Source organism: Ensifer adhaerens (assembly GCF_000697965.2).
In the GTDB taxonomy this organism is placed as follows: Bacteria; Pseudomonadota; Alphaproteobacteria; order Rhizobiales; family Rhizobiaceae; genus Ensifer; species Ensifer adhaerens.
The window spans coordinates 57,672-170,840 of the sequence record NZ_CP015882.1 but is presented as its reverse complement, the minus strand read 5'-3'; the positions used below and the strand labels follow the sequence as shown (position 1 = coordinate 170,840).

Annotated in this window: 111 protein-coding genes and 9 pseudogenes (2 of these 120 running past the window's edge); 43 read left to right on the top strand and 77 right to left on the bottom strand. The window is 60.1% G+C overall.

Annotation, left to right across the window (positions count from 1 at the left end):
• The 3 genes in view from FA04_RS28315 to FA04_RS28305 are tightly spaced (at most 15 nt apart) and all read right to left on the bottom strand, a layout consistent with a single transcriptional unit that may run on beyond the window.
• On the bottom strand, window positions 1-479 hold the 5' portion of the coding sequence (locus FA04_RS28315) for an SDR family oxidoreductase (protein ID WP_034799800.1). 304 nt of this gene lie to the left of the window's left edge; the window shows 479 of its 783 coding nt (coding positions 1-479); its start codon is at window positions 477-479; its stop codon lies off the left edge, out of view.
• 15 nt (window positions 480-494) lie between these two features.
• The gene (locus FA04_RS28310; RefSeq protein ID WP_034799906.1) at window positions 495-1,688 is read right to left on the bottom strand and encodes an aminotransferase class V-fold PLP-dependent enzyme; all 1,194 of its coding nucleotides are present in this window, start codon (window positions 1,686-1,688) and stop codon (window positions 495-497) included.
• On the bottom strand, window positions 1,685-2,164 hold the full coding sequence (locus tag FA04_RS28305; RefSeq protein ID WP_034799799.1) for a RidA family protein: 480 nt from the start codon (window positions 2,162-2,164) through the stop codon (window positions 1,685-1,687). The genes FA04_RS28310 and FA04_RS28305 overlap by 4 nt, the downstream gene beginning before the upstream one ends.
• Window positions 2,165-2,264: 100 nt before the next feature.
• Between FA04_RS28305 and FA04_RS28300 the strand changes: the two genes are divergently transcribed.
• Together FA04_RS28300 and FA04_RS28295 are read left to right on the top strand one after the other, a co-directional pair.
• Window positions 2,265-3,206, top strand: coding sequence for a LysR substrate-binding domain-containing protein (locus tag FA04_RS28300; RefSeq protein WP_335669425.1), 942 nt, complete (start codon window positions 2,265-2,267; stop codon window positions 3,204-3,206).
• Between the two features lie 440 nt (window positions 3,207-3,646).
• Window positions 3,647-4,756 (top strand): flavin-containing monooxygenase, encoded by a 1,110-nt coding sequence (locus FA04_RS28295; protein WP_034799795.1) that lies wholly within the window; start codon window positions 3,647-3,649, stop codon window positions 4,754-4,756.
• 312 nt (window positions 4,757-5,068) lie between these two features.
• Here the strand turns inward: FA04_RS28295 and FA04_RS28290 are convergent.
• A pseudogene (locus tag FA04_RS28290) lies at window positions 5,069-5,473 on the bottom strand (PIN domain-containing protein); the annotation flags it as partial.
• The gene (locus FA04_RS28285; protein WP_034799793.1) at window positions 5,473-5,727 is read right to left on the bottom strand and encodes a type II toxin-antitoxin system Phd/YefM family antitoxin; all 255 of its coding nucleotides are present in this window, start codon (window positions 5,725-5,727) and stop codon (window positions 5,473-5,475) included. The gene FA04_RS28285 and the pseudogene FA04_RS28290, both read right to left, overlap by 1 nt.
• 672 nt (window positions 5,728-6,399) lie before the next feature.
• Between FA04_RS28285 and FA04_RS36035 the strand changes: the two genes are divergently transcribed.
• Genes FA04_RS36035 through FA04_RS36025 form a run of 3 tightly spaced genes read left to right on the top strand, consistent with a single transcriptional unit; the run spans window position 6,400 to window position 7,567 of the window.
• Window positions 6,400-6,690 (top strand): hypothetical protein, encoded by a 291-nt coding sequence (locus tag FA04_RS36035; protein WP_234798856.1) that lies wholly within the window; start codon window positions 6,400-6,402, stop codon window positions 6,688-6,690.
• On the top strand, window positions 6,687-7,112 hold the full coding sequence (locus FA04_RS36030; RefSeq protein ID WP_234798855.1) for a hypothetical protein: 426 nt from the start codon (window positions 6,687-6,689) through the stop codon (window positions 7,110-7,112). Before FA04_RS36035 ends, FA04_RS36030 begins: the two co-directional genes overlap by 4 nt.
• A complete protein-coding gene (locus FA04_RS36025) occupies window positions 7,097-7,567 on the top strand; it encodes a hypothetical protein (RefSeq protein WP_234798854.1) in 471 nt (156 codons plus the stop codon). The genes FA04_RS36030 and FA04_RS36025 overlap by 16 nt, the downstream gene beginning before the upstream one ends.
• Window positions 7,568-7,621: 54 nt before the next feature.
• Here the strand turns inward: FA04_RS36025 and FA04_RS28275 are convergent, their stop codons facing one another.
• The 4 genes from FA04_RS28275 to FA04_RS28260 form a co-directional block, all read right to left on the bottom strand.
• Window positions 7,622-7,897, bottom strand: a complete 276-nt coding sequence (locus FA04_RS28275; protein WP_034799791.1) for a hypothetical protein — start codon at window positions 7,895-7,897, stop codon at window positions 7,622-7,624.
• Between the two features lie 74 nt (window positions 7,898-7,971).
• Window positions 7,972-8,352, bottom strand: a complete 381-nt coding sequence (locus tag FA04_RS28270; protein WP_034806060.1) for a DUF6481 family protein — start codon at window positions 8,350-8,352, stop codon at window positions 7,972-7,974.
• A gap of 29 nt (window positions 8,353-8,381) precedes the next feature.
• Window positions 8,382-8,606: a hypothetical protein gene (locus FA04_RS28265; RefSeq protein WP_034806064.1), complete on the bottom strand. Its 225-nt coding sequence runs from the start codon at window positions 8,604-8,606 to the stop codon at window positions 8,382-8,384.
• Between the two features lie 119 nt (window positions 8,607-8,725).
• On the bottom strand, window positions 8,726-8,935 hold the full coding sequence (locus FA04_RS28260) for a cold-shock protein (RefSeq protein WP_034806062.1): 210 nt from the start codon (window positions 8,933-8,935) through the stop codon (window positions 8,726-8,728).
• A 767-nt stretch (window positions 8,936-9,702) separates the two neighbouring features.
• On the opposite strand from FA04_RS28260, the gene FA04_RS28255 reads away from it, so the two are divergent.
• The 4 genes from FA04_RS28255 (at window position 9,703) to FA04_RS28240 (ending at window position 18,189) form a co-directional block, all read left to right on the top strand.
• Window positions 9,703-10,374, top strand: coding sequence for a CBS domain-containing protein (locus FA04_RS28255; RefSeq protein WP_034805401.1), 672 nt, complete (start codon window positions 9,703-9,705; stop codon window positions 10,372-10,374).
• 166 nt (window positions 10,375-10,540) lie between these two features.
• Window positions 10,541-12,997: a phosphoketolase family protein gene (locus FA04_RS28250; RefSeq protein WP_082936510.1), complete on the top strand. Its 2,457-nt coding sequence runs from the start codon at window positions 10,541-10,543 to the stop codon at window positions 12,995-12,997.
• Between the two features lie 21 nt (window positions 12,998-13,018).
• Window positions 13,019-16,867, top strand: coding sequence for a GH36-type glycosyl hydrolase domain-containing protein (locus FA04_RS28245; protein WP_051659672.1), 3,849 nt, complete (start codon window positions 13,019-13,021; stop codon window positions 16,865-16,867).
• A 2-nt stretch (window positions 16,868-16,869) separates the two neighbouring features.
• Complete coding sequence (locus FA04_RS28240; RefSeq protein ID WP_064817057.1) at window positions 16,870-18,189, top strand: glucoamylase family protein; 1,320 nt, start codon at window positions 16,870-16,872, stop codon at window positions 18,187-18,189.
• A 634-nt stretch (window positions 18,190-18,823) separates the two neighbouring features.
• Here FA04_RS28240 and FA04_RS28235 read toward each other — a convergent pair.
• The 3 genes from FA04_RS28235 to FA04_RS35370 all read right to left on the bottom strand — a co-directional run bounded on the left by FA04_RS28235 (window position 18,824) and on the right by FA04_RS35370 (window position 20,839).
• Complete coding sequence (locus FA04_RS28235; RefSeq protein WP_034803234.1) at window positions 18,824-19,081, bottom strand: hypothetical protein; 258 nt, start codon at window positions 19,079-19,081, stop codon at window positions 18,824-18,826.
• A 536-nt stretch (window positions 19,082-19,617) separates the two neighbouring features.
• Entirely contained in the window at window positions 19,618-19,830 is a 213-nt protein-coding gene (locus FA04_RS28230; RefSeq protein ID WP_034803231.1) for a hypothetical protein, read from the bottom strand.
• A 559-nt stretch (window positions 19,831-20,389) separates the two neighbouring features.
• A complete protein-coding gene (locus tag FA04_RS35370; RefSeq protein ID WP_051659640.1) occupies window positions 20,390-20,839 on the bottom strand; it encodes a hypothetical protein in 450 nt (149 codons plus the stop codon).
• A gap of 321 nt (window positions 20,840-21,160) precedes the next feature.
• Between FA04_RS35370 and FA04_RS36445 the strand changes: the two genes are divergently transcribed.
• Both FA04_RS36445 and FA04_RS28215 read left to right on the top strand, forming a co-directional pair.
• Entirely contained in the window at window positions 21,161-21,289 is a 129-nt protein-coding gene (locus FA04_RS36445; protein ID WP_256385327.1) for a hypothetical protein, read from the top strand.
• 22 nt (window positions 21,290-21,311) lie between these two features.
• A complete protein-coding gene (locus FA04_RS28215; protein WP_051659639.1) occupies window positions 21,312-21,521 on the top strand; it encodes a DUF1515 family protein in 210 nt (69 codons plus the stop codon).
• A 168-nt stretch (window positions 21,522-21,689) separates the two neighbouring features.
• Here FA04_RS28215 and FA04_RS28210 read toward each other — a convergent pair whose 3' ends face one another.
• Window positions 21,690-21,953: a hypothetical protein gene (locus tag FA04_RS28210; RefSeq protein WP_034803228.1), complete on the bottom strand. Its 264-nt coding sequence runs from the start codon at window positions 21,951-21,953 to the stop codon at window positions 21,690-21,692.
• Between the two features lie 877 nt (window positions 21,954-22,830).
• Window positions 22,831-23,508: a dioxygenase family protein gene (locus FA04_RS28205; protein ID WP_335669424.1), complete on the bottom strand. Its 678-nt coding sequence runs from the start codon at window positions 23,506-23,508 to the stop codon at window positions 22,831-22,833.
• Between the two features lie 156 nt (window positions 23,509-23,664).
• Here FA04_RS28205 and FA04_RS28200 point away from each other — a divergent pair, with 156 nt between their 5' ends.
• Window positions 23,665-23,874, top strand: a complete 210-nt coding sequence (locus tag FA04_RS28200; RefSeq protein WP_034803222.1) for a hypothetical protein — start codon at window positions 23,665-23,667, stop codon at window positions 23,872-23,874.
• Window positions 23,875-23,890: 16 nt separating this feature from the next.
• On the opposite strand, the pseudogene FA04_RS35365 reads toward FA04_RS28200, so the two are convergent.
• A pseudogene (locus FA04_RS35365) lies at window positions 23,891-24,078 on the bottom strand (Lrp/AsnC ligand binding domain-containing protein); the annotation flags it as partial.
• Between the two features lie 413 nt (window positions 24,079-24,491).
• Between FA04_RS35365 and FA04_RS28195 the strand changes: the two are divergent.
• Window positions 24,492-24,890 carry a cupin domain-containing protein gene (locus tag FA04_RS28195; protein ID WP_034803219.1) on the top strand — a complete coding sequence of 133 codons (399 nt, stop codon included), beginning with the start codon at window positions 24,492-24,494 and terminating at the stop codon, window positions 24,888-24,890.
• Between the two features lie 526 nt (window positions 24,891-25,416).
• Here FA04_RS28195 and FA04_RS28190 read toward each other — a convergent pair.
• From FA04_RS28190 to FA04_RS28165, 6 genes and pseudogenes are all read right to left on the bottom strand, one after another.
• A complete protein-coding gene (locus FA04_RS28190) occupies window positions 25,417-26,205 on the bottom strand; it encodes an inositol monophosphatase family protein (RefSeq protein WP_234798853.1) in 789 nt (262 codons plus the stop codon).
• A pseudogene (locus FA04_RS28185) lies at window positions 26,198-26,924 on the bottom strand (ABC transporter permease). The gene FA04_RS28190 and the pseudogene FA04_RS28185 overlap by 8 nt, the downstream one beginning before the upstream one ends.
• A complete protein-coding gene (locus FA04_RS28180) occupies window positions 26,921-27,619 on the bottom strand; it encodes an ABC transporter permease (RefSeq protein WP_034803218.1) in 699 nt (232 codons plus the stop codon). Before FA04_RS28180 ends, FA04_RS28185 begins: the two are co-directional and overlap by 4 nt.
• A 58-nt stretch (window positions 27,620-27,677) precedes the next feature.
• Window positions 27,678-28,472 (bottom strand): transporter substrate-binding domain-containing protein, encoded by a 795-nt coding sequence (locus tag FA04_RS28175; protein WP_034803216.1) that lies wholly within the window; start codon window positions 28,470-28,472, stop codon window positions 27,678-27,680.
• A gap of 284 nt (window positions 28,473-28,756) precedes the next feature.
• Window positions 28,757-30,226, bottom strand: a complete 1,470-nt coding sequence (gene pdxR / locus FA04_RS28170) for a MocR-like pyridoxine biosynthesis transcription factor PdxR (protein WP_257785217.1) — start codon at window positions 30,224-30,226, stop codon at window positions 28,757-28,759.
• 95 nt (window positions 30,227-30,321) lie between these two features.
• Window positions 30,322-30,891, bottom strand: coding sequence for a helix-turn-helix domain-containing protein (locus FA04_RS28165; protein WP_034803214.1), 570 nt, complete (start codon window positions 30,889-30,891; stop codon window positions 30,322-30,324).
• Window positions 30,892-31,015: 124 nt separating this feature from the next.
• Between FA04_RS28165 and FA04_RS28160 the strand changes: the two genes are divergently transcribed.
• The 7 genes from FA04_RS28160 to FA04_RS28130 all read left to right on the top strand — a co-directional run bounded on the left by FA04_RS28160 (window position 31,016) and on the right by FA04_RS28130 (window position 37,567).
• On the top strand, window positions 31,016-31,957 hold the full coding sequence (locus FA04_RS28160; protein ID WP_034803212.1) for an ornithine cyclodeaminase family protein: 942 nt from the start codon (window positions 31,016-31,018) through the stop codon (window positions 31,955-31,957).
• 30 nt (window positions 31,958-31,987) lie between these two features.
• Window positions 31,988-33,121, top strand: a complete 1,134-nt coding sequence (locus FA04_RS28155; RefSeq protein ID WP_034803210.1) for an aminotransferase — start codon at window positions 31,988-31,990, stop codon at window positions 33,119-33,121.
• A gap of 46 nt (window positions 33,122-33,167) precedes the next feature.
• The gene (locus FA04_RS28150) at window positions 33,168-33,947 is read left to right on the top strand and encodes a transporter substrate-binding domain-containing protein (RefSeq protein ID WP_034803209.1); all 780 of its coding nucleotides are present in this window, start codon (window positions 33,168-33,170) and stop codon (window positions 33,945-33,947) included.
• A gap of 61 nt (window positions 33,948-34,008) precedes the next feature.
• Window positions 34,009-35,391, top strand: a complete 1,383-nt coding sequence (locus tag FA04_RS28145) for a M20/M25/M40 family metallo-hydrolase (RefSeq protein ID WP_051659637.1) — start codon at window positions 34,009-34,011, stop codon at window positions 35,389-35,391.
• Window positions 35,388-36,059, top strand: coding sequence for an ABC transporter permease (locus FA04_RS28140; protein ID WP_034803208.1), 672 nt, complete (start codon window positions 35,388-35,390; stop codon window positions 36,057-36,059). The genes FA04_RS28145 and FA04_RS28140 overlap by 4 nt, the downstream gene beginning before the upstream one ends.
• A 4-nt stretch (window positions 36,060-36,063) precedes the next feature.
• Window positions 36,064-36,744: an ABC transporter permease gene (locus tag FA04_RS28135; protein WP_034803203.1), complete on the top strand. Its 681-nt coding sequence runs from the start codon at window positions 36,064-36,066 to the stop codon at window positions 36,742-36,744.
• 61 nt (window positions 36,745-36,805) lie between these two features.
• Window positions 36,806-37,567, top strand: coding sequence for an amino acid ABC transporter ATP-binding protein (locus FA04_RS28130; RefSeq protein ID WP_064817053.1), 762 nt, complete (start codon window positions 36,806-36,808; stop codon window positions 37,565-37,567).
• Window positions 37,568-37,837: 270 nt separating this feature from the next.
• Here the strand turns inward: FA04_RS28130 and FA04_RS28125 are convergent, their stop codons facing one another.
• Window positions 37,838-38,275: an Lrp/AsnC family transcriptional regulator gene (locus FA04_RS28125; protein WP_034800698.1), complete on the bottom strand. Its 438-nt coding sequence runs from the start codon at window positions 38,273-38,275 to the stop codon at window positions 37,838-37,840.
• A 118-nt stretch (window positions 38,276-38,393) separates the two neighbouring features.
• Here FA04_RS28125 and rocF point away from each other — a divergent pair, with 118 nt between their 5' ends.
• The 4 genes and pseudogenes from rocF to FA04_RS28110 all read left to right on the top strand — a co-directional run bounded on the left by rocF (window position 38,394) and on the right by FA04_RS28110 (window position 41,234).
• A complete protein-coding gene (gene rocF / locus FA04_RS28120) occupies window positions 38,394-39,314 on the top strand; it encodes an arginase (protein ID WP_034800696.1) in 921 nt (306 codons plus the stop codon).
• Between the two features lie 28 nt (window positions 39,315-39,342).
• Window positions 39,343-40,404: an ornithine cyclodeaminase gene (locus FA04_RS28115; RefSeq protein ID WP_034800695.1), complete on the top strand. Its 1,062-nt coding sequence runs from the start codon at window positions 39,343-39,345 to the stop codon at window positions 40,402-40,404.
• Between the two features lie 192 nt (window positions 40,405-40,596).
• Entirely contained in the window at window positions 40,597-40,830 is a 234-nt protein-coding gene (locus FA04_RS34570; RefSeq protein WP_082936598.1) for an AbrB/MazE/SpoVT family DNA-binding domain-containing protein, read from the top strand.
• Window positions 40,817-41,234, top strand: a pseudogene (locus tag FA04_RS28110) (type II toxin-antitoxin system VapC family toxin). The gene FA04_RS34570 and the pseudogene FA04_RS28110 overlap by 14 nt, the downstream one beginning before the upstream one ends.
• Before the next feature lie 1,035 nt (window positions 41,235-42,269).
• Here FA04_RS28110 and FA04_RS28100 read toward each other — a convergent pair.
• From FA04_RS28100 to FA04_RS28075, 6 genes are all read right to left on the bottom strand, one after another.
• The gene (locus tag FA04_RS28100; RefSeq protein WP_034800693.1) at window positions 42,270-43,316 is read right to left on the bottom strand and encodes an ABC transporter ATP-binding protein; all 1,047 of its coding nucleotides are present in this window, start codon (window positions 43,314-43,316) and stop codon (window positions 42,270-42,272) included.
• A 13-nt stretch (window positions 43,317-43,329) separates the two neighbouring features.
• Entirely contained in the window at window positions 43,330-45,036 is a 1,707-nt protein-coding gene (locus FA04_RS28095; protein WP_034800692.1) for a GH32 C-terminal domain-containing protein, read from the bottom strand.
• A 2-nt stretch (window positions 45,037-45,038) separates the two neighbouring features.
• Entirely contained in the window at window positions 45,039-45,932 is an 894-nt protein-coding gene (locus FA04_RS28090; protein ID WP_034800691.1) for a carbohydrate ABC transporter permease, read from the bottom strand.
• Window positions 45,925-46,857, bottom strand: a complete 933-nt coding sequence (locus FA04_RS28085; protein WP_034800690.1) for a carbohydrate ABC transporter permease — start codon at window positions 46,855-46,857, stop codon at window positions 45,925-45,927. Before FA04_RS28085 ends, FA04_RS28090 begins: the two co-directional genes overlap by 8 nt.
• Window positions 46,858-46,930: 73 nt before the next feature.
• The gene (locus FA04_RS28080; RefSeq protein ID WP_029742589.1) at window positions 46,931-48,235 is read right to left on the bottom strand and encodes an ABC transporter substrate-binding protein; all 1,305 of its coding nucleotides are present in this window, start codon (window positions 48,233-48,235) and stop codon (window positions 46,931-46,933) included.
• Window positions 48,236-48,276: 41 nt separating this feature from the next.
• A complete protein-coding gene (locus tag FA04_RS28075; RefSeq protein ID WP_034800689.1) occupies window positions 48,277-49,275 on the bottom strand; it encodes a LacI family DNA-binding transcriptional regulator in 999 nt (332 codons plus the stop codon).
• 434 nt (window positions 49,276-49,709) lie between these two features.
• On the opposite strand from FA04_RS28075, the gene FA04_RS36440 reads away from it, so the two are divergent.
• A complete protein-coding gene (locus FA04_RS36440) occupies window positions 49,710-49,838 on the top strand; it encodes a hypothetical protein (RefSeq protein WP_257785214.1) in 129 nt (42 codons plus the stop codon).
• A 38-nt stretch (window positions 49,839-49,876) separates the two neighbouring features.
• Here the strand turns inward: FA04_RS36440 and FA04_RS28065 are convergent, their stop codons facing one another.
• The gene (locus FA04_RS28065; protein WP_051659560.1) at window positions 49,877-51,028 is read right to left on the bottom strand and encodes a sulfite oxidase; all 1,152 of its coding nucleotides are present in this window, start codon (window positions 51,026-51,028) and stop codon (window positions 49,877-49,879) included.
• A 121-nt stretch (window positions 51,029-51,149) separates the two neighbouring features.
• Window positions 51,150-51,851: a DUF938 domain-containing protein gene (locus FA04_RS28060; protein WP_051659562.1), complete on the bottom strand. Its 702-nt coding sequence runs from the start codon at window positions 51,849-51,851 to the stop codon at window positions 51,150-51,152.
• 120 nt (window positions 51,852-51,971) lie between these two features.
• On the opposite strand from FA04_RS28060, the pseudogene FA04_RS36020 reads away from it, so the two are divergent.
• Window positions 51,972-52,193 (top strand): annotated as a pseudogene (locus FA04_RS36020) (Mu transposase C-terminal domain-containing protein); the annotation flags it as partial.
• 126 nt (window positions 52,194-52,319) lie between these two features.
• Here FA04_RS36020 and FA04_RS28055 read toward each other — a convergent pair.
• The 11 genes and pseudogenes from FA04_RS28055 to FA04_RS28010 all read right to left on the bottom strand — a co-directional run bounded on the left by FA04_RS28055 (window position 52,320) and on the right by FA04_RS28010 (window position 62,879).
• Window positions 52,320-52,526: a cold-shock protein gene (locus tag FA04_RS28055; protein ID WP_034800688.1), complete on the bottom strand. Its 207-nt coding sequence runs from the start codon at window positions 52,524-52,526 to the stop codon at window positions 52,320-52,322.
• A gap of 237 nt (window positions 52,527-52,763) precedes the next feature.
• A complete protein-coding gene (locus tag FA04_RS34560; RefSeq protein WP_082584653.1) occupies window positions 52,764-53,282 on the bottom strand; it encodes an RES family NAD+ phosphorylase in 519 nt (172 codons plus the stop codon).
• Window positions 53,279-53,668, bottom strand: coding sequence for an antitoxin Xre/MbcA/ParS toxin-binding domain-containing protein (locus FA04_RS28045; RefSeq protein ID WP_029742583.1), 390 nt, complete (start codon window positions 53,666-53,668; stop codon window positions 53,279-53,281). Before FA04_RS28045 ends, FA04_RS34560 begins: the two co-directional genes overlap by 4 nt.
• A 134-nt stretch (window positions 53,669-53,802) precedes the next feature.
• Window positions 53,803-54,055, bottom strand: a pseudogene (gene repC / locus FA04_RS34555) (replication initiation protein RepC); the annotation flags it as partial.
• A gap of 69 nt (window positions 54,056-54,124) precedes the next feature.
• Window positions 54,125-54,847: pseudogene (locus tag FA04_RS28040) on the bottom strand (reverse transcriptase domain-containing protein); the annotation flags it as partial.
• Window positions 54,848-54,987: 140 nt separating this feature from the next.
• Window positions 54,988-55,788 (bottom strand): M55 family metallopeptidase, encoded by an 801-nt coding sequence (locus FA04_RS28035; RefSeq protein WP_034800685.1) that lies wholly within the window; start codon window positions 55,786-55,788, stop codon window positions 54,988-54,990.
• A 371-nt stretch (window positions 55,789-56,159) separates the two neighbouring features.
• A complete protein-coding gene (locus FA04_RS28030) occupies window positions 56,160-57,254 on the bottom strand; it encodes an aminotransferase class I/II-fold pyridoxal phosphate-dependent enzyme (protein WP_034800683.1) in 1,095 nt (364 codons plus the stop codon).
• A gap of 2 nt (window positions 57,255-57,256) precedes the next feature.
• On the bottom strand, window positions 57,257-58,933 hold the full coding sequence (locus tag FA04_RS28025; RefSeq protein ID WP_034800680.1) for a serine hydrolase domain-containing protein: 1,677 nt from the start codon (window positions 58,931-58,933) through the stop codon (window positions 57,257-57,259).
• A 33-nt stretch (window positions 58,934-58,966) separates the two neighbouring features.
• Entirely contained in the window at window positions 58,967-59,839 is an 873-nt protein-coding gene (locus FA04_RS28020; protein WP_029742577.1) for an ABC transporter permease, read from the bottom strand.
• Entirely contained in the window at window positions 59,836-60,708 is an 873-nt protein-coding gene (locus FA04_RS28015; RefSeq protein ID WP_034800704.1) for an ABC transporter permease, read from the bottom strand. The genes FA04_RS28020 and FA04_RS28015 overlap by 4 nt, the downstream gene beginning before the upstream one ends.
• Window positions 60,709-60,950: 242 nt before the next feature.
• Complete coding sequence (locus tag FA04_RS28010; protein ID WP_029742575.1) at window positions 60,951-62,879, bottom strand: ABC transporter substrate-binding protein; 1,929 nt, start codon at window positions 62,877-62,879, stop codon at window positions 60,951-60,953.
• Between the two features lie 123 nt (window positions 62,880-63,002).
• Between FA04_RS28010 and FA04_RS28005 the strand changes: the two genes are divergently transcribed.
• The 8 genes and pseudogenes from FA04_RS28005 to FA04_RS27975 all read left to right on the top strand — a co-directional run bounded on the left by FA04_RS28005 (window position 63,003) and on the right by FA04_RS27975 (window position 70,446).
• Window positions 63,003-63,956 (top strand): LysR family transcriptional regulator, encoded by a 954-nt coding sequence (locus FA04_RS28005; RefSeq protein ID WP_034800668.1) that lies wholly within the window; start codon window positions 63,003-63,005, stop codon window positions 63,954-63,956.
• Window positions 63,957-64,223: 267 nt separating this feature from the next.
• A pseudogene (locus tag FA04_RS36530) lies at window positions 64,224-66,103 on the top strand (ABC transporter ATP-binding protein).
• A 40-nt stretch (window positions 66,104-66,143) separates the two neighbouring features.
• Entirely contained in the window at window positions 66,144-67,370 is a 1,227-nt protein-coding gene (locus FA04_RS27995; protein WP_082936596.1) for an alanine racemase, read from the top strand.
• 215 nt (window positions 67,371-67,585) lie between these two features.
• Window positions 67,586-68,266 (top strand): type 1 glutamine amidotransferase domain-containing protein, encoded by a 681-nt coding sequence (locus FA04_RS27990; RefSeq protein WP_034800666.1) that lies wholly within the window; start codon window positions 67,586-67,588, stop codon window positions 68,264-68,266.
• A gap of 154 nt (window positions 68,267-68,420) precedes the next feature.
• Window positions 68,421-68,648, top strand: coding sequence for a DUF1365 family protein (locus FA04_RS36595; RefSeq protein WP_335669423.1), 228 nt, complete (start codon window positions 68,421-68,423; stop codon window positions 68,646-68,648).
• Window positions 68,582-68,824, top strand: coding sequence for a hypothetical protein (locus FA04_RS36010; protein ID WP_234798910.1), 243 nt, complete (start codon window positions 68,582-68,584; stop codon window positions 68,822-68,824). The genes FA04_RS36595 and FA04_RS36010 overlap by 67 nt, the downstream gene beginning before the upstream one ends.
• A complete protein-coding gene (locus FA04_RS27980; RefSeq protein WP_051659557.1) occupies window positions 68,778-69,284 on the top strand; it encodes a putative Ig domain-containing protein in 507 nt (168 codons plus the stop codon). The genes FA04_RS36010 and FA04_RS27980 overlap by 47 nt, the downstream gene beginning before the upstream one ends.
• Complete coding sequence (locus tag FA04_RS27975) at window positions 69,244-70,446, top strand: autotransporter outer membrane beta-barrel domain-containing protein (protein ID WP_082936595.1); 1,203 nt, start codon at window positions 69,244-69,246, stop codon at window positions 70,444-70,446. The genes FA04_RS27980 and FA04_RS27975 overlap by 41 nt, the downstream gene beginning before the upstream one ends.
• Window positions 70,447-70,664: 218 nt before the next feature.
• Here FA04_RS27975 and FA04_RS27970 read toward each other — a convergent pair whose 3' ends face one another.
• On the bottom strand, window positions 70,665-71,561 hold the full coding sequence (locus tag FA04_RS27970) for a LysR family transcriptional regulator (protein ID WP_034800664.1): 897 nt from the start codon (window positions 71,559-71,561) through the stop codon (window positions 70,665-70,667).
• Between the two features lie 137 nt (window positions 71,562-71,698).
• Here FA04_RS27970 and FA04_RS27965 point away from each other — a divergent pair, with 137 nt between their 5' ends.
• Entirely contained in the window at window positions 71,699-72,670 is a 972-nt protein-coding gene (locus FA04_RS27965) for an MBL fold metallo-hydrolase (RefSeq protein ID WP_034800661.1), read from the top strand.
• Between the two features lie 150 nt (window positions 72,671-72,820).
• Here the strand turns inward: FA04_RS27965 and FA04_RS36700 are convergent.
• Window positions 72,821-73,090, bottom strand: a pseudogene (locus FA04_RS36700) (plasmid maintenance toxin (PemK-like)); the annotation flags it as partial.
• Between the two features lie 8 nt (window positions 73,091-73,098).
• Between FA04_RS36700 and FA04_RS36005 the strand changes: the two are divergent.
• From FA04_RS36005 to FA04_RS27950, 4 genes are all read left to right on the top strand, one after another.
• Window positions 73,099-73,350, top strand: a complete 252-nt coding sequence (locus tag FA04_RS36005; protein ID WP_234798850.1) for a hypothetical protein — start codon at window positions 73,099-73,101, stop codon at window positions 73,348-73,350.
• A 21-nt stretch (window positions 73,351-73,371) separates the two neighbouring features.
• Window positions 73,372-73,767 (top strand): hypothetical protein, encoded by a 396-nt coding sequence (locus tag FA04_RS27960; protein WP_234798849.1) that lies wholly within the window; start codon window positions 73,372-73,374, stop codon window positions 73,765-73,767.
• A gap of 195 nt (window positions 73,768-73,962) precedes the next feature.
• Window positions 73,963-74,274: a type II toxin-antitoxin system HigB family toxin gene (locus FA04_RS27955; RefSeq protein ID WP_034800657.1), complete on the top strand. Its 312-nt coding sequence runs from the start codon at window positions 73,963-73,965 to the stop codon at window positions 74,272-74,274.
• Between the two features lie 17 nt (window positions 74,275-74,291).
• Window positions 74,292-74,672 (top strand): helix-turn-helix domain-containing protein, encoded by a 381-nt coding sequence (locus FA04_RS27950; RefSeq protein ID WP_029742565.1) that lies wholly within the window; start codon window positions 74,292-74,294, stop codon window positions 74,670-74,672.
• 323 nt (window positions 74,673-74,995) lie between these two features.
• Here FA04_RS27950 and FA04_RS27945 read toward each other — a convergent pair whose 3' ends face one another.
• The 7 genes from FA04_RS27945 to FA04_RS27910 all read right to left on the bottom strand — a co-directional run bounded on the left by FA04_RS27945 (window position 74,996) and on the right by FA04_RS27910 (window position 86,472).
• Entirely contained in the window at window positions 74,996-76,993 is a 1,998-nt protein-coding gene (locus tag FA04_RS27945) for a glycosyltransferase (RefSeq protein ID WP_034800655.1), read from the bottom strand.
• Window positions 76,975-78,207: an HlyD family secretion protein gene (locus FA04_RS27940; RefSeq protein ID WP_034800653.1), complete on the bottom strand. Its 1,233-nt coding sequence runs from the start codon at window positions 78,205-78,207 to the stop codon at window positions 76,975-76,977. The genes FA04_RS27945 and FA04_RS27940 overlap by 19 nt, the downstream gene beginning before the upstream one ends.
• A gap of 2,846 nt (window positions 78,208-81,053) precedes the next feature.
• Window positions 81,054-81,626 (bottom strand): S-(hydroxymethyl)glutathione synthase, encoded by a 573-nt coding sequence (gfa, locus tag FA04_RS27930; protein ID WP_064817052.1) that lies wholly within the window; start codon window positions 81,624-81,626, stop codon window positions 81,054-81,056.
• 118 nt (window positions 81,627-81,744) lie between these two features.
• Window positions 81,745-82,872 carry an S-(hydroxymethyl)glutathione dehydrogenase/class III alcohol dehydrogenase gene (locus FA04_RS27925; protein ID WP_064817051.1) on the bottom strand — a complete coding sequence of 376 codons (1,128 nt, stop codon included), beginning with the start codon at window positions 82,870-82,872 and terminating at the stop codon, window positions 81,745-81,747.
• A gap of 137 nt (window positions 82,873-83,009) precedes the next feature.
• The gene (locus tag FA04_RS27920) at window positions 83,010-83,882 is read right to left on the bottom strand and encodes a quinoprotein dehydrogenase-associated putative ABC transporter substrate-binding protein (RefSeq protein WP_051659644.1); all 873 of its coding nucleotides are present in this window, start codon (window positions 83,880-83,882) and stop codon (window positions 83,010-83,012) included.
• Window position 83,883: 1 nt separating this feature from the next.
• Complete coding sequence (locus FA04_RS27915; protein ID WP_034803310.1) at window positions 83,884-84,408, bottom strand: c-type cytochrome, methanol metabolism-related; 525 nt, start codon at window positions 84,406-84,408, stop codon at window positions 83,884-83,886.
• A gap of 159 nt (window positions 84,409-84,567) precedes the next feature.
• A complete protein-coding gene (locus FA04_RS27910) occupies window positions 84,568-86,472 on the bottom strand; it encodes a methanol/ethanol family PQQ-dependent dehydrogenase (RefSeq protein WP_082936594.1) in 1,905 nt (634 codons plus the stop codon).
• 429 nt (window positions 86,473-86,901) lie between these two features.
• Here FA04_RS27910 and FA04_RS27905 point away from each other — a divergent pair, with 429 nt between their 5' ends.
• Window positions 86,902-87,246, top strand: a complete 345-nt coding sequence (locus tag FA04_RS27905; RefSeq protein WP_034803280.1) for a hypothetical protein — start codon at window positions 86,902-86,904, stop codon at window positions 87,244-87,246.
• Window positions 87,247-87,304: 58 nt separating this feature from the next.
• On the opposite strand, the gene FA04_RS27900 is transcribed toward FA04_RS27905, so the two are convergent.
• From FA04_RS27900 to FA04_RS27810, 19 genes are all read right to left on the bottom strand, one after another.
• Window positions 87,305-88,045: an ABC transporter ATP-binding protein gene (locus FA04_RS27900; protein WP_034803277.1), complete on the bottom strand. Its 741-nt coding sequence runs from the start codon at window positions 88,043-88,045 to the stop codon at window positions 87,305-87,307.
• Window positions 88,014-88,760 (bottom strand): ABC transporter permease, encoded by a 747-nt coding sequence (locus tag FA04_RS27895; RefSeq protein ID WP_234798895.1) that lies wholly within the window; start codon window positions 88,758-88,760, stop codon window positions 88,014-88,016. The genes FA04_RS27900 and FA04_RS27895 overlap by 32 nt, the downstream gene beginning before the upstream one ends.
• A 77-nt stretch (window positions 88,761-88,837) precedes the next feature.
• Complete coding sequence (locus FA04_RS27890) at window positions 88,838-89,830, bottom strand: ABC transporter substrate-binding protein (protein WP_034803270.1); 993 nt, start codon at window positions 89,828-89,830, stop codon at window positions 88,838-88,840.
• A 130-nt stretch (window positions 89,831-89,960) separates the two neighbouring features.
• The gene (locus FA04_RS27885; RefSeq protein WP_034803266.1) at window positions 89,961-90,170 is read right to left on the bottom strand and encodes a hypothetical protein; all 210 of its coding nucleotides are present in this window, start codon (window positions 90,168-90,170) and stop codon (window positions 89,961-89,963) included.
• A gap of 127 nt (window positions 90,171-90,297) precedes the next feature.
• Window positions 90,298-90,927, bottom strand: a complete 630-nt coding sequence (locus FA04_RS27880; RefSeq protein ID WP_234798848.1) for a hypothetical protein — start codon at window positions 90,925-90,927, stop codon at window positions 90,298-90,300.
• Window positions 90,924-91,796: an ABC transporter permease gene (locus FA04_RS27875; RefSeq protein ID WP_034803263.1), complete on the bottom strand. Its 873-nt coding sequence runs from the start codon at window positions 91,794-91,796 to the stop codon at window positions 90,924-90,926. Before FA04_RS27875 ends, FA04_RS27880 begins: the two co-directional genes overlap by 4 nt.
• The gene (locus FA04_RS27870) at window positions 91,793-92,581 is read right to left on the bottom strand and encodes an ATP-binding cassette domain-containing protein (protein WP_082936593.1); all 789 of its coding nucleotides are present in this window, start codon (window positions 92,579-92,581) and stop codon (window positions 91,793-91,795) included. The genes FA04_RS27875 and FA04_RS27870 overlap by 4 nt, the downstream gene beginning before the upstream one ends.
• 43 nt (window positions 92,582-92,624) lie before the next feature.
• Window positions 92,625-93,107 carry a cupredoxin domain-containing protein gene (locus tag FA04_RS27865; protein WP_034803298.1) on the bottom strand — a complete coding sequence of 161 codons (483 nt, stop codon included), beginning with the start codon at window positions 93,105-93,107 and terminating at the stop codon, window positions 92,625-92,627.
• 35 nt (window positions 93,108-93,142) lie between these two features.
• A complete protein-coding gene (locus FA04_RS27860; RefSeq protein WP_034803295.1) occupies window positions 93,143-94,120 on the bottom strand; it encodes a YVTN family beta-propeller repeat protein in 978 nt (325 codons plus the stop codon).
• A 28-nt stretch (window positions 94,121-94,148) separates the two neighbouring features.
• Window positions 94,149-95,384 (bottom strand): ABC transporter substrate-binding protein, encoded by a 1,236-nt coding sequence (locus FA04_RS27855; protein ID WP_418235973.1) that lies wholly within the window; start codon window positions 95,382-95,384, stop codon window positions 94,149-94,151.
• A 74-nt stretch (window positions 95,385-95,458) separates the two neighbouring features.
• Entirely contained in the window at window positions 95,459-95,833 is a 375-nt protein-coding gene (locus FA04_RS34530; RefSeq protein ID WP_162253351.1) for an alpha/beta hydrolase, read from the bottom strand.
• Window positions 95,834-96,004: 171 nt separating this feature from the next.
• Entirely contained in the window at window positions 96,005-97,255 is a 1,251-nt protein-coding gene (locus FA04_RS27845) for a cation:proton antiporter (RefSeq protein WP_034803260.1), read from the bottom strand.
• A 39-nt stretch (window positions 97,256-97,294) separates the two neighbouring features.
• Window positions 97,295-97,537: a hypothetical protein gene (locus tag FA04_RS27840; RefSeq protein WP_034803258.1), complete on the bottom strand. Its 243-nt coding sequence runs from the start codon at window positions 97,535-97,537 to the stop codon at window positions 97,295-97,297.
• Window positions 97,534-98,334 carry an exodeoxyribonuclease III gene (gene xth / locus FA04_RS27835; protein WP_034803255.1) on the bottom strand — a complete coding sequence of 267 codons (801 nt, stop codon included), beginning with the start codon at window positions 98,332-98,334 and terminating at the stop codon, window positions 97,534-97,536. The genes FA04_RS27840 and xth overlap by 4 nt, the downstream gene beginning before the upstream one ends.
• Window positions 98,331-98,510 (bottom strand): hypothetical protein, encoded by a 180-nt coding sequence (locus FA04_RS27830; protein WP_034803253.1) that lies wholly within the window; start codon window positions 98,508-98,510, stop codon window positions 98,331-98,333. The genes xth and FA04_RS27830 overlap by 4 nt, the downstream gene beginning before the upstream one ends.
• Window positions 98,511-98,620: 110 nt before the next feature.
• Entirely contained in the window at window positions 98,621-99,007 is a 387-nt protein-coding gene (locus FA04_RS27825) for a response regulator (RefSeq protein ID WP_051659641.1), read from the bottom strand.
• Between the two features lie 217 nt (window positions 99,008-99,224).
• Window positions 99,225-99,671, bottom strand: coding sequence for an MgtC/SapB family protein (locus FA04_RS27820; RefSeq protein WP_034803283.1), 447 nt, complete (start codon window positions 99,669-99,671; stop codon window positions 99,225-99,227).
• A gap of 290 nt (window positions 99,672-99,961) precedes the next feature.
• A complete protein-coding gene (locus tag FA04_RS27815) occupies window positions 99,962-101,080 on the bottom strand; it encodes an IS110 family RNA-guided transposase (RefSeq protein ID WP_034805409.1) in 1,119 nt (372 codons plus the stop codon).
• A 206-nt stretch (window positions 101,081-101,286) separates the two neighbouring features.
• Window positions 101,287-102,413, bottom strand: a protein-coding gene (locus tag FA04_RS27810; RefSeq protein WP_156553061.1) for an IS3 family transposase whose coding sequence is annotated in 2 segments (ribosomal slippage) — window positions 101,287-102,185 and window positions 102,185-102,413 — 1,128 coding nt in all. Because the reading frame shifts where the segments join, the coding sequence is not laid out codon by codon here.
• A 193-nt stretch (window positions 102,414-102,606) separates the two neighbouring features.
• On the opposite strand from FA04_RS27810, the gene nuoH reads away from it, so the two are divergent.
• From nuoH to FA04_RS27790, 3 genes are all read left to right on the top strand, one after another.
• The gene (gene nuoH, locus FA04_RS27800; protein ID WP_034796768.1) at window positions 102,607-103,593 is read left to right on the top strand and encodes an NADH-quinone oxidoreductase subunit NuoH; all 987 of its coding nucleotides are present in this window, start codon (window positions 102,607-102,609) and stop codon (window positions 103,591-103,593) included.
• Window positions 103,594-103,725: 132 nt separating this feature from the next.
• The gene (locus tag FA04_RS27795; protein WP_034796769.1) at window positions 103,726-104,292 is read left to right on the top strand and encodes an NADH-quinone oxidoreductase subunit I; all 567 of its coding nucleotides are present in this window, start codon (window positions 103,726-103,728) and stop codon (window positions 104,290-104,292) included.
• A 37-nt stretch (window positions 104,293-104,329) separates the two neighbouring features.
• A complete protein-coding gene (locus tag FA04_RS27790; RefSeq protein WP_034796770.1) occupies window positions 104,330-104,770 on the top strand; it encodes a CBS domain-containing protein in 441 nt (146 codons plus the stop codon).
• A 60-nt stretch (window positions 104,771-104,830) separates the two neighbouring features.
• On the opposite strand, the gene nuoG is transcribed toward FA04_RS27790, so the two are convergent.
• The 8 genes from nuoG to FA04_RS27750 all read right to left on the bottom strand — a co-directional run.
• On the bottom strand, window positions 104,831-107,407 hold the full coding sequence (gene nuoG / locus FA04_RS27785; protein WP_034796771.1) for an NADH-quinone oxidoreductase subunit NuoG: 2,577 nt from the start codon (window positions 107,405-107,407) through the stop codon (window positions 104,831-104,833).
• Between the two features lie 27 nt (window positions 107,408-107,434).
• Window positions 107,435-108,700 (bottom strand): NADH-quinone oxidoreductase subunit NuoF, encoded by a 1,266-nt coding sequence (gene nuoF / locus FA04_RS27780; protein ID WP_034796772.1) that lies wholly within the window; start codon window positions 108,698-108,700, stop codon window positions 107,435-107,437.
• 2 nt (window positions 108,701-108,702) lie between these two features.
• Window positions 108,703-109,215, bottom strand: coding sequence for an NADH-quinone oxidoreductase subunit NuoE (nuoE, locus tag FA04_RS27775; protein WP_034796773.1), 513 nt, complete (start codon window positions 109,213-109,215; stop codon window positions 108,703-108,705).
• Window positions 109,216-109,231: 16 nt separating this feature from the next.
• Complete coding sequence (gene nuoD / locus FA04_RS27770) at window positions 109,232-110,446, bottom strand: NADH dehydrogenase (quinone) subunit D (protein ID WP_034796774.1); 1,215 nt, start codon at window positions 110,444-110,446, stop codon at window positions 109,232-109,234.
• An 82-nt stretch (window positions 110,447-110,528) separates the two neighbouring features.
• Window positions 110,529-111,065 (bottom strand): NADH-quinone oxidoreductase subunit C, encoded by a 537-nt coding sequence (locus FA04_RS27765; RefSeq protein WP_034796775.1) that lies wholly within the window; start codon window positions 111,063-111,065, stop codon window positions 110,529-110,531.
• A complete protein-coding gene (locus FA04_RS27760) occupies window positions 111,062-111,565 on the bottom strand; it encodes a NuoB/complex I 20 kDa subunit family protein (protein ID WP_034796776.1) in 504 nt (167 codons plus the stop codon). The genes FA04_RS27765 and FA04_RS27760 overlap by 4 nt, the downstream gene beginning before the upstream one ends.
• On the bottom strand, window positions 111,553-111,918 hold the full coding sequence (locus FA04_RS27755; protein WP_029742550.1) for an NADH-quinone oxidoreductase subunit A: 366 nt from the start codon (window positions 111,916-111,918) through the stop codon (window positions 111,553-111,555). Before FA04_RS27755 ends, FA04_RS27760 begins: the two co-directional genes overlap by 13 nt.
• Before the next feature lie 153 nt (window positions 111,919-112,071).
• Window positions 112,072-113,169, bottom strand: partial view of an NADH-quinone oxidoreductase subunit N gene (locus FA04_RS27750; RefSeq protein WP_034796778.1) — the 3' portion only. Its footprint extends 342 nt past the window's final position; 1,098 of the gene's 1,440 nt are visible here — the last part of the coding sequence; its start codon lies beyond the right edge, outside the window; its stop codon occupies window positions 112,072-112,074.

Below are 113,169 nucleotides of genomic sequence, written 5' to 3'. Positions count from 1 at the left end.
AGTCCGCTGCGGGATGCGTTGGACAGGCCCAACTCCGGGATCGGTGACTTTACCGAGGCGGAGGTGATGTTGACGACGCGCCCCCAGCTCCTATCGATCATACCGGGCAGAACCGCTTTCATCAGCAAGATCGGGGTCAGCATGTTAGCGTTCAGTGCGTTCAACCATTCATTCGTCTCCCAATCAGTCCATAACCCAGGCGGCGGTCCCCCTGCGTTGGTGACGAGGATGTCGGCTTTCGGTTCCGCTTCGAGAAGCTCTTGCCGACCTTCTACGGTCGTCACGTCTGCTACCACGGCATAGACTTCGGCACTTGTCAGCTCGCGAAGCTCCCTCGCGGTGGCCTCCAGCGCGTCCCGGTTACGACCGTTCAGGGTAACGATCACGCCCGCCTCTGCGAGCTTCTGCGCCACGCCTCTGCCCAGCCCTTTCGAGCTCGCGCAGACGATCGCGCGCTTGCCACTTATTCCCAAATCCATCGTGGTTCCGTCCTTCTATTGGATCGCATCTTTTGCGATGTGCTCAACCGCATGGATCAGGCCATCCACCTCTCCCGCCGTATTGAAATAACTGACCGAGGCTCGAGCTATTTCCTGCAGTCCGCGCGCCGTCATGTCGAAGGGCGTGTAGGGTACGCCGTTCGCCCCGATTGAGATACTCTTCTCTGCTAGTCTGCGTCTCACAACCGATGCCGAAATTCCCTCCACCGTGAAAGAAACAAGGCCCGACTGTTTCTCCCCGAGATCGCGCACCTCAACCGCCGGAATACGTTTCAACCCGTCCCGAAGCCGGGTTGCCAGTCGGGCTATGCGGGCTTGGATCGCCTCGACACCCAACTCCGAAGCCAGCGCGAGTGCTTCGCCGAGCCCCAGGAGCAGTGATATAGGCGCTTCGGACGTTTCGAATAGACGAGCATCTTTCCTCAGCTCGACTTTTCCATTCACGAGAGGGCCGGAGCTCACGTCAACGAAACTGGGATCGAGCTTCTCAAGAAAATTGGAGCGAACGTAGACGAGAGCCGTTCCGCGCGGCCCTCTAACGTATTTCCTGCCGGCCGCCTTGAGCACATCGCAACCTATCCTCGACACATCGATAGGAAGCTGACCAAGTGCCTGCCCGGCATCCACGAAGTATGGGATGCGAGCCGCGTTGGCGACCCGCCCGATGGCTTCGGCGTCGTTTATCAATCCCCCGTTGGCGGGAAGCCATGTTAGCGAGATCATGCGCACCTTGTCGTCGATCATTGCGGAAAGAGCGTTCGGATCGACACTGCCGTCTTCCGCGCAGGGAATGGTCTCGATACTTGCCCCGGCATGGCTTGCCGCACGCTGCATCGATGCGACATTACCGCCCCATTCCTGTCGCCCAATGAGAATGCGCTCGCCCGACCTCAGCTGTGGCAACGCGGCAAACACGCTCCCCCAAAGGGCAGACCCCGATCCACCGAAGGCAACCTCGCCTTCGTCGGCGCCGATGAACTTGGCAGCATTGGTACGAAGTATCGCAAACTCGTCCGCAACCAGTGCGGCAGCTTCCATCGGACCTCGCGTCGATTCCAGCATCAAGTGTCCGACAATCGCTTCGGTGACCCGCCTCGGTGGGAGCGAAGCTCCGGCGTGATTGAAGTGACTTCGCTGGGCGCAGCCGGGTGTGTCGTTGCGCAGGCCGTCGATTATTGCGTCGGTCAGCACCTGGTCTCCTCCAGTTCAACAACCGCATCGATCTCGACGGCTGCCCCCGAGGGAAGCGAACTGACACCAATGGCGGCCCTCGTGTGCTGCCCGGCTTCGCCGAACACCGCAACCATCAGATCGGAGGCACCGTTTGCAACCTTCGAGTGATCCTTGAACTCGCTCGTTGCCGCGACGAATACGCCAAGCTTCACGATGCGGCGGACAGACGAAAGCGAGCCGTCTGTATTGGAAGCGATCTGTCCGAGAAGATTAAGGGCTGCGATGCGCGCCGCTTGCACCCCCTGCTCGTGAGATATGTCCGCACCCAGGGTGCCTGCAATGATCTCACCGGCCGGCGCCTTGCTGATCTGACCGGAAATGAACAACAGGTTGCTCGTGTGGACCACCGAAATGTAATTCGCAGCCGGAGACGTCGGCGCGGGAAGTTCCAGGCCAAGAGTAACCAGTTGGGCACGGATGGAAATCGTCATCGTTTTCTCCTTTTCTTTCTTGCTTCATGAAAGAAATCCGAGGAGCCCGCCAATTCAAAGCTTTGCGCCCTGCGATCGAATTCGTTAATATCAGCCGTCATTGATCCGCGAGGCATCGGCATTGCGCAGTTCCCCGTTCCTCCCACCCCTTTCCGCGGCCAGGGTCTTCCAGGTGGTAGCAAACCGAGGGAGCTTTCGATTGGCCGGCGAGGAACTGCTCATTACGCAAAGCGCGGTGAGCCACCACATCAAGCAGCTCGAGAGTGCTCTCGGTACTCCACTCTTTCGTCGCAAGAGTAAAAGCATTGAGCTGACCGAGGCGGGCACAATGTTTCTTGCCACCGTCGACGAGGCCTTCACTGTGCTGTCGGAGGGCACCGCGAGGGTGCGCTCGCGATCCGGGCAGACCAGCTTGCGTGTGAGCCTGCTTCCCTCTTTCGCCGCCAACTGGCTGGTCAACAGACTTGGCAGTTTCCTCAAGAGCTACCCGGCGATCGAACTCGAATTGGATCCGACCCTGCGCATTGTCGATGTCGGGCGAGGCGAAGCGGATATCGCGATCCGATTTGGCGATTTTGGCGGGAGCAAACAGTCCTGCGTGCACCTCGCAAACGAAGATTTGTCTCCGGTGTTGAGCCCGGCGCTATACGGAGACGGATCCCAGTTTCAATCCGCGCTAGACCTACTCAACCAAGAGATATTACAGGCCAAGAGCGGCCTCGAGTGGCAGCTGTGGTCGGAGGCAGCCGGATTTCCGCTTGAGAGGGCCAAACAGACCCGGCTGACTGACTACAACATTGTATTGCAAGCTGCTCTTGATGGTCAGGGTGTCGCCATGGGGCGAGGCCTTCTTGTTCGGGAGCATATTCGGGCGGGGCGCCTGGTTAGGCCCTTTTCGGCTTCGTTGAGCTCACAGAAAGCTGCATACTGGGCAGCCTTCGACCCGCTCTCGAAGAAACTCGAAGCGATAGAGGCGTTTGTCGCCTGGTTGAAAAGTGAGATGACCCTATCGGCGCAGAGAACGTCCGGCCCCATTTTTTGATCGATGCAATCGTCGTCCCAACGGTAAGATTTACCGGCGGATACCTCTGGACGCGCTCCACCAAGTATCTCTTCACAAAACCCGAATGTTGGATGACATGCAGGCTGACTAGAACCTCAACACCGAGGAAGTAGCACTTGTTCCCCATAGAGTGGCAGACCCGGCTCTACCCCAGTGAGGCACCTTCCAGTCGATACATTGTGCGATCAGATCGTGAGGCTTTCGGTCTCTCCTCACTTTTTCTTTGGCGTGGAAAATGAAATCCGTCTAATTGGGGCTGCAACGACCGCTAGGCCGCTTCCGCCCCAAAAAAGCATTCTCGCCGAAGGCATGGAAGCGCAACCCGGGCGATGCAGGCGGAGTACAAGGGGAGACAGCGCCCCGCCCACTTGTCCGCCGACCCCTGTCGAATTAGGCTCCATTCTGGGAGCGACCATCGAGTGGATACCCATGTCGTCATTGTCGGAGCCGGGCCGGCCGGCCTTGCGGTCGGCGCCTGCCTAAGACGGGCGGGGCTGGATTTCGTCATCCTTGAAATGGCGTATGAGATCGCCCCTGCCTGGCGACGCCACTACCGGCGGCTGCACCTTCATACGGTGAAGGCGTTCTCCGCGCTGCCGCACATGCCATTCCCCAAGGACTATCCGCGCTATGTGCCGCGCGAGAAGATGGTCGCCTATCTCGACGCTTATGCCGAGCGTTTCGAGCTACGACCGCGCTTCGGCGAGACGGTCAAGTCCATCCGCCGCAAGGACGGCGGCTACCTGGTCGAGACCGGAACGGAGACCTTCTGCGCAGGCCACGTCGTGATCGCGAGCGGCAACAATGCTGAGCCCTTCGTTCCCAGCCTGCCCGAAATCGAGGCCTTCAAGGGCAGGCGGCTGCACAGCGCTGACTACACTGAAGCCGCGCCCTTCGCCGGCCAGTCGGTTCTGGTTGTCGGTATGGGTAACACCGGCGCTGAGATTGCGCTCGACCTTGCCGAGTGTGGCGCCCGCCCGACGCTGTCGGTACGAAATGGCATCCACATCGTGCCGCGCCAGCTGTTCGGCGTGCCGATCCAGATCATCGCCATGGCAACCCAACCGCTGCCGCGAGCTGTGAACGACCGGTTGTTCCCCACCATCCTCGACCTCGCGCTAGGTAAGCTCGAAAAATACGGCATCGCCAGGCCGAAGCAGGGCATTCTTGAGCAGATCAACGCCGGACGCATCCCGGTCATCGATGTCGGCACGGTGAGAGCGATCAAATCCGGCGACATCAAAGTGGCATCAGACATCAAGCGTTTCACCGAGCGCGGTGCCACTTTCGTTTCCGGCAGGCATGCGGAGTTCGACAGCGTCATCCTCGCGACCGGCTACCGGCCGAGTTTCGAGAAGTTCCTGCCGGCGGCATTGCGGCCCGGCAAGAGCGGCGTCACTCGCCAAGCCGCCGCGCCCGGCCTTTATCTCGTCGGTTTCCACAATCCGGTCACCGGCTTGCTCAGGGAGATCGGTCGAGAGGCGGCCGCGGTGAGCGCGGATATCGAGCGGCGGAGCAGCACAAAGTGATTGCGTCAAAGTTTCAGCGATGGGTGCTTCGTCCGCGCGCGCCCCAAACATGGAGCATAGGGGTGGTCGCTACCCGGACGCCGATCAGCTTGTCATCGCCGCCGACCTACAATAAGGTTCTCGCAATGGGAAAGTCCAAGGCTAGGCTCGGCTCGGCATCGCCATGCAACGCGAGCGCCTCGCAATAACGACCGTGATTGAGCCTCCGCTCACTGCGGAAGATCAATCAATTGCATACCGCAAGATCCAAGCCCCGGCGAACAGTTGGTCCGAAAAACTATCCTCGAGAAGGGTGTCCGTCGCGCCGGGCGACGCCGACGTTTCCCAAGGACTGATTACGGAGGCATCTGTGTCTTCGAAATCCTTGAAGTTGCGCGTGACAAGGATGAGATCGCGGACGATCGCGGTCGCGGCGATCAACCCGTCAATATCACCGCGGGGGCGGATTGCCGCGATGCGGCCCCATTCGACCGCGATTTGGTCTGTTATAGGCAAAATGCGGTCGCCATGGTCGTGGCGCAGCTTGCGCAGCCATTCGGTGAGGTGCGCTGCAGTCTTCGGATCCGACATCTGTTTCAGGGCAATGCCGCGCATGATTTGGCCGAGGGTGAGCGCGCTCAGGTGGATGCTGAGCGGATCGACAGAGCGCAGCCAGGACACCGCCTGCGACGTGCCACGTCGCGCCTCTGACACAATGTTTGTGTCAACCAGGTACATCAGAATGCCACATCGCGGCTTGGCGTCTTGATGCGTACATTCACCGCATCAGCGAGTTGGTCGTCCCAAGCGGGACCGCCAAGCAGGTCATTGACCAACTCCGGCCGGCCAGCCCGTAGGGCGTCGTAGTCATGAGCGGACAGTACAACGGCGGTGCGCTCCCCGCGCAGCGTGACAATCTGCGGTCCCTCGTGGCGGGCCTTCTGCACCACCTTCGAGAATTGGTCCTTGGCGTCCTGCAGTTGCCATTCCATAGCTCCACTCCAAGTTGGCTGGACTGTCTAGCTATAATTCCTGTCGCTCGCGATTTAACGGGGAAAAGCGCGATCGATAGAGCTCTGCCCGCAACGCCACGCGAGCTCACTCGCAGGACTTGCATGCGACACTGAACTTGCTGAGCAATTTTGGCCAGATCTTCCTTTTGTCGGAAATGAATGGTGCACGTTACGCAATCATTTTGGCCCGGAACGGGAACAGCGCAGCAACTAGGGTTTGTCAACCCAGGCCCTTCGCACCTGGGTCGCCGGCGTCGGTCGGGGCAGGCAACGCGAGCCCGAGCCTTGCTCTTGCCTGACCGAACACGGCTCGCACGGTTCATCCTCCATCCGGGCTAATGGCGGGACGGTCACACGCATGATAGATTAATATTAGTTATTGCGCATATTCATGTGCTTGTATTTGTACTTGTTGGAGGCGACATAACTCGCATTCCTTCAATGGACGTTTATGGCTTGCCTACGCTGTCGGTGGGGAATTTTTCCGGCTGACTTTCCTCTCGTCGACCTTTCCGACATTCGCGGGAAGCCACCGCAACCTGACGGGATCGCTCGGACCGCCGCGCGGCAGGCATGTGGGGGACTGCGCGGCTGCGACCGGCAACTATGCGGGATCGATATGCTTCGCATCGGGTATGAGAGGGAGGGGACATGCTGAAGAACATGATGCTGCTGTTGATCTCGCTCACGGTGGCGCTCGGGGCCGGGGAAGCAATGCTGCGCATGTTTACGCCGTTTCCGATCGGCACACGGACGCATCGGAGCATCGACGAGAAATATGGCTATCGCCTCGATCCGGCACTCGGCGACGTAGGCAAGGCCGGCTTCCGGGATCCACCTGGAGCAGGTCATGACTTTCAGGTCGCGGCGATCGGCGATTCGATGACCTATGGCAACAACGTTGATAGCGCGCATTCCTGGCCGCTGCTTTCGCGGCAATGACGGGCGAACGCACGTACAACCTCGGCGTCGGGAGCTACGGTATCTACACTTATCACGCCATCGTGCACGATGCTTTGGCCGCGGGCGCGAAAGGCAGCATTGTCGCCGTTTTCCCTGCCAACGACTTCGCGGTCGTCTTTTCAGCCTGTGATATCATGAACGCGCGTTCCGACTTCTGGCTCTCAGAGCGGAGGCGTCTTCATCTGCAGGCCCTGTTCGGTGACGCGGGAGGTTACTCGCAGTGCGCGGATGCGCAATCCGTGAGCTTCAAGACGAAGCTTGTCGAGAATGTCGCGATCCTGAGTGCCTATCACCATGAGATAGCGGAACGACTGGAGAGTCTTTACGCCCGACTGTTCAAAACGGGCGATGGCGAAACATCCGAATACTATACGTTTCCGGACGGATGCCTTCCGTCCTGAAGCGCTATGTCGACGACCACGGCCGCATGGCGGATCTGGCGTCACCCGAAACCGCAGCAATGTTCAGCGACTTCCAGCGGTTTGCGGCCGATTGGGCACAGCAGCGGCCGGGGCGGGTGGGCATTCTGCTCATTCCATCGAAAGAGCGCGTGATCTTCGAATGCCTGCGTCGCCATGACCGGCTGGCTTCAGCTGCGCCGGAATTTGTCCTCAGCGTTGAACGTCAGGTTGCGCTTGAGAAAAAGATCCGCGAGACCGCAGAGGAGCTCGGTTTGCCGTATCGCAGCGCGCTTGCCGCAACCGCCGATGCCCTGCAGGATGCGATCCTAGCTGGGCAGCGCCTTTATCCTGAAAGAGACGGCCATCCGTTTGAAGCCGGTTACAGCGCGTTCGCACGGACAGCATCATTGCTTTGGGATGAGATGACGGTGAGGGCCGCCCAGCCTGGCTACTAGTCGGGTTGATGAAGCAACGTGACATCGCTGATCGCGGCGAGCGTATGCATCCAGTCAGGCTCGGTCGTACGTAAAGGACGTCAGCAAGGTGGTTACGAAATTGCTCGCCCGTTCCTTAACGAGCACCTCGGTCCACTCATTGGTTCCTCGAAGCCTTAGATCGGTGTAGATGCTGTCGACGGCGGCCTCTTCGATGCGTTTGATGTGCGCCTTGAAATTTGCCTCGCCGCCGGCATGGTACATGTCCCGTATAACCATGCGCAGGATTTCTTGGATTGCGATTTGCCACGACGTGTTGATCGCCTGGAGTTCATTCGCATCCGGTGCCATCGGCGTTCCCTTTTCGTATTGAGTGTCTCGAGCATGACATCGCCATGCTGTCGGGTAACGGCGCAACGGAAAAATTATCCTTGTCTTGCCTTGCGATTGGCATAGCGCCTGTCGCGGTTGGCCTTTCGCACCGCCTCATCTTCGATCACCCGCGCTATACGCGCGTTTTCGGCGATCGCCCGCGCTTCGGTTTCGGCGACTGCTGCCGCCTCAACGGCTGCCTGCCGCTCTGTCGCCTCGGTCTCGATACGCTTTTGTTCCTCAAGCTTCAGACGCTCGCGTTCAACGCGCCGCTCTTCACGAGCGGTGGAAAGGGCTTCGCGCTCGGCCTGCCTTGCCATCCTCCCTGGTTCTGCTGCAGTCCTTGCCGCTCGGTAGGCGTTCAAGAGAGCAGCTTTGGCGTCTGCCGATGCGGCTCGGCGGTCGGAGATGTCGTTTTTTCCGGCGTTCTTCATTCGTATCCCAATAGTAAGTGCGTCAGAGATCAGCGTGTGTTGGCGCGTTTGGCGATGAGGTTGCGTGTCGCCGACAAGCGGTCGGCCAACTCCTTTGCAAGGCGTTCCTCTCGAAGCCGGAGAGTCTTGGCATCCCGGGCCTGAGCAACGGATTCCACCTCTTCCATCGCGTTATTTTTGGAGAAGAACTGCGTCTGGACTTTCATGAAGGCGATTTCCGCCTGCTGACGGGATTTGCTATGTGCTTCTATCATTGGAACCTCAACTAGTTCGGCGTCGCGAACAAAAAAGGCCAGGCGAAACGCCCGGCCTTGTTGAAACTGCTTCCGGCAATGCCAGTACATCCGTGGTCAAAGGGAAGCAAATCTCAATTTTAGGCAGACTGCAGATTGGTAGCAGACATCTTGCCCGACTTATTGTCGCGCTCGAGCTCGAAGCCGATCTTTTGCCCTTCGACGAGTTCGCGCATTCCAGCGCGCTCGACGGCGGAGATGTGCACGAACGCGTCTGCGCCACCGTTATCAGGCTGGATGAAGCCGAAGCCCTTGGTGGAGTTGAACCATTTTACTGTGCCTGTGGTCATGATGAACCCTTTCAAAGCATAGAGTGAGGGACCGCTCAGCCTATGCTGAGCAGGTGGAAACCGACTGTTTTTGAAAGGGAAGTTCGCTTAAAGCGCGGTGCCAATCGCGCGGTAGACAAAGCTCGGCAAGCAAAAGATCGATGCCGCATCTATAAGTGACTTGGATTGGCGCGTCAACGATTAGTTTTCCAAGATGCAGTATTCACCCTGTGATTGTACTCATATCATCGTGGCGCGAGCGAAGGCGCGCTTGCACCGGCCGTGCGACAGCGTCTGCGGTCACGGTGGGACAATAATTGATGGCACGCCGACGCATCAAGCGTGTTATCGCACGCGACACCGTGCCTGGGCTGATGAAAATGTACCGGAAACTCGGCCTGTCGTTCTGGCACTCTCTCGGCGATCGCCTCGGCCTCGATGGTCATCCCGCCGCTCGCCACCCTTGTCAGTACGGCCGCGCGTGCTCGCCCCCTCCCGATAGCCGCATTGGGCCGTTCTGCGGGGGGCGATCCGTTTGCCACCATACGCTCACATAAACCCGAGAGAGGGATCCGCGCGGGATCGGGCGTGTCGGCCCCTAATCGAGAACTGAAGCCACTGGACGACGAAACAAAAGGCCCCAGATCCGAACCAGGTAGAATGAGGGGCCGGTTGAAGCGGGGATACAAGAACGACCCTCGAGAAACCAACAGGTTGTCGAACTGCCATGATAGGTTTACCTTATGCCCGCTGGTGACGATGCCAAGTCCTTTTGGAGCGGGATCGACATGCGTGTCAAAGATGTAATGACGACGTCAGTCGTCAAGCTGTCTCCTGACAACGGCGTCCGGCAGGCAGCCCGGATCATGCTCGACAATCGTATCAGCGGCCTTCCCGTGGTCGACGATGATGGAGCCCTGGTGGGTGTCATCAGTGAAGGCGATCTCATTCGCCGGACCGAACTTGGCGGCGGCATGCCGGTTGCCGATCCGACCGAGGCCGAGGATGAACGGGCCAGCGCCTATGTGCGCCGGTCCTCCTGGAGGGTTGGTGACGCCATGACCGCCGATCCTGTCACGATCGACGAGAACGCGTCTGTCGAGCGCGTCGCAGTGCTGATGCAGGAACACAGCATCAAGCGCATTCCTGTCTTGAAGGATGGCCGCCTTGTCGGGGTCGTCAGCCGCGCAGACCTTTTGCAGGCAATCGTCACAGCCAGTCAGGACGAGACAGCGGCTGGCGACGAAGCCATCCAGCGCAGCATTCTCGTCCGCCTTAACGAAAACACCGGGCTTGAAGGCCTGGACATAAAGGTCGCGGTGTCCGATGGCATCGTGCATCTCTGGGGCCATGTCGATACGAAGGATTGCAGAAGGGCCGCGCGGATTCTTGCCGAAAGCGTTCGCGGCGTCCGGGGTGTGGTCGAGCATTACGCTGAATCGGATCTGCAACAGCCCTGATCCGAGACTCTGCGGCGGCGCGTCTCCTCCACCCGCAGACTGTGAACTGCACAAATAGGCCGTGTCGTTGCCGAAATGGCGGCCTTGCAACGGACGGATGACTGCGGCGAGCGACAGCAGACCGGCAAAGGTTTCAAGCACATGTCTTATCGATCGGGAGGCTCAGATGGTTTCGCCTGAAACAGCATCGATGAAAGAGACGGCATCCGGAAAATCAGCAGCACCGTTATCGGCCGACGAACTCCGCCTGATGGACGCCTATTGGCGCGCTTCGAACTATCTGTCGGTCGGGCAGATCTACCTGCTCGACAATCCGCTTCTGCGCGAGCCGCTGAAGCGCGAGCACATCAAGCCGCGCCTGCTCGGCCATTGGGGCACGTCGCCGGGCCTCAACATGCTCTACGTGCATCTCAATCGCGTCATCAAACGCGACGACCTCGACATGATCTACATCATCGGTCCCGGCCATGGCGGGCCGTCTCTGGTGGCGCATGCCTATCTGGAAGGGACCTACACGGAGTTTTATCCGAACATCGCCGAAGACGCCGAAGGCATGCAGCGGCTGTTCAAGCAGTTCAGCTTTCCCGGCGGCATCCCGAGCCATGTGGCGCCGGAAACGCCCGGCAGCATCCATGAGGGCGGCGAGCTTGGTTATGCGCTCAGCCACGCCTATGGCGCCGCCTTCGACAATCCCAATCTGGTCGTTGCTTGCATCGTCGGCGATGGCGAGGCCGAGACCGGGCCGCTTGCGACGGGCTGGCAGAGCAACAAGTTCCTCAACCCTGCCCGCGACGGCTGTGTTCTGCCGATCCTGCACCTGAACGGCTACAAGATCGCCAATCCCTGCTTCCTCGCCCGCATTCCGCACGACGAGCTGAAGAAGTTCTTCGAGGGCATGGGCTACAAACCCTATTTCGTCGAAGGGCATGATCCGGCAAAGGTCCACCAGCAACTGGCAGACGTGCTCGATACGGCGACGGCCGAAATCCGGCAGATTTGGGACGATGCCCGCATCAGGGGCAATCTGAAGCGCCCGGCCTGGCCGATGATCATCTTCCGCACGCCAAAGGGCTGGACCTGCCCGCCGGAAATCGACGGCAAGAAATGCGAGGACTACTGGCGCGCGCATCAGGTGCCGATGGGCGAGATGGACAAGCCCGAGCACATCCGCATCCTCGAACAATGGATGAAGAGCTATCGCCCGGAAGAACTCTTCAGTGACGAGGGCCGGCTGAAGCCCGAGATCGCGGCGCTCGCCCCATCCGGACATCGCCGCATGAGCGACAATCCGCATGCAAACGGCGGCCTGCTGTTGCGCGACCTGAAAATGCCGGGCTTCCGGGACTACGCCGTCGACGTTCCGAGCCCCGGCGCCACGACCGTGGAAGCGGCGCGCGTGATGGGCAAGTTCCTGCGCGACGTGATGAAGAACAACATGGATGCGAAGAACTTCCGGCTGTTCAGCCCGGACGAAAACAACTCCAACCGATGGCAGGACGTGCTCGAGGTCACCGACCGCTGCTACATGGCCGAGATCTATCCCGAGGACGATCACCTCTCACCGGATGGCCGCATCATGGAAGTCTTGAGCGAGCACCAATGCCAGGGTTGGCTTGAAGGCTATCTCTTGACCGGGCGCCATGGCTTCTTCTCCTGCTACGAAGCCTTCATCCACATCATCGATTCCATGTTCAACCAGCACGCCAAGTGGCTGAAGGTCTGCAATGAGATCCCCTGGCGCCGGCCGGTCGCGTCGCTCAATTATTTCCTGAGCTCCCATGTCTGGCGGCAGGATCACAACGGTTTCAGCCATCAGGATCCGGGCTTCATTGATCATGTCGTCAACAAGAAGGCTGAGGTCGTCCGCGTCTACCTGCCGCCGGATGCCAATACGCTGCTGTCGGTCACCGACCATTGCCTGCGCAGCCGCAACTACGTCAACGTCGTCGTCGCCGGCAAGCAGCCGGGCCCACAATGGCTGACGATGGAACAGGCCGTGCGCCATTGCAGCATGGGTGTGAGCATCTGGGACTGGGCCAGCAACGACGCCAACAGTGAGCCGGACGTCGTCATGGCCTGCTGCGGCGACACTCCGACGCTGGAAACCCTCGCCGCCGTCCAGCTGCTGCGCGAGCATCTGCCTGAAGTGAAGGTCCGGGTCGTCAACGTCGTCAACCTGATGAAGCTGCAGCCGGCGGAAGAACACCCGCATGGCCTTTCGGACAGCGACTTTGATGGCATCTTCACAAGGGACAAGCCGATCATCTTTGCGTTCCACGGCTACCCGTGGCTGATCCATCGCCTCACCTATCGCCGCACCAATCACGGCAACCTGCATGTTCGCGGCTACAAGGAAGAAGGCACGACCACGACACCGTTCGACATGGTGGTGCTGAACGAACTCGACCGCTTCCACCTGGCCGGCGATGCCATCGATCGCCTGCCGCAGCTCGGCGCGCGGGCGGCCTACTTCAAGCAGGCGATCCAGGCCAAGCTGATCGAGCACCGGGAGTATATCGAGAAGCATGGCGACGACATGCCCTCGATCAGCGGCTGGAAATGGGGCGTTAACGGGGCGCAGCCTGCCAAGGCTGGGACATCGACCGAAGGGGACAATGTCTAGCCCCCATCAAGGATCGATCTGATGGTCCGGCCAGTTGACACGATCGACATCAGTACGACACGTCTGGCAGGCGTGCCTCCTGACACGACCCTGCTTTCGAATGGGCACTACAACGTCCTTCTGACAGAGGCCGGCGCCGGGTATGAAACCTGGCGCGGCCTCGACATCACGCGTTGGCGTGAGGACGTCACGCGCGATTGCTGGGGCCAGTTCTGCTACGTCCGCGACCTTGAGAGCGGCGAGGTCTGGACGATTGGCCGGCAGCCGATTTGCCATCCGGAGGCGATCTACGAACACACGTTTCACGGAGATCGTGCCGAGTATCGCTGTTTGCTCGGAGACATCGAAATTCAATGGGCGGTGTCGGTTGCACAGGACTGCGATGCTGAAGTGCGCTTGCTGAAACTCAGCAACAAAGGTGAGAAAGCGCGAAAGCTTGAACTGACAAGCTATTGCGAAGTCTGCCTGAATGGCCGAAGCGCCGATAGCGCACATCCGGCATTTGCCAAGCTTTTCATCGAAACCTGGTTCGATACCGAAACAAGCGCATTGTTCGCACGGCGCAGGCCGCGCAGCGCATCGGAGCGCCCCATCTGGGCGGTACATGTGTCTGCGTCAAGCCGCCAAGTCCATGCGGTGGAATATGAAACGGACCGCTACAGATTTCTTGGCCGACGGCGGACGCCTTCAAATCCTGGCGCTCTGGGGCCGGGGAGCCGCTTATCTGGGACGACGGGTCCCGTGCTCGACCCTATCTTCAGCATGCGCCGCACAGTCGATCTGGAACCCTCCGGAACGGAACTGATCGCGTTCGTGACAGGCGCAGCGGACAGTGAGGCAGGCGCTACCATAATAGCCAGCCGCTTCACTCATATCGACGCCGCGCGTCAAGCGTTACAAGAGAGGGAGAAACACACTGAAGACCCGCCTTGGTCCCCGTCTCTTCAAGACTTGGCCGTCTACGACCGGCTCCTAGCATATCTGGCATTCGGTGTTGCCGGCTTAAGGGAAGGCAGCACACCCGACACAAGACGACTGAACCGCGACGACTTGGGATCGGCGGGACTGTCGGGAGCCGTCCCAATTCTTCTGCTGCGTATCGACAAAACAGACAAGGAATCCCTCGTCGACAATGTCATCAATGCCCACGCATTCCTTGCCAGTCGCGGATTTCCTTTCGATCTCGCAGTCCTTGATGAAAGGCAGGCCAGTGGAAGCTTAAAGCTGAGCGCCGATGCGGCGGTCCATGTGGAGCAAACCCTCGGCAAAGCCGGGGGGATTCATTTCCCACCCAGGGCGAGTGTCTCGTCCGATGCAGAAAATGCGATCACGGCCGCCGCGCGCCTCGTCCTTTGTTGCAGCCAAGGATCCCTTGCGGATCAACTTTCGGCGAGATCGACCACCACTTTTTCCACGAACAAGACCATGACGAATGTCTCTGTCTCGCACGAAAAGCGTCACGAGGCACCACGAGCTAACCTGCTTTTTTGGAATGGCCGCGGCGGGTTTACCAAAGACGGGCGCGAATATGTGATCGCAGGCGACGCGACGCCAACACCGTGGTGCAACGTCCTTGCCAATAGCGCGTTTGGCTGCCTGACAAGCGATAGCGGCCTTGGCTACACCTGGGCGGGCAACAGCCAATTGAACAGGCTCACGCCTTGGTCAAACGACCCGGTTTCGGACCCGCCGAGTGAAGTTGTCTACCTGCGAGATGAACAGACCGCCGAGCTGTGGACGCCGACACCTTTGCCGCTCGGCCCGGCATCGACCACAAGAACGAGGCATGGCCAAGGTTACACGTGTTATGAAAGCAGTCGCGGGCCACTACACCATGAAATGACCGTGCACGTCCCGGCCGCGGGAGCGATCAAGGTCATCCGTCTTGCCATTCGCAACGACGGAAAACGACTTCGCCGCCTTACCGCCACCTATTTCGTTGAATGGGTCCTCGGCACACTGCGCGAAAGCGCGCAGTCCCGGGTCGAATGCGAATTTGACAGCGAGATTGGTGCCGTCGTTGCCCGGAACATCTGGAAGGGCGATTTTTCCGGCACGCTCGCATTCGCCGCTTCAAGCGCGCCTGTCCGGTCGTTCACATGTAATCGGCGCGCGTTCCTCGGCAGAAACGGTTCCATCGCTCAGCCGGTGGGATTGGAAGGCTTCGATCTCGGGGGGCATACCGGCTCTCTGCTCGACCCCTGCGCGGCCCTCATGGTCAGCGTTTCAGTACCACCGTCCGAGACCGTCGAGCTGGTATTCGTGCTCGGGCAGGCCGAAAACCGCGCGGAAACGCACAGGCTCGTGCGCGAACATGCCGAACCGAAGGCGGCCAGGAAGGCGCTGGCAGCCGTTTCACAATATTGGGATCAGCTGCTGAACTCCGTCACGGTTCGAACGCCAGACATAGCCTTCAACCTGATGATGAACCGCTGGTTGCTCTATCAGGTGTTGGCTTGCCGTATCTGGGCGCGAACAGGGTTTTACCAGTCCGGTGGCGCCTACGGATTTCGCGACCAACTCCAGGACGTGGCAACCCTCGTCCATTGCGCACCCGATGAGGCGCGAGCGCACATTCTTCGAGCCGCCTCGCGCCAGTTTTCCGAGGGAGACGTTCAACACTGGTGGCATCCGCCATCGGGTGCCGGCGTGCGCACACGCATGACGGACGACCTCTACTTTCTGCCCTACGTCGTCCATCACTACGTATCGGTCTCCGGAGACTATGGGCTCCTGAGTGAGCAGGTTCGTTTCCTCGTCTCGCCGCCTCTAACGGACGATGAGGAGGAGCGCTACGAGGTGCCTCCGGCCAGCCAGGAAAGCGGGACCGTCTATGAGCACTGCTGTCGAGCGCTGGACCGAGGTCTGAGGCTAGGCAGCCACGGGCTTCCGCTTATGGGAACGGGCGACTGGAACGACGGCATGAACCGAGTCGGCGCGGAAGGCAAAGGCGAGAGTGTATGGAACGGGTGGTTCTTTCTGACGGTCCTTCAATCTTTTGCAGCCATCGCTTCGGCGATGGCTGATGAGGAACGAGCCAAATGGTGCAAAGAGCGCGCCGAGACCCTGCGCATGTCCTTGGAGACCCACGCCTGGGATGGCGGCTGGTATCGCCGCGCCTACTTCGACGATGGCACGCCTCTCGGGTCCCAGTTGAATGACGAGTGCCAGATCGATGCGATCCCACAGGCCTGGGCAGTTATCTCGGGTGTTGCAGATGCCAAGCGTGGCGCGCAGGCAATGCGCGCGGTTTGGGAACGGCTCGTTCGTACCGATAACGGTTTGATACAGCTTTTCGACCCACCCTTTGACAAGGGCCCGCTGCAGCCCGGCTACATAAAGGGCTATGTGCCCGGAATTCGGGAGAACGGCGGCCAGTACACCCACGCGGCCACGTGGGTGGCGCTGGCGACCGCATTGCTGGGGGATGGCGATCGGGCATTTCAACTCTGGAGCATGCTCAATCCGATCAACCATGCCCTGTCACCCAAAGACACCGACCGCTACATGGTCGAGCCCTACGTTGTCAGTGCCGACGTTTATGGCGCCGCTCCTCACACAGGCCGCGGTGGCTGGACGTGGTATACGGGATCTGCGGGCTGGCTGTACCGGGTCGGCCTTGAGGCCATTCTCGGCATTCGACGTCAGGGCCGCCGGCTTTTTGTCGAGCCATGCATTCCCGTCGGGTGGTCAACATTCGACGTGGATTTTCGCCATGGAAGGTCGACTTACCGCATCAAGGTGAGCCGAGATACCAAACGAGCAAAAGACCACTATGCACTGAGCCTCGATGGTAAGAAGGTTGCTGACCGAAGTGTTCCACTCGTGGATGACGGACGAGATCACGACGTCCTTCTCGTGGTGGCCTAACCATGTCGGAATTGCTGTCGACAGATCCCGAACTGAACCGCATGCCGACCGAGCAGGATCTTGCCCGGTTGCAGTTCACGACGCTGCTCTACTATCTCCACTGCACCAACCCGGACAACGGCCTGGTCCGTGACAAGACGCAGGAAGACGCGCCCGCAAGCATCGCCGCGGTCGGCATGGCGCTCGCGACGATCCCGGTGTTGGTCGAGCGCGGCATCGTCATCCGCAAGTTTGCCGCAAAGATCGCGCGTCGGCGCTTGCAGTTTCTCCTGGAGTGCCCGCAGGGACCGGAACCCGACGCCTCCGGCTACAAGGGCTTCTTCTACCACTTCCTCGATATCGAGACCGGCAGGCGCGTTTGGGAGTGCGAGCTTTCGACGATCGACTCCGCCTTTCTTTTCGCGGGCGCTCTGACAGTGGCCGCCTATTTCGACGGCGATGGCGCCGAAGAAGTTGAAATCCGCAGGGTGGCAAACGCGCTCTATGAACGGGCCGACTGGAACTGGGCCTGCGATCACGGGCTGACGCTCACCCACGGCTGGCGGCCGGAAAACGGCTTCATCCCCTATCGCTGGCGCGGCTACGACGAGGGCCTGCTCCTCTACATCCTCGGCCTCGGCTCACCGACCCACCCGCTCCCGCCGGAAGCCTATGCCGCCTACACCGCAAGCTACGACTGGCGGAACCTTTACGGGCGCGAATTGCTCTATTCGGGACCGCTCTTCACCCACCAGCTCTCGCATATGTGGGTCGATTTCCGCGGCATCCGCGACGAATTCATGCGCGAGCACAACAGCGACTATTTCCAGAACAGTCGCCACGCGACCTTCGTCCAGCAGGAATATGCCATCCGCAACCCGCTGAATTTCGTCGGCTACGGCGAGCATTGCTGGGGCTTCACCGCAAGCGACGGTCCCGGCTGGACCAAGCGCACGGTGAACGGTGTCGAGCGGGAGTTCTTCGACTACATCGCCCGCGGCGCCCCCTTCGGTCCTGACGATGGGACCGTGTCGCCCTGGGCAGTCGTCGCCTCCCTGCCCTTCGCGCCGGAGATCGTCATTCCGACGGTCTGGAACTATGCCCGCATGAACCTCGGCATGACCAGGCTTTACGGCTTCAAACCGTCATTCAACAGAAGCTTTCCGCTCGAGGGAACCGAATCGGGCTGGTGGGTCAGCCCCTATCATTTCGGCATCGACCAGGGCCCCGTGGTGCTGATGATCGAGAACTACAGGACCGGCCTGCTGTGGAACATCATGCGCCGATGCGCCCCTGTGGTCACCGGCCTGAGGCGTGCGGGGTTTTCCGGCGGCTGGCTCTGAGGGTACCGCATCGCTGCCAAATGCCGGTATCGACATCATGCGGAAAGGTAACGGCCATGAACATGGGGTTCTTCTCTAATCAGCATGCCGGGCTATACAGAAGGCACGTCCTTGTGCTGGCAGGAACTGCAGCACTCGCAAGCGATAGCCCAAGGGCAAGGACGGCACTTGGCGGAGACACCATCAGGATTTGAGACGGTCAGGCAGGGCGAGGACGCCTATCTCAGCTGGGTGAAGGCGGCTTTGATCTAAAAACCTAGGGTTAAGGACAGGCGACGCTTGAAGATGCACCTCCCTCGGCCCTGTCGGCGGCTCGTCCCCCATCGAACGGATGACCGCATCGAACAGCAGATGGCTGAACAGGCTTGACCAGCACATCTGAAATTCCCGCCCTTCCCGCCGCCTTGACTACTTCCTCACAGCCACGGGCGCACCATGATGAGACACGGTGTGTCCGTCATCCTAAGCGAGCGGAGCGCCAGTGCAGTCTCTATTCAATCCATTTTCGGCATCTGCCAGAAGAACAACACCGTAACGTGTTTGCGGAGGCTTGTTCCGAATGGCGTCGATTGCGTCCGTTCCGGGGCATGGCGCGAGTATCGAAAGACATCGCTGTCGACATCGCTCTCGTGCGCTAGCGGATCATACGTGGACTGACGGCACTCAGCATTCTCAGGATGTCGTCCTCCAACTTCCGGCACAGGTCTTCATATTCTTTCAAAAGTGCTGGGGCGGGACCCGCCTGCTCGCGCAGTTCATCACGGGCCATGGCGGCTTTACCGTAAGCTTCGAGCAGATCGGTTATCGCAAGGAAGTTTGCATCGGCAATTTGTTTCCGATGTCGTGGCAAGCGCATCATCATCCGGGCTCTACCGACCTTTTGGAAGTCCATTTCACACCCCTAAAGGTAAGGCTGAACGCAGTCTCCTCGAACACGACTTCATTAGCAAGTTGCCTAGCTACTTTGCCTGCCCCACGCATATCAGTAACCGGCGGGCCATCACCGCGCAGAGCAGGTCCGCGATGCCTCGACGGACAGGCCGCCAGAGCGGCGACCGCTCGCCCTCGATGGTCCAGCCGACGAAGCAACAGAAATCGTCTGGTTGCATTCTGCGAGTGAATGCGCTCTCAATTGCGTCGTCTGTCGAAATCGAAGGCGCAGACGGAAGGCAACACTCAGACGAAGGCTCTGGATCGTACCCGTTTCGATCTGGAGCCTTTTCACATCAATATCACAATCCCTCCCCCTGACGACGATCACCGCGGCTCCAGGCCAAGCCGGTATCGCGGGGATCCAGTCAAGCAATTGCGGATAGTCCCCTCCGCCAGGGCTCTTCGATCGAGCCGCAATACACCTGCGATCAGCGCGATCACTCGCAAGTAGGCTCTCATTTCCTCCCTAAAGAGCTCGCCTACCCAGCAAACCCTTCACATCCCGTCGTCAAACTCCGCTGCTTGCCCTTGAGCCAGGAACTGCGCAAGTGCCGACATCAATGTCTCCGCGCTGTACCGGTCAAGCTGAACCTCGATCGTCGTACCAGCCGAAGTTGATAGTTCAAAAACCCCCAGGAGCGGCTCAATGGACGCGATAGAAAAAGAACCCAGAAATTCGCCCTGGACCGTTGTGCTGCCAAGCCCCATGGATGCCTCCTGCATGGTACGAAAGACATCACTAAAATAGTCGCTTTTGATCGATCCGCAAAGCCGGCGCCGGGTTCGCGATGCTTAAGGGGGTAGATTGAACGAGTGCAATCTCAGCGTCAGGAGATCATGGAGACGCCGATGAAGACGAACGCGGCTCCAGGCCAAGCCGGCAGGGACCCCAGCCAGTCAAGGCGTCGGTCCCAGGCGGCGATTTTGCTCGACGGGAAGGTTTCGACCCTGGTTGAGGTTGCGTACGAGGCCCCCAGCTAGTGTTCTTCGGGTCAGCCGGAACAGCCCTGCGATCAGCACCGTCGCTCCCAAAGCATCCATCGTCTATTACCCTCTAGATAGCTCGCGTCACAACCTCCGTCGCGACGGACACCAACAAGGCGGCCAGCGCGACGGCCGTTCCAATTCGCGCGATCTTCATCCGGCGCCCGCGAGCACCATTCCAGTCATAGCCCATGATCTGTTCCTCAGCCGGCTTCATGCCGTTCGTGAATGGTGGCTGGCGTTCCTAACAAAGAGGTAAATCCCGTTGATTTCCCCTGCTGGCCTACGTTCGATGTTGGCCTCGTCTTCGGCCAAGTCGGAGGTCCAACATCACACGGACCAGCCATCTCCTGACATCTGATGTCGCCACGAATTCATCGATGTTTTCGATGGCGTATTCGAGTGTTTTTTCGGTGAGCGCGGTTGCCGCACGCTGTGAGGCGGTCAAGCTCCGCGCCCATGCCGTCAGCTCTGGCAGCAGGTCCACAACCATGCCAACGCCTCCCGATGGCGGTGAATGGTCGAGCGGGCGGCGAGCATCCTTAAGTCGGCGTTCCAGATCCCAGGCGTCTCGTACGCCACTCATAAACAGGCGGAGCGCCTCGCGAGCCAGCCATTCGCCTTCTTCACTTTGTCGGGGGATATTCCGTGCGTTCACGACCTTATTAAAGACCGTGGAAATGACGGTGAGCCCCTCGGGAAGAATGTATCCGGATTGCAGTCGATCAAACATAACCTCCTCCATTTAAGGCGAAAGTGATGATGGTCCATCAGTCGCTGGAGCCCGTTTCATGGTCCAGCAATCAGACAAAATATGGTCTTCAAAACGGGGTGTGACTAGCCCTTAACAGCGCCAGCGCCGACTTCGGCCGGCGATTTTTATCTCATTTTTTCATCTCACTAAAGGAAAACCCGATGAACACAACGACGTCGCTCGCCTATGCGGGGCGCGCGCCTTTTGGCGGCCGCCTGATGCATCCGAGATCGGTGCCATGAGTGCCATCCGCGACGAGTGGGATCGGTCGCAATCGGCCGGCACGGTAATCGACGACCGGTGGCTCGCCGACAGCTCGCGACCGTCTTTCACGAGACCGGCGGCACGATGCAGCGGGTGATCGAGAAGCTCAATTACTCGGCCGCGCGCCTGGCCCAGGTCTGGCCGTCAAGACAAGGCGACGACTAGCCGGCAAGTGGTTCATTGGCGCATGAACCAGCTTGTCGACCGCGTCGGCCATCTTGAGGCCTCCGCGATAACGATTGGGGAGGAGGTCTCCGAGATGAAGCTGGTGACCGATGACGTGAGGCGATGGAAGCTGAGGCATCGGTGGCTTGGAGTCACCGGAATTGCGGCCAGGGCGCTCGCGATAAGTCAGGCCGAGGCGATACGGCGGATCATCTTCGGGATCACGGGGTAAGGTTGGTAAGCAGAAAGAAGAACCCCACCTCCGACGGCACGACGATGGGGCTCTCTACGTTTGATCCGGAGGGATCCGGGATCATCAGCAATGAACAAACCAACAGGTCCCGGATAGGTTCCTGCTGCCGTTGAATAAAGATGGCTCCGTAAGGTCGCGCAGGCTGCGCTAGTGGATGGTCTGGGGCCATGTCACGTCCACGAACCGACCAATGGACCGAAGGTAGGCGATGATCTCGGACCTCAGAGCTGCGCGGTCGCCATACCTCTCGCCGATCCGACTAAGTTCCTCCTTGGCTTCTTCCTGCTCATCGACATCGCCAAGCACATACATATCGTGTCCCACGGCGTTGATATCGCAACCCGCCGCGATCACTTCGGCCACAAAACTTGGGATCTCATTTGCGTTCATTTCGCGCTTGCTCTCAATCATGACATCCTCGCTTTGAAACGAGAAACTACTGTGAGGTCGAGCGGTTCCGGAGCAAATGGAAGAATGGCCCCGATGGGGTGTCGGGGCCAGTTGGTATCGTTGGCGCTTCTACGCGGGGAATGGGAGTACCCCATGAAGCGGGCTGTGATCCCGGAAAGGATCATTGCCTATCCTCTAACTGCCGCGTGTGAAAGTGGTTCCCAGTTGGAAAAGAGACGGCCCCGTCCGGGGAGAGCGGGGCCTCGGCACGGAGGTGCCATGGGCTCCATGCTGGGCTATTAGATGGAGCCTAGCCTAGATCCCGCGGGGGATGGTGGATCTAAGCAGACCTAGAACCGCATACATTTGACAGAGGTTCCAGCACCGAAGAAAAAAAGGGGCCCCGAAAGCCGATAACGGGACCCTAGGAGGTACGTGCCAAAATCCTGGTGTAAGAGAGCCAGGACGATCTTCAAACCTACGACGTCAGGATTGGTTCCGGCTCGATCTGAAAGCCGGGAGGGGGAGAAAAAATGGCCGCAAACGGCTACGACAGCGCCAAAGCGAACGATCCGGTCTAAAGTACCAGAGTCCTTGGCCTTGATGCGCACGGCTTTCAGTGTCGGTCCATTCGCGGAGATCGGTCCACACAGCGTAGGCGGGGAGGACGGTGTGTGTGAACGGTCATCAGGGAAATCATGAGGTTGCGATATGCTGCAGGCAGCAGGATCTGCTAGGCGGCCCCGTAATCAACCTCAAGCGCCCCGACCTCTTCCTATCCTCAGCAATGGCATTTCTCGAAAGCCATGCCATTGGAACATGACCGAACTGCTATAAGAATGCTCAGACACACTCTGCCACGGCGCAGCCGCCGGTAGGGCTGGATGAAAAGTGCCAGTTACGCCACTATGAAATCGTAGCGGCCGAATTTTCCGTCGCTCGTGGTTTTGATGTCGAGCAACAGGTCTGCATTGAATATGCGGTCACGCCTATTGTCCGGCTCATCGGCAAAATACAGCTGCGTCGTCAGCACGTTCCCGCCCGGCCTTTGGACTTTCACGTGGTAATGCCGGGTGCGGCCAGGATAGAGCCCAGGCACGATCGTCTCGAACCACCATTTGCCTTCTGCGTCCGTGAATTGATGTCCGCGGAGTTTGTATCCGTTGTTGTCGTAGGTGCCGGTCTCATCGGCATGCCATAACTCGATCAACGCTTTTTCTACCGGCTGGCAGTCCTTGGTTAACACGTAGCCAACAAGTGTCATTCTTTCACCGCCCGGTGAATCGCTGGCGAAGTCCTTTTTTTCAGGGCTCTCCGGTGTGAAATACGGGCCTTCGGTCTGAGCCGGCGTCAGATCGTCGTCATCACCGCAATTGGCCGTAAGCGGCAACTCCACGGAACCGCCGGCTGCATGGCCGAGTCTCGGCAGAACAATCGGCGTGGCGACGAAGCTGATAAGGAAATGTCGCCGGGTCGGCATGGCGCTATATCTCCAAACACGGAAGCCAAGATCGTTGCGGGTCCGTTGGGCAGAACTGGGGCGGATATTACCAGATTTCGCGACCAACAACGTCATCAGGCGAACGCCGCTGCTGAAGCGTCGCCGGTCTACAGGGTTTGCACGTAAACATCTGGTGTCTGACTTGGAGCAGCAGCAATGCCGTTCCATTGACGCCGTCTGCTTTCTAGCGGAAGTAAGCTTCGTCGCCTTCATGTCTCGGCGAAGCTGCGTTTGGCAAAGCGTCCTGTCTTCATTCTGGGCTACGGGCACCGCGAGTTGCTCGACGCCCTGGAAACTGCGCGCCATGAGGGCGCGATGGTCAGGATCGTTGCGAAATGCAGCTGGTGTGGGGTGACCGGCGTGCCGCTGATGGTCGTCCATGTTTCCGGCGGAGATGCGAACGATATCATCGCAGCCGCCCCACGCCGCGGCGTGACCTAAATCGACGCTCGTTAAGTTAGAGCTTCGCCGTCGTCGACCACGGTGTGGAAAAGATCGTTTCGCTGCCTATAATGCCGTGCCGGGCACGAGACGGATTTTGCGCAGCACAGCATCAAAGTTGCCCAGGCTAGACGCGCTGAGTTCTACCAGCAGATCCCACCGGCCGTTCGTCGTGTGAATCTGCGAGATTTCAGGAAAGCCGCCACGGGATTGATCTATCGGTTCTGCTGTCCTTAGAAAAGTGATGGTGCTCAATGCTCAGCGCCGCCGGCTTAGCCGCCAAGAAGCCCACGGCGCGGTGACCGACTGACTTTCGGGGTTGGAAAGATACCAGAACGCAGCGCGGGGAGTGTCAAGGATAGCCTGGCTCGACTTGCTCCGGCTTTCGACGAACCATCATCGCAATTTGTAACTAATCGTTTCAGCAAATCTATTGGCGCAGATTCGGTACAAACCCCTGCCCATCGCGAAACAATCCATACACAAGCAGCGCGTCAACTGAACGCGGTAATAGAAACGGATTTCGTGAGGACTGACGTCCCGCCGCAAAAGCGCGACTGCATCTTCGGCTGCACGCTCCAACTTCGACAACTGGTCACCACTGGAAAGGGTTCTAAATGAAAATTATGCATAGCATCGCGATCGCTGCCGCGGCGGCTTCAATCAGTTTCGCGCTGGGCGGCGTTGCCCAGGCCCAGGAACTCAAACGGACTGGTCTGGTTCAAAGCGATATCAGCGTGCCGGGCAAGGAAGCGCTTCAGGTCCGGGTAGATTTCCCGCCAAAGGCTGCATCTATCAATCATAAACATCCCGGCGAAGAAATTGCATATGTGCTCAAAGGTGCGCTTGAGTACACGCTCGAGGGTCAGAAGCCGGTAACGCTGAAGGCCGGTGAAGCCCTTTTCATTCCGGCGGGTGTTGCGCACATCGCCACGAATGTTGGCGATGGCGAGGCGTCGGAGCTTGCGACTTACATCGTCGCGAAGGACACGCCTCTTGTTGTCCCGCTGAAATAAGTTCGCTGCGATGGGGGGGCGATCCACTCATGAAACAAATACCCTCACCAGGTCACTGTCTAGGCGAGGTTTGCTTTGGGCGCTGGCGTGTCACCGGCCGCTGTGCCGATGCTCGCCAACGGCTTTGCAGTAGGGTCCGTGCGATCGACCAGTAGCTCATTGGAGATGAAATCAGGCCGTTTCGCGCCGAAATCGCGCAATCCGAATTGGACGGTCTTCGGAATCGCATCATCGCCACCAGGTGGCCAGCGGGCGCGCGTTGACGCGCGGCCCTTCGTCAAGCTCGACCGTCGCTCGGCCAACCCGCCTGGCCGCTTCTGAGACCAGCGTCATGGACGAGGAGGCGAAGCGGCACTGGAAGATGAACAGGCTGCCGGACGGAACCGAGTGGTCCGGCCGCGCCCGCTATGCGGCCACCATGTTCTTCTACCAGCGCGACCTGATGGATGCTGAAACGCTTGTGGCCTATCGGAGGGCGAGCTGTCATTCGGGGGCAGGGAGACGGTTGATCGTAGCCCTAATCTCATCAGAGCTGCATCAATTCAGCGTTTCGAGGACTTGGCGATGCAAGGCTTCGTTGGCGGCCGCGAGGCACAGATTGCCGGAAGTCAGCGTGAGCGGCCGACCCTGCCAGTCCGTGATACATCCGCCCGCACCCGTCACCACCGGGACAAGGGTCGCAATAGTCGTAGGGATCGAGCCCTCCATCGATGCTGATGTCGATGCTGCCGTCCGCGACGCGGCCATAGGCCATGCAGCTCCCCCCATAGACGCACCACCGCGTAGATAGGCGCAGGCGTTCAACGCCATCCTTCTCGTTTTGCTGGAACGGCTCCGGATTGCCGTTGGCCATGAAAGCCTCCGAAAGGAGAGCAGTCGATGCGGTCCGGATGGCAACACCGTTGAGGGTCGTCGCGCGCCCTGACAGTCCCAGCCAGCGGTCGCCGGTGACAGGATTGTCGATCAGTCCGAGGACCGGCGTCCCGCCATGCGTCAATGAAATCAACGTGCCATAGACAGCAAGTCCGCCGACGAAAGCCTTAGTGCCGTCAATAGGATCGATGACCCAGACGAACTCCTCCCCCAAACCCTCGGCGCCAAACTCCTCCCCGAGTACCCCATGGCGGGGGAAGCGGTCTGCGATGCGTTCGCGCAGCGACTGCTCGACCGCGCGATCCGTTTCCGTCACCGGGCTCGAATCCGATTTCGCAACGGGGCGGCGCGGGCCGGCCGCAGCAGTGCGCACGATCTGCCGCGCAACATCGGCGATCTCGCTGGCGAAACTGGAAAAAAGCTGAAGCGGCTGGTCAAGCATGGGCGGGTACCCTCCTCAATGTGTTTTGTGCCTCTCCGGCCGGTCGCATGTGGCGGGAAAGTCGGGCCTCGATCGCCCGCACCAGGCGTGAGAGCATCCAGGCGACGCAGAGATAGACGAGCGCAGCGGAGATAAAGACTTCGTAGGGAGCATAAGTCCGGGCGACGATCGTATTTGCCGTGCCCGTGAGCTCCATGATCGTGATCGTGCTGGCGAGCGAGGTCGCCTTCATCATGCTGATCATTTCGTTGCCATAGGCCGGCATGCCGATGCGCAACGCCTGGGGAAGAATAACGAGCCGGTAGATCAACAACGGGCGCATGCCCAAGGCGACGGCCGCCTCCTTCTGACCGGCCGGGATTGCGAGAATGGCGCCGCGCAGGATGTTCGCGGTAGGCTGCGGTATGGAGCGCGAGCGTCAGCAGTGCGCAGAACCAGGCTTCACGAAGGACTGGCCAGAAGATGCTGCTGCGAATGATCTGAAACTGCGAAAATCCGTAATAAACCAGGAAAACCTGCACCAGCAGAGGCGTTCCACGGAAGAAGGTGATGTAGCCCATCACCGGGAGCCGGATGATCGGGCGGCCATTGGCTGCGACGATGCCAAGCGGCAAAGCGAGCAGGGCTCCGCAAACAAGGGTCATAAGGAGCAATTGCACCGTGGCCAGCGCACCGTAGAGCAGCGCCGGAACGCTCTCCAACATCAGGGACCAGTTCATGCTGGGGACCTCCTCTCGCCGCGCATCAACCGTCCTTCGAACCAGGCGATGAGGCGCGTGTTTGCCAATGTCAGAGTCAGGTAAATCAGGGCGGCCGTCATATAGAAGGTGAAGGGCTGGCGGGTGACCGAAGTGGCCATCTGCGACAAGCCCGTCAGTTCATGCAAACCGACGATCGAGATCAGCGAGGTATCCTTGATCAGCGAAATCCAGTTGTTGCCAAGGCCTGGCAATGCAAAGCGCATGAGCAGCGGCAGACGGATCTTGGCGAACATGACGAACCACCCGAGGCCAAGCGAGTGCCCCGCCTCGATCACTCCGCTCGGAACGGATTGCCACGCACCGCGCAGGACTTCGGCAGCATAGCCACCGAAGACGAGGCTGAGCGCGAAGACGCCAGCCTGGAGAGGCGGCACCTCGACGAAGCCGAAATCCGCGACGAAGAGGTTGACCGCTTTCGTCAGCGCCACCGTGCCGCCGAAGTACACGATCAGGATGACCAACAGTTCGGGGGTACCTCGCATCACCAGGCTGAAGCCACGGCCAAGGGATGCCACGGCCCGGTTCGGTGACATCTGCGCCAACGCGCCCAGCATGCCCCAGCACAGGCCGACGAGCAGCGAGAGGACTGCCACTTTCATGGTCAAAAGGGTGCCGTGGGCGATCTCGTCACCCCATCCCTGCAATAGATCCATGGTCGTCTCCAAAGAAAGACGGAGCCGTCGATCGGCTCCGTCCGGTTGTCGTCGCGGATTATTTTGCGGAGGCCGGAAGGACGCTGAACGACCAGTATTTGTCGTTGATCGCCTTGAAGTTGCCATCCTTGAACATGGCGGTCAGCGCACCATCGACATTCTTCAGAAGATCTTCGTCGGCCTTGCGGATGCCGATACCGATACCGGCGCCGAAGTAGGATACGTCGTCGATTTCCGGACCGACGAAACCGTAGTCCTTGCCTTCCGGCTTGCTGAGGAAATCGTTGTCGAGCTTGATGGGGCCAGCAAAAATGAGATCGACGCGGCCGGCCTGAAGATCGAGGATCATGTTGTCGACCTTGTCATACTCGGACACGGTCGCCTGCGGATACTTCTCTGCAATGTACTTCGCATAGGTCGACGAGCGCTGGAGGCCGATGGTCTTACCGGCAACGCCTTCCGGGTTCGGCTCGCCTGCCTCCGTCACCGGCTTGGCATCCAAGGTCTTTAGTCCGACGAACCGGGCGGCCGACGAGCGGTAGGGAACGGAGAAATTGATACTCTGCAGCCGCTCCTCGGTGATGGACATCGATGCGGAGATCAGGTCGTACTTTCCGGCGAGCAGGCCGGGGATCATGCCGTCCCAGGCCTGGCAGATGATTTCGACCTCACTGCCAATCTGCCTGCCTATGGCACGCGCGACATCGACGTCGAAGCCTTTGATTTCTCCGTTCGCGTCCTGATATCCGAACGGGGGATAGGTGCAGTCGGCTGCCACTTTCAGCGTCGCGGCCCGCGACGACGTCGCGCCGAGCAAAAGGCCGGCGAAGGTGAATACGATGATCTTTTTCATGGGACCTTCCTTGTCAAAAGGCTGCGGTTTTTCGGCATGGGAACAGGGCAGCTGCTTTAGGCGGGCGGCTGCATATGAGGTGTCGCTGGCGGCGACCTGTGTTCAAAGCCAGCAGCACGTACCTGCTCCGGCGATGCTGGTGAGCGCGACTATCTGGTGATGTCTTTGGATCCGACTTGCATTCTGGCCTCCCTCCAGAACCTGTCTTCTGGAACAAAGGATGGCGCGGAAGCAGAGCGAGCTAAAGTACCAATTCCCATGAACTGATGGTACCAGACTGAGCTTCAGGAAGATTTGCCGGCTTTCTCCAGAAACCGCCTCGTGACAAGCTCCATCCGCTGAACCGGCCCGGCCAGCCGCTCGGTGGAGAGATTTCCAAATCCCGCTACGAGACCAAAAAGATCCTTCCGCTCAATGCAATAGGAAGAGAGCGGTGGGGTGTCGATCCATGCTCCGCGCAAGAGCCGTGAAAGCTCGACGTCGTCGAAGGGTTCGCGCGCCGTAAGCGTCAAATGGAGACCAGCGTCCAGTTCCGGCACATCGAACACGTCGCCCAGCTTTTCTTTCAGGGACGCGATCATCGCGGTGGCACGATCCCTGTAGAGGGCGCGCGTGCGCCGGATATGAGATGCGAGTTCTCCGCTCGCCATGAAGTCGGCGACCGTATGCTGGTGCGTCAGCGGCGCATAGCAGGAAAGGCTGTCTTGCACTGCCGTGAACGAGGTGATCAGCTCGCGCGGCACGACGAGATAAGCAAGCCGCAGCCCAGGGGCGAGCACACGATTGAAGGAGCTGACATGGATGACCCGCTCGCCACCCTTGCGCGCGGCGAGCGGCACGAGCGGCGTACCGCGCCATCTGATCTCGCTGTTGAAGTCGTCCTCGAATATCCAGCGCTGCGACGTATTGGCCCAGGCGAGAAGCCGTTCAATCGCAGCTTCCGACATGGTTGCACCCGCGGGAAACTGGCCGACCGGCGAAACCAGGATCATCCGGGCATCCGCGGCACGATGCGCGATGTCGTCAGCGTTCAGTCCGTCACGAGAAACGGGCACGGGTGAGAGCCGAAGCCCAGCCGAATGCAGAGTGGACAAGAGCGTCGCGTAGGCCGGGTCCTCGACGCCGACAACGTCACCGGCGTCGAGAAGAACATGCGCGACGAGATTGGCAGCCTGAAGCGTGCTTCCCACGACGATAATTTGGTCAGCCTCGCATCGGATACCGCGCGCCTCGCTAAGATAGATGGCGAGTTGTTGGCGAAGCGCCGCCAGGCCGCCGCCTTCGCCATACCCGAGGTCAGAAACCGTGAAGCGTCGCCAATAGTTGGCGGCGATCTTGCCGAACTGCTTGTAGGGGAAGATATCCAGCGCCGGCATGCCAGGACTGAGATCGAACTTGTCCTGGCGCGACCAACTCCAATGCCGTACCGATGCCTCTCTCCCCCGTGCAGACAGCGCAACCGGTAAACTCGAAGGCGGCAGGCTTCTTTCTCCTCCAGGCCGCACCGAGTCTTCTGGAAGGCTCTCTTCCACGTAGAAGCCGGAACTCGGGCGACGCTTGATATAGCCCTCGGCCGCCAAGCGATCATAGGCCATGTTGACCGTGTTTCTCGATATCGCGAGATCGGTCGCTATCGACCGGCTGGCCGGCAATCGGGCGCCGCGCGCAAGCTGTCCGTTGACGATCAGCCGGCGCAACTGGATGAAGAGCTGCTCCTGCAACGTCGGCCCACCGGACTTTTCTCGAACGACCATGGTCCAAACGGGATAGTTGAACTGTTTCGCTGAAGCCATCCGAGAAATCCCTGTGCGGAGCCGCGCACTATCTCCCTGCCGGGCGGTATTTCGATCTACGAGACGACGTTGCGAATGAAGCGGACGGTCTTCTTTCCGACGTTGCAGTACGAATAATGCTGGGCCGTGCTGTAAGTGACAAACTCGCCCGTGGCATAGTCCTGCGCCTCGCCCGATTGGATCAAACGCAGCGCTCCTTCGACAACGAAAAGCATCTCGTGCCATCCTTCGGGGTCTGGCTCGGCCACGTAGCTGTCGCCCGGGCCGAGGGTCCACAGCCACATCTGTGTTTCCCGCGAGGCGGGCGCCGAACAAAGCAGCATCGCGGCGCTCGCCGGTTGACTTCCGCGCCAGGTGACCTCGTTGATCTCGGCGCGCGTCTCCCTCGATGGATCGCGCACCAACTCGACGAAGTCTACGCCCATCGCGGTCGCCAATTTATCGAGGCTGGAAAGGCTGATGTTCGCGTCGCCGCTCTCGACCGCCGCGATCATCCGCCGGCTGATACCGGATGCATCTGCCAGCGCCGTTTGGCTCAGGCCCGAGGCGAGCCTTAAACGGCGGAGGTTTCCGGAAACGTGGGCCAACACATCGGCCCGGTCTTGACTGTGCAATATATTGCTCATATGGTCCTTCTAGACTACCGGCTTTCACAGCTCAACACATTTCTGTGCGTCTTGCCCTGCATGGGGCGCCAAGGCTTTGGCGTCCATGCAGCGTGACTTCGCACGCCTTTTTGGGATCGTCACAATGCAGAAATTGGTCGTACTCAACGACGAAGATATCACTCGATTGTTGCCCCGGACAGATGTTCGCGCAGCCCTGGAGCGTATGTTCATCGCGCTTGCCGATGGACGGGCTGTGCAGCCGCCACAGACGTTGAGCCTGTTCCCGGCCGGCGGCGGAGACTTCATCACCTATCCAGGCGTTCTTGGAAGCGATGGTGTCTTTGGCACGAAGCTGTCGCCCTATATCCCCGGCACGAATGGGGCGACCGTTACCGCCTGGACGCTTCTGATGTCGATGGAGACCGGGAAGCCGCTGCTCCTGTGTGATTCCAAACGCCTGACGACCGAACGAACGGCCGCGACCACCGCGATTGCCGCCGATCTGCTCGCCTCGAGGGAGGCAAAGATCCTGACGATCATCGGCACAGGCGAAATCGGCCTCGCGCATCTTCGGCATGCCGCATCGATCCGTCCGTGGCAGGAAATTCGTCTGTGCTCTCCGGATATTGCCAACCGGCACGGTCTTCCGGTGCAGCTCGAATCTGGCTGCCCGGTGACGACATCCACCTATACCGATACGGCCGCGGCCGGCGCCGACGTGGTCATGCTATGCACCTCGTCCGGCACACCGGTCATCGACGCGTCGAGGTTCGGCGCGGGCGTACTCGTCACATCCATCAGCACCAATGTCGCCAACGCCCACGAGATCGCCCCCGACACGCTCAATCGGTTCGATGTCTATTGCGACTATCGGGCCACCACGCCGGCTGCGGCCGGCGAAATGAAACTTGCCGCGGAACGTGGCCAGTGGAGCACAGATCGCCTTGTTGGCGACCTGCCCGAACTATTGTCGGGCCGAGCGACTGCCCGGGACACTGGCCGTCCAGCTTTCTTCCGTTCGATCGGGCTCGGGCTCGAAGACATAGCAACCGCCAGCGCCCTGCTTTCCGCAGCACGCAGCTAACCAATTCCAAGACAGCACAGGAGATAGGCAATGAAGATTCGTAATTTCGGCGTCGAGATCTGGATGAACCGCTATGAAACCAGGTGCGACTGGAACATCGCCGAGACCTGCGTCGAGTCGCTGACAGTCGCTGAACTTTTGGAGATGGCCGGCAAGACCGACACGATCCTCTCCGAGCTTCTGCCCATGAAGCTAACCTACGGCGCCATCGAAGGCAGCGAACGCCTCCGCAGGCTGGTTGCCGGCCTCTACGAAAAGCAAAGTGCAGAAAATGTCGTGGTCACGCACGGCGCCATCGGTGCGAATGCCCTGGTGCACGCAACACTGGTCGAAGCGGGTGACCGTGTGATCTCGGTCCTGCCGACCTACCAGCAGCACTATTCCATCCCGGAAAGCTACGGCGCCGACGTACAGATCCTCAAGCTCACGGAAAAGACTGGCTTCCTGCCAGACCTGGAAGAGCTGAAGCGCCTTGCAACACCGGGCACGAAACTCATCGCCATCAACAATCCGAACAATCCGACGGGCTCGCTGATGGATCGCGCCTATCTGGAGAAAGTCGTCGAGATTGCCCGCGCCTGCGGCGCGTGGATCCTGTGTGACGAGGTCTATCGCGGTACGGACCAGGAAGGCGACGGAATGACGGCGTCGATCGCCGACCTCTATGAGAAAGGCATCAGCACCGCGAGCATGTCCAAGACTTTCGCGCTTGCCGGCCTGCGCCTTGGATGGATCGTCGCTCCTGTAGAATTGATCCATGCTGTCTCCGTCCATCGCGACTACAACACGATCAGCGTCGGCATGCTGGACGATCATTTCGCAGCCATTGCACTGGAGAACCGCGACAAGATTCTTGCGCGCAGCCAGGCGATCACGCGCACCAACCTCGCCTTGCTTTCCGACTGGGTCGAGAACGAGCCGTTGATCTCGTGGATCAAACCGAAATCCGGCACCACGGCACTCCTCAAGTACGATCTGCCCATTTCCTCGGAAGAGTTCTGCATCCGGCTTCTGGAACGTACCGGCGTCATGCTGACGCCTGGCAGCGCGATGGACATGGAAGGGTACGTCCGGATCGGCTTCACCAACAACGGCACCACCCTTCAGGAAGGCCTGAAGCGCATGTCCGAATTTCTTAAGGGCTATCAAACCGCGGCCGCGTGATCAGGGCGGTGGAGATGCAATGTCTCATAACGAAAGGGGAGTGAACATGAAGAAATTGCTTGCCGTGATGACGATTTCGCTGGCAGCGAGTGTCGCCAGTGCGCAAGATCTGCGGGTCGGCACGAGCGCAGATTATCCGCCGTGGGAGTCCGTCGATGCCGCCGGCGAGGTCGTCGGTTTCGACCGCGACGTCGGTAACGAAATCTGCAAGCGCATCGAGGCGAATTGTACATGGCAGAACCAGGCCTATGACGGTCTGCTGCCCGGCCTGCAGGTCGGTAAGTTCAACCTGGTGATCTCGGGCGTTTCAATCAACGAGGAACGGGCGCAGAAGGTCGACTTTTCCGTCGCCTACGCGGACGCCCCAAACGCGATGGTCGTTGCCGCGGGCAGCCTGGTTGCCGAGGCGAAGTCCGCCAAGGATCTGCAGGACAAGCTTGCGAAGGTCGCGATCGGCGTGCAGACCGGCACAACCCATGAGCAGGTGGTTCGCGCCCATTTCCCGGATGCGGACGTGCGCGTCTATGACCGCCCGGACCAGATTGCCGACGACGTTGTCGCCGGACGCATCGATGCCGGCCTGATGGAGCGATCCGCACTGGAGCCGCTTGTGAAGGATCGTGGCGCTGACAAGCTGGTCTATGCCGGCCCGCTCCTGACCAGCGCGGACTTCCCCGAATTCGGCAAGGGACAGGGCGTCGCCATCGCCAAAGGCAACACGGAACTCGCCGCCAAGGTTGACGAGGCCGTGTCAGCGATGCTCGCCGACGGCACGATCAAGACAATCTCCGAAAAGTGGTTCGGCTACGACATTTCCAAGAAATGACGAACACATGAACCACGCGAGGGGGCGAGCAAGCCCGCCTCCTCGCGAGAGGAATTGGACGATGACACTCCCAGACCATATCAAGATCGAAGCGAAGCGAGACCTGACGGACCTCGTCGCGATCCCTTCCGTCAGCGCCCGAGTTGAAGGCCTCGATGCGTGCGCCGATAAGGTTGCCGCTCTTCTCGCCGACGCCGGCTTCCAAACTGCAATCGAGCCAGGGGACGTCGGTCCGTTCGTAACCGGAGAAATCGGTGAGGGCCCCTTCACACTGGTGATCTACAACCACTACGACGTTCAGCCTGAAGAGCCTATCAATCTTTGGACGGCACCGCCCTTCAGCCTGACGGAGCGCCACGGCGCGCTCTTCGGCCGCGGTGCGGCAGACGACAAGGGCGAATTCGTCAGCCGCATTGCCGGATGGCGCCTATTCCGGGAACGACACCCCGGCCCCTTACCCTTCCGCCTGATCTGGATCGTCGAGGGCGAAGAGGAAATCGGAAGTCCTTCGCTCGTACGCTTCCTTGAGAAACGTTATGCAGGCCTTCAAGCTGACCTCTGCTGGTGGGAATTCGGGGAGGTCGATATACGCGGCCGACCGGTGGTCCTCATGGGCTTCAAGGGCGTGTTGGCGATCGAGCTGAGCGTTCGCACCGCACGCGCTGATCTGCATTCCAGTCTCGGCGCCATATTCGATAATCCCCTATGGCGGCTGGCCTCTGCTGTCGCTTCCATGCGCGATGCAGCCGGCCGTGTCCTGATCAAAGGCTTCTACGAAGGCATCGAGCCCGATCGAGCGACGAGAGAACTTGCCGCTTCGCCCCCGTTTGCGCTGGAAGATTTAATGGCGGCAACCGGGGGGCAAAAGCTTCTTGGCGCCGTGACGCCATCCAACTTCTACGAGCACCTCAACTTCGAACCCTGCCTGAACGTCAACGGTATCCATGGCGGATACGAGGGAGCTGGCACGAAGACGGTTCTGCCGGCGACCGCGACCGCCAAGCTCGATTTTCGTCTCGTCCCTGGACAGAACCCCAAAGCCGTCGCTGACCTGGTACGCCTGCACCTGGACGACAACGGCTTTGACGATATCGAGCTGATCGTTCACGACGCCGAGGTCTTGGGTGTTCGCAGCGATCCGTCGCATTGGGCCGTCAAGCTCGGGGCGAAGTTGCTGGAAAAGTGGTTCGGCCAGCCTGCCATCCTTCAGCCGAGTTCGGCAGCCTCGGGGCTTGCGCACCCCTTCGTGCATCAGCTCGGCGCCACGCTTTTCGGTGCGGGCATCACGCACCATGGCGCAATGTTGCACTCTCCCGATGAGAACATCCTCATCGACCAGTTCCACCAGATGATCGGCTTCTCCGCAGACTTCTTCTCCGCGCTCGCCAGCCAGTGCGGATCGGTGGCAGACGTTGGTTACCAGCAACGCGAGACCGGGTCATGATCGAAGCGGTTGTCCAGTATTTTCCCCAGCTCCTGCAGGGCTTCCTCGTCACGATCTCCGTCGCCGTGGGAAGCTTTGTCCTTGGACTGATCTTCGCGGTCGTGCTTGCACCGGCCGCGGTCTACGGATCCGCCCCGGTTCGCAAGGTCATCGCCGGTTACGTCAGCCTCATTCGGGGTCTGCCGGAACTGCTGGTCATCTTCCTGATCTTCTACGGCGGCACGGTTCTATTGACCGGTCTTTTCGGCGTCTATGTCGAAGTGGATGCTCTCACCGCCGGCATCGCAGCGCTGACTGTCGTCTCGACCGCCTATCTGACGGAGATCGTCCGCGGCGCACTGGTCGGGGTGTCGTCAGGTCAATGGGAGGCGGCACTCGCTCTCGGCCTTCGCAGGCCCGGAGCGTTCCGGCTCATCGTCCTGCCGCAGATGATGGTCCGAGCCCTGCCCGGCCTCGGCAATCAGTGGCTCGTGATCCTGAAGGAGAGCGCCTTGGTCTCGATCGTCGGACTCGAGGAATTGATGCGCAAATCCGTCGTCGCGGCCGGCGCAACCCACAAGCCCCTCGCCTTCTACCTTACGGCTGCGGCGCTGTATGTGCTGGTGACCGGCGTGTCGACGCTCTTCATCAATGCCTACAACCAGCGCCTGACCACTCATCTGCGGTAGTCCCATGTCATTGGATCTCTTTCTTCCCGCTTTCATCACCATCAAGAACGGCTTCGTTCTGACACTGATCATCACCCTGGCGAGCTTCCTCGTGGGACAGGTGCTCGCGCTGCCGGTCGCCCTGGCTCTGTCCTCTCCCTCAAGGTGCTTGCGGCTTCCGGCGTCTGCCTACACATTCGTCATCCGTGGCAGCCCGCTTCTCGTGCAGCTATTCATTGTCTACTACGGCCTAGGACAGCTCGAGGCCGTTCGTGAAAGCATCCTCTGGCCCATCCTCCGCAGCCCGGTCTACTGCGCCGTCCTGACGATCGCCCTCAACTCGGCCGCCTATTCGGCTGAGGTCCTGGCCGGTGCAATCCGGCAGGTGCCCAAAGGGCAGTGGGAAGCCGGGAAAGCCCTCGGGTTGGCAAAATACGTCCTGTTGATCAAGGTCGTCCTGCCGCAGATCTACCGCGCCGTGTTGCCAAGCATCGGCAACGAACTGATCCTCGTCATGAAGGGGTCGACCCTCGCCAGCGCGGTCACGGTCATGGAAATGACCGGTGCAGCCCGCGTATTCGTCGCCAAGACCTATGCACCATTCGAAACGTTCCTGATCGCGGGTGCCATCTATCTCTTGATCGGCGCCGCCTTCGGTCGGGTCTTCAAGGGGCTCGAAACAAGGTTCGCCATCCCAGGCCGATAACCAACACGATCGACAGTCACGAGAACTGCAAGCGGAGAACGTCTTCCGCGCGGCGCAGCCAATGCACACTTCTGGAGGAGAAAAAATGTCAAAGTCAGCAGTCAAGATCGCCGGCATGAACAAGTGGTACGGCGCTTTCCACGTCTTGAAGGACATCGATCTAGATGTTCAGCAGGGTGAACGCATCGTCATTGCCGGCCCGTCGGGCTCCGGCAAGTCGACGATGATCCGCTGCATCAATCGGCTCGAAGAGCACCAGAAGGGCAAGATCGTCGTCGACGGCATCGAGCTCACCAACGACCTGAAGAAGATCGATGAAGTGCGCCGCGAAGTCGGCATGGTGTTCCAGCACTTCAACCTCTTCCCGCACCTGACGATCCTCGAAAACTGCACGCTTGCGCCGATATGGGTGCGCAAGATGCCGAAGAAGCAGGCCGAGGAACTGGCGATGCACTTCCTGAAGCGCGTCAAGATCCCCGAGCAGGCGAACAAGTATCCGGGCCAGCTCTCCGGTGGTCAGCAGCAGCGCGTGGCGATCGCCCGCTCGCTGTGCATGAAGCCGAAGATCCTGCTCTTCGATGAGCCGACCTCGGCGCTCGACCCGGAAATGGTCAAGGAAGTGCTCGACACCATGGTGTCGCTCGCCGAAGAAGGCATGACCATGCTGTGCGTAACCCACGAAATGGGCTTCGCCCGTCAGGTTGCCAACCGCGTGATCTTCATGGACCAGGGCCAGATCGTCGAGCAGAACTCGCCGGCCGAGTTCTTCGACAATCCGCAGCACGAGCGCACCAAGCTCTTCCTCAGCCAGATCCTGCACTGATCGAAGGCATTGCACCATTCCGTGCGTCCGCGCCCGTCCTTGTCGAGCCCCGCTCGACGTCATCGTTACCCCGGCCGATCATTCGTCGGCCGGGGCCCGGCCGCGACCGGATGGCTATCGACAAAGCCGTCGCAATCCTCAAGGCCCGAAAGCGCTCGATGATTGTCGCCGGCGCTTGTGCCGCCGGTGCGCCAACCCATTGCAGGAAAACGGCGGCGCCAGCCGCAGCGACACCCGTCGACGTGAGTTTCTAGGTCGACGCTCGTCAGGTTAGAGCTTCGCCCTCGTCGACCGCGGCGTGGACAAAAGAAGGCTCGTCTCGCTGCCCATAATGCCGGGCACGAGACGAATCTTGCGCAGCACGGCATCGAAGTTGGCCAGGCTCGATGCGCTGAGTTCCACCAGCAAATCCCACCGGCCGTTCGTCGTGTGAATCTGCGAGATTTCAGGAAAGCCGCCGAGCGTGCGGATCACCCGATCGGTCACATGGCCCTCGATCTCAACCATCATCACCCCACGAACGACATCTTCAAGCGCATCGGCACGCAGCATCACCGTGTAGCCGAGGATGGTGCCGTCCAGCTCCATCCGCTCGATGCGCGCCCGCACAGTCGCCCGCGAGGCGCCCGTTTCCAGCGCGAGGTCCGAGACACTTCGACGCCCATTGCCGCGCAACAGCATCACGATCTTCTGGTCGAGAGCATCCATGCCGATTTGGATTCCGTTCTTATCAATTTGGTCAAACTAGCATCTCGATATGCCAAAATTCAATGTTCGATCCGCCATCGGTGACTTTTATAATCATGAAAACAAACGGGAGTACACTATGGACTGCACGCTCATCGGCGCGCCCCTGCAAATCGGGGCAGGGCAGCTTGGCTGCGAGATGGGGCCGAGCGCCCTGCGCATCGCTGGCCTTCGCACGGCACTGGAAGAACTGGGCCATTCGGTCAAGGACAATGGCAATCTCAGCCCGCGGGCGTTCGACGAGATGCCCCATCCGAACAAGGCCGTCCATCACCTCGGCGAAACGGTCGCCTGGGTCGAAGCGCTGTCTGCTGCTGCCTACGAACACAGCAAGGCGGGCATGCCCATTTTCCTCGGCGGCGACCATGCCATCTCCGCGGGCACCGTTCCCGGTCTCGCACGCCGAGCCGCCGAACTCGGGCGGCCGCTGTTCGTGCTCTGGCTGGACGCCCATACCGACTTCCATACTCTCGAAACGACGGTCAGCGGCAACCTGCACGGCACGCCCGTCGCTTACTATACCGGCCAGACCGGTTTCGATGGCTTCTTCCCTGCGCTTGCCCATCCCGTTGCCACACAAAACGTCTGCATGATCGGTATCCGCAGCGTTGACGCCGCCGAAAAGGCCGCCATTCGCACCACCGGCATCACGGTGCACGACATGCGCGTAATCGATGAGCATGGCGTGGCCGTCCTCGTCCGCAATTTCATCGAACGGGTCCGGGCCGCAAACGGCCTCCTGCACGTCAGCTTCGATGTCGACTTCCTCGAGCCGGACATCGCGCCGGCCGTCGGCACCACGGTACCGGGAGGAGCAACTTTCCGCGAGGCGCACCTGATCATGGAAATGCTGCATGACAGCGGGCTGGTGACCAGCCTCGACATTGTCGAGCTCAATCCGTTCCTCGACGAGCGCGGCAAGACCGCACGGCTGCTCGTCGATCTCGTCGCCAGCCTGATGGGCAAGCGGGTGATGGATCGCCCGACTGTTACTGGCTGATTTCGATTGTTCTTTGGTTGGAGGGAAAATGAATACTGATCCGAAACTGAACGTGGTTCCGTTCGTAAGCGTCGACCACATGATGAAACTGGTTCTGAAGGTCGGCATCGACCGGTTCCTGACGGACCTGGCGGCCACGATCGAGGAGGACTTCCGCCGCTGGCCGGTCTTCGACAAGACCCCGCGCGTCGCTTCCCATTCGCAGGAAGGCGTCATCGAGCTGATGCCCACCAGCGACGGAACGCTTTACGGCTTCAAATACGTCAATGGTCACCCGAAGAACACGCGCGATGGCCGCCAGACCGTGACGGCCTTCGGCGTGCTCTCGGATGTCGGCAACGGCTACCCGATGCTGCTCACCGAAATGACGATCCTGACCGCGCTACGCACTGCGGCAACGTCCGCGGTCGCGGCGAAGTACCTCGCCCGGCCGAATGCCCGGACCATGGCCATCATCGGCAATGGTGCGCAGAGCGAATTCCAGGCTCGCGCCTTCAAGTCGCTGCTCGGCATCGACAAGCTTCGCCTCTACGATATCGACGCCTCCGCCACCCGGAAATGCGCACGCAACCTCGCAGGCCTCGGCTTCACCATTGAAGAATGCACCTCGGTCGAAGAGGCGGTCGAAGGCGCAGACATCATCACCACGGTCACCGCCGACAAGCAGTACGCGACGATCCTATCGGACAACCATGTCGGCCCCGGTGTCCACATCAACGCGGTGGGCGGTGACTGCCCCGGCAAGACCGAACTCAGCAAGGACATTCTGCTGCGCTCGGACATCTTCGTCGAATATCCGCCGCAGACACGCATCGAAGGCGAAATCCAGCAGCTACCGGCTGAGCACCCCGTCATCGAACTCTGGCAGGTCATGACCGGCGAGACAGAGGGCCGCAAGAGCCCGGATCAGATCACGCTCTTCGACAGTGTCGGTTTTGCGATCGAGGACTTCTCCGCCCTCCGCTACGTCCGGGACCAGATTGCCGAACACGGTATGTTCACAGAACTCGACCTCCTCGCTGATCCCGACGAGCCACGTGACCTCTACGGCATGCTTCTGCGGTGTGAGAAGAAACTCGAAGCGGCATAGACTGCCGCGAAGTAATCACGTTCCCCGGTTTGTCGACGGTCAAACCGGGGAACGCTAGGCGTCAGTCGCCAAGCAGCCTGATAGAGGCCAATTGAGCGCCTTGAAGGGAATCGAACTTACTACCCAATTCCTTGAAAACCGCGGCACAAAAAGTAATACCTTGGATGAATCATTCCCTACACGGGTCCGGCCATGACGACGACAGTTACATCCAAGGGACAAATTACTATTCCCAAGCCTGTGCGCGATCTCTTGGGTATCGTGCCTGGAAGCAAGATAGACTTCCGACGCACTTCAGATGGAAGCGTTGTCCTCGTCCATGCTGCGAAAAAGCAGCCGCCCAGCCGCTTCGCGAAACTACGAGGGCATGCGGGCAAGGGCCCCGACACTGACGCGATCATGGCGCTTACGCGTGGCGAACCGTGATACTCGTAGACACGTCCTTCTCGACGTCGTTACCGATGATCCAACTTGGGCCGATTGGTCGATAGCGCAGCTGGAAGCTGCAAGCCTCGGGGGGAGCAATCTGGATCAACGACATCGTCTACGCCGAACTCGCCGTCCGCTACGATCGGATCGAAGGCGTTGACGGCTTGCTTGATCAAGCGGGGTTGAAGCTGGCGGCGGTACCGCGTGAGGCCCTCTTTCTGGCAAGCAAGGTTTTCACACGATATCGCAAAGCAGGCGGAACGCGGACAGGGGTGCTCCCTGATTTCTTCATGGGTGCGCACGCAGCGGTTAGCGGATATTCGCTGCTCACACGCGACGTCGGCCGTTATCGCACCTATTTCCCAACGTTGACGCTGATTGCGCCGAACTTGCCGACCTGATGAAGCTGCTCATGGGAGGCTCAGTTCCCGTCAATACGTTATGCGATCCAAAATGCACAAAACCGGAAGATGCGCGTTGCGCAAACGCGGGAGGAATACTGTGCGTTGGCGCACTTCAGCAGAGAGTCAGAAACAGGCGGCGACCCCACTCCCCTTTGCTGGAACATTGTCGCAGCTCAACGGTTTTGCGTTCACAAACCATGAGGTGGAAGATGATTGGTGTGAACCAGCAATCGATTGAAGATCAAATCGCCGAATTGCGATCGCAGATCGCGGAGGTGAAGCAAGCTGTGAGTGAGGGGATCAATTCTGCGGCTGAAGGCGCCTCTGGAATAGCTAGGAACGCAGCCCAGACGGTCCGACAGCAAGGACAGGGCGCAATAGAGGCCGCGCGGGAGAATCCCGGAACAGCAACGACAATCGTCAGTACGGCCGCGCTTATCGGATTTTGCATCGGCCTATACCTGGGCCTTTCTTCGACGAGTGGCGTTCGGGCGCGTTGGTAGGCAGGAGCCCATCTTATCTTTCGAAGCCCAATCGAACATCCCTAGCATTTCTCACAGAGCAAGCGATCCGCAGCCGGATGGCATCTGTTAGTCGGCAAAAGGCGTGTTAGGTAAAGACTCCTGCCGATTGCCGATTTGTCGGTGCCGCCGCCCGCCAGCGATCCCGGTCAGCCGGCTCTTGCGGTCGAAAGCTGACGACGAATTTGGACGCGCGCGGCGCGAAAGTCCGAGGCGCAAGGGTGAGCTTCCCTCCACTCAAGCCAAAGGCAACCGAAGTGTTGCCGACATAGTTCGCCTCGACGAACGGGGCGCGACGCTCTACGTAGTTGCCGTTCGAGTTACCAGCGACCTGCCGATTGGCCGATTGATGCCGGGGGGTGCCATGTTCACAGAACTCGACCTCCTCGCTGATCCCGACGAACCGCGTGACCTCTACGGCATGCTGCTTCGCTGCGCGAAGAAGCTCGAAGCGGCATAGACTGACGCGAAGCAATCACGGTTTGTCGACGCTCAATTGGGGGTCAAAGGATCAGTTGACCCGGGCTCCTTCGGCGCAGAACAGATGGATCTTCTGGTTCTTCGGCGAGAGATAAATCTGCTCCTCAGGCTTCAGGTCCACGCGTCGATGCAGCACGACCCCCGCCGTGTGCGTGCCGACGCGCACCAGAAGGTGGGTTTCGGCGCCGGTTGGCTCGACCGTCAGCACGGTTGCCGGTATGCCGGTTTCGGCTATCTCCAGATCTTCCGGGCGGATGCCGTAGGTGCGTGCTTCACCGTGACCCAGCGACGCCGGCAGCGGCAGGGAAACACCGCCGTCAATGAAAAAGCCGCCATCACCGACGTTGCCCTCAAAGAGGTTCATCGACGGCGAGCCGATGAAGGTGGCGACAAAGGTATTGCCCGGGCGATCGTAGAGGTCGAGCGGCTTGCCGATCTGCTCCACGCGGCCGGCGCGCATGACGACGATCTTGTCGGCCATGGTCATGGCTTCGATCTGGTCGTGGGTAACGTAGACGATGGTCGTGCCGAGCCGCTGGTGCAATTCCTTGATCTCGCTGCGCATGGTCACGCGCAGCTTAGCATCGAGATTGGACAGCGGCTCGTCGAAGAGGAACACCTTGGGGTGACGAACGATGGCGCGGCCCATGGCGACACGCTGGCGCTGGCCGCCGGAGAGCTGCTTGGGCAGACGGTCGAGCAGCGGCTCAAGCGCGAGAATTCCGGCGGCCTCCTTCACCAGCTTATCGATCGTCGCCTTGTCTCGACCCTGGAGCTTCAGGGAGAAGCCCATGTTCTCCTTGACCGTCATGTGCGGATAGAGTGCGTAGCTCTGGAACACCATGGCGATGTCGCGCTCCTTGGGTGCGACGTCGTTGACGACGCGCCCATCGATGCGGATTTCGCCGCCGCTGATGTCCTCGAGCCCCGCAAGCATGCGCAGGAGCGTGGACTTGCCGCAGCCGGACGGTCCGACGAGCGTGACGAATTCTCCATCCTCAATGTCCACGGAAACGCCGTGGATGACTGAGGCTGCGCCATACTGTTTCAGAACGCGGTCGATCGCTACCGATGCCATTTTTCTTCCTCCCTCAAAGCTTGAGTTGCCAGATTTTCGCGCCCGTGACGGCGCCGGTCAGCCTTGCCGATCGCGCGGCGGCAAATCCCGGAATGCGCTTGGTGCCTGTCCAGCGGCCGTTGTCGGCAAAGACCTCGATCGAGCCCGCATCGAGGAAGATGCGCAGCTGCGAAGGTCTGGCGCCTGACGCCAGATATCGCGGTGGCGGCTTGCCGGTACCGGCATCGAAGAGGATTGCAAGGCCCTCGTCATCGAGCCTGACGCCAAGCGCGACATCCGGGTGATCGAGGACGAGCTCGAAAGCCGCGCCGGCCTCGGGCAGTGCAAGCACGATCTCGACCGCACCGCTTTCGAGTGGAACCGTTTCGCCCGCAGCAAGGGCTGTTTCATCGAGCAGCCTGTGGCGCAGGTTTTCGACTGCCGCGACCGGCGGCGTCAACACGGCACCCCCATCGAGAAGCACGCGACGCGGCAAGGTCATCGCCGTCGGGAAATCGTCCTTCTTGGAAAAGTCTGTCCAGTTGGCAAGCCAGGCGATGCCGACCGGTTCCTCGCCGTCGACGAAGGCCTGGAAGGCGTAGGCGTCGGAGCCGAAATCCAGTTCCTGTTCGAATTCGGCCGTGAACGACCGGCCGTCGAAGCGGCCGACGGTGACGGATGTGAGGTTGCGCCGGCCGGTGGCCGGGTCACGGCTTGTGAGCAGGCCAAAGATCAGCGCCCAGCGGGTCTCCGGATCATCCGCCATGCCGCCGACCGGCAGCATGCAAGGGCACTCCGCTGCGGTCATGCCGAAACCGTCCTCGCGATAGATGATGTCGAGGAAGGTCCAGCCCGTGGCACCCTGCAGATCCGCCGTCTCGTAAAGCAGGACGACACCGCCCGATCGGTCGCGACTGCCAAGCAGCATCTTCCAGCGGCCGTCCGGGCCCTTGAACACATAGGGATCGCGGAAATCAGTCGTGAGGTTCAGACCCTCCGGACGGATAGGCAGGATCACCTCGGACGGGCCGGCAACGATGCCGTCTCGGCTGACGGCCGAGAGCTGGATCTGCTCCTCCGGCTCCCGGTCGCGAACGTGTTCGGTGTAGAAGACCCGGATGTCGTCCCCGTCCGGCCCGGAGACGGGGACGGCCGAGCCGGAAAAGGCGCCGCCACGGCCATCGTCCTTTTCCGACAGGTGGTCCGCCGGAAACAGGAACATCGGCAGGTGCGTCCAGCGGATCAAATCCTTCGAGACCGCATGGCCCCAGTGCATGGTGTTCCAACGCAAGCCATGCGGATAGTGCTGGTAGAAGAGATGGCCGAGACCCTTGAACCGGCCGAAGCCGTTCGGGTCGTTCATCCAGCCGAAGGGCGGTCGGAAATGGTAGCTGCCGGGAACCTCAGGCGGCGCCGTGCGGACGTCGTGATGGAGGACGCGGATCCCCTCCTCCAGCACCGTCTGCGGGTGGAACGCATAGGCGACGGAGAGCGCAGTTGTTTCCGCATCATAGGCAAGCACCGTGCGGCCAGTCGTCCCGAGCGTCACCGCGAAGAATTCGAACTCCCCGGCGCGGCGCGTGGACGGACCGGCAATCTCACTGCGGTCTAAGGTGACGGACAGTATTGCCTCGTCGCCAATTTTGCGCGCCTTCAGCCAGAGATGCAGCACGGTCCCGGCCGGGAGTTCGGCCTCGACGATTTCAAGCACGGGGCTCGCGGGTTTTGTCTGCGAAGTCATAATCAACCTTTCACGGCGGAGCCGACGAACGAACTTACGAACCAGCGCTGGAAGGCGAGGTAAAGGATGAGGACAGGGATCATCATCAGCACGGACGCGGCCATGGCGCGGTCCCAGTAAATGCTGTCCTGTCCGAAGAAGGTGGCGATAGCGACGGAGATCGGCCGGGCATAGTCGGTCTGGGTGACCAGCGTCGGCCACAGATACTGGTTCCAGCTCTCGATCCCCATCAGGATCGAGACCGTCGCAAGCGCCGGCAGGCTGAGCGGCATGTAGATCGACCGGTAGATGCGAAACGCCGACGCTCCATCCATCTCCGCAGCTTCGTAGAGTTCCTTCGGTAGCTGGGCGAAGAACTGGTAGAACAGGAAGACATAGAGCGGGCTTGCCACCCAGGGCAGGATCTGCACGGCAAACGTATCCGTCAGGCCCACCCGCGACATCATCACGACGAGCGGCATGATGATGCTTTCCTGCGGGATGACGTAGAGCGCGACCACGAGGGCAAGCAGGATCGCCTTGCCGCGAAGCGACCCCCAGGCGAGAACGAAGCCCGCCATGGAATTGATGATCAGCCCGGACACGACGGTGACGACGAGGATCACCAGCGAGTTGACGAGGTAGCGACCATAGGCAAGTTCGCCGGAGAAATTGGCGATCTCGCGGTAGTTCGACAGGGTCGGATCGCTGACCCAGAAGGCGCGGAAGCTGCCCATGTCCGCAAGGATGCGGAAACGGTCATCCTTGAGGCTGGCGATCAGCAGCATGAAGAGCGGCGAAATCATCACCAGAGCGATGATGAAGATGCAGACGGTCTGGACGACACGCAGGCCCGTCTTGCTGTTGCCGCGGGGGATCGCCAGCGGGGCTGGCTGGCTGAGCACGAGATCAGACATCGAAGCGCCTCAGGAGTTTGCGCTGGAGAAGCGCGATCAGAAGAACGATGACGAAGAGAATGACGGAGACGGCGGATGCGTATCCGAGCTTCTGTTCCTCGAAGCCGGCACGCACCATGTAGTGCACGACGGTCTCCGTGCTTTCCTTCGGTCCGCCCTGGGTCAGGATCGCAACCTGCGTGTAGAGCTTGAAGGCCTGGATCGTAGTGATGACCAGCACGAAGACGTGGGTCGGACGCAGGCCCGGCATGGTGACGTGCCAGAAGCGGCGAAGCGCGCTCGCGCCGTCGATGCGGGCCGCGTCATAAAGTTCCTCGGGAATGCCCTGCAGGCCGGCGAGGTAAATGATCATCTGGAAGCCATAGGCCTGCCAGGCCGAGAGCAACACGATCGAGAACATTGCCCAATCGGGGTCGCCGAGCCAGTCGATCGGCTGGATCATGCCGCCGGACAAGAAACCGACGATCTGGTTGAGCGGACCGCTCGGATACTGGAACAACGTGCCCCAGATCACGCAGACGACCACCATGGATGTAATCGCCGGCAGAAAGAACATTCCGCGCAGAAGGTTCTGCATCGGCAGCTTCTGGTGCAGCAGCAGCGCCGTCAGGAAGGCAAGACCGCACTGAACCGGCAGCACCCAAGCGGTGAAGCGGGTGACATTCCAGAGCGACGTCCAGAACAGCGGATCGGTGAAGACCCGCTGGAAATTCAGGAGGCCGACGAAACGCACCGGCGTGGGACGCGGCACCAGCGGCTGATTGGTCATCGCCGTCCAGAAGGATAGAAGAAACGGCGTGATCAGGAAGATGGCGAGCAGCAGCACAGCCGGTGCGATCATCGCGACCTCCTGCCAGAACCGCTGCCGGTCGCGCCGCCTGGCGGGGCGTGGCAGCGCGGCCGTAGACGTCTGTTGCAAGGTCATGGTCTCCTCCTCATCGCTCATCCTCCCGAAATAGCGCAGGGCCGGCCAGCGGGACGGCCCTGCAAAATACGCCCTATTGCTGCTCGTCGAAGGGCGGGTAGCCGGCGTTGTCCTCGATGTCCTGATCGATCTTCTTGGCCGCAGCCGTCAGTGCCTCCTGCGCATCACCGCCATTGAAGATCTTGTCGACCGCCTGCATGAAGGCCGAGGTGATCGTCGGATAGGCCGGGTGGGGCGGACGGGCGACGGCGGTTTTCGAGGCCTGCTCGAAGGCGACGGCAAGCGGCCCGCCTTCAGCGTAGAGCGGGGATTCTGCGGCAAAGCTCTTCAGGCCCGGATAGGCCGACTGGGTCTTTGCATAGTCGCGATAGTCCTTGTCCTTCAGAAGGAAGCTCAGGAATTTTCCGGCGGCCTCAGGGTTTTCGGAGCTCGCGGAGATGCCCCAGATCCAGGTGCCGTTCGGGCTGACGCCCTTTTCGCCGATCTTCGGCAACGGCATGACGACGATGTTGTCCTTCATCGCAGCGGCAGCTTCGGCGTAGAACCAGTGCCCACCCATGGCAAGCGCTGCCGGCTGCCCCTCTGCATAGAACTGGTTGGTGCCGGACGAGGTCGGAACAACCCAGCCGTTTTTCACCCAGGTCTGCATCATCGTCAGCGCCTTGACGCAGGCTTGGCTGTCGAGCGTGCCGCTCGCCTTCCAAGCCTTGCGATCGATCAGGTCGCAGCCCGCACTTTCGAGCAGCGGGCCGTAGGCATAGGTGATCCACTCGGTCTTGATCCCGTAACCGCGGAACGTGTCGATCGGCCACTTCACGCCTTCGAGTTTGGAGAGCTTTTCGAGATAGCCTTCGAATTCCTCGCGCGTCCAGGCATCGTCGACGGATTTCGGAATGCGTGCGCCGATGGCTTCGAGATACTTTTTGTTGCCGTAGAGAACGACCGAGGAGTCAGTGAGACCGATTGCATAGAGGTCCTTGTCGATCGGGTAGGTTCCCTGGGCGATGTTCGAGCCGGTCATGTCGTCGAGGACATCCTTGTCGACGAGTGGCTTGATGGGCTGCAGGTAGCCCGACCAGACGTAGTTAGCGAGAAACGGCGCGTCGAGTTCCATCACGTCGGGCAACTGCTTTGCCATGACGGCGGCGCTGAACTTCTCGTTATAGGCGTCGTGCGGCGCGTAGATCATCTCGACGTCGATGTCGGGATTGGCTTCCTCGAAGCGCTTGGCGACGTCGCCATAGGCCTTCACCCAACCCGGATCGCCCTGGTGCATCACATGGATGACGGATTTTGCCTCTGCAAAACCGGCGGTCCACAAGAGTGCGGAAGACGCGAAAAGCGCGCTAAGTAAACGATTACCCAGATAAGTTGTCATTGATCTTCTCCTCCTATTCAGTTCGACGAAAATGCTGATTGTCAGACCGATGCCCGCTCCACGAGATGAAACGGCAGCTTGCGCAGATGCGGCGGCTGAGGTTCCCCGGCGAGCAGTATCTCCATGGCCAGGCGGCCCATCGCGCGGTGCGGCAGGGCCATCGTCGTCAACGGCGGATCCAGCCGCGAGGCGAGCTCGACCTGGTTGTCGAAGCTGGCCACCGCAATGTCGTCCGGGATTTTAAGGCCGGCGCGCGCTAGAGCCGCATAGACTTCCATTGCGACACGGTCGTTGCCGCACAGGATCGCGTCCGGCCGCTGACCGGCGGCCAGCAATGTCTCGACATGCGACGCTACGAGGCTCGGAGCGCGGTCGCTATAAACGCTGCGACGCACGGCCGGAAGCACACCAATCGGTTCGAGGCCGGCCTCTTCAAGGGCTGCGCGAAAACCCTTCTCTCGTAGCGCCCCGGCAAGGATACCCGGCAGGTTGATGAAGGCGATGCGGCGGCGGCCAGAGGCGAGCAGGTAACGCACGATCTCGCGCGCCCCACCTTCTTCGTCGGGGACCAGTGACGTGACGCGCCCGGAGGCCTCGCGGCAATTGATCATCACGCCGACGGAGCCCGCGAGTGCCGGCGGCAGATCGACGTCCTTGTGGTACATGGCGGCATAGGCAACGGCACGCGGCCGGAACTGCTGCACCTCGTCGACCACCGAGCCGATTGACTGTCCGCTGCTGTGGTTGACGGCAAACACTGCCATGCCTGCACTGCGCGCAGCACCATCGAGCCCGCGCACGATTTCGGTGGCGAACGGCGAAGTGATGAGGCCATCAGAAACGACGCCGACCAGCGGTAGCCATCCCTGACGCACACCGCGCGCGGCGAGATTGGTCACGTAACCCAGTTCCTCCGCGATCGCCTTCACCTTCTGGCGGGTATCGTCCGACATGCGCGCGGAGCCGCCGTGCAATGCGCCGGAGACCGTCTTCACCGAGACGCCTGCACGCTCCGCAATGTCAGAAAGCGAGATTGCCACGATGCTCCTGAACTCCGTTGGGTTATCGATTACCCTATAGTTTAAACCACGGTCTTTTGTCAAGCGCAGCCGGCGGGTCCTTGTGACTTCGCCGACAAACCGCTAGTTCGTCGCAGGCGTCCATCTGACCCAAGCGACCCCTCTGCCCTTCGTTGCCCGTGGCCAAGGCGTCACGGCCGTCTTCCCTGGGGACCAAGCGACGGCGACGATCTTCGACGTGCTCGGCAACGCCGTCGAATGGGAGAGCAAGGTGGAATATGACCTTCTCGCCAAAGCCAGCGCCTTGATGGCCGCCTATTTCGGCATCATGCACGCACGACAGAATGGCTCGCCCAAAATGGCCTGCCGGAAGAAAAGGGCCGCGCCTATCTCGTGCCCCTGTTTGCCGGTCGTTCCGAAGCGGCACGCAAGGCAAGGATGTCGATTTCGTCGAGATGAGCCGCGAGTTTGCCACCAAGAGCGGCCTCAACGAACAGGTGTTCCGGGACTTCGACGAAAGGTGCGGAACCCTAGCGCTGACGCGAGTGCTCGACAGAGTGTTCGAGCGGATCAACAACCGCTAACAGGTGACACTCGCCGCCATTTCGCCCCATGCGGTTGATTAGATCACGAATTCCTCCTCATAGGTCTGCGGCTCGGGAACGACCGTAACCTCCACCGGTACGATCCAATTGGCCGCGTAGCTCTCGAAGTCGGAACGCTGCTGGTCGGGCTGCACGCGCCCCGCCGCATCGATCGCGCGACATCGCAGTTTGTATTGCCCCACCTTTTCAGGGGTCCACATGTACTCCCACAAGCGCCATGCTAAGGGACGTTCTTTCTCGAGGAGGCTTGCCTCGCGCCAGCCACTACCATCTTCGGTGCAGACCTGAACCTGCCGGATAGCAGCCTCGCCGCCCCAGGCGGCTCCAAAAATTCGATAGGGTTGGCCGGCGATGAGACGCGCGCCCTGCACGGGTCGCGCGATCTGCGCTTTGACCTCCATCTCCGTGAGGGGGACTAGGCTCGGTTCCCCGAGGTTGCGCTCCCAACGGAAGTACTCACGCGCTTGCCAGTAGCCAAGGAATGGTTGTTCCAAAACCGTGATATGGGTGATCCACTTGACCCAAGCCATGCCGAACCAGCCACCCACAACCGCGCGCAGCGGGTAGCCGTGATCGCGGGTCAACGGCTCCTCGTTCATCGAATGGGCAAGGATCGTGCTGTGCGCCATGGCCTTCTCCAGCGGTAGACTGCGCGCAAAAGCGATGGGGCCAGGAGAAGCCGTTTTTTTGTTCGTGTCGACGACGCCGCTGTCTGCGCCCACAAGCAGGACCTCACGCGCGTTAGGCTTAACGCCCGCCATTTCCAATATCTCGCTGAGAAGAACTCCTGTCCACGCAGCATTGCCGACGGCTCCGTTCTGCCACTGCAACCCCTCCTTCGGTGGCACATAGTAGACGCGGCCATTCCCGGCGCATTCGACGACGGCAGTCAAGGTCGTGCTCCGCATCGCCTTGATGCTGTCGAGGTCAAGTTCGAGCGGCCGCGCCACCGCCCCGTCAACGCGCAATCTCCAGTCTCGCGCATCGAGGTCCGGCGAGGGGAAATGGTTTCTCACGAAGAACAGCTCGGTTGGGATCAGCAAATCGGAGAGCGACGCAAATGGAAACTCGGTATTCTGTGGGGATTTTTGTCGAACTATCAGGCTGGGTTGCTCTGGTGTCGGCATCGTTCTCGTCTCTCCTTCCAAAAGCACAACCTCGGTATCCATCCCCGCGGGTTCCGGTTAGATCACACCCCGCGCAGTGCGCCTGTCGCGTTCCGCCTTCGGCCGCATTCTCGCCTATAGCGCACGTTCGAGCATCGACCTCGGACGGCAGCTTACTGCATGGTCACATCTCTCTTTCGCGCCGGCTTGTCGTTGAGACAGTACCTCTGCAGAAGACCAGCAACATGTTGTTGGCAGGCATCTCGATCGTCTCGCGGAGAACAAGTCCAGCGGCCTCACCCATTTGTTCAAGGTCAGCGATATCACGCACACCCCAGGATGGGTTGCGCTCCTTTAGAGCGGCGTCGAAAGCAGCATTCGAGGGGGCGTTGTGTACGCCGTCGCGCATAAAGGGACCGTAGAGAAGGAGAAGCCCACCATCGTGAAGCAAACGGCCAGCTCCTTCGAACAATCCTGAGCTTGCCGTCCATGGCGCGATGTGGATCATATTGATTGATAAGATGGCGTCAAAATGCCCCGTTTGTTCGACGATCCATTGTCCTGAGCACACATCAATATCCCGCGGTGCCAGCACGTTCTGCAGCCTTGAGAATTTGATCCAGCTAGACGTACTGGCGCGGGCGCCGGCATCCGGATCGCTCGGCTGCCAGGTGATGTCTGGCATTGCCCCCGCAAAACACACGGCGTGCTCGCCGGTCCCGCATCCAATCTCCAGCACGGTGCCACGTGTTGGAAGGACACGTTGTAGGACCGCGAGGATCGGCGCCGAATTTCGCGCAGCGGAAGGTGAGAACATGCGCTGGTCGGCGCTGACGTCGCGCTGTTCCAGCGCAACAGGCGAACGGTCCTTCTTCTCTGGGAGCATTGGCCTGTAATCCCCTTTGGGCAATGCCTCCACCTTATAGCTGATATAACTGAAATCAAGGATTGCGGACTTACAAAGGGTCGTCGGTGCTGCGTTCGGGATCATGTCCCAGGGAGTGGTGTCGCCGAAATCCGTGCGCGCTGTGAAGAGGCTGGTCTTGCCCTGCCGTCCTATGTCACCATTGCCCGGCGCATCCCGGGGCTGTTTTCGCCTGAAGAGATCGCCAGAAAGCGGTCGGCCAATCCAAAGCACCTGCTGCGGTTAAAACCGCGACCAGGCTATATCCACGCACCGCACCCACTCGACGTCTGCCAGATCGACCATACGCCGACCGATTTGAGCGAAAACAAGGTCGCGCGGCCCGGCTGATCACCTGAAAGCGCCGGTCATACCGGCGGGTTCCGGCCAAGAGGCACCGCTGGAGCAGAGCAAACACTGCATGCAGTAAGCTGCAGAATCGCAATGCGCTCAGGCCTGGATGTTGTCCGCCGACATCTTGCCGGACTTGCGGTCTTTCACCAGCTCATAGGTAACCTTCTGGCCGTCGTTGAGTCCGCGTAGACCAGCTCGCTCTACCGCGGAAATGTGGACGAACACATCGGCAGTTCCGTCATCCGGCTGGATGAAACCGAAGCCTTTTGTTGTGTTGAACCATTTTACTGTACCGGTTGCCAAAGTATCCTCCTTTGATCATCGTCGTGTCGGACCGATGGGCTCGAATGATACTGGTACGCTCACATTAGTAGACGGTTCCGGCGTCAACGAAAAGCATGCGAGCTGTCGCGTCTATCGCACCGGACCAAAATTCCGGATCTTGGTTGCTTACCTTTGCTGTAAGCACGGTAGAGCGGGCGTAATATGGCTGCAAGATCAAGACGCAGTCGTAAAGGGCCTGAAATTGCGCCGATGCGCCTAATCCCAGGACAGTTGATCCTTCGGAAGCCGACCACTTGGGTCGTGTACCTGCACTTTATGCGGCAGGTTGGGGCCCCAGTTCCAAAGCACCAGATTTCGATCTCCCTCTTCGGCGCCGGGCGCAAAGCTGGGTACTATGATGCCTGCCGTGCCCCTCGCCTTGAGTCGATCGTATATCGACCAGGATGGGGGTCTCCTTCCTTCGGAAAGCGTGGTGGCCCAACTGCAGGCCATTTCCTCCACCGAAACGGAATTCGAGGCCCGACCAACTTCAGAAGCAAGATCCGTAATGTCATCACAGTCGACATCGTAGGAACAAAGTACACAGGGGTCGATGCGATGGGCAAACCCTTGATTGGCTTCCTTTACCGCCGTCATCACACTGAGGGCGAGATAGAGAGCTGGCACGCCTTTTGGGTTGAACCGCGCGCCTCTTATAGCCGCGCCATCTCCTGAAACCGGTTTGAAAGCCCAGCGTGGATCGTGCGCACGGTAACAATTGCCCACAAACCTCAAGCGAAGCCCCCTAGGGCCATATGATCGAGGTAATCTCGCACCGCCGCGGCCTTGCCGTCTTTTACGAGAGCCTCGGGCGTACGCCCGCCAAAAGCTGGTAGAGGTTGGGCCCGGTACCAAGCCATTGCCTGCTCCTTACCACCGGCCCAATCTGAGACACGACTGATAATCTCCAGCATTTCCCGAAGACGGCTCTGCGTTTTCGCGCCCAGGCTACGTTCACTTCTATACAGTGTTTCGCGGGCTAGCCCCGCCGTCTCGGCCAACTGGCTCTTAGACATGCCGAAGCCGGTTGCGACCCGTTCCACAGCGATCTTTCCCGAGCGATCCATATAGGACAGCACCAAGGGACCGCTGTGCTCTAAAGATTTCAGAACCTGAGGCATGATCATTCCGCCATATCCAGCAACTCATTTATTGTGCGAAATATATGACTCTATTGACGGTAACGCAAGCGACTACGACATTCGCCGGGGTAGCGAGAACTTTCAAGCCACTGCCACCCCCAAAGAGCCGTTCGCTAGGCGCTTCGAGCAACCACTGGATTCGCCCGCAACAGAGCCATCAACACCGGCCCGAGCGAAAACTCCCCTCGCCGCGCCTTGTCCGTCAGATTGCGCAGATATCCGCCGGCCGAGTTGATGTGCCCTGCCCTTTCGAGAATACAGGCCATTGTCGCAGCCACATTTTCCGGCCCCATCGCCTCGCAGGCGTCCTGGTAGGCGCATGGACTGACGCCCCAGCATCGATCGGACCACCACTCGCCTACTCATCCCACCTACCTGAAGGTCCGGCTGCCGCAGGTGTTTGGTGAAGATCTGTTGCTGAACTCAGTTATCAAATCGACCGCTGTCCCGGGGGCTCGCCGCTGCCGCCACCCCGTTGCTTTTGCGACGGGCTTGGGTCTTTTTGCGGTGATAGGTCCACCTTTCATATCGCTCCTCGATCGCGCTAAGGGCGATGTTTGCGAGCAAAGGTGAGATGATCCCGCCCTGAGGGATACCGGCGTCCGTCCGGAGGAACTGATCCTCAGTCAAAACACCGGCCTTGAGGAATAATCCGACCAATCTCACCACTCGTCGATCACCGATGCGCTTGCGCATCCGCTCGAGCAGGTGATGATGATTGATATTGTCGAAGCATCCTTTGATGTCCCCCTCAATAACCCAAGGATATGGCAACCGGTTTCGCCGAGTGTCCTTGTCCCGCTTCTGCGGCAAGGCTGCCCGACGAATGTACTGCAAGGCGCCGTGGGTGTTTCTGCCGGGTCGAAACCCATAAGAGACATGCCAGAATTGCGCCTCGAAGATCGGCTCCAAAAGGATTCTGGCCGCGCCTTGTACGACGCGGTCTCTGATGGCGGGGATGCCCAAGGGTCGGAATTGCCCCGGTTTCCCGGCCTTTGGAATGAGCTTGCGCCTGGCCGGACTTGGCCGATATGCACCACTGCGCAGATCAGCTTGAAGATCGACCAGGAAGCGATGTTCACTCCTGTTTCGGATACGTCCCACCGTCATCCCGTCAACCCCGGCCGTGCGTCCACCTTTGTTGGAGGCAACGCGCTGCTAGCCAGGCAACAAGGTTGAGCCAGCTTCGTCCAGCGAGGGCGGCGTGACGGTCGGAAAGCGCCCGTTTTGGCGCGTTGCTACCTATCAAGGCCAGTGACTCTATCCCGCGACGTCCAGGCACGGGAGCCCGCCCTTGATCAGGCTTTCAGGAAGACCAGCGCTCGCAGGATCTCCGCAAAATCCGCATGCTTGAAGGCGACGGCGCGAGGACCGTGCGCATATGCACCGGGATACCAGCCGGCACGATAGGCATCTGTCGGATTGTTGAACTCGATCACCACTTCGTAGCGCTCGGCCCTGGACGGCAGCACCTGAGCGAAATCGCCGGACAGCGCTTCTGCCACGCCTTCACGAATAAGCCGGCGCGACCAAGCAGGCGAGATCGACGTCGTCGAACGACCTTTACCCTCCAGCGTTTCCACGGACTTCAGCCCCGGCACCATCGCCCGCGCCTCAGAGCAAATACCGGCATCGCCGGCAAGGAAGACCGACGGTACACCGTAACCGGCGGCACAGAGCGCGTTGACGGTAAATTCCGAGGCGACCTCTCCGTTCAAAAGCAGGCGCGAGATGCGCATCGTGGAGGTATGGGCGAGCGGATTTGCCTCGCTGCCCGCTTTGGAGTGATAGCCCGTATAGAGCGCGGCCGCGAAGCCGGCATCGAGGCCGAACATCATCGCATCCGGATGGCCGGACCAGCCGCGCACAATGCGGACATAGTCCGGCAGGCGGTCGAGGATGAGGTTGCGACCGCTGTCATGGGCGTCTTTCACCACGACTTCCGTCGCACCGGCGGCACGCGCGCCCTCGCAGGCAGCGACCACCTCGGCGGTCATCAGGGCGCGAAATTCGGTCCAGTCGGAATGGGTGCGCTCGGCTTCGTCCCATTGCGCGATGCCTGCGGTGCCTTCGATGTCAGCGGAGATGAAAACTTTCATGGGTGGGTTCCTCTATCGGTCAAATCAGGAAGAGCGGGATAGATGCGGTCGTTTCAGGCAGGGATCGCGAAGGCCAACCAACGCGATGGGCGCCGCCAACCGCGGGGGCTTCAGCGGCCACTTTGGCAGACTTGGTTATCGGCGAGGCACGTCTGACCGGTGATCGGCGATTTGCATGTCGTTTAACGGAACATTGGTGCAGCTCGCCGCCACAGGCCAATTCAATTTGGGCAAAACTCCATGCAAGAATCGCCTAACTCCCGAGATTTCAATCGGTTATGGATAACTCCCTCACGAGCAGGCGTGCGTGCACGGTCGCTAGCGCGGAGTTCTCGCCGACGCCAACGTCTGTGAGAACTCCACACGCAGGTCTAGAGAAGTTCGCCCATCGACTGCAGGAGCCGTTCGATCTGATCGGCCGTGTGCTCGGAAAACACCGCAAGCCGCATGGTCGCAACATCTGACGCGTCGGAATAACCACCAGGCTGCTGCACCCTGACGATGATGTCGCGCTCCGCCAGACGATCGCGCAGCTGTTCGAGGTTGGTGACGCCCTTGATGGTGACGATCGGTACCGGCGTGTCGGCAACGTCGAACCCGAGGGTCCGCAACCCGCTGCGCATATGCTTGACGTTGCGAACGAGGTTGGCGCGCTTTTCCGGTGTCGCCTGCAGAACGCGCAACGATGCGGCTGCAGCGGCTGCAAGACCCGGTGGCGCCGGCGAGGCACCACGCATGATCATCGCATTGCCCGCGATCTTGGCGGCCAGATCCGCACTACCGGGAACGATGCCGCCGAGCGCGCCGAACGCCTTGCTCATCGTGCCGGCGAGATAGTTGCCCTCGCCTTCGAGCCCCGCGTGCTGCAGCGATCCGCGGCCGGTCTCACCAAGAACGCCGACACCGTGGGAATCGTCGATGCAGAGCAGCGCACCATCATAGGGGGCCATGGCCTGCCGGTAATCCCCAAGTGGCGCCAACCGTCCGGATGACGGAAAGACGCCGTCGGTCAGCACCGCCGGCCGCTCGCCCGCCTTCACATGCAACGACAGTTGCGCAGCAAGATCCTCCGGATCGGCATGCCGAAATTCATGAACCCGCTTGCCGAGCGTCGGGATCGCGTCACGGGTGCTGTAATGCGTCGCGCAATCCATGAGGATGACATCGAATTCGTCGCGCAGCCCCTGCAGCAACACCATGGGGCTGGTGTAGCCGGAAATCATGTAGACGACCTCGTCTGTGCCGAACCAGTCGCGCAACCGCTCCTGCAAATCGGCATAGACCTGCATATGGGCGAGCGTCCCCGGCCCCATGCCGTAGCGCCTGGTCGCTTCGCAGGCCGCCTCGATCACTTCGGAGTGGCCATGCAGGCAGAAGTACGACGTGCCGCAATAATAGTCGACCACGCGCCCGCCGATGAACATGCGGGCGCCAAGAGGTGACTCCATCTTGATTGGAGCGGTCATGGTCACGCCGCTTCGGCCTGGGATGGGCTGCGTCGCTCCAGGAACATCGGCCCGACGCGGATGCCGCGCTTGCCGTTGTCGTCGACGGCATCAAGTTCGAGGATCTCGTCTTCGTAAAGCCGCCCATGCATGCGGAAGCGTCCCTCCTCGACCGGCTCGCATGTGTGCGTGCAGAAGTACTCGATCAGGCACTTCAGGCCGCCATGGCTGTAGGTCAGGTAGGTGATGTTGAAGTCCGGCCCATATTCGCCGAGATGCGGCGCAATGGCGTCGGGCACGGTCTCGTCCTCAGGCGTCTCTATGCGTGTCCAGCTTGTATCCCGCCAGACGAGCTTGCCGGCTGCCGGGAAGGAGAGGTTCATATGGGCATAGTCCGCGCCGCGCCCGTAGATGCGACCGTCGATGACGAAATCGTTGCCGGCAACGGGACGGATCCGGTGCGGAACGCCCTCGCCCATCAGGTAGATCTTGCCGTCCTTGGATTTGACCTCGACGATCTCCTGCGTGGCGTCGTCGCGGTAATAGCCCGGCAGGGTCTTGAACTGCGCTTCGGGGATCTCCGGCGGACGCTGTGTCCGCTCGGGCATCTTGCCCATCTTGCGCTCGGCAAGAACGATGCGCACGCCGTCGACGCCGAGCCGCGAGGCGATCTGGTTGGCGAAATCAAGGGTCGCAAAGATCAGCACGCCGACGCCGGCGGCAGGCAACAGCATCATCTGCGAAGCATAACCATAGACGGCGCCACCATGGCCGACCGAGGTCCAGCCGTCGACGTCGCCGGCACCGAAGCACAGGCCATACCCGTTGAGCGTCTTGTCGTGGCCGGCCGGACGTTTGCCGAACGGTGTCCACATCTCACGCAGCGACGCCGGCGAGATGATCGAATTGCCGGCAGCGTCAAAGCCGCCGCGCAGCAGGCACTGGGCGTAGCGTGCCATATCCCCCGTGGTGGAAAAGATGTTGCCGGCCGGCGAGCCGCCAAGGCTGAACACCGGCGCCGGCGTATCGCCGTCGAGCGTCCACATGTCGGCCGGCGCAAGCCGCTCGCGAATGCCCGGCGCCATGCCGCAGGAGGAACTGTCCATGCCGAGCGGTTTCAGAATGTTGGCAGCGACATAGTCGGAATAGCTCTGGCCGGTGACGACCTCGATCACCCGACCGACGACGGCGATGCCGGCGTTGGAGTAATGCATCACCCCGAGGCTCGGATCCTGCTTCAAGGTCGAGCTGGCGAGCTCGTCGACCGTGTCTTCCAGCGGAGGACGGGTCGCGTCGAGATAGTGGCCACTCTTGGGTTCGCGCACCAGCCCGGCCGTATGGGTCATCAGCTTGCGCAGGCTGATGACCGAGCCGTGAGGCCCGCCCTCGGCGCCAGCGAACGGGTTCACCGGCTTAAATCCGGGCAGGTAGGTCGAGACGTCGACATCGATATCGACAAGGCCCTTTTCGACCAGTTGCATGATCGCCAGCGAGGTGAAGGTCTTGGTGATCGAGCCGATACGGAAGCACGTGTCCTTGCCCATGTCGAAATGGCGGTCATGGCGCTGGACATGGCCTTCGGCAAGCACACCGTCTCGGTCGACGAGGGCGTAGGAGATCGACGGGATCGCCTTGTCCTCGACCTCGTACCGGATCAGATCCTCGAACAGCTCGATGGAAGCAGCAGACAGAGAGGACATGGAAAATGCTCCTTGGTCGTAAGGGATTGGGTCTCAATGGGCGTGGCGTGGGTCGAGCATGTCGCGCAGCGCATCGCCGACGAGGTTCCACGACAGTACGAAGAGGAAGACGGCCGCGCCGGGGAAGGCCAGCGTGTACCAGAACTGGAAGGGATTGCCGGGCTGACCGACGATCCAGTTGCGCGAATAGGCGATGAACTGGCCCCAGTCGGCATAACCTTCTTCGGTGCCAACGCCGAGGAAGCTGAGCGCTGAGGCGGACAGCACCATGGAACCGGTCGCCATCGTCGCGAGAACCAGCACCGGGAACATGGCGTTGGGCAGGATATGCAGGACGATCAGCCTGAGATCGCTGGCGCCGTAGCTCCTGGCTGCGTGGATGTAATCCATCTCGCGGATCCTCAGGATCTCGCTTCGAACGATGCGGGCATAACTCATCCAGCCGAACGTCGTCAGCGCGATCGTGATGGGCACGATGCCTTTGCCGAGCAAAGCCGTCAGCACCATGGCGGCGATCAGGAAGGGCACGGCCATGAACACGTCGACGATGCGCATCAGCACTTCCTCGACGACGCCGCCGTAATAGGCCGCGACAGCGCCGACGACCGTGCCGATCAGCACTGAGATCGCCACGACCCCGAGCCCGATCTTGAATGCCGTGCGCGTACCCCAGACGACGCCATAGAAGATGTCGTACTGGCCCTGGGTCGTGCCAAACACCGCCTCCGGCGAAGGCGGTTGCGGCGTCGCCAGGAAACCCGCGCGCGGCGTGTCGTAGGGCGAAAGCTGGAAGCTCTGTGGCGGGGCCAAGACGGGAGCGAAGACGGCGATCAGCACGAAAGCGAGCAGGATCACGACGCCAAACAGCGACACCGGATTGCGTGCGAGGTAACGAAGAAACTTCATTGCGTCTTCACCCTCGGGTCAAGCAACGGATAGATGAGATCGACGACCAGGTTCATCAGCACCAGCACGACCGCGAAATAGAGGCCGAAGCCGAGGACTGCGGGAAAGTCGAGATTGGCAGCGGTCTTGGCGGCGAACTGGCCGAGCCCGGCGTAGTCAAAGATGGTCTCGGTGATGACCACGCCACCCATCATCACGGCGAGTTCCATGCCGGCGATGGTTGCGAGCGGCAGAAGCGCGTTGCGCCTGGCGTGATGCAATTCGACGACGCGGCGCGGCAGGCCCTTGGCGCGGGCGGTGCGTACGTAGTCCTGGCGCAGCGTTTCCAGCATCGAGGTGCGCATCACCCGCGTCATGCTGGCGACGTTGACATAGGTCAGCGTGATGACGGGCGCCGCAAGGTGACGAAGTGCATCGCCGAAGATCGCCAGGTTGCCGTTGAGCAGCGCGTCGATAGTATTAGCGCCGGTGTAGCGCACGAAATCGCCGGAGCTGACCACGGTTTGCGCCCACTGGCTGAGCCGGCCGGGCGGAAACCAGTCAAGCGCCGAATAGAAGATCAGCAGCATCAAGAGGCCGAAGACGTAAACCGGAAAGGACCAGCCGAGAATGGTGAAGATGCGGATGACGTGGTCGGGCCAGCGGTTGAGATAGATGCCGGCGCGCGAACCGAGGTAGACGGCGAGTAGCAGACAGGGCACGAAGGCCAGCACGACCAGCTCCAGCGTCGCCGGAAACAGCGACATCAGCGCCGTCGACACCGGTTGGCGGGCGGTCTCGGACCAGCCGAGATTGCCGCTGAGAACGCCGCCGATCCAGCGGCCGTACTGAATGTAGAAGGGATCGTTGAGCCCGTACTGCTCGATCATCCGACGGATGCTCTCCTGACCACCCTTGAGATAGTCGGGCGACGGCGCATAGGCCGCCAGTCTCTGTGTCGGCGAAAGCGACATCTGCAGCGCGAAGATCATCAACGACAGCGCGAAGAGGACGATCGGCAGCATCATCAGTCGTCTGAGTGCGTAATTCAGCACGGTTCACACGTTCCGATTTCAGGGAAAAGAGAAAAGGCATGCCGGGCGGTCTTGCCGCCCGACATGCCGTTCGCCAATCAGTCGTTGGCCTTGGTGACCGGGTAAAAGTCCCAGGCGCCGTAGAGGATCATGTTGTCGACATAGCCGTCGATGTTGCTGCGGGTGACGACGTAGCCGAAATCTTCCCAGAGGAACTGGGTGGTGGCGTATTCGTACGACATCTCCTGCAGCTTGGCGTAGATCGGCTCGCGAACCGCCGGATCGACCGATGCCCAGGCTTCATCCAGGAGCGGCTTGAACTTCTCCGCCATCAGGTCGCGATAACCTTGGCCGACCATGCCGCCGACGAGACCCGTGGGCGAGAGGTAATAGCTGGCGGCACCGAGCGGACCACCCGGATCGGAATAGTCAGGACCCCAACCCATCACCGTCAAGGGTGCTGCCGGCTTTTCGCGGTTGTTGAGCTTGTCCGAAACGGACGCCCACGGCAGAGCCTGGATCTGCATCTTGAACTTCGGATTGATGCGCGACAGCCCCTGCTGCAGCGCCGAGAGTGCCGCCGTCAGCTGCGGGTTGCCTTCGGTCACATAGGCGGTGAAGGCAAAGCCGGTATCCCAGAGCTTGCCGTCAAATGCCTTCTTGAAGTGTTCTTCGGCCTTGGCGGGATCGTAGCTGTAGACAGGTGAATCCGGGCGGTAACCCATGATGCCGCGAACCGTCGGCCCACGAGACTGCACGGTCTTGTTGAGCAGCACCTGGGTGAGCAGCGCGTCGTAGTTCTGGGCGTAGTTGAAACCCTTGCGCACGTCGATGTCGGCGAAGAAGTCCGGCGGAATGCCGGCGCCGTCGAGCTTGCCGCTGCCGATCGCCGGATTGTCGTTGTCGTCGAGCGGCCAGGCGAAGAAGATGCCGCGCGAGAACACTTTCTGCAGGCCGTCAATGACCTTGACGCCTTCAGTCTTGCTGAGTTCATCGATGAACTCGACGGGTGCCGTGACGAAATCGGCGTCACCGGACAGAAGCTGCAGGCGCCGCGTCGTCCATTCCGGCACCGTGCGCATGACCACGCGCTCAAGCTTGGCGGGGCCCATGAAGTAATTGTCGAAGCGCTTCAACGTGATGCGCCGGTCGGTTCGGTCCCATTCCTCGAGCATGAACGGCCCGGTGCCATTTTCTTCCGCAAACAGCGGATTGGCGCCGAGTTCCGGACGGTAGTGGGCCTTCCAGGTGTCGCCCGAGCCATCCCAGCCGCCGACCGATGCAACCCATTCCTTGTCGACGACCGAAGTGCCGAAGGGCAGCGCGATCACCCCAAGCGTGGCCGGAAACGACTTGGGCAGCTTGAGCGTGACATTGTCGCCATCGACGACGATCTGCGACGCGAGTTGGTCATAGACCTTGCGCAGGATCTCGGGGCTGGCGTCGTTTATGGATTTCACCTCGCCTTCGGCCTCAACCCACTTGGCGATGTCGGTATATTTGCCGGCTGTGATCACCTCGGTGATTGCGTTCGACATCCACGACTGGCCTTGAAGAATGGCGCGCAGCAACGAGTAGCGTACGTCTTCGGGCGTGATCTGGCCGTAACCCGGCTCGATCGTCGCCTTCTGGGCGTCAGTCAGCTTGTCGTAGTATTCCCAGGTGACTTTGCCATCGGCGCCCTTGATCCCGACCTTGTGGGCTGAAACGCCTTTGCGGATCGGGAAGGTATAGCTCACCGAGCCATCGGCCGCCTGCTTGATGAGGCCGTTTTCGAGCGACGGTACTTCGGTCGAGAGCGACGGCACGAACTCGGAGATCTTCGAGCCGTTGAAGTTCAACAACCGACTGTAGATGTTGAGAGCGCCGTAAGAGCTCGGCGTGTTGGCGATATAGGCCGGATCGAACGACTGGATGTCGTCGGTCCACATGAAGACGAAAGTGCCGGGGTTCTTGGTCTCGGCCATAGCGGGCGCAGCCGCGATGCCGAGCCCCAAGCACAGAGCTAGGGCTAAGGTGCGTTTCATCGTTGTTCCCATTTGGTGGAGGCGGAAGTTTTCTTCTCGTTATAGGGGAGGCTAGAAGAGCGCTTGCAGGTCTGTCCAATGTGTAATTAGGATAGACTATGCAAATCACGCATGAGGGCCGGCATGGAACTGCAATGGCTTGAAGATTTTCTGGAAATTGCCGCGACCAGAAATTTCTCGACGGCAGCGACGGCGCGCAACATCTCCCAACCGGCCTTCAGCCGGCGCATCAAATCGCTCGAGAACTGGATCGGCGCCGACCTGATCGACCGCAGCACCTATCCGGTACAGTTGACAAGGGCAGGCACGATGTTCCTGCCGGGTTGCCAGCGGCTCGTGCGCGAAGCCTACAGGCTGCGCACCGATTGCCGCAATGTCGCCGGCGAAAGCTCGGCCATGCTCACCTTCACCTCGCTGCATACGCTGGCGATGTACTTCTTCCCGAAATGGATCGGCTCGCCGCTGATCTCGCGCCTGCCGCTGCGCACCAGCATGCACGCCGCCGACTTCCTAGAAAGCATCGACCATCTGTGTTCGGGCCAATGCGATTTCGCCATCACCTATGTGCATCCCGATGGACCGCCGGTGCTGGAAGGCGGGCCGTTCGAATCGTTGCAGATCGGCAAGGACAGGCTGATCCTGGTGTCGGGAGCCGACGAGAGCGGCCGACCGCTGTTCGACATCGACGGGCCCGAAAGCACGGAGATCCCCTATCTCGCCTATTCCTGGAGCGACGGCTACATCGGCAAGCTGGCGACCTTGATCCAGTCGCGCTGGCGCCGGCCGCTCAATCTCAGCATCGTCTACCAGTCGGGCCTCGCCGATGGCCTGAAGCACATGGCCGTCGCCGGGCGTGGCGTCGCCTGGCTGCCGCAGATCTGTGTGGCGGAAGCCCTGCGCCAAGGCCGCCTCGTCCAGATCGGCGGACAACAGATGTCGCTCGACATGGAGATCCGCATCTTCAGGCGCGCCGGCCCTGGTAGCGCCGACAGCGATGGGTTGTGGCAGCATCTCAAGCAGTGTGCGGCATTGCCACAGTACAAGAACGGATTCGATGTCGGCATCGACGCCGCCTGAGGCACCGTCATACCCCAAATCGCCCCACCGAGGCCATATGCGAAGACAGGCGACACGATGCAGAAAGCGCATAGTTTCGATTGCCACATTCGGGACACATTGATTTTACTCGGTTTTGCGGCACGGACAAAAGCCGATTGCGTGCCGCCCGGGCACTGACGGCCTGCCTCGCGGGGAGTTCTCCGCCATCCGAGCATATTGACAGGAGGCAACCCCGTTGCGAGACCTGATAGGGCAACGTCCCCTCGAAATCGGGTCCATGTGCTGATGTTCCTGTCTAAATCCGCGCCCCCTGAACTGCCCGAGGATGTCATCCTTTCCGTGGAAGACCTTGAGGTTTCCTTCGCGGCCGGCACCCTCTCACAGCTGCGCGCGGTGCGGGGCGTCTCCTTCCGCATCGCGCGCGGCGAGACAGTTGCTCTGGTCGGCGAGTCTGGATCCGGCAAATCGGTGACCGCCATGACGATCATGCGTTTAACCGAGTATGATGGCGCGGCGATTACCGGCGGGCGGGTGCTGATGCGCTTGAAGGACGGCAAGGTCGCCGACCTCGCGACATTGTCGGAAAAGCGGGTCGAAGCCCTTCGTGGCGCGGACATCTCGATCGTGTTCCAGGACCCGATGTCGAGCCTGAACCCGGTCTTTACCGTCGGCGACCAGATTGCCGAAGCGGTGATCCATCACCAGAACAAGGCACCCGAGGAAGCGCGCCAGATCGCGCTCAACACCCTCAAGCTGGTACGTGTGCCCGATGCGGAACGCAGGCTCGACCAGTATCCTCACCAGCTCTCCGGCGGCATGCGCCAGCGCGTCATGATCGCTATTGCGCTCGCCTGCCGCCCGTCGCTGATGATCCTCGACGAGCCGACGACCGCGCTCGACGTGACCATTCAGGCGCAGATCCTCGATCTGGTTCGCGCCCTGCAGCACGAAATCGGCATGTCGGTGCTGTTCATTACCCACGACATGGGCGTCGTCGCGGAAGTCGCAGACCGGGTCTGTGTGATGCTCAAGGGTGAAATCGTCGAGACGGGATCGGTTTACGACATCTTCGCCAAGCCGAAGCATGCCTATACACGCGCCCTGATTTCCGCCGTGCCGCGCCTCGGCAGCATGGCCGACAAGGATGCGCCGGAGAAATTTCCGCTGCTGGTGTTCGAACCGGAGCGGCAGCCCGCGGAGGCGACAGAATGAACGCGCCGGCTCATATGACGCAATCCCCTCGCCCACTCGTCGAGGTGCGAAACCTGGTGACGCGCTTCGATCTCAAGGCCGGGCTGTTCGGCCACGTCTCCGGCCGGGTACATGCGGTGGAGAACGTCTCCTTCGACATTTTTCCCGGTGAGACCCTGGCGCTGGTCGGTGAATCCGGCTGCGGCAAGTCGACGGTCGCCCGCTCGCTCATGCAGCTCGATCGACCGCGCTCTGGCTCCATCCGCTTTGATGGAACCGAACTGATCGGCGCGCCGCGCCCTGTCCTCGCGCGATTTCGGCGCGAAGCGCAGATGGTCTTCCAGGATCCGTTTTCTTCGCTCAACCCGCGCATGACGATCGAGCAATCGCTGATGGATCCGATGCGGGTCCACAAGCTTGGTTCGACCGGGGACATGCGCGCCCGCGCTGCCGAACTTCTGGCAAAGGTCGAGCTTTCGCCTGAGCATCTCGAGCGCTATCCGCATGCATTTTCCGGCGGGCAGCGCCAGCGCATCTGTATCGCCCGGGCGCTTGCGCTCAACCCGCGTCTCATCGTCGCCGACGAAGCAGTCGCTTCGCTCGACGTGACGATCCAGGCGCAGGTGATCAACCTACTCATGGACCTGCAGCGCGAGATGCAGATCGCTCTTCTGTTCATCAGCCACGATATGGCGGTGGTCGAGCGCATCGCTCACCGCGTTGCGGTCATGTATCTCGGCGAAATCGTCGAGATCGGCGATCGCCGCTCGGTGTTTAGCAATCCGCAGCACCCCTATACCCGCAAGCTGCTATCGACCGTGCCGATTGCCGATCCGACGCGCCGTCCGGAAGGGCGCCAGCCGATGTCCGACGAAATTCCGAGTGCGGTGCGTGCGCCGGACTTCGTGCCTCGCGAACTGCCGATGCGGCAGATCTCATCGACCCACTACGTGCGCCAGGTCGCAACCGCCTGACATAGCCGCTATACCCCGTTCCCGATCAGAGTATCCCAACATGAGCACTTTCGAAGTGACGCAACCGGCTGCGAGCGCTGCCGGCATGGCGTCGACAGATATCCGCGACAGCACAAGCGGGACCACGGCCGCAATGTTCCTGCGTCCAGCGGCCGCCGACCGACCGACACCCTATATCGAGGTCGACGAGAAACGGCTCACCCGCAATATCAAGGCCATGCAGCAGCGCGCCGATGCAGCCAGCGTGGCGATGTTTCCGCATGTGAAGACGCACAAGAGCCTCCACATCGCCCGGCAGCAGCTTGCCGCAGGTGCGCGCGGCATCACCGCCTCCAAGCCCAGCGAAGCGCTTATCTTTGCCGAAGCCGGGATTGCGTCGATCATCCTGGCCTATCCCATCGTCCACGCGGCGTCGCTCGATCGCCTTCTGCCTGCGGTCAAGGCGCGGGGCGTGGAACTGCGCACGATTGCGGCGAGCCAAACAGGTGTCCATGCGTTGTCGCAGGCCGCCAGCCGGCACGGCATCGAGATCGGCGTGTTCCTCAAGGTCGACGTTGGCCTCGGCCGCGTCGGCCTCAAACCCGATGACCCGGCAGCGCCTGAACTGTGCGCAAGCATCGCCGGCACCCCTGGTTTGCGATTTGCCGGACTGCTTTCGCACGCCGGACATGCCTACGGGGCTCCCGAGCCCCATGCCCTGGCCAAGATCGCCGACGACGAGGCCGAGGCCCTCTTCGGTCTCGCCCAGAGGCTTCGGCAACGCGGGCTCGCCGTCGATTGCATTTCCGTCGGCGCAACGCCGACTTGCCTCGGTGCACCGCTGCCCCGGGAAGTCGATTGCATCCGTCCCGGAAACTACGTCTTTCTGGACGGCACCGCCCTTCGGCTTGGCATCTGTACCGCCGACGACCTCGCGCTTTCAGTCGTCGCCCGCGTCGTCGCGTCGAACGACGCGCACTTCATCATCGACGCTGGTTCGAAGTCCATGAGCTCCGATCGCGGCGCACATGGCATGGGTGGCGCAGGGTTCGGCACCGTCGTCAGCGCCGAAGGCGATGGCGAAACCGGCCTGTGGACGCTCGAGCGACTGTCCGAGGAACACGGGTTCGTCCCCCATTCCGGGCGCCCCCTGCCGCTCGGCAGTCGCGTGCGCGTGTTCCCCAACCATTCCTGCGCCTCGATCGCCAACTTCGACAATTTCGTCCTGGCGCGTGCGGATGGCACTGCAGCCAACCTGCCGGTCGACGCCCGCAACGGTCAGACCTGAAGAGCGCACCGGCCTTTCGGCCACCTGGGCGGCGATTTATCGCCGCCCATCAACGCGTTGAAGTTCTCGCTCCTTCGTCCATCATCGAGATGGAAAGCTGGATTGTGAGACCTAGATCTCCCAAATATCATTGCGACGCCAATATCAGTGCATCGAGAAGCCGACGCGGCTGATCGGACTTCAAATCTACGCCTCCAGTGTAAAGGATATGATCCATGAAAGTCCTAATGGTCCTCACTTCGCACGACACCCTCGGTAACACCGGCAAGAAGACAGGGTTCTGGCTCGAAGAGCTGGCGGCTCCCTATTACGTCTTTAGGGATGCCGGAGCCGAAATCACCCTTGCATCGCCCAAGGGCGGCCAACCGCCGCTCGACCCGAAGAGCGATGAACCGATGTTCGAGACCGACCTCACTCGGCGTTTCAAGGCAGACCGGGAAGCCAAGGCCCAGCTCGCCGAGACGGTTCGCCTCGACAGCGTCAACCAAGGGGACTTCGACACCGTCTTCTATCCCGGCGGTCACGGTCCGATGTGGGATCTCGCCGAGGACGGAAACTCGATCAAGCTGCTCGAAGCCTTCATTGCGGCGGGCAAGACGATTGCCCTTGTATGCCACGCACCCGGCGTTCTGCACCGCCTCAAGAACCCGGACGGCACACCTTTCGTAAACGGGCGAAAGGTCACGGGCTTTACGAATTCGGAGGAAGCGGCCGTCGGTTTGACGGAGGTCGTGCCCTTCCTGGTAGAAGATGAGTTGCTCGGTCTCGGCGCCGTTTTCTCGAAGGTGAAAGACTGGGGCGTCCACACGGTCGTCGATGGCCGGCTCATCACCGGCCAGAATCCCGCCTCATCTGGCGAAACGGCAAAAGCCCTCCTGGCCGCCTTGAAACCGTGATCGAAGATTGGATCGGGGCGCGTCGCCAGAAAGAGCGTCCGCCTTCGGCGGAGCGTGTCTTGCTGCTCGCGTTTCCGCGGATGTTTGGTTATGGGTTCAATCCGCTTTCCACTCCTAGGACGCGCAAGGAAAGCTGGTCGCGGTCATCTATGCCGTGCGCAATACCTTCGACGAACGGCACAGCTATGTCGCATCGGTGTTGCCCGGCGAAGAGAGCGCGGCGGGCATTCGAGAGAGCCGCACGAAAATCTTTCATGTTTCGCCCTTCATCGACATGAGGTGCGCTACCATTTCCGGGTGCTTCCGGGAAAAACCGTGCGGCTGCGCATCCACGAGACCGCGGGAAACACGCCGGTTCCGGCGGCAACCGACATCATCATAACCGTCACGGCCGACAAGCAGTACGTGACGATCCTCGAGGACAACCATGTCGGCCCCAGTCTCCAAAATCAACGCGGTTACCGGCGACTGAACGGCCGGGCGATGCCTCTCCGCCTTGCCAGGAGGTTTGATGCTGGATGGGGCCAGCGCCCGCATCTCCGGAAGGCCGACCGCTGACGGCGACTTCCGCTTTACCGTAACAGCAACGGATGCGAGCGGTGCCACAGGGCAGGCGAACTATACGCTCTCCGTCCTTTCCACCAATTTCGTCTTCAGCCCATCTGCCGGTGCGCTGCCGGACGCCATGGTCGGCGAAGACTATTCATCGCGCATTTCGGTAACCGGAGGCGTCGGCGAGCTCGTTTACAGCGTTAAGAGCGGCGACTTGCCGAAGGGCATGGTCCTAAACATATCCACCGCAGAACTGACAGGGCCAATCGCCGACGATGCGACGCCCGATGATTACCGCTTCACGATTGCCGTCGTCGACAGCCGCGGCGCAAGTGGATCGGCGGCCTATACGCTGAGACTGAAGGGGCGAGCGGTGACCGTACCCGACATCGTCGTCGACGTTCCCGCCGGGTCGACACCGAAGAATGTCTACCTCAACAGTGGCGCACCCGCCCAACGCGGGTAAGGCGGAGATCATCGAAGGTGAACTCGCGGCGGCGGGCAGCTTCACGCCGGTCGGCTATTACCTCAGGTTCACGCCCAATCCGTCCTATTCTGGCTCTGCCCTCATCGGTTACACTCTCCAGAGCGCGCTCGGCACTTCGAATGTCGGCCGCGTTACCTACAGGGTTGCCCTGGACCGAGTGGCGGCGGGCGAGGAAATCGACGGTCTTGTGCGTGATTTCGTCCGCACACGGCAGAACTTGTTGTCATCGACAGTCAAGGTTCCAGGCCTGCTCGACCGACGCAAGGCTGCGGTGAGCACCGATCCGGTAACAACGGCCGTCACGCCGTCCGAAAGAGGCGCAAGGCTCGGCTTCTCATCCAGCCTCGCCCAGAGCCAGGCGGCACGCGATGCCGCCGATGTGGCCGCAGCCGGCGAAACCTTCGTGATGACCAATCGCCCCTTCGACATCTGGATGAACGGCAGCTTCCTGTTCCATAAAGACGAAGACGACAAAAGCGACAAATGGGACAACTTCGGGCTGTTTTCCGTCGGCGCCGATTATCTCGTCAATGACGGCATGCTCGTCGGCCTGTCGTTCCACTACGACCACATGACGGGTCCGACCGACGAGGACGCCGAACTGAAGGGCAATGGCTGGGTGGCCGGACCCTATGCCTCGTTCGAAATCGGCAAGGGAGTCTTTCTCGATGCCAACTTGCTCTATGGCGGCTCATCGAACGACATCGATACCGGCATCTTCCATGGCAGCTTCGACACGAGCCGCTGGATGGCGGATGTGAAGCTCACGGGCGAATGGCAAATGGACGAAATGACCGTGCTTACGCCGAAGCTCCGCGCGGTCTATTTTGCGCGGTCTATTTCACCGAGGAGACAGAGGACTATTCCGTCTCCGCTTATAGAGGAACAAGCCCGCTTCAGCGTCGGGTTCGATGTCGAGAGAACGCTGGGGCTCGAAAACGGACTAACGCTATCACCGTCGATCGGCGCGGATATCGGCCTTGCCTCGCTTGATGGCGAAGGCCTGTTCGGGAGGATCTCCGCCGGGCTCGCTCTCTCCAACCACGACAACTGGAATATCGACTTCTCACTGCTGTTTAACGTCGAGGGCGATGGTTCGCGCTCGGGCGGCGGGAAGATTGGCGCGCGCGTGAGCTTTTGACCGAACGATCACACGCCAGACGTCTTCGCCAAAGAAATGACGGCCCCTCTCAGCGCTCACATACGTTTTCCAAGCGGCCTAACCTAGGCCGAAGGAGATATTGAGTATGCGCTGCGGAGCATAGACATGTTAGGCACTTAGGGAAGGACAGCCGCATCTTGCAGCATTCGCACCGGTGCGCCTCACTGCTATCAACGGGGTGCGCCTGAAGCGGGACGCTAGTAAGCCAGCTGAGCACGTAGGCTTGGGACGATCCAGTCGAGGAAGCACCGCACCTTCAGCGGCAGGGGATCGGCTGGTCCATGGATAACGTTCACAGGTAGCGGTTCCGGTGCGAAGTCCGTCAGCAATTCGTGCAGAGCGCCGGAGCGCAACTGATCGGAGATCTGGTAAGACAGCACGCGGATAATGCCGATACCGGCTATTGCAGCCTGAATGGCAGCCTCCGTCGTATTGACCGCGAATTTGGGGCGCGGCTCGATGGCAAAGGCCGCGCCGTCCCGGCGATAGCGCCATTCCGGCGCGGTCGCAAAGCCCTGAAAGCTTATGCCGTCATGGTGGCTGAGGTCTTCCGGCTGAAGCGGAACACCTCGGCGGGCAAGATAGTCGGGGCTCGCGCAGATCACCCGTCGGACGGCGCCGACGCGCGTTGCGATAAGCGCGCTGTCCGCCAAGTGTCCGATCCGCAGGGCCACATCGACGTGCTCGTCTGCCAGACTTAGCTGACGATCGGCGAGGGTCAGACGCAGGTTGATATCGGGTTGCTCCTTCAGGAACTCCAGAGCTATTGGCAGCAGATGGCGCTCGCCGAAGGCAATCGGTGCGGTCACGTGCAGCCCTCCACGCAGCGCGCCATCATCGCCGCTGGCCTGCCGCTCCGCCGCGTCCAGCTCCTCCAGAATACGACGTGACGCGGCGACGAAGCTGCGCCCCTCATCCGTCAAGGAGAGGCCGCGGCGGGTGCGCACGACCAGGCGCACGCCAAGGTGTTTCTCAAGATCCGCGACCCTGCGGCTGACCGTGGCGAGCGGTGCATGCAAGCGCCGCGATCCAGCCGAGAGGCTGCCAGCGTCCACCACCGCCAGCAGCACCGACATCGCTTCAAACCGATCCATCGTATCCTTCCGGAAACTGAGAGGAAAGTTCCAGAAATGGCAGGATACCCTATTGCTTTCGGATATCCTAGCTTTTGCGTCGATCCAGCGGACGCCGGCCGGCTCCCCGTAATGCCAATGATCAGGAGAAAGACGTCATGCCTCAACTTTCACGTCGTGCCTTTGCAAGCGCTCTTCCTCTCGGCCTCCTCGGGGGAGGACTGATCAGTGGCGCACCGGCCCCTGCCGCCGCGCAGAATACCCCCAACACGCCGGTCAGCATTACGCCGCTGGCGCAGATCCGCATCGGTCGCTTCACGGTGACGGCGCTGACAGACGGGTACGCCGATATGCCCTTCGACTATTTTCCCGGACGCGCGCCGGCCCAGGTGGAGGAGGCGGCAGTCGCTCAGTTCACCGCCCGGCCGAGCGGGGTGCGGTTCCTCTTCAACCAGTATCTCATCGATGATGGCGAGCGCCGCATCCTGATCGATGCCGGTGCAGCGGGCTCGATCGGTCAGACCGGCAAACTGCCGCAGGCGCTTGGTGCGCTTGGCCTGCAGCTTGACCAGATCGACGCGGTGATCGTAACGCATATGCATCAGGACCACATGGGCGGTCTGATCGCCGGAGGCAAGAACAACTACGCAAAGGCGGAGCTCTACATCGATCGTCGAGACGTTACCCATTGGACCGACCCGGCCAAGCGCAGCGGCGCGCCCGACTATCTGCAAACCAGCTTTAAGATGGCGGAGGAGGTGGTGCGCCTCTACCCGAAACTCCAGGCGATTGACGGAGAACGCGAAATTGTGCGCGGCGTCTCAATTGTCGACCTGACCGGCCATACACCCGGCCATATCGGCGTGCGGGTCGAAGATGACGGAAAGAGCCTCATCATGGTCTCGGACATGATCTTTCCGGTCGTGCATCCGGGGGCGACCGACGTGTTCTTCCTGTTCGAGCAGGACCGGGCAGCGGCCAAGGCAATGCGCGACCGCTTTTTCCCTCGCGCCGCTTCGGAGGGCGCACTCATCGCCGCCACGCACATGCCCTTCCCAGGGCTCGGCCGTGTCGTCGCCGACCGTGGCCAGATGCGCTGGGAGGTGGCCGACTGGGCCTTACAGGATTGAAGTTAGCTACGGCGGTCTAGAAAGTCGGTCATTTCTACGGCATCAATATTCCGGCGCAAGGCGCGGTCGAACCGATGGTTGCCGGATGGGTTCCCGTCTTTTCCGGAACGCCATGCGATGCGCCATTTTGCTTGCAGGAACAAATCGCATTTAGGAACCACGCGGGGTCGCCTGATGTCTTTGGCTGCGCGCGAGCCCGGCAAAGCGACGCTTCACCTCTTCGAATAGGGGTGGAGGCAACGGGCCGTGGTAGCCGCTATCGGTGTCGAGCGGCCGGACGTCCGGGTCTGGCGGGGCAAAGCGGTTACTTCCCGTCAAAACAAACCAGGAGCGCTCGTCATCCGGCCCTAGCGAGCTTTGTCGCCGGCGGGATCTCGACGGCATCGGCCGGGCGGAGGGTGGCGAATGCGTGATCGGGAGTGGGGCGGGTGCTGTTGATTGCACCGGTCTCCTCGGTGATCGAAGTCGCCGCAAAGCTTCACTGCCTGATCGTTACGCATGACCCGGACCTCAAACTCGAGGAAGCCCCCTGGCCAGAGCTGCGAACCCTGTTGAAGGACCTCATCCGGATCAACGGTGCGCGAGACGATCAGTACCGTCACGAACGACTGCCGACGCGGTCGGAACCCGCCCGCAGTTTCACTCTGAGGGGGAGATCTAGCAACATGGACCTCGGCTAATCAACGGGCGTGCGAGACGTTTTGAACCTGGCGACGCAATACAAAGCCGCCGCCGTCAAGCTGGGTGAGAACCCATCCGGTCCTAACCATTTTCCGCAAAGGCTGCTGGCTCTTCATGCCGTCGAGCTTTATCTCGATGCTCTTCTTCAGGCGAGAGGCCTCGATGACGAGCCGATCCACAACTTCCAACATGACCTTGGCGAGCCGGCCCGAAGAGCGGGGGCCGCAAGACTTGTGTTGCGCAAGCGCACGCTGGCGCACCTGGCAACGCTCTCCTCAGCTCAAGAGTATCTCATTGTCCGATATGCTCCTGAGCTGACGTCCACGCTCTCGCAGGTGAACCGGGTTATGACGACGCTTGAGGAGGTTTCGCGGAAGGTCCCAAAGATGGTGAAGGCGACCAAGCCCCATAAGTGAACTTGATCGCTGGCGGCCAAAGGGATGGCGGGTTTTCCGAGTTGGACCCGCATTCGAAGGTATGTCAGACAGTGCTGCCCGAGATTTGCATTCAGCGTTGACTGGATCTTATCAAAAAATGACTCGCAACAAAATTCCCAAATTGGAAACTTTGTGCTTGTTTCCAAATTGGGAATTCGTTAAATAGGGACTCAAGTGAACGTTATCGCTAAATCTGCGCTGGTCAGCTTTTGGAATAGCTTGCCGAAAGGCGTCCCCCGAGAGGCCGCGCGAGCCGCAATGACGGAATGGTATACTACCGCATCGAAGGCGAGCTGGAGTAATTTTAGCGGGTTAAAGAAGACATTTAACTCAGCTGATCTGGTGGCCGGCAACAAGGTTATCTTCGACGTCGGCGGCAACAAGTACCGCATTGTGGGGCTGGTCGCATTTCGGTCCAAGCGGATTTTCGTCCTGTTTGTCGGGACGCACGCCCAGCACGATGCGATCGACGTCAAAGAACTCTGACGTGAAAGGAAGTCGACATGTTGGATTTGAAAGGGTTTCGGACGCTTCAGAGTGAGGCCGAGTACAACGCCGCACTGAAGGAAGTTCGGCCATATTTCGAAGACGAACCCGAAGAAGGCTCTGAGGAAGCTGCGCACTTTGACGCGCTCGTCCTTCTGATCGAACAGTACGAGGGCAAGCACTATCCAATCCCGACGGCGAGCCCTGTTGAGGTGGTCAAGTCGGTGATGGCTGCGAACAACTACACGCGCGCCGATCTCGTGGCGGTCATTGGTTCGAAAGCGCGGGCGGCCGATCTTCTGAACGGAAAACGGGAAATTAATCTGGATCAGATTAGAAAGCTCAGCAAAGAATGGAACATCCCGGCTGGTTCACTGATCGGCGAAGTGGCGGCCTAAGGGATTCCGGCTAAGCTCGCCCCATTAGTCCGATCGACCAGGCGAGCAACGTCGTTGATGCGCTCGATTACGACCCGAATCATTCAACCCCGGACGATCGAATTGGTTCTTTCAGGGTCGAGTTGGGCCGAGCCCACCATACCACCATACTTAGCGCTAAACGACCAACACTCAGTCATCAAAAGAGCGGCGAGACCCGGGGAAGCTGGCAGGTGCCAGTCGATACAATATGCGATCATTCGAGCGCATACATGAACACTGCGCCATTTCCGCCCGATGAGGCTTTCGCAATTCGCGAGTCATAAGCACCGATTGAGCTGCGGTTACGAAACGGTACGGGTGCGACCGAAGGCACGTAGCAACAGGTTCACGGAAACCGCGACCTTGTCGATATCAGGAATGTCCTGGGAATACCGGCCGGTATAGAGCTTGACGATCATCTTGTCGCGTTCCTTGCCGTTGAGGTCGTAGTAAAGGTGAAGATAGAAGCGCCGCTTGTCGCCGGTACGCGATATGTCGCCGCGCCGCTGCGTCACTTGCCTCAGATCAGCCTGCAGCGGCTCGAAACCGTCGAGCCTGAGGGTCACCTGCGCAGACTCGAAGCGCACCTCCGGCGGAACCGCGACCACCGCCTTGTCGAGCGAGAGGCTGACCACGCGCCCCGGCGTCCCGTCGACATTGGCGGGCTCATCGAGCTTGAAAGCCTGGAAAAGTCGACGCGGCTTTTCGAAACAGATCAGCGACGCGATGACGAGGACGACGATGTTGATCCCCGACCAGACGGCTCCGATCGCCGAGAACGACCCTTGGACCTGCGCCGTTTCCGGCACGAGGTTGATCAGAAGTCCGAGCGCCGTGAGGGCGATGAATGCGGCAATCCAGGTAAACGTGTAGGCGTCAAAGCTGTTCGCCTCGTTGCCGGTGCCTTTCGGGGTTACCTTGAACGGCTTGCCGAAGGGCCGCACGAGGCTGGAGAGAACCGTCGGCAGCATGCGGAACGTCGCGAAGGTCCCGACCGCGCTGGAGACCACGGGCAGATAACGTGTCGGCGTTATCCAGAGCATCAGGAGGAAATAGGCCGCGAGCACCGGAAGCTGATTTGAAACATAGTCGGCAACGCCCGTGAAGTGCAGCGGCAAGGCGCCGAACCAGAGATAGGCGATCGGCACGATCAACACGATCAGGCGCACCACGTACTGAACCAGCCAGGACATGGGGAGAAACATGATCCGCTGGAACAACGACAGGCCCGGTCCACGCAACGGACCGTTGTGGAGATAGAGCGTCTGGATGCCGCCCTGGCACCATCGTTCCCGCTGAACAAAATAGCCCGTCAGGTTCTCGGCTGCCAATCCCATCGACAGCCGTTCGTTGAGGTAGCGGGTCTTGTATCCCTTGTTCAGCATCGACAGCGTCGTCAACAGGTCTTCGGTGATCGACTCCGTCGGGAAGCCTCCGATCGCATCGACGGCCTTGCGGCGGGCGATCGAGCACGAACCGCAGCAGAAGCTGACGTCCCAGACGTCGCGGCTGGGCGCGATCTCGTCGAAGAACAGGCGCTGCTCGTCCGGCCAGATGTTCTCCAGGCCCAGGTTCGATTGCACCGGATCGACGTTGAAGAAGTGCTGCGGGGTCTGGACAATCCCGATCCCCTCGTCCGAAAAGAACGGCAAGGTGCGCTTGAGAAAATGGCGATAGGGAACAAAGTCTGCGTCGAAGATGGCGATGAAATCGCCCGAACTTGCGCGCAGCCCATTGTTCATGTTCCCGGCTTTCGCGTGCGCATTGTCCGTCCGGGTCAGGTGGACCGAGCCCCGCTCTGCGCAGAAGGTCTTCAGCCAATCACGCCGGCCGTCGTCGAGGACATAAACCTTGAACTTGTCCTTCGGATAGTCGAGCGCCAAAGCCCCGACAATCGTGCGCTCCAGAACATCGAGCGGCTCGTTGTAGGTTGGAATGAAAACATCGACTGTCGGCAGATCCTGCGCCTCGCGCGCGAAGAACGTCTTTCCCAAACGGTCCGCCTCGCGACTGCGGTCGACGTATCGGCTCATCAGGATGAGGAAAAGAACGACCTCCGTGAAGGCAAGGAGCTCGATGACAAAGACGATCCAAACCCACCAGACGTTCGCGCCATCAGCGGGATAGGGAAGGACGGTTTCGAAGAGGCGCCAGACCATGTAGCGCAATGCGACCGCCCCAACGACCGCGCAAGTGATGGTGCGCGCCCAGCTTTGATGCCGCGACCAGTTCGATGGCCCAAGCAGGAAGAAGGCGATCACCAGCAATGTGGGCGCGAGCGCTAGAAGAGGTTGAACCACAGCCCTTTGATCCACTGTGTCAATTGCAGATTGTGCCGAGAGATGCGGACCTGGGCGGACCGCCCCACCTGGCAAAAATTGCCGAAATCGGTGTTGAGAGCCGAGGGGAGGAGTTGAACGCGGATTCTCGCGTCGCGCTCCTTGGCCTCCGGCTCCTTGGCGGCGAGATTGTCTTTCTCGACGACGGCGGATGAGCCTTTTACGGCCTGCACCTTTCCCTTGAAGACTTCGCTCCGGCCCAGAAGCCGCACTTCCGCTTCGCGGCCCGGATAGATCTCGTCGTAATCGACTTCAGGAACGAGAATATCGACGAACAGTTCGCGGCAATCGAGGATGCGCAACAGCTCGTTGTTGAGGATGACATTGGAGCCGTTGACGACGTTGCGGGTCCACACCACCCCGCTGAACGGCGACGCTATTTCTGCCTGTTCGAGACTGCGAACGCGCTTCTCCTCTTCCTCCAGCTGCCGTTCAATCTGGTCGGCGCGCGTGCTGTTTTCGACAATGCGGGTGTTGATGTCGTTTATGCGAACGATCACCTCGTCCTGACGCTGGCGCGAATAGGGCACGTCGTTTTGACCATCGCCGACGATGAATATCCCCTCACGCAGGGCCATCAGCCGTTGTTCGACAAGATCGAGCGACAAATTGCTGATCTCGACCTCGCCGCCCGTGGCCGCGCCGGCGGCGGCTGCCGCCTCGACCATCTTGCGCGTGAATATCCCCTTAGATTCCAGTTCCTGCCGTCTATCTAGGTCTACCCTTGCAACGACGTCCTGGGCACGCGACACCTCCACCCGCTTCTGCATTATGCGAAGTTCGCGCTCCAGACTGGCAATGGTGGCGTTCTTGAATTGCTCCAGCCGATGGGCGAGTTGGTTGCGCAAGGCGACGAGTTCGTCCCGTTCACGCTCCAGCGCCGTGACGCGATCGGCGGCCGTTTTTCCTTCCGCTTGCAGGGAAGCAAGGATCGCCCGATTAACCCGTTCGTTGCGGATAGTCAGAAGCGTCTCGTTTTCGGCGACCGGCGTGCCGATGCGTGGCGGCGCTTGTCCGATTTCCCCGTCAATCGGTGCGTTGATGACGGCAAAGCGGGCATTCACGGTGCCGTCGAGGCTGGTAAAGCCGGTCAGTCCAGGCAGGAGCACGACGACAGCAAGCGTCAGAAGCAGGATGCCGACGGTGATGCGCGTGATGCGATGGTTCAGGAGCATGCCAACCGTTCCCACTCACTACGTTGCCGAGCACGACAAACGCCAGAGCGCAGTCCCGGCTCTGTCCATGGCTCCGGCTGCGTAAAGAAGATTGTGCGCAAACGCGCCTCGGGCAACCCTCAGAAGTTGGTGCTTTTTCGATTGGTTAAGCTTTTACGAACAACTCGGCTAGGTATTTCAGCCTCCACCCAACAGAGTGGTCGAACTCATGTTTGACGAGTGAACCGGAAAGGCGCGCTTCGTGTTGCGCCATAGATTGTCTGAGACGGGCCTTACCATATGCACGTCCTCGGGCGCGTTGCATTCCGTGATTGAGCAGACTGCGCCCCCACGGGATGCGGCAGATAGAACTCAGCTTTGCCGACATCCTTCGCGAGCGTGGCTTTCAAAAAAGTCCGAAGATGGATCGTAAGGCGACTTCTCGATTGCGAACTATCAATCCCTCGATTTGAAGGGATACGAAAATACGAACCGGCGATAACTGGATAGGAATATAACATTGCCGACGTCGACGGCTCAGACCTGCTTCCCTCACAGCGCCAAAGTTTGTACGGAAATTCGTCCAGACCAGAGCTTGATCGATCGGTTGCCCTCAGAGGTTCTCTGCTGGGAGGGAACTCGATGGTTAAGGCCGTCGGCTCCGGTCCTGCCGGGCCCACCATATCCCTCATTTATGTTCTAAGGCCTCCGGCAGTGTCGTGAGCCAAGAGGATCACATCCCAGGTCTCTTGGCACGACAGCTCGGAAAACTCGTCAGGAGCAGGAACGCTTGGTCAGAAGTCCCCATTCAGAGCCCTCGCACTTACCGATGTAGTCCTCGCGGTCGAGACGAACGCAAAGATCGCACTCATCTTCCGAGGATGATCCAACCCGTCTTCTTCCAGCGCTCCACGATTTCTGAAACGCGGCGTGCGGCAATTTTCGCCCAATGGCGGTTGCCATGAGATATGGACAAACCCTCAACCGCTGACAACATGTCTTCCTCAGAAATGGGACGCCTGCGAAGGCGCGCTGACATCCATAGAGGATGCTGCGCTTCGAGCCTGATCAAACATGGTGAGAACAGGCGCCAATCCGAAACCATCCAGGTCGCAGCAGCACCCGAACGGAAGCCCGGTGGAAAATTTGCGCTCCGGCTGGTCGTGGCGGTGTCGTTCGTACATCTAAATACCTCCATGGCGACGGAGACAACGGCACCAGAGCTAGCTGAAGGGACGAAGGCCGCTCTGGTGTCGTTGTCTGCCAGTGGGGAGGCGAGCCCCACAGGCTAAGGGGAATCTAGTGCGACTGGATCAGCCGGCCCAGAGGAGTAGGACTTTTGCGCGGGGGTGAGGGGACTGAAGTCCCATGGCGGAACATTTTCCCGCACCCCACGTTTCTGACGCTTAGGCCCCGTCGGCTAGGCACTTGCCCTCTCTGAAACCAATTTCTCCGCAGCCACGCTGCGGTTACTGTGCCCATGTCGACCGCCCAAGCCTTCATTTGTGACCGTGGGTGCAAGAATGATCCGAAATCCTGGACGGACTTCGAGCAGACTTGATCTGACAATGATCAATAGGCATTTGCGCCTTGCCCAGCGGCATGTCGAGGAGGCTGCCGGCGAGGTATATATGCAACGGCAAGCGGTCGAAAGATTGCCAGCTCAAGGCGTCAGGACCAAAGTCGCTCGAATGTTGCTGAATGCCTACGAGGCACAACTCGAAATGCAGATCGCCACACGCGATCGTCTGGCGCGACTGAGGAATGAGGCGGAAGTCAAGCGCGGTTCATTCTTGACGCAGAGATGGCTTTGAGATGCCAGCTTGACGAGGGCTTCATCTATCGACGGTTGAATTACAATCCGGCCGGCTTGGGTTTCCGCATCAACAGTGGCCCCTCATTTTTCGGGCATAGAGCGTATCCAGGGATCGCTCAGCCGTCAGGTTGCGAGCCAGGACGTCTATTAAAAGAGCTCCGAGCCAACAATAGCACGGCTGATCGTTCTGTTCAGGCACTCTCAGTGGCTCAAAGGCTAGAACCGGACCAGTGCCTGCCCGATCGAGACAAGCTGGGCCAACGGCGCGAAGTGCGGGCGTCCTCGGAAGATCAGCTAAGGCTGGCCAATCGTCGCAGCGCGCTGTTTCAGTCGATACATTATGCGCTCCCAGACGCACAAATCGGAAACAAACACGGCACACCCACACCTTCTGCTTTTAGAGAAGCAGCCCGTCAGTTCCGACGTTGTTTGGAGGTCATGACTAGCCAGTTTGTTTCACTGCTCTTGCGAATCCGGCGGCCCACAATCTCGCACGTTCTGAGTCGCGCCGCGCGACCACGAGGTAGACGATCATGGTATGAAATTTTGAAGTTGCGGCAGCTGCGCCGCTATTGTGATGCCTTTAGTCTACTGTCGCCGCTTTGCGGTTAGAAGGCCGGCTGATGCAATAGTTCTCGCAATGGCACCGCGACAAAGGAGGCGAGCCAACACGATGCCCAAAGTTTTATCAGTGATCCTGGCGTTCAGCGGATTCTCGCTTCAAACAATGGCTGCCGAACCAGTTGATGTCGACGGATTGCGTTAGGCTATTTCGGATCGGCTGACGGGATCATGCCGAGCTACCGCTCGGATAACGCACTGGAAATGAGAACTGATCGTTCAGGAGAATGAGCAGCCTTATCAGTTGGCATTCAGCTTAGCGAGGCAACCAGACAAGTTTCGCGATATCGAGTGACGCTCCAGCGCCGCGGTTGAATTCGCCTGTGTTCGACACAGTACGCTTCAACCCGCGGCAGCAACATGAAATAAGACTCGCCATTGAAAAAAGGGCAACGCCACACCGTCGCTCTCGGCCGGTCTCTGCCTGCGCTCAACTGGGCAGAGCGCCCGACTTTTTCGCCGTCCAGGTGGCGATGAAGTCCATCAGGTCCGGGTTGAGGCAGTCATAGGGCTCAATACCAAGGTCTCGCAGGCGGTCACGCACGCCATTCATCTTTGCCGGATCGTATCCGCTTTCAATAATCGAAGACACGAAGGCCGCAAACCCCGGTTTTGCCCAGCCCGTTTCCTGGAACCGTTCGGGATGAACGAAGGACAGGCCCTTGAACGCGTGGTCGCGTTCGACAGGGCCGTACATGTGTACGCCGCAATCCTTGCACGCATGGCGCTGGATCAGCGCCGCCGGGTCCACGACCACAAGCTTGTCGCCATTTTCGAGCACCTCGACATTTTCCGTTGGCGCGACGGCGACAACCGAGAACACGGCACCATCTGGTTTCCAGCACTTTGTGCAGCCGCAGACATGGTTGTGGGCGATATCACCCTTGACGCGGACCTTCACGGGATTGCTCGCGCAGTTGCAGACCAGCGTGCCGCCGGAAAAGGCAGCGTCCGTCGCCTTGAACCCGTTGTCGAGGGATGGATGGATCGCAATGCTTGGCATGGGCTTCTCCTCCTTCTGGCCGGCGCACAATGCCCGGCTGCTTGTTGGCGCCGCCGGCTAGATCACGCTGCAGCGCAAAAAGTACATTTGCAGTCTGGAAACGGTCCTCAACCCGCGCTCAGTATAACACCACGCTGCGAATGCTCTCGCCCGAATGCATCAGTTCGAAGCCCTTGTTGATGTCTTCGAGCGGCATTGTGTGGGTGATCATCGGGTCGATCTCGATCTTGCCTTCCATGTACCAGTCGACGATCTTCGGCACGTCGGTGCGGCCGCGCGCACCGCCAAAGGCGGTGCCCATCCAGCTGCGGCCGGTGACGAGCTGGAACGGCCGGGTGGAAATCTCCTGGCCGGCGCCGGCAACGCCGATGACCACCGACTTGCCCCAGCCGCGATGCGAGGCCTCGAGCGCCTGGCGCATCACCTTGGTGTTGCCGGTGCAGTCGAAGGTGTAGTCGGCGCCGCCGATCTGGTCGGCGCCGCGCTTGGTCATGTTGACGAGGTAAGGCACGATTTCATCGCCGACCTCCTTCGGGTTGACGAAGTGGGTCATGCCGAAGCGTTCGCCCCAGGCCTTCTTGTCGTTGTTGAGGTCGACACCGATGATCATGTCGGCACCGGCAAGGCGCAGGCCCTGGATGACGTTGAGGCCGATGCCGCCGAGACCAAAGACGATCGCAGTCGCACCCATTTCCACCTGTGCCGTGTTGATGACGGCGCCGATGCCGGTCGTCACGCCGCAGCCGATGTAGCAGATCTTGTCGAAGGGGGCGTCCGGATTGACCTTGGCAACCGCGATCTCCGGCAGCACCGTGTAGTTGGCGAAGGTCGAGCAGCCCATGTAGTGGTGGATCTTGTCCTTGCCGATCGAGAAGCGCGAGGTGCCGTCGGGCATCAGGCCTTGGCCTTGTGTCGAGCGGATCGCGGTGCACAGATTGGTCTTGCGCGACAGACACGAAGGGCAGGAGCGGCACTCGGGCGTGTAGAGCGGGATGACGTGGTCGCCCTTCTTGACCGAGGTCACACCCGGGCCGACGTCGACGACGATGCCGGCGCCTTCATGGCCGAGGATCGCCGGGAACAGGCCTTCCGGATCGGCGCCGGACAGGGTGAAATCGTCGGTGTGGCAGATGCCTGTGGCCTTGACCTCGATCAGCACTTCGCCGGCCCGCGGGCCTTCGAGCTGAACCGTCATGACCTCAAGCGGCTTGCCTGCCTGAACGGCAACGGCGGCGCGTACATCCATGTCTCCATCCTCCCTTGACTTCACAGGCTGGTGCGTCAGGGCGAACCCTGACAAACCGCAGCGCACTTCGGTATCACGGGTAGTCGTCAGGTGTGCGGATGACCACAGGTTCCCACGTCTCCCGCCACCCCGAGCCGTCACTGGGCGATCCTCTCGTCGTGTTCGTCGAGCAACGGCACATCATAGGACAGCAGCAGCTTGTTGATTTCCGCCTGGTTGTCCTTGATGAAGGCGTTGAGCGTGCGTTTCCATTGCTGGTCGGAAGGCCGCACACCCATCGTGATCCGATAGATCATGCGTTGACCGCCCTTCTCCTTAGTCAGCGGCACGATCGCCAAATCGGCTCCGGACTTGCGGGCATAATAGCCCGCCATGGGTCCCCAGACCGCCGCGGCGTCTATCACGCCTGCAAGCATGTCCCGTATCATGACTTCCGCCATCGACGGCATTATGCGCGTGTCGACTATGAGCGGATAGATCTTCGCCTTCCGCATTAGTTTTTCTACCGCCATGTTGGCGGTGGGGGGCGTTCCCTGGACGACGCCAATCCTCTTGTCAGCAAGCTTCGGATCCGTCAGCGTTTCCACGCCGGTAAGATCGCCATCCTTCCTGTAAATCAACACGTAGGATGAGCGATAATAAGCGTTGGTATTCTGGACGAGTTCGTCTCCTTGCGCATACCCCATGATGATGTCGCAGTGATTGGCGCCGAGTGTATTGCGTACAAAGCCAGGGATGGAGGGGTACCAAGTATAGGCGACTGCACTTCGTCCTGTCGCGGTTGCGACCATCTTGGCAAGCTTATCCTCGAACCCCTCGCCGCTCTGGTCGGAGAAGGGCAGATTGGACGGGTCGGCGCAGACCCGCAGCCTATCCGGATCAACCAGCTCTCCAGCCGCCCCGAGCCCAGCGCTCTGGGAATGCACCTGCCAAGGGATCAACGTTATGAACGTGGCCATGGCCATTGAGATGAGAGCCACCCTGCAGGTTCGACGGGCGCCGGTTGCCATGTCATCCACCCATGCAGGATGCTTCGTAGGCCTTCGCCCCTTCGGGTTTGTCCGCCTTCTTGGGCGGACGCCCTCGCGGCGCGGCGCCAACGGCGCGGGCGCGCAGATAAACGTAGATGTCGTCGAGGTAGCAATAGACATTCTTATTGTTGCCGAAGCCCGGCATGACGACCTCTTTGCCGCCGACGACGCTCTTGCGCCCCTCCGCAACGATTGCGAGGAAATTAGGATAATCCAGGTTCTTCATGGTGGTGGCCAAGGCAGGGGCATAACTCGAGCCGACGCCGTCGGGGCCGTGGCAGACATGACAGTCCGAGTGATAGCGACGGTATCCGCTGAACGTATACCAGTCGACCGTCCCGTCGTTTTCAAACTTGAACGTCGGGTTTCCCTCAGCATCTAAGTGTTTCCCGTCTTCTTCTTTGACAGCTGCGGCTTTTTCGATGTCGTCTGCCGCGGGGGTATTTCCGGGGATTAAGAGGTGGAACACGGCGCCAAGCGCTAGAACTGAAATACGAAAAGCCATCAATAAACCCCACGCTTTGGAAACCTGGAGCGCGACGCTCCAAAGGGCCCCTCCGGATTTACATGGACGAAGGATGCGGACTGCGACGGCGGAATTCCGGTGGTCGAAAACTGGTGGGGCTACGCCGAAAACGCAGCCCCATCATTCTTGAACAGGCCATCAGTCTGGAAGACCGAAGACGGTCAGCTGTCCCCCAAGCGTCGTGTACTCCGCTAGGCCGGCATAACCACCGACTGCGCCCAGACCCGCGGTTCCGACAACTTGGGCTTCATCACCCTGCTGGCGGCCCTGGTCGACCGCACCGTGCCACGCGGCGGCGTTTTCGGGCGAAAGCAGCCCGCCAGCCAGTCCAATACCGGCCCAACCACCAACGCCAGACAGCACGGCGATATACTGCTTGCCGCCATGTTCATACGTGTTGATGTTGCCGATAATGCCGGATGGCGTCTTGAACCGGTAGAGTTCCTTGCCTTCCATATTGACTGCCACGATGTAGCCTTCCAAGGTTCCATAGAAGACTACGTCGCCGTCGGTCACAAGAGCACCGGACCAAACGGAGAACTTCTCGGGCTTCGACCAGACGATTTCGCCTTTTGCAGCATCCCAGGCAATGAAGTTTCCCATGCCGCCGTGACTTTCTGGGGTCGGATACATCGAAACAGTCGCGCCGACATAAGCTTGACCGGCCGTGTAGCTGACCTTGTAGGGCTCATAATCCATGCAGACGTGGTTTGTCGGCACATAGAACAAGCCGGTCTTCGGTGAATAGGCAGCCGGCTGCTGATCCTTGGTGCCGAGTGCAGCAGGGCATACACCCGTCGAATTCACGTCCTCACCATTCTGTTCGGTGGAGTATTTCGCCACGACCTGCGGCCGGCCATACTGGTCGCTCGCCGGATCCATGACGACTTCCGTCGCCCAGTTGACCGTCGGATCATATTTCTTGGCAACCAGAAGCTCTCCCGTCGCCCGGTCGAGGGTGTAGGCAAAGCCGTTGCGGTCGAAATGCACGAGCACGTCGCGCGGCTGACCATTGATTTGCATCGCGTCGACGAGAATGTTCTCGTTGACGCCGTCATAGTCCCACTCGTCGTGCGGGGTCATTTGGTAGAACCACTTGGCCATACCCGTATCCACGTCGCGCGCCATCAGGGTCATTGACCAGCGATTGTCACCCGGGCGCTGCACAGGGTTCCAGCTCCCAGGATTAGCTGTGCCATAATATATCAAGTTGAGCTTCGGGTCATAGGAGTACCACCCCCATGTGGTGCCGCCGCCCGTCTTCCACTCCTCGCCTTCCCAGGTCTTTATACCGGAGTCGGGTCCGATGGGTTTGCCAAGATGGGTGGTCTTTTCCGGATCGACGAGCATTTCGGTGTCGGGACCAGTCGAATAGGCCTTCCAGGCAAGTTTCCCGTCTTTCAGATTGTAGGCCGCCATCCAACCGCGCACGCCATACTCCGCACCCGATATACCAATCAGCACCTTGTCCTTGACGACCATCGGAGCGCCCGTGCTGGACTCGGCCTTGCTGCCATCGATGTGTTCGCCGTTCTTAACAGACCAGACGACCTTACCGGTCTTGGCGTCGAGGGCAACGACGGTCGTGTCCGCCTGGTTCAGGATTATCTTTCCATCCCCATAGGCGACGCCACGATTAACAGTGTCGCAGCACATGATGCCGATGACGTTCGGATCCTGCCTTGGCTCGTATTTCCAAAGGATCTTGCCGTCGTTGTTGAGATCAAGGGCATAGACGTTATTGGGAAACGGCGTGTGGACGTACATGACGTCGCCGATCACCAGCGGTCCGCCCTCATGACCACGCAGCACGCCCGTCGAGAAGGTCCATTTAACCTGGAGATCCTTCACATTGTCCTTGGTGATCTGATTGAGTTTGGAATAGCGATGATTGGCATAATCGCCCGTCGGCATCGCCCAGTTCTTCGCGTCGGCCGAAAGGGCCGTCAATTCCTCATTGGCGAAGGCATTTCCGACAAGGGTCGCTGACAGAACTCCAGCGGCGGTCAGCGGCAAACATAGGAATTTTCCGAGTATGCGCATGCGGATTCCTCCCGATGTCGACATGGACCCGAGGTACATTGTTACGCTCCCCGGGAGACCATATAGGGCAGCCCAAGCTGTGTCATGTTAGTCGTGGGATATGTGCTTGCTTCAGCGTCACGGGTTCATTTGGATGGGCAGAGGGCACCGTTATTGCCCATCCTCTTGACCAACGAGACCCCGCTCCCAAGAGACCAGGCTTGAAGCCGGAAACTAACGGAAGAATAGGCGATCAGACCTACTAACGCAAGATTAAATGCAACGGACCGCGTGCGCTGCAACAAGGAAGAATGCTGCTGCGCAGCATATTATTTACTGGTACATCGAGTTACTACATTTGTATGTATCGACTGATTACTGTAGTATTACAATACTTCTACCTGATTAAGTTGGCTCCCGGCCAATGTATCAACGCCGACCGGAGATTTTATGGCCACTGGTAACCTAGACGTGATCGCCTTCGTCGCCGTGATCACCTCTGCTGCGATGGCGTCGGCAGCGGGCGGGTATCCGACGGTCGCGGTCGTCGACTATGTGTACGGCTGCATGAAAGCCAACGGAGAGACACGAACAGCGCTCGAGAACTGCTCTTGCTCCATCGACGTTATAGCCTCGATCCTGCCCTACGAGCGCTATGAGGCAGCTGAGACGTTCAGAAGCCTCGGTTTTCAGACAGGCGAAAGAGGGGCTTTGTTTCGACAGAGCGCGCCGGCGAAATCCGCCGTCGCCGAACTGAGCCGCGCTCAGGCCGAAGCAGAGGTGCGGTGCTTCTGATCTTCGAAAACAAGAGCCGCCCTTTAATCAGAGGAGATGGTTGCGTGGTATGGAGCGTTCATACCGCGTCTGGAAACGTCTTGTGAAAATCCGAAATGAGATTGTCGAGCGCCGGCGCGTCACGCAAAGGGCGTGAGAGCCCCACGTCGAAGATGCCCAGCACTTGCGCCGGGCGTGGTGACAACACGATGATGCGATCCGCAAGCAGAAGGGCCTCGCGCAGATTGTGGGTCACCATCAAGGCGGTGGTGGGTCTGGCTGCCCACACAGTCATCAAAAGATGGCGCAATCTTTCGGCGGTTCGTTCGTCGAGCGAAGTGAAGGGCTCATCCAGCAAAAGGATAGCGGGCTCCGTGGCGAAGGCTCGCGCAAGGGCGGCGCGACGCGCAAGGCCAAGCGAAAGTTCCGAAGGATAGAGTGACCGCATCGGGGAGAGCCCTAGGATATCGAACAGCGGATCCAGGTCCCTGTCCCTGACGCGAGCAGGCAGGGCAAGACGAACGTTTTGCTCCACCGTCCGCCAGGGGAGAAGCACCGGCTCCTGAAAGACAGCAGCGACGCGGTTGGAGCCGCCTTCGGGCAATTGATAGCTGCCCGAGAATTGCCGGTCGAGACCCAGGAGGATGCGCAACGTCGTGGTCTTGCCGCAGCCCGACGGCCCCAGCAGACATGCAAACTCACCCTGCCGCACCTGGAAGGAAAGTCCGCGCAATGCGACGATCGAAACGCCCTCAGCCGATCGGAACGTTTTATCGCGAATATCGACTTTAAGCGGGGCGGCGACGCCAGCGGGTTGCATGTCGTTCAAGTGGCTGCACCAAAATGAGTTCGATAAGCAGCATGATAGCCACGAAGGCCAGGGTGTATGCAAGGATGGCGGCAACATCGAATATCTGGAAGTAGAGATAGATCTGGAAGCCGACGCCGTTTGAACGGCCGAGCAGTTCAACGACGAGTACGATTTTCCAGATCAGAGCGATGCCGGAACGCGAGGCGGCCGCGAAATAGGGCTGCAACTGCGGCATCAGAATATGGCGGACGTGGTCAACCGGCCCCAGCCGGTAGACGGTTGCCATCTCCGCATAACGCGGATCGAGTGCAATCGCCCCCTCGCGCATGGTGACGATCACATTGGGTATCTTATTGATCGCAACGGCGCCGATCGCGGCCGCCTCCGTCAGGCCGAACCAGATGTATGCGAGAACGATAACGACCAGGGCCGGAAGATTGAGAAAGAGCACAAGCCACGGATTGAAGAAGGAATCCGCCCGCCGATACTTGCCGAGGATGACGCCGATCACCGATCCCACGACCATGGCAACAAGATAAGCAGCCGCGACCCGCCAGAGCGTCATCGCCAGATGATAGCCAAGCTCACCGCTCTCTGCCTCCTTGAGAAGCACCCGCCAGACCTCGATCGGCGGCGGAAAAGCACGGCTCGGCCAGAACCCAGCTGCCAGACCCCAGAGCAAACATAGCCCGAACAGTGACGCCAAGGCCGTCGCCACCGGCAACGCGGCGCCAATCCCGCGAGAGAGAGCGCGCGTGTGCCGGCTTGCAGGTCCGCTTTTTTCCGATCCGAATTCTGCTGTCATGTCTTCAATGCAGCCCAAAACGTTCCCGGAGCCATCTGCCGCGCCTCACCGACGAGTTTCTCGCCGCCCATGTCTGCAAGGATTTCGTAAAGCTTGGCGGCATCACGTTCCTCGTCGGCGACAGGCCGGTTTGGAATGCCTTCGCGATAGCGCTCCCGCAGCACCTCAAGTTCCCTGCCCTCAGCTCGCACCAGAGGTGCCAAGCGCTGCCATTCGGCGTCGGATTGAGCGAGAAGTTTCTTGGCCGCCGCACTTGCCTTGACAAAGCTCATTGCCACGTCCGGATTTTCGTTAGCCCATTTGTCGTGAAAAACGTAACCTAGCGCCGAGACGGGCCCCGATGCCCCGAGCGCCTCGGTTGCGTCCTCGGCACCAATGAGGCGCCGGAAGCCGCTTGCCTCGAGCCGTGCGCAGAAATGCCAGAAATTCAGGACCGCATCGAGTTCACCCGAAACAGCCTTTTCTGACAACAGTGGCGGCGCGCCAAAGACAATCTCGCTATCTTTGGTCAAATCAATACCGTTGTCACGCCGGGCGAGACCCTGGATCAGAAGCCAACTCTTATCGAGCGAACCGCCGACCACGCCAATTTTCTTCCCGACGAGGTCGGGAATGCCTCGAATTGGTGCGTCCTCCTTGACCATGATGGCGCCAACCGCGGTCGAGTAAGGTGCAAGCGTCAGATCCTCGCCCAACGAACGCTGGCGCGACACCCACAGCCAGTCGGAAACGATGATGTCGAGGTCGCCTGCCAGAATAGCCACGTTTGTGGCGTCCTCGCCAGCAAAATAGACGACTTCCACGTCGATGCCGTTGGCCGCATCGAATTTATTGTGCTTGATGGTGTCTAGCTCCCAGTTCACCGTTCCGAACTTCAGAACACCGACCCGTATCTTTGCTACGGATGGGTTTGCCAAGACAGGCAAGGCGAGAGGATTTGCAGCAGCCAGCAAAACCGTCAGGCAAATCGCGCGCCGCGACATCTTCATGTTACCACCTCCCAAGGTTTCGCCACTGCACCTCAAATCCGGTCCGATTCCGGGAGAACATGATGCAACAAATCTAGAACGTTACAGCGTCATTTACACGTCACATTTCAGGCGCCGCGCTGTAGCGACGTCAAATCTCCTGATCCTTGCCGGGAAACAAACACGTCCATCGCACGACCTTCAGCGCCGGATGGCCCTCGGACCATTTCGCGATCTCAGCCGGCGCCAACGCCATGCACTGGACTAATGAGCCGCGGCTCTCGAAATACAGGTGTTCCGTACGGCAATTGGCGGGGTTGGCCAGCACGCACACGGTCAGGACGAGATCGACGAGGTTCAATTCCGCACCTTTCCTCGCGCGAACGCGCACAGAAGCAAGGGTGACTGACGTGCCTGGCACAACCGGGGAAAGCCGACAAGAAGAATACGCGTGCGGCAGACGGGCGTCAATTATTCTACCGCTGGGCTCATCTGGCTCCCAGAGTTTGCGCAATCGTCTTGGTAAGAGCATACAAGCGTTGCTCAATCAGTGTCGGTACTTCGCAGACAAAGCTCAACGATTGCGCGCGCTCCTGAAAAATGCGCGTCTGGAGCACTAGCCGATCATTGCGCAGTGCAAGCTCGTTGAGGTCAGCACCCGGTTTGACCCGCAACGCATCCACGGCGGAAGCCTCCCGGCGTAGGCGTGCAGCCATGTCCCTCTGGCCGCGGGCGTAGCGTGCAATGCCGGAAATAACCTCTGAGCGCTCCTGGTTCATATGATCGAAGAGCCCCTGAACGAGCATGGTCAGGCGCTGCTCCCTTTCGCCCACCGGCAGGCCTTGCGCGTAACCCCTGATCTTTTGTTGGGCCTCTTGCAGTGGCACGCGGCGGGCCGACAGTTCCACTACCAAAGCTGAAATGGTGGCATCTTTGGACCACTCGACGGTCGCCGGCCGCAGTTCCGCGCCATTCCACACCTGGACGAGCGAAAGTTGCGGAACCTTGCGCTGAATGCATGGCCAGTCCGGGTCGTCGCCTTGGGCTGCCAAGGCCGGCCATGCAAGGCTAGCAGCGAGCACGACGGACAGGAATATCAGCGACGGCCACCGCATCATGCATTTCCTCCTGGGATCTGCCGGCGCCGGAGCAAGCCGTTTGATGGATTGTAGGCGAGGATCGCACCGCCCAGGAACAGTGCGGTGAACGCAATCACGATCATCAGTGCTCCCCAGGCAATCTGTCCGTAGAGAGCAAAGCGGATCAGTTCGACCGCATAGGTAAACGGATTTGCAAGGCAGATTTTGTGGAGAAGGGGACTGGATTCCTGGATGCGCCAGAGCGGATAGAGCGCGGGAGAGGCAAAATACATTGGAAAGATCACGAAATTCATGATGCCCGCGAAATTCTCCAATTGCTTAATCATTGACGACAAAAGCATCCCGAGCGAGCACAGCATCATCCCCGAGAGGAACAATGCGGGAAGGATCAGAAGATAGCCGGCCCACGGTGGCTTGACGCCCCAGAACAAGGCAATGACCAGAAAGGCGTAGACCTGCATAATCGATACCGTCACACCGGCGAGCAGCTTGGAAACGAGCAGGAACCAGCGTGGGAATGGACTGACCAACAGCGTACGCATGTTTCCCATCTCCCGATCATAGACCATCGAAAGTGAGGACTGCATACCGCTGAACAAGAGGATCATGCCGCACAGGCCTGGAGTGATATAGACCTCGTAGAGCACGTAGGTCTTGTAAGGCGGAATGATCGAGACGCCCAGGACCTGACGGAAACCAGCGGCGAAAACGAACAGCCATAGGAGCGGACGGACGAGCGACGATATGAAGCGCTCACGCTGGTTAAGAAAACGGAGGCCCTCTCGATAAAGGATGCCTTTCAAGCAAATGGCATACTGAGAAATATTGAACCGGCGTGCCGAGGCCAACTCGGTTGGAACAGCGCGTTGAACCGTCTGCTGGGTCATAGGCAGGCACCTTCAGGTAAACCAGACACCAACCCCGTCAAGGATGCGAACGCCTGCTGAATGTTATCCGAAGCAACCGAACGCACCACATCTGAGACCCTGCCCTGCGCCAGCACCCTGCCCTTGTCGAGGACGACCACATGATCGTTACTCTCGACCTCGTCGATCAGGTGGGTTGCCCAGAAAACGCTGATGCCATCGGTGACCACTAGATCGCGGATCGTGGCAAGGATCTCCGCACGCGACTGTATGTCCAGCCCCACGGTCGCCTCGTCGAGCAGCAGCAGTGGTGGGCGATGCAACAGGGCCCGGGCAATTTCGATGCGCCGCATTTGTCCGCCGGAAAGGCTGCGCGCCTTATCGTAGAGCCGGTCGATCATATTGACCCCAGCAAGCAATGTCCTGATCCGTTCCAGCGCCTCAGCATGACCGATGCCGTGCAAAGAGGCATGGTAAGAAAGGTTCTGATAGACGCTGAGGTCGAGGTCCAATGTCCGCGCCTGAAACACGATGCCGAGGCGGCGCAATGCCTCTCCCGGGGCCCGGCTGATGTCGTTGCCGAAAATGTGGATCGTTCCTTGGCGCGAGTTGTAAAGGTGGCTGATCAACGAAAACAGCGTGGTCTTGCCGGCCCCGTTGAGGCCGAGCAGGACGGTGAAGTGGCCAGGCGCAATGGAAAAGGAAATGTCAGACAGAACCTGCTTGTTTCCGAAGCAATGACCTACCGCCGACACCTCAAGTGCGGCAGGCAGGCTCATTCCATCATTCGCTTTCGCATCCTGCATGGCGTCCTCCACCGCGAACAGCACGGATAGTCCGCAAGCCAGCCTATTTGATGGTGATCGTTCCCTTCATGCCCTTATCGGCGAGATCAGGAACGGACCACGCATAGCTTCCCGGCCGAATGGTGGTGAATTGGACCTGCATTGTGCCCTCCGCGTCGAACTCCAGCCATGCAGGAGCACCGTTCATGTGAACCTCGAGATCGTTGATGACGATCTGGTTCATCCAGACGTTGCGGAAAAGGTCCGTTACAAATTTGTATTCCAAGCCCGCCGCTGAGGTAATTTTCCAACGATACCCCTGTCCGGCGATCAGCTCGAAATCCTTCTGATTGACGGCGAAGCTGTCAGAGCCCGATCCAAACACCAGTTCGGGGACATCCTTGCTCGCCCGCGTTACCTGCTTGGAGAATGAGGTCGGTTGCGGCACTGGCTCGTGATCACCTGCATCTTGCCCAGCACAAGGCGCCGCTGACAGGACGGTGGTTCCGAGAACCGCTGCGTGCGCGAAATTTCGATATTTCTGCATGTGCTCCTCCTCGGTAGGCAACTGTTGTTGGAACATCAATTCGGGCTGACGACCACACCCCAGGGCAGCGCCCCGACGGTCACAGACTGAATTGCTTCATCGGTAGCGACGTCGATGAAGGTGATGTCATTGGAAACACCGTTGGTGCTGATGATCGTCTTTTGATCGGGCGTGAAGGCGAGTTGCCAGACCCGCTGGCCGACGAGCACGTATTTCTCGACCTCGTAAGTCTTGGCATTGACCACAGCCACGCGATTGGCCGGGCCCAGCGCCACATAGGCCTTCGTGCCGTCGGCCGTGATGCGTACTCCGACCGGCTGGATCGCTTCTGCTCGGAGGCCCGCAATCTCAAAGGTAATCTTGTGCTTTACCTCGCGGCGCGCATTGTCGATAACTGAGACAGTGCCACCGATTTCGGCACTCACCCAGACCTCTGAGTTGTCCGGCTTGAACTCCGCGAACCGAGGTCGCGCATCTACGAGAACGTTGTGCGTTATCTCGTTGGTTTCGGTATCGATGAAGTGTGCCATGTTGGTCGTTTCGGAGGTATTGACCATCGACTTCCCGTCCGGGCTGATACCCATTCCTTCGGGTTCGACGCCAACCGGCACCTCAGCCCGCACATCTCCACTCTCAATGTCGATGACGGTGACAAGATTGTCATCTTCATTGGCGACATAAAGCGTCTTTCCGTCAGGAGAGAGGACGAACAATTCGGGGTCTGGTCCTGACGGCAGCGACCCAACGATTTCGAGCGTGGTTGTATCGATGATCTCGATGGTGTCGTCGTCGCTCGCGCACAGGTATACAAACTTGCCATCGTGCGAAATCGTGATGCCGCGCGGCCGCTGGCCGACATCGATCGTGCCCACCACCTCCATTGTCGTGGAGTCGACCACCGAAACTGTGTTGTCCTTCTCGTTTGAGACATAAACCATGTAAGCGGACGCAGGCGATCCGATACTTGCAGCCACAACAAGTCCGGCCGAAAGAAACCTCAGTCGTCGTAGCATCTCGTCCTCTCCCATTTCCTGTTCCAACCTATTCCAGCACACATCGCGTTTCGGGCTGATCGATCCCGAGCGTGTCGAGTTCGGAGAACTGATGCAGGAATCCTTCCTGGGGCGACGTCGACACGACCGCACGGCCGTCGCCCAGGAAGATGGGCTGACGCAACTGCCAGTTCCATTTCCGGAAGGTCAGCTTCTGCCCCCTGAACGCAGCGATCGAGAAATCCTCCGCACGGATGAAGGCTGCAAGCAGTTCGGGATCAGCGCTGTGCGTGCGCGTGGCAGCCTCCCCGATGATCCTGGTTGCCGTCCAAGCGGCCATGTCTTTCGACAACATCCGTCGACCACTGGCCTTAGCGAAACGGTTTTGTATCTGCGTGCCGCCCCACTGCTCGCTTGCCGGGTGCCACGCGGAGGGCATCAGACCGGCGGTCCCGGCCACTGGTCGCGGCATCCAGGTTCGAAACGGCACATAGGTCCCGAAGACCTCGGTTTCGTCGGCCACGAGCAGCACGTCGTGATCAGGGAATCCCTGCGTGAAGACAGGCATCTGTCGTTGGATCTGGACCACACCCGTATCCGTCCGGCGCGCTGTACCCGTGTCGGGAAACTCCTTTTCCGCAACAATCTCGCCGCCAAAGCGCGTGGCGGCGCGGCGGAGCGCGTTTGCAAACTGTTTGTCGGGCTCATGAGAACCGTAAACCAGCACCCAGCGACGCCATTGTTTCCAAATCAGATATTGCGCCAGCCCGTCGGCGAGCATGGTGCGCGTTGGGGCGGTGTGGAAGATGTTTGCCCGGCAACCTTCTTCGCGCAGACGGTCATCCGTGGCACCGACGTTGAAGAGCAGCACGCCGTTATCGCGAGCGAGATCGGCTATCGACAGAAGCTGGGCAGCAGAGAGATCCGCGAGAATGTAGAGAGTGCCCCGCGATATCATGTCATTGAAGGCAGGCACGACATCGGCATTCGGGTTCACCTCGGACACTTCGAGCTTGAACTCTTGCCCGAGGAAGCGACCGGTCGTGTTGTTATCGCCGATGGCCACTTTGGCCCCCGCGACTCCTTCGTCACGCGGCGGCACGTCCAGCACTGAAAGTGCCAACTGGGGGGCATAGGCGCGAAGGTAGCCTAGCTTGATCTCCGAAATCGGTTGGGCTTGCGCCACCTTGTCAGGTGGCGCGGGAGAAGCCTCCTGCGCAACAGCACCGGAGTGGCTTGAAGCGGCAAGAAAAGCCGCGGCAAACAGTGTAGGGGCGTGTGGCACCGCATTTCCCACTAGTCAATACAATACAACATCTCCAACGCTAGTCGGATCTGCGTATCACATCGGTGCCACCACTAGCTTAGCCGAGATATCCTCGATTTCAACCAGAAGCCGGGCGCGCCTTGGGAAACGGCGACGAATGCGACGTTCTTCAAGTCGTTCTCGAAGCCTTGCCTTTCAACGATCTCGGAAACGAGGTCATCGAATGCCCGCCGGGCCGCCGCGATACGCTCCGGCCGCATGACGTCGTTATCGACGGCAAACCATTGCCGACCACCCGATCTGGTGGGAAACGGCGCGTCAGGGTATGCGAAAACCGTGTTGGGTAGAGTGGACTTCCAGGAACCGCCCAGACCGCCCATCTGCGTGCCTCTTGCTCCGATACCGTGAAAGAAGATCACCAGATGACGAGGACGTTCTGCCTTGCGGTTTGCATCGCGCGAGCTCACGACGCTTTCGACATACTGGACGGTTGAGTTCGGGTTGTCGGATGAAGTCGACTTCAAAGCGATCCGATGCGGCCACGCCGAAGCTTCGGCGTCCAGTGAAATTGCGATGGCGGCTAACAGGACAGCGAGCCCGACGAGGGCGGACGATAGCGCAAGTGTCCCATGGCGTCATCATGACGGCTCCCCACTGGACGAAGGCCCTCTTCTGTCGATCCAGCGCATCGTCGGAGTTACGGTTATGCCGTGGACCACGATTGAAGCCAGCACGATCAGTACTACCGTAGCCCAGATTGTCTCGAATCCATCGAACTCCGCCTGTCCCGTTGCGTAGGCAAGGTAGTAGATCGATCCGAGGCCTCTGATCCCAAAGACTGCGATCACCGCGGTTTCTCCTGGCGAATGCCCCGACCCGACCAGGCACAGCCAGCCGATAAGAGGTCGGACCAACAGGAGCGCGAGCACCGCAACGACGCCTACGCGCCAGTCGACGGCAGCCAAGAGCTGGCCGCTAACGGCGACCGATCCAAGGCATACCAAAAGTACCATCATCAGCAACCGTTCAATTTGTTCGGCGAAATCGTGAAGCTGCTCGTGGAAGTCGTTGTCCCGCTCGCTCGCCCGGAACGCCACGGCCGCGAGAAACACGGCGACAAAGCCGTATCCGCCGACGAGCTGGGTAAGCCCGTAAGTAACGAACGTCATGCCAAGAGCGACAAACCCGTCCTGCGTTTTCGCAAGTCCGCCGCCACGCATTCGAAACGAAAGGACTCCAAACAGTTTGCCCAGCCCCCAACCTAAAGCGGTGCCCGCACCGAGCCGCCATGCGACGTCGAGCGCGGCCCAGTGTGCAAGGACGTCAGTCCCCTCCTTCGCTGCCAGTGCAATGGCAACGGCAAGGTGAACGAACGGAAATGCAAGCCCGTCGTTCAGGCCCGCCTCCGACGTCAGGGCGAAACGAACCTCGTCCTCCTCTCCTGACCGCGGCGGTCCGACCTGGACGTCGCTGGCGAGCACGGGATCTGTCGGCGCGAGCGAGGCTCCAAACAGGAGCGCCGACGCAAGGCCGAGACCCAGTATCCAAAACCCGAGGAAAGCGAGTGCGGCAATGGTCAGAGGCATCGCTAAACCTAGAAGACGCCAGGTTGTCCCCCAGCGCTGCCAACCGAAGGGACGGTCAAGTTTCAGCCCCGCCCCCATCAACGCGACGATGACGACAATCTCGGTCATCCGTTCGGTGAACTCCCGATTTTCCAGAGGATTGAAGCGCGGCAGCAGGGGAAAGGGAGACAAGGCCAACAGCGTGCCGATGGCGAGACAGGCTATCGGGAGCGAGAGAGGAAGACGCCGGAACGCCATCGGCAACCACGCCGTCAGGAGGACAACGAAGCCGAGGACCGTCAGCGTAACGATGTAGGCGTCCATTCATCCTGCTTTCTGCTGGAACCCGAAGACGCGATAGCCTCAATCTTTCCCTGAAATGGCACTTGGCCAGTCGTTTGACGGCTCGTCGAGGATACCGCCAGAACTGTCTTCAGCCGGATCGGGATCACGCGCGAGCGCGTCACGGAGGCCTGGGAGCTGATCGCGGATGGCGTCGAAGATGTCTTCCTGTCGGACACCTTCGACTACGAACGTATCAATAAGTTCTTCCAGCTTCAGCCTGAGGTCATCCTTCCATTCCCTGGAGTGCGTATGGTTGGTCATTTTCTCCTCCTTCTTTTCGGCATGTCATCTGCGAGTTCGATCCAAACCGGGGCATGGTCGCTGGTGTGTTCCCAGCCTCGGACGTCCTTATCGACGCCCGCCTTGACGAGCCTTTCGGCAACCCCGGGACTGAGAAGGAAATGGTCAATCCTCAAGCCTGCATCCCGGCCGTATGCATTCCGGAAATAGTCCCAGAACGTATAAACCCGCTTCCCCGGATTCAGGTGGCGAAGTGCGTCAGTCCACCCCTGTTCGACGAGTTCCCGGTATGCATCGCGAACCTCTACCCGGAACAACGCGTCATCCACCCATCGCTCGGGCTTGTAGACATCCAGTTCGGTAGGCATGACGTTGTAGTCGCCGGCAAGAACGACGGGGACTTTCAGGGCGAGCAGTTCGTCAGCATACTCCGCCAAGCGCTTGAACCAGGCGAGCTTGTAGTCGAATTTTGGCCCTGGGTAGGGATTGCCGTTCGGCAAGTAGAGACAGCCAATCACCATGCCGTCGATAGCCGCTTCGACGTAGCGGCTATGCAAATCGTCGGGGTCTCCGGCAAGTCCCCTACGGATAAGTAGCGGTTCGCGACCTTTTTCGAGGATTGCTACCCCGTTCCAACCTTTCTGACCGTGCCAGATGGCACCGTAGCCTGCCGCCTCAATAGCTTTGGCGGGGAATTTGGCGTCAGGGGCCTTCAACTCCTGTAAACACACGACGTCAGGCGAGGCCCGTTCAAGCCAACTCAACAGCACTTCCAGGCGGCCGTTGACACCGTTGACGTTGTAAGTCGCGATTTTCACTTGGACTTATGATCGCCCTTGTCGCCCTCCCCGGGTTTTGCGTCGTGTTTCGCCTTTTGGCGTTTGTCAGCGGACAAGGATCGACTCACATCCACTGATTCTTTGAACTTGCCGTCTTCGTCCCGCCGGACGTAGCGCTTGTCGGTTCCGGTATCGATCAGTTCTCTCTTTGACATGCGTGCCTCCCTGGTTGTCGATGGAAACGCACGGAAAGAGGAAAAGTTACAGCCCGACCGCGTTGGGAGCTTGCAATCGCTTCCCGCTTTCAAGGCCTGGCAAACGCTCGTCAGCCGCTCACGGCCGTCGCTGAATGCAGGAATGGTGGCATCCGCTTCTCCAGTTCCTCCAGAATGGCATCCATCCGGTAGGGCTTCGCCAGAAAGGAGGCGCGATGTCCGTCGATTTCAGCCGCGGTATGGCCACCCGAAGTGACGATCACGGCGACACCTGCCGTGTAGCTGTGAACCAGTTTCACCAGATCAAAGCCGTTCAACGCGCCGGGCATGTCCACGTCGGTGATCAGCGCGTCGATCCGATGCCGACCCAGCACCGCGACAGCCTCCAGGACATTCGACGCCTCTAGCACTGCAAATCCTTCGTCTGCGAGGAAATCCCCCAATGTCATCCGGATCAACGGCTCATCGTCTACCACTAGGACGGTGCGCTGATACATTCTCGCCTCCGAAGCTCGTTGGCTCTCACCGCGCTCCCCACGAAGAAAGGGCGCCCGTGAATTGGACTCTTTGCCAACAAACTTAATAAAATGCCAACGATCGTCGCTCGCCCCTGCCATGCCGGCGCGCTTGTACGGAAGAACCAGAGAATCCCTGTGCGGTCGCAAGATGTAAAACGGGGCAGCGATAATTGTTGTCGCTCCGGATGAAGGCAATTCAATCCGGTTTGTTCTCGGGGCCGTCTGTTTTGAGATTGGCATTGAGGCGAAGGGTGAGGAAAGTCATGACTGAGAGCACGATTGCTACGTCGTAAGCGCCGAGACCCACGGAGGTGCCGATCGCGCCTGTCGCCCAAAGGCTCGCTGCTGTCGCAGTTCCACGCACGCTTGCTTTGACAACAAGGATAGCTCCGCCTCCGATGAACCCCATGCCAGTGATCAGCCCTTCGACGATCCGGGCTGTGGCTTCCGGGCTTCCCGTGGTCAAGCGTTCGGTGGCCTGTATAAATCCGCAACTCGCTATGGCGACGAGTGGGAATGTGCGCAACCCCGCGCTTCTTTCGCCCTTTTCCCGGTCCCATCCGATAGGAAGCGACAGTAAATATGCGCCCACGAGCGCGCCAAGATGTGGAATGACATCGAATGTTACTCCTCTTATGTTCATTTGCAAGTCAGCCGGGCATGGCTTCCCCTTTTCGTCTGGCGACGAAAGGCAAATGCTCGGAGTTATTGAACAAAGCAGGAGACAGGGCGCTTCGACGACGGCTGGCATACTCTCATTCGCGGGCTGGATACCGCATTTCCGTATGTTCGTCTGGGGCTGCCTCTGTCTAGTGTCGGGCCTGGATGTCTCTGCCACATAGGAGTATCGAGGGTTCCCCACCGGGGCCCTGCCTCCAACTTTGTTCAACAAACAGATGGTTTTGGCGCGCCTACTTTGGGCTGACTACCGGTCTAAAACTTCCCGAGCGGCGCAACCTCTTGTCCAATCGCCCATAGGAAAGCCGCCATTTCCCGCGCGATAGCGGTTACCGCGACTGTCTTTGCCTTGCCGGCGCTGATTAGCCGGCGATAACGCGTGCAAAGCCGCACCTGTCCCTTCCACGCTATGTCCCGGACCACCTTCGGCAGGCCTACAAGCCGAGCCTGGATCGTCGGGCTCACACGCGCCGGGTAGCGATATGTCCAAGCCCCTTCTATGAGTGCGCGGCGCGCCCGGATGTTGCCCGCTTTGGTGATCCCGCCACGTTTGATGCGTTCGCCCGTCGAGCTTTCTGACGGCACCAAGCCTAGATATGCCATTAGCTGACGAGGGTTGTCGAAACGACGTACATCGCCGATTTCGACCACGAAGGTGACCGCTGTCATGAACGCCACGCCGCGCATTGCTTGGTAGGCAGCCACCACCGGAGCCATAGACCAGGATGCCGCGGTGTCAGTGACAAGCTTGTTCAACCGATCCAGGCGCACTGTGGCGTCGTCAATAGCCTGGCAATATTCCGCGAGCAGAATGTGATGGGCGTGATGTTCGAAGGCCTGGTCCGCCAGCCAGCGGGCATGCGCCCGTGTCCACGGCTTGCGCCCTGTATAAATGCGGCCGTGACGAAGTAAAAAGGACTGGAGCTGTTGGCGCAATTGCTTCAGCACTTCTTGGGCCGCATCGCGTGCACGCACCAGATCGCGCATAGCCTCGTGGCTTTCGTCAGGAACCCAGACCGGCGTCAATTCGCCCGCACGATGCAGCCGTGCCAAGCTCATTGCATCCCGACGATTTGTCTTCACCCTGTCGCCTGGGCGCTTGGGAATAAGGGACGGAGCCACTACAGCGCATTCATGTCCCAATTCCACGATCTGGCGGTAGAGACCGTAACCTGTAGGACCCGCCTCGTAACAAAAGTGAAGTGTACGTGCGGGCTTGGAGAGCTTGCGGACCAACGCGGCCACTGATGCGGGCTCTGAGGAAATGTCGCCCAGAAAACGGACCTCGCCACTGCGCTCTCCCTCCGCCGCCGCGACGGAAATCTTCAGTTTTGAAACGTCCAGCCCGACGAATATTGCGTTATTTTCCTTCATGTTCGCCCTCGCTAAGCTTGGGGCTCCGCTCTGGCCCATCCAGAGCAATCCCCGCACGCAGCATAATCGGGGCGAGCCGCCTTCACGCGACGAACATACGGTCTAGTGCGGCAAGCTGATCGATCAAATTCCATCCTCCCTCGTTGTTGTCGACAGCACATAGAAGCGCAGACTGAATAGCCCCGAGTTTCGTAGACACCCTCGGGTTAGATTTTCTGCTGCTTCTCGAACTCGACGGGTGACAGCATCCCGTTCCTGACGTGTTTGCGTTTCGGGTTGTAGAACATTTCGATGTAGTCGAACACGTCCTGGCGAGCTTCATCGCGTGAACGGTAGACCCTGCGACGTATCCTCTCTCGCTTCAGAAGATTGAAGAAGCTCTCGGCCACCGCATTGTCATGGCAGTTGCCGCGTCGGCTCATCGAGTGAACCAGATTGTGGTGCCTGAGGAACGAGGCCCAGTCCATGCTGGTGAATTGCGAGCCCTGATCGGAGTGGATCAGCACTTTGTCCTTCGGTTTGCGTCGCCACACCGCCATGAGCAGAGCCTGCAATACGACGTCCGTGGTTTGGCGGCTCTGCATCGCCCAGCCGATGACCCGGCGGGAATAGAGGTCGATGACGACGGCCAAATAAGCAAAACCTTCGCAGGTCCGGATATAGGTGATGTCCGTGACCCAGGCCTTGTCCGGAGCCGCTACGTCAAACTGCCGGTCGAGCGTGTTGTCGATAGCGACGGCAGGCCTGCCGCCATAGATGCCGGGACGGCGTTTGTAGCCAATCTGCGCCTTGATCCCGGCGAGACGGGTCAGACGCGCAACCCGGTTCGGGCAGCATATCTCGCCCTGATCGAGAAGGTCGTCGTGCAGCTTGCGATAACCGTAGACCTTCCCGCTCTCTTCCCATGCCTTCAGGAGCAGATCGGTCTGTCGTTTGTCCTCGTTGGCTCGCCTGCTCAGCGGGTTCTTCAGCCAGGTGTAAAATCCACTGGGATGAACCCGCAGAAGGCGGCACATCGTCCGCACCGAAAACTGCAAGCGATGCAGAGCAATGAACGCGTACTTCACTTTGCATCCCTGGCGAAATACGCGGCCGCTTTTTTTAGGATATCTCGCTCCTCGGTAACGCGAGCCAGTTCCTTCTTTAGCCGCCTGATCTCCTCGGTCTCGTCGTTGCCCTTGGCGTTCGACGCAGCAAACTTCTTCTTCCATTCGTAGAGCGAATGCTGGCTGACGCCGAGACGCTGCGAAACCTCAGCAACCGGATAGCCTCGCTCCGTGATCTGGCGCACCGCGTCACGCTTAAACTCTTCGCTGAAATTCGATTTGCTCATGATGCTCTTCTTGCCTCAAAATTAGGAAAGAAGGCGTCTACAAATCTCGGTGCTATTCACAGAATAGGAAACGGCAGCCTGTCCACGGCCGCCGTTTCGTGAGAAAATGGAGAAAACTGGAAGGACCCGCTCAACGGGTAAGCCGGGTCGGGCCCAGTCACGTTTCTGCCTGTCGAATAGATGGCCGCGGATCATGGAACTTCTCGTCGCCCTTGGCCTTATCGCCCTCAAGATCGCATTGCTCATCGCAATGCTTCTACTCTTGCCTTTGCCGCTGACCTGGCTGGAGCGAAAGATTGCCGGCCACATGCAGCAGCGCATGGGTCCGATGCGCGTGGGGTGGCACGGCCTGCTGCAGCCAGTGGCTGACGGTATCAAGCTCCTGACGAAAGAGGATCATATCCCTGCAGAGGCAGATCGCTTCCTATTCAAGCTGGCGCCGATCCTGGCGCTCGCTCCGCCCTTTGTGGTGTTTGTCGCGATCCCCTTCGGCGAGACCGTCTCAGTGCTCAATGCAGAGATCACGCTCTACGTTTCCAATCTGAATGTGGCATTGCTCTTCGTCTTCGCGGTGATCGGTCTGGAGGTCTATGGCGTCATCTTCGGCGGCTGGGCCGCCAACAGCAAATACGCCGTTCTCGGCAGTCTGAGGACCTGCGCACAGATGATCAGCTACGAAATCCCCATGGGTTTCGCAGTCATCGGCGTCGTGATGCTCGCACAGTCGATGAGCCTCGTGGACATCGTGCGCGCCCAGAGCGATCTCTGGAACATCGTCTATCAACCGATCGGGTTCTTCGTCTTCTTCGTTGCGGGATTGGCCGAAGCGCAGCGCATTCCCTTCGACCTGGCCGAAGCGGAAGGGGATCTCGGCGCCGGGTTCCATACCGAGTACAGCGGTATTCGTTTCGCGCTCTTCATGGTCAGCGAATACGTCATCGTGCTCCTGGTATCGGTCCTCTCCGTCATCCTGTTTTTCGGCGGCTGGAACGGTATTCTCATTCCGCTGCCGCCGCTTCTCTGGTTTGCGCTCAAAGTGGCATTCTTCATTTATGTGTTTATGTGGTTCCGTTTCACTTTGCCCCGCTATCGCTATGACCAACTGATGGCGATCGGATGGAAAGTCTTGCTTCCTCTGTCAATGGCGAACATAATTATCACTGGTATTGCTTTCACTTAGGAGCCAGGGCGGCTTGTCCACGCGCCTTCTAGGTTCGGTGTCGATCTGACGAAGATGCGTGCAGCAATCGAAGGGACTACAGCGACCCTCCCGCGTTGGAATAGACGCACGCCGCTGTAGAACGGCGCGACCATGTCACGCGTAGTCGACAGAGCTGGAACATGGATCGGCTGGGCGCTTTTTGCCGACCTGGCGAGCGCCTTTACGCTGACCTTTGGCTATATGTTCTCCAAGCCGGTGACCATGCAGTATCCGGACAAGGAGAAGTGGCTCCCCTATTCGCGCTATCGCGGCCATCACTTCCTCAAACGCGACGAAGAGGGCGAGATCAAGTGTGTCGCGTGCGAGCTTTGCGCTCGCATCTGCCCCTGCGACTGCATCGAAGTCGTTCCCTACGAGGACGAAAACGGCAACCGACACCCAGCAAAATTCGAGATCGACACGGCCAGGTGCCTTTTCTGCGGCCTCTGTGAGGACGCCTGCCCTGCGGACGCCATCGCACTTGGCCAGCAGTATGAATTCTCGAGTTTTTCGTCGCGTGACCTGGTGATCGGACGCGACGATCTGCTCGAAAAACCTGGAAAGGCGATGGCCGGCGGTGGTGTCGTCGCCGCACGCCTGAATACGGATGAGGACGTGCTGGTCGAAACGAGCGAACCGCATGGATACAACTGGTGGCGCAATATCCGGCGAACGTGAGGAGCAGCAAACCGGGGCGCGCAGATAGGAGGCTCAGATGCTTGTCGGTGAAATCGTGAAGGATAAGGGTGCTGGAGTGATCGCAGTCGCTCCCGACCAGGCGATGGTGGAGATCCTGCGGCTCTTTCGTGACAACAATATCGGCTTCGTGGTCGTCAGCCACGCGCCCGGAAGGTACATGGGCACGGTCTCGGAACGGGATTGCTGCAATGCGCTTGCGGAATATGGGCCTGAGGCAGCGCTGATGCCGGTCGCCGAGATCATGAACCGCAACGTGGCGATCTGTTCGGCTGTCGATGGGCTGCCCCTGGTGATGTCGATCATGACCCAGAGACGGACACGTCATGTGCTGGTCATTGAGGAGGAGGCCATTGTCGGCGTCGTCAGCATCGGCGACGTGGTCAAGCACCGGCTCGACGAGGCGCAGCGCACCGAGCGACACCTGTACGAATACATTGCCGGGGCCGGCTACCACTGAGAGTGGCTTTGCGCCCAGAGGTCGGGACACGGGCCTTGCAGGCGCCTCGGGCGCAAATCCTCATGCTCCTCGCCAGACCCGGTTCGTGCCCTCGATTGCGTGCGCTGTTGCTGCCTTGTGAACCTTAACCGGACACGGGTATTCACCGCGCCTCATCAAGCTGTTGAGGCGAAGAGACCGATAGTTTTCGGGAACAAAGACAAGACCCTTGGGAAACGGCTTTTCGACCTTGAGCTGCGCTACCAGTTCACCGCGGGTTGAACGAACGACCACCTGGTCGCCGTCCGAAAGGCCAAGCTTAGCCGCATCCTCAGCGCTCATCGCGACATAAGGATCGTTGGCGACCGTGTTCAGGATCTCCGAACGCTCGGTCAGATAGCCATTGTGGAATAGACAGTTGCCGGTGACGAGCAGGAGCCCGTCGTGCGGTTGCGAAACGGTCGGCGGTGCATGGAAGGCTTCCGCCGGTGGCGTCGGGCCTTCTTTCGTGAAGGCACCGTCGGCACCAAGTCCGGTCCAGGTGAGCGCCTGATAGGCCGGTATCAGCCGGGCGATCTCATCGAAAACCGCGACATGCGTCGAAGGCTGCAATATTTGGCCGCGCTCAGCTGCGACAAAATCGAAGATAGCGAGATTACCCCGCGCCTCAAAGACTGGTTCCCGGAACTTGGCGACCTGCTGGATGCGACCCTCGTTGTTGGTAAAGCTGCCGGGCTCTTCACCGTAGCCCGCCGCTGGCAAGACAACCTCGGCCAGTGCGGCCGTCTCGTTAAGGAAACTGTCCTGCACGATCAAGAGATCAGCGGCGCCAAGTGCCCGCGCCACGAACTCCCTGTCCGGATAAGAGACCAGGGGGTCAGTTCCGACAAGGTAGAGCGCCCCCATTTGCCCAGCCACGCAGAGATCCAGCATCGCGTCGAGGTCACCACCCGGCCCATGGGGGATTTCGGCGCCCCAGTTCCGGGCAAGAGCGGCGCGCGCCGTCTCGTCGACAACCGGCTGCAGCCCCGGCAAGCCGCCCGCCAGGGCCCCCATATCAAAGGCGCCCAGCTGGTTGGCGCGGTCGAAGAGGAACTGCAATGCTGGGGTCTTGCCGAGGAGGCGAAGCAGTTGCAAGAGATTGGTGAGTTGCTGCAACGCTCCCCGCGCGTCTGACGATCTCAGGAGGTCGACACTGACAAGCACGGTGACAGTGCTGCCTTCGTTGAGTGCTGCGGCCAGACGATCCGGTCCATCGCCGCCATTGCCAGCCACCGGGCCGCCGACTGCCACGCCGATCTCTGCAACAGCGTCACCTGACAGTTTGTCACCGACGGCCGCAGCAAGTCCGGCAACCACGGCTGCAAGGCTCGCGACCTCTCCGCCAGGCGATACACGAACCACAGCCTTAGCATCGGCGTCGAGGCGGGACGGTCGCGTCGAGAGCATGAGTAATCCAGTCCCGCGCCGCCTGGCGGCATCCCGCAGCAGATACTCGGTGACCGGGTTTTCCTCGGTCACGTTGCCGCCGATAACAAGCACGTGATCGACGCCGATCACGTCCGTCAAAGGTGCACGACTGTAGCCTGCCATCAGCGGGGCAAGCGCGTCGAAGGGTGTGGACCAGCGCGACGAGCTGTCGATGTTGTTGGTCGCAAAGACCGTGCGCATGAGCTTTTGGAACTGATAGAGAACCTCATTGGGCAGGCGCGGCGAGACAAGTCCGCCGGAAGCCTTGCTTTCGACCGCTGCTAGCCGCCGGCGCAGATAGTCTCCTGATTCGTCCCAGGAGACCGGCACAAGAGTGCCGTCGCGGCGGATCATCGGTCGTTTGATCCGATCATGCCCTTCGATGAAGTCAAGGCCGAAACGGCCGCGTGCGCAGAGCGTTTCGCGGTTGACGCCGTGTTCCTCCTTGGACCGGACACGCATGAATTCGCCCTTGCGCGCGCCGACGGTCAACTGACATCCCGTGCCGCAATGCGGACAGATCGTGTCGACCTCGGCGAGATCCCAGGGCCGAGCCTTATAGCGATAGGGAAAGCTCATCAGCGCGCCGACCGGACAGACTTCGATGCAGTTGCCACACTGGTCGCAACTGGCAAGACTGCCCTCAAAGCCGGTGACGGCCGTATCCATGCCTTTCTCGACGGTGCCAAGGGCGACCGCGCCGACGACCTCCTCGCACATGCGCACGCAGCGCTGGCACTGGATACAACGGTTGACGTTCATGATGACGACCGGGCTCAGGCGAATGTCGCGAGAATGGAAGACGCGCTTGGGATCATGAAAGCGGCTTCTCCCCGGGCCATAGGCCATCACCATGTCCTGGAGCTCACACTCGCCGCCCTTGTCGCAGATCGGGCAGTCGAGCGGGTGGTTGGCAAGCAGCATGTCCAGCATGGACGAACGTGTTTCATCAATCAGTGGCGTATCCGTTCGCACGACCATGCCTTCAGTGACGGCTGTGGCGCAGGACGGCTGTAGCCGCCGCAGCCCCTCGATCTCGATGAGACACATGCGGCAGGAGGCAAGCGGCGGCAGGCGCTTTAAGTAGCAGAAGGTCGGAATTTCGATGCCCAAGCGCTGGGCGGCCTGCAACACCGTCGAGCCGGCCTCGACCTCCAGTGTTTGCCCATTGACCGTAACGCTCACCATGACCTACTCGCCCGCGCTAGGCGCTCCTTAGTGGAACGGACACTTCCGCTCCTCGATATGGGCGACAAACTCCTCGCGGAAATGCGCAAGCGAGGCCCGCAACCCCATCGCAGCACCGTCACCCAAAGCACAAAACGTATTGCCGAAAATGCCTTTGCAGAGCATGTCCAGCTGCTCCATGTCGCCGGGGGCGCCCTCGCCCGCCTCGATCCGGCGCAGCACTTTCACAACCCAGTTCAACCCCTCGCGGCAGGGTGTGCACTTGCCGCAGGACTCGTGGTGAAAGAACTCGATGATGCGGGTGGCGACCTTGACCATGCAGGTCGTGTCATCGACGACGATCACGCCTGCCGAACCCAGCATCGTGCCGGCAGCAGCAAGCGAGTCAAAGTCCATCCCGACGTCCAGGCCCGGCTCCGGGATCACCGGTGCGGAAACACCACCTGGTATTACCGCCTTGATCTTGCGACCGGCCGGCGGCCCGCCGGCATGGTCCTCGACCAGTTCTCGAAGCGGGATCCCCATCGGAAGCTCGTAGAGGCCGGGCATGCGCACCTGTCCGCTGACGCAGTAGAGCTTCGGGCCTGGGCTCTTTTCGGGTCCGATACCGCGGAACCAGTCAGGGCCCCGCGCCACGATATGCGGCACGCAGACCAGCGTCTCGACATTGTTGATGACGGTCGGGCTGGCATAGAGCCCCGCAACGGCTGGAAATGGCGGCTTCAGGCGCGGCTGTGCCCTCTTGCCCTCGAGCGAGTCGAGCATCGCGGTCTCTTCGCCACAGATATAGGCACCAGCACCGCAATGGACGTGGACGACGAAATTGAAGTCCGAGCCCAGTATCCCTGTTCCGAGATAGCCTTTGGCTTTGGCCTCGGCAATCGCCTGTTCCAGCCGCCTGATCGCCAGCACATACTCGCCGCGAATGTAGACATAGGCGACCTCGGCTCCGATCGCATAGGCGCTGATCGCCATGCCTTCGACCAATTGGTGCGGGTCGCGCTCCATGACGATCCGGTCCTTGAAGGTGCCAGGCTCCCCTTCGTCGGCGTTACAGCAGAGATACTTCGGCTTGTCGGCCCGCTTGGGGACGAAACTCCACTTCATGCCGGTCGGAAACCCGGCTCCGCCGCGGCCACGCAGGTTCGATCTCTTGACGAGATCGATGATCTCGTCGGGCGTATGTTCCTTGAGGGCTTTGTGAAGCCCTCGGTAGCCGCCGCCGGCCTCATATGTCGAAAGAAGATGCCCATCCTGCACGTTCACATTCTTCAAAAGAACCGGTTCGTACATGGTTATTCCCCCGGCGGTTCGACGGCAGCGAGATCGGCGCCGGCCGCGTGCGGAACCATGGCGCGCAGCCGGGCAAGCAGCGCGTCGATCCGCTCGATGTCGAGATTGCCGTGATAGTCGTCGCCGACCTGCATGACCGGAGCCATTTCACAGGCGCCGAGGCATTCGACGGTCGAGAGCGTGAACAGCCCATCCCCGGTCGTGCCTCCCTTCTTGATCCCGAGCACGTTCTCCAGATGCGTCAGCAGATCCTCGGATCGGCGCAGCATGCAGGATACGTTGTCGCAGAGCTGCAGGTGGAACTTTCCCACTGGCTCGGTATGGAAGAGCGTGTAGAAGGTTGCGAGCTCGTAGACCCAGATCCGTTCGACGCCGAGGATGTCGGCGACTTCTTCCAGCACCGGGCCGGGCAGATGGCCATGTTCGCGCTGCGCGATCAAAAGTGCCGGCATGATCGCCGAGCGCTGGTCGGGATACCGCGCCGCCGCCTGTTCGATCTTCTCGCGCATCGCCATCACGTCCAAATCTCCGCTACTTGTCGACCTCCGCCATTACAGGATCGAGGCTGCCGAGCACGGCGATCATGTCCGCCAGATAGCGGGCGTTGGTGACGCCGAAGACACCTTGAAGGTTGACGAACGAAGGAGCCCTCACCTTCATGCGGAACGGTTTCGGCGATCCGTCGCTGATGATGTAGAAGCCGAGCTCGCCCTTAGGTGCCTCGATTGCCGAATAGACCTCGCCCTTCGGCACGCTGAAGCCATACGCCGACAGGTCGAAATGCTGGATCAGGGCCTCCATCGAGCAATGCACGCGGTCCTTGTCGACGGGGAAAGCGATCGTCGGCATGTCGACCTGGAACGGCCCCTCCGGCATCTGCTCAATGCATTGTTCGATGATCCGCATGCTTTCACGCATCTCATCGACCCGGCAGCGCCAGCGCGCATAACAATCGCCTTCGTCGCGCGTGATGACATTGAAATCGAGCCGGTCGTAAATTTCGTAGGGCTCGTCACGACGGATGTCCCAGTCGACGCCGGAAGCACGCAGGTTCGGACCGCTGAGGCCGAGATCGATGGCGTCTTCGGCGGTGATGACGCCGATCCCTTGAGTGCGTTTGAGGAACACCCTGTTGTCTTCGAGCAGCCGCTCATAGTCGCGGATGCGGTTTGGGAAGATGTCGCAGAACTCCCTGATCTTTGGGAAGAACCCATCAGGCAGGTCCTCGCGAACGCCACCGACCCGGCAGAAGGAGGTGTGCATGCGCGCGCCGGTGACCATTTCGAGGAGATCCATGATCATTTCGCGCTCGCGCATGACGTAAAGCAGCGCGGTCATGGCGCCGAGATCCATCGGCAGCGCGCCGGTGATCAAAAGATGACCGGAGATGCGCGCGAGTTCCGCCATCATCACGCGGATATATTGCGCCCGGATCGGGGCCTCGATGCCGAGCAGCTTCTCCACCGCGAGCGCGAAGGCCAGGTTGTTCGAGGGCGGGCAGAGGTAGTCGAGCCTGTCGGTCAGCGGGAAGATCTGCGTATAGGTAAAGCTTTCTGCCAGTTTTTCCGTGCCGCGATGCAGGTAGCCGATATGGGGGTCCACCCGCTTGACATACTCGCCGTCCAGTTCGAGCACGAGCCGGAGGACCCCATGGGTGCTGGGGTGTTGGGGTCCGAGATTGAGAAGCACTTCCTTGCTGTTGAGCGCTTCTCCTTCCGGCCTCGTGAGCTCGGTGACTTCAGTCATCTCAACTTTCCGGTATCGATCGGTCTCCGTGGTTCATGTGATTTCGGATCGGTCCAAAAGGAAACCGCCCGCACCTTTCCTCCTATGGAATGTTCCGCGTGGCGAGGTCGGGCTGGGTCGGCGGCGGACCTTCGGCCCCAAAGGGGTTCAGCTTGTCCTTGTACCCCTTAAGCGGGAAGTCCTTGCGCTGGGGAAAGCCCTCGAAGCCCTCCCACATATAGATCCGGCGCAAGTCAGGATGACCCTGGAACCGGATGCCATACATGTCCCAGGCTTCGCGCTCGTGCCAGTTGGCCGTGCGCCAGACCCCGGTGACCGAGGGAATCTCGGGCGGATCGCCAAGTCGACACTTGATGCGGACACGCCAGCGGTTGGGCAGCGAATAGAGATGGTACACCGCCTCAAAGCGCGGCGTTTCGGGATAATGGTCAACGCCGCAGATGTCGGAAAGGAAGTTGAACCTGAACTCGGGTTGGTCCTTCAGGAACCGGCAGAATTCGACGATCTTTTCGGGCGGAACCACGAAGACGTCAATGCCATGCGCAGTCCCGAGATCCTCGATCGTTTCCCCGAAGCGCTCCAGGATCAAAGCGCGATTGAGAGACGGTTCGACACTCATGATGCCCCCACCCGATCGAGAGGTGTTCCGGCGAGCGCGCGGGACTTCTTGATCTTTTCTTGCAATAGCAGGAAGCCATGCATCAGCGCCTCGGGCCGTGGCGGACATCCGGGCACATGCACATCGACCGGCACGAAGGTTTCAGACCCTTGCACCACCGCATAGGTGTTGTAGACGCCCCCTGAAATGGCGCAGGTACCCATGGCAATCACCCAGCGTGGCTCCGGCATCTGGTCGTAAAGCCGGCGCACGACGGGCGCGAACTTGCGGGTCACCGTGCCGGCGATGATCATCACGTCGGACTGGCGCGGTGACGGGCGGAACACCACGCCGAACCGGTCGAGATCGTAGCGCGCGCACCCCGCCGAGATCATTTCGATGGCACAGCAGGCGATGCCGAAGGTCTCGGGCCACAGCGCCGACCTTCGGCTCCAATTGATGACGCTCTCGGCCGTGGTGAACAGCACGCTGTCCTGGATCGTGTTTCCTACTCCTCCCATTCCAGCGCTCCCTTCAGCCAGGCGTAGGCAAAACCCACGAGAAGCAGCACGATGAAGACAAACATTTCGAGATAAGCGACGAGACCAATCTCTTTGAGGACGACTGCCCAGGGGAAGAGAAACATCGCCTCGACATCAAAGACGACCAGGAGGATCGCGAGAATAAAGAACTGCACCCTGAAGCGTCCCCCGGCTGCCTCGCCTGCCGGGTCCATGCCGCATTCATAGGGCATGTTCTTTTCGGGATAGGGATTGGACGGCCGCAACAGCGAGGAAACAAAAAGCGTCGCCCCCACCACCAGAACAATTCCGGCGATCATGAAAAGAACCGGCAGGAAATCCGCTGCAGACATATCGCGCAGCCCGGTCACCCATCGGGGCGTTGGTCAAGCCGCGATCGGCTCTTTCGGGCCGGTAACGCGGTCGCCCAGTAGAAGCGACTTTGGGCATTCCTTTCCTAAACTGCTAGTTTATTCTGTCGGATAGGCCAATGCAAATGCGATCGCTCAGCCGCCGAAGGCCGACTGCTGGGCGAGCTTCAGAAACCACGCCGGAAACAGGCCGATGCCAATCGTGCCGGCGGCGGTGACGGCAAGAGTAATGCCAACGAGAGGCGTCAGGGCTGGCTCGAACGCCCGCACCGGTTCGCGCATGAACATCACCATGACGATGCGAATGTAGAAATAGGCGGCGACGGCGCTCAGGAGCACCGCTATCACGGCCAAAAGGACGAAACCACGCTCGACGAGCGCGACCAGCACGTAGAACTTGGCAAAGAAGCCTGCCGTCGGTGGAATGCCCGCCAGCGAAAACAGATAGAGCAACATCAACAGTGCCAGCCCCGGATGCAGCTTGGCGAAGCCGGAATAGTCCTCAATGACTTCGCCCGAGAAATTGCCGTTGCGCATCATGATGACGGCGCCGAAGATACCGAGGTTCATGAAGGTGTAAATCAGAAGGTAGAGCATCACGCTGGCGATCCCGTCCGCACCGCCGGCCACGATGCCCAAAATGGCAAAGCCGGCATGGGCGATACTGGAATAGGCGAGCAGGCGCTTGAAGTTATCCTGCACCAGCGCCACGAAACTTCCGAGCGCCATCGTCACCACCGCGATAACGGCCAATATGATCCAGACGTTGGAGCTTGCGACCAACGGGTTGAGGAACACCCTGAGGATCACCGCAAACCCTGCCGCCTTGGGCCCGACGGACATGAAGGCGGTAATCGTCGTCGGGGCACCCTCGTAGACATCCGGCACCCACATATGAAACGGCACCGCGCCAATCTTGAAGACCAGCCCCGCGACGATGAAGACCACCGCAAGCAGCAAGCCCTGATCGAGCGGATCATTGCCGACTGCCGCCGCCATCCGATCCAGCTGCGTCGTGCCGGTAAGGCCATAGACCAGCGAAACACCATAAAGAAAAATCCCGGTCGAGACGGCGCCAAGGATGACGTATTTCAGTGCCGCCTCGTTTGAGCGTTGTTGACGCCGAAGGAAGCCGGTCAGCACGTAGGTGCACAGCACCATCAGTTCGAGGCCAACATAGATCGACAGGAGATCGGTCGCAGACGCCATGATCATCATGCCGGCAAGCGCAAG

Excerpts from the sequence above, each read along its gene's own strand:
- FA04_RS28125 (WP_034800698.1), bottom strand. The coding sequence starts at position 38,275 with ATGGATGCTCTCGACCAGAAGATCGTGATGCTGTTGCGCGGCAATGGG.
- FA04_RS28195 (WP_034803219.1), top strand. The coding sequence starts at position 24,492 with ATGAAAATTATGCATAGCATCGCGATCGCTGCCGCGGCGGCTTCAATC.
- FA04_RS28020 (WP_029742577.1), bottom strand. The coding sequence starts at position 59,839 with ATGAAGTTTCTTCGTTACCTCGCACGCAATCCGGTGTCGCTGTTTGGC.
- FA04_RS27825 (WP_051659641.1), bottom strand. The coding sequence starts at position 99,007 with ATGTATCAGCGCACCGTCCTAGTGGTAGACGATGAGCCGTTGATCCGG.
- FA04_RS36025 (WP_234798854.1), top strand. The coding sequence starts at position 7,097 with ATGCCTTCCGTCCTGAAGCGCTATGTCGACGACCACGGCCGCATGGCG.
- FA04_RS28090 (WP_034800691.1), bottom strand. The coding sequence starts at position 45,932 with ATGTCTGATCTCGTGCTCAGCCAGCCAGCCCCGCTGGCGATCCCCCGC.
- FA04_RS28060 (WP_051659562.1), bottom strand. The coding sequence starts at position 51,851 with ATGCTCCCAGAGAAGAAGGACCGTTCGCCTGTTGCGCTGGAACAGCGC.
- FA04_RS27910 (WP_082936594.1), bottom strand. The coding sequence starts at position 86,472 with ATGCGCATACTCGGAAAATTCCTATGTTTGCCGCTGACCGCCGCTGGA.
- FA04_RS28010 (WP_029742575.1), bottom strand. The coding sequence starts at position 62,879 with ATGAAACGCACCTTAGCCCTAGCTCTGTGCTTGGGGCTCGGCATCGCG.
- FA04_RS28205 (WP_335669424.1), bottom strand. The coding sequence starts at position 23,508 with ATGACGTTGTTGGTCGCGAAATCTGGTAATATCCGCCCCAGTTCTGCC.
- FA04_RS28230 (WP_034803231.1), bottom strand. The coding sequence starts at position 19,830 with ATGGGGCTTGGCAGCACAACGGTCCAGGGCGAATTTCTGGGTTCTTTT.
- FA04_RS27865 (WP_034803298.1), bottom strand. The coding sequence starts at position 93,107 with ATGCAGAAATATCGAAATTTCGCGCACGCAGCGGTTCTCGGAACCACC.
- FA04_RS28155 (WP_034803210.1), top strand. The coding sequence starts at position 31,988 with ATGAAGATTCGTAATTTCGGCGTCGAGATCTGGATGAACCGCTATGAA.
- FA04_RS28065 (WP_051659560.1), bottom strand. The coding sequence starts at position 51,028 with ATGGATACCGAGGTTGTGCTTTTGGAAGGAGAGACGAGAACGATGCCG.
- FA04_RS27755 (WP_029742550.1), bottom strand. The coding sequence starts at position 111,918 with ATGTCTGCAGCGGATTTCCTGCCGGTTCTTTTCATGATCGCCGGAATT.
- FA04_RS28150 (WP_034803209.1), top strand. The coding sequence starts at position 33,168 with ATGAAGAAATTGCTTGCCGTGATGACGATTTCGCTGGCAGCGAGTGTC.
- FA04_RS28265 (WP_034806064.1), bottom strand. The coding sequence starts at position 8,606 with ATGATAGAAGCACATAGCAAATCCCGTCAGCAGGCGGAAATCGCCTTC.
- FA04_RS28275 (WP_034799791.1), bottom strand. The coding sequence starts at position 7,897 with ATGGCACCGGATGCGAATGAACTCCAGGCGATCAACACGTCGTGGCAA.
- FA04_RS27870 (WP_082936593.1), bottom strand. The coding sequence starts at position 92,581 with ATGCAGGATGCGAAAGCGAATGATGGAATGAGCCTGCCTGCCGCACTT.
- FA04_RS27845 (WP_034803260.1), bottom strand. The coding sequence starts at position 97,255 with ATGGACGCCTACATCGTTACGCTGACGGTCCTCGGCTTCGTTGTCCTC.
- FA04_RS28210 (WP_034803228.1), bottom strand. The coding sequence starts at position 21,953 with ATGATTGAGAGCAAGCGCGAAATGAACGCAAATGAGATCCCAAGTTTT.
- FA04_RS27970 (WP_034800664.1), bottom strand. The coding sequence starts at position 71,561 with ATGGATCGGTTTGAAGCGATGTCGGTGCTGCTGGCGGTGGTGGACGCT.
- FA04_RS28305 (WP_034799799.1), bottom strand. The coding sequence starts at position 2,164 with ATGACGATTTCCATCCGTGCCCAACTGGTTACTCTTGGCCTGGAACTT.
- FA04_RS28240 (WP_064817057.1), top strand. The coding sequence starts at position 16,870 with ATGTCGGAATTGCTGTCGACAGATCCCGAACTGAACCGCATGCCGACC.
- FA04_RS28140 (WP_034803208.1), top strand. The coding sequence starts at position 35,388 with ATGATCGAAGCGGTTGTCCAGTATTTTCCCCAGCTCCTGCAGGGCTTC.
- FA04_RS27975 (WP_082936595.1), top strand. The coding sequence starts at position 69,244 with ATGTCTACCTCAACAGTGGCGCACCCGCCCAACGCGGGTAAGGCGGAG.
- FA04_RS28030 (WP_034800683.1), bottom strand. The coding sequence starts at position 57,254 with ATGACCGCTCCAATCAAGATGGAGTCACCTCTTGGCGCCCGCATGTTC.
- FA04_RS28250 (WP_082936510.1), top strand. The coding sequence starts at position 10,541 with ATGGTTTCGCCTGAAACAGCATCGATGAAAGAGACGGCATCCGGAAAA.
- FA04_RS28215 (WP_051659639.1), top strand. The coding sequence starts at position 21,312 with ATGAACCAGCTTGTCGACCGCGTCGGCCATCTTGAGGCCTCCGCGATA.
- FA04_RS35370 (WP_051659640.1), bottom strand. The coding sequence starts at position 20,839 with ATGTTTGATCGACTGCAATCCGGATACATTCTTCCCGAGGGGCTCACC.
- FA04_RS28180 (WP_034803218.1), bottom strand. The coding sequence starts at position 27,619 with ATGGATCTATTGCAGGGATGGGGTGACGAGATCGCCCACGGCACCCTT.
- FA04_RS27905 (WP_034803280.1), top strand. The coding sequence starts at position 86,902 with ATGGCCACTGGTAACCTAGACGTGATCGCCTTCGTCGCCGTGATCACC.
- pdxR (WP_257785217.1), bottom strand. The coding sequence starts at position 30,226 with ATGGTCGTTCGAGAAAAGTCCGGTGGGCCGACGTTGCAGGAGCAGCTC.
- FA04_RS28080 (WP_029742589.1), bottom strand. The coding sequence starts at position 48,235 with ATGACAACTTATCTGGGTAATCGTTTACTTAGCGCGCTTTTCGCGTCT.
- FA04_RS27965 (WP_034800661.1), top strand. The coding sequence starts at position 71,699 with ATGCCTCAACTTTCACGTCGTGCCTTTGCAAGCGCTCTTCCTCTCGGC.
- FA04_RS27840 (WP_034803258.1), bottom strand. The coding sequence starts at position 97,537 with ATGACCAACCATACGCACTCCAGGGAATGGAAGGATGACCTCAGGCTG.
- FA04_RS28025 (WP_034800680.1), bottom strand. The coding sequence starts at position 58,933 with ATGTCCTCTCTGTCTGCTGCTTCCATCGAGCTGTTCGAGGATCTGATC.
- FA04_RS27990 (WP_034800666.1), top strand. The coding sequence starts at position 67,586 with ATGAAAGTCCTAATGGTCCTCACTTCGCACGACACCCTCGGTAACACC.
- FA04_RS28115 (WP_034800695.1), top strand. The coding sequence starts at position 39,343 with ATGAATACTGATCCGAAACTGAACGTGGTTCCGTTCGTAAGCGTCGAC.
- rocF (WP_034800696.1), top strand. The coding sequence starts at position 38,394 with ATGGACTGCACGCTCATCGGCGCGCCCCTGCAAATCGGGGCAGGGCAG.
- nuoE (WP_034796773.1), bottom strand. The coding sequence starts at position 109,215 with ATGGCGATGCGCGAGAAGATCGAACAGGCGGCGGCGCGGTATCCCGAC.
- FA04_RS28100 (WP_034800693.1), bottom strand. The coding sequence starts at position 43,316 with ATGGCATCGGTAGCGATCGACCGCGTTCTGAAACAGTATGGCGCAGCC.
- FA04_RS27920 (WP_051659644.1), bottom strand. The coding sequence starts at position 83,882 with ATGGCAACCGGCGCCCGTCGAACCTGCAGGGTGGCTCTCATCTCAATG.
- FA04_RS28255 (WP_034805401.1), top strand. The coding sequence starts at position 9,703 with ATGCGTGTCAAAGATGTAATGACGACGTCAGTCGTCAAGCTGTCTCCT.
- FA04_RS28165 (WP_034803214.1), bottom strand. The coding sequence starts at position 30,891 with ATGAGCAATATATTGCACAGTCAAGACCGGGCCGATGTGTTGGCCCAC.
- FA04_RS28085 (WP_034800690.1), bottom strand. The coding sequence starts at position 46,857 with ATGACCTTGCAACAGACGTCTACGGCCGCGCTGCCACGCCCCGCCAGG.
- FA04_RS27995 (WP_082936596.1), top strand. The coding sequence starts at position 66,144 with ATGAGCACTTTCGAAGTGACGCAACCGGCTGCGAGCGCTGCCGGCATG.
- FA04_RS27875 (WP_034803263.1), bottom strand. The coding sequence starts at position 91,796 with ATGACCCAGCAGACGGTTCAACGCGCTGTTCCAACCGAGTTGGCCTCG.
- FA04_RS27900 (WP_034803277.1), bottom strand. The coding sequence starts at position 88,045 with ATGCAACCCGCTGGCGTCGCCGCCCCGCTTAAAGTCGATATTCGCGAT.
- FA04_RS27880 (WP_234798848.1), bottom strand. The coding sequence starts at position 90,927 with ATGATGCGGTGGCCGTCGCTGATATTCCTGTCCGTCGTGCTCGCTGCT.
- FA04_RS28260 (WP_034806062.1), bottom strand. The coding sequence starts at position 8,935 with ATGACCACAGGCACAGTAAAATGGTTCAACTCCACCAAGGGCTTCGGC.
- FA04_RS28160 (WP_034803212.1), top strand. The coding sequence starts at position 31,016 with ATGCAGAAATTGGTCGTACTCAACGACGAAGATATCACTCGATTGTTG.
- FA04_RS27760 (WP_034796776.1), bottom strand. The coding sequence starts at position 111,565 with ATGGGAGGAGTAGGAAACACGATCCAGGACAGCGTGCTGTTCACCACG.
- FA04_RS28015 (WP_034800704.1), bottom strand. The coding sequence starts at position 60,708 with ATGATCGAGCAGTACGGGCTCAACGATCCCTTCTACATTCAGTACGGC.
- FA04_RS28175 (WP_034803216.1), bottom strand. The coding sequence starts at position 28,472 with ATGAAAAAGATCATCGTATTCACCTTCGCCGGCCTTTTGCTCGGCGCG.
- FA04_RS28245 (WP_051659672.1), top strand. The coding sequence starts at position 13,019 with ATGGTCCGGCCAGTTGACACGATCGACATCAGTACGACACGTCTGGCA.
- nuoH (WP_034796768.1), top strand. The coding sequence starts at position 102,607 with ATGGAACTTCTCGTCGCCCTTGGCCTTATCGCCCTCAAGATCGCATTG.
- FA04_RS28045 (WP_029742583.1), bottom strand. The coding sequence starts at position 53,668 with ATGCCTCAGGTTCTGAAATCTTTAGAGCACAGCGGTCCCTTGGTGCTG.
- FA04_RS28145 (WP_051659637.1), top strand. The coding sequence starts at position 34,009 with ATGACACTCCCAGACCATATCAAGATCGAAGCGAAGCGAGACCTGACG.
- FA04_RS28270 (WP_034806060.1), bottom strand. The coding sequence starts at position 8,352 with ATGAAGAACGCCGGAAAAAACGACATCTCCGACCGCCGAGCCGCATCG.
- FA04_RS27790 (WP_034796770.1), top strand. The coding sequence starts at position 104,330 with ATGCTTGTCGGTGAAATCGTGAAGGATAAGGGTGCTGGAGTGATCGCA.
- FA04_RS27940 (WP_034800653.1), bottom strand. The coding sequence starts at position 78,207 with ATGCTCCTGAACCATCGCATCACGCGCATCACCGTCGGCATCCTGCTT.
- FA04_RS27820 (WP_034803283.1), bottom strand. The coding sequence starts at position 99,671 with ATGAACATAAGAGGAGTAACATTCGATGTCATTCCACATCTTGGCGCG.
- nuoD (WP_034796774.1), bottom strand. The coding sequence starts at position 110,446 with ATGACTGAAGTCACCGAGCTCACGAGGCCGGAAGGAGAAGCGCTCAAC.
- FA04_RS28005 (WP_034800668.1), top strand. The coding sequence starts at position 63,003 with ATGGAACTGCAATGGCTTGAAGATTTTCTGGAAATTGCCGCGACCAGA.
- FA04_RS27980 (WP_051659557.1), top strand. The coding sequence starts at position 68,778 with ATGCTGGATGGGGCCAGCGCCCGCATCTCCGGAAGGCCGACCGCTGAC.
- FA04_RS27890 (WP_034803270.1), bottom strand. The coding sequence starts at position 89,830 with ATGAAGATGTCGCGGCGCGCGATTTGCCTGACGGTTTTGCTGGCTGCT.
- FA04_RS27795 (WP_034796769.1), top strand. The coding sequence starts at position 103,726 with ATGTCACGCGTAGTCGACAGAGCTGGAACATGGATCGGCTGGGCGCTT.
- FA04_RS36030 (WP_234798855.1), top strand. The coding sequence starts at position 6,687 with ATGACGGGCGAACGCACGTACAACCTCGGCGTCGGGAGCTACGGTATC.
- FA04_RS36440 (WP_257785214.1), top strand. The coding sequence starts at position 49,710 with ATGAGCCGCGAGTTTGCCACCAAGAGCGGCCTCAACGAACAGGTGTTC.
- FA04_RS27925 (WP_064817051.1), bottom strand. The coding sequence starts at position 82,872 with ATGGATGTACGCGCCGCCGTTGCCGTTCAGGCAGGCAAGCCGCTTGAG.
- FA04_RS28190 (WP_234798853.1), bottom strand. The coding sequence starts at position 26,205 with ATGCTTGACCAGCCGCTTCAGCTTTTTTCCAGTTTCGCCAGCGAGATC.
- gfa (WP_064817052.1), bottom strand. The coding sequence starts at position 81,626 with ATGCCAAGCATTGCGATCCATCCATCCCTCGACAACGGGTTCAAGGCG.
- FA04_RS36035 (WP_234798856.1), top strand. The coding sequence starts at position 6,400 with ATGCTGAAGAACATGATGCTGCTGTTGATCTCGCTCACGGTGGCGCTC.
- nuoF (WP_034796772.1), bottom strand. The coding sequence starts at position 108,700 with ATGTACGAACCGGTTCTTTTGAAGAATGTGAACGTGCAGGATGGGCAT.
- FA04_RS27765 (WP_034796775.1), bottom strand. The coding sequence starts at position 111,065 with ATGAGTGTCGAACCGTCTCTCAATCGCGCTTTGATCCTGGAGCGCTTC.
- FA04_RS27815 (WP_034805409.1), bottom strand. The coding sequence starts at position 101,080 with ATGAAGGAAAATAACGCAATATTCGTCGGGCTGGACGTTTCAAAACTG.
- FA04_RS28135 (WP_034803203.1), top strand. The coding sequence starts at position 36,064 with ATGTCATTGGATCTCTTTCTTCCCGCTTTCATCACCATCAAGAACGGC.
- nuoG (WP_034796771.1), bottom strand. The coding sequence starts at position 107,407 with ATGGTGAGCGTTACGGTCAATGGGCAAACACTGGAGGTCGAGGCCGGC.
- FA04_RS28235 (WP_034803234.1), bottom strand. The coding sequence starts at position 19,081 with ATGGACTTCCAAAAGGTCGGTAGAGCCCGGATGATGATGCGCTTGCCA.
- FA04_RS28130 (WP_064817053.1), top strand. The coding sequence starts at position 36,806 with ATGCACACTTCTGGAGGAGAAAAAATGTCAAAGTCAGCAGTCAAGATC.
- FA04_RS27860 (WP_034803295.1), bottom strand. The coding sequence starts at position 94,120 with ATGCTACGACGACTGAGGTTTCTTTCGGCCGGACTTGTTGTGGCTGCA.
- FA04_RS34570 (WP_082936598.1), top strand. The coding sequence starts at position 40,597 with ATGACGACGACAGTTACATCCAAGGGACAAATTACTATTCCCAAGCCT.
- FA04_RS28035 (WP_034800685.1), bottom strand. The coding sequence starts at position 55,788 with ATGAAAGTTTTCATCTCCGCTGACATCGAAGGCACCGCAGGCATCGCG.
- FA04_RS27950 (WP_029742565.1), top strand. The coding sequence starts at position 74,292 with ATGTTGGATTTGAAAGGGTTTCGGACGCTTCAGAGTGAGGCCGAGTAC.
- FA04_RS28285 (WP_034799793.1), bottom strand. The coding sequence starts at position 5,727 with ATGGAATGGCAACTGCAGGACGCCAAGGACCAATTCTCGAAGGTGGTG.
- FA04_RS28095 (WP_034800692.1), bottom strand. The coding sequence starts at position 45,036 with ATGACTTCGCAGACAAAACCCGCGAGCCCCGTGCTTGAAATCGTCGAG.
- FA04_RS27915 (WP_034803310.1), bottom strand. The coding sequence starts at position 84,408 with ATGGCTTTTCGTATTTCAGTTCTAGCGCTTGGCGCCGTGTTCCACCTC.
- FA04_RS27830 (WP_034803253.1), bottom strand. The coding sequence starts at position 98,510 with ATGTCAAAGAGAGAACTGATCGATACCGGAACCGACAAGCGCTACGTC.